This window comes from Pseudothermotoga sp. U03pept, from assembly GCF_051235805.1.
Lineage (GTDB): Bacteria > Thermotogota > Thermotogae > Thermotogales > DSM-5069 > Pseudothermotoga_B.
This window is the reverse complement of record NZ_JBPNXV010000001.1, coordinates 1,728,974-1,844,316: the sequence shown is the minus strand read 5'-3', so window position 1 is coordinate 1,844,316 and position 115,343 is coordinate 1,728,974. Positions and strand designations below refer to the sequence as shown.

Sequence of the window (115,343 nt, the reverse complement as noted above, 5' to 3'; positions counted from 1 at the left end):
GTACAGAATGCTGACTTGGACCAAAATCTTCGCAACGTAAGAGAAATTGATTCCCGCGTTTGGTAGATGAAAGAGCTTTGCCATTATTCCACGAAAGATCTCTGTCGTTGCTCTACCAAGGATCTTTGGAGCAAAGATCGTCAAAATCGTTGCAGTCACAGTGATGGCAAGCACGATGATGATGGCGATGAGATACGGTCTTAGATATGTCACAAGTCTTTTGAGAGTACCTTTAAAGTCTTTAGCCTTTTCTGCTGGTCTTGTGAGCGGTGGTCCTCCAGGAACAGGTCCTCTGTCTGGCATAGGTCTGAACTGTGGTGTCTGTCTTTTTTCATCTGCCATTGAGCTCACCTCCGACTGCTTCTTCCTCTGAAATCTGCGATAAAACTATTTCTCGGTAAACTTCATTTTTTTCCATGAGTTCTCTGTGTGTTCCAACGCCCTGTACCTTGCCGTCTTTCAAGACGATAATTTGGTCTGCATGCATGATCGTCGCAACTCTTTGTGCAACGATGATCACCGTTGAGTCTTTTGTTTCCTTGAGAAGTCTTGTCCTCACACGAGCGTCTGTCCTAAAATCAAGGGCAGAGAAGGTGTCATCGAACAGGTATATTCTCGGCTTACCAACAATCGCGCGAGCAATGGAGATTCTTTGCTTTTGTCCACCCGAGAGATTGGTTCCGCCCTGTGCAACAGCTGTATTCAAGCCGTTTGGCATCCTTTGGGCAAATTCATTAACTTGGGCTATCTCAGCCGCATTGTATATGTCTTCATTTGTCAGTTCATTTCTCCCAAATCTAATGTTGTCTGCTATCGTTCCAGAGAAGATTATTGCCTTCTGTGGTGCGTAACCTATCATGCTTCTGAGTTTTTCAAGATCGATCTGTCTCACATCTACACCGTCTATCTTCACACTGCCATCTGTGACGTCGTAAAACCTCATTATCAAATTCAAGATTGTCGTCTTTCCAGAGCCAGTGCTCCCGATGATGGCTGTTACTTTCCCAGGTTCTGCCCTGAAGCTGATGTTCTCCAAGGCGGCTTCCTTTGCTCCAGGGTAGTGAAAAGTTACGTTCTCAAATTCTATGAGCCCTTCTTCAGCCGGGACAAATGGAGTTTCTGGCTGGCGGATCTTTGGCTGAGTTTTCAAAACTTCGATAACTCTCTGTGCAGAAACAGAAGCTCGCGGCAGGAAGACGAAGATCATAGAGATCATCACAAAGGAAAATAGAATCTGCATCACGTACTGCATTACTGCCATCATAGAGCCAACTTGCAACTTTCCAAGATCTATCTGCTTAGCCCCAAGCCATATCAGTGCGATAACTGTGAAGTTCATCACGATCATCATGATCGGAAAGATTATTGCACCTATTCTGTTCACCCTCAGAGCAGTTTGAGTGAGATCGGCGTTTGCCTGTTCAAATCTTTCTTTTTCTTGATCTTCCTTGTTAAATGCTCTTATGACTCTTATTCCCGTGACTCTTTCTCTCAAGACAAGATTCAACCTATCTATCTTTTTCTGCATGCTTTTGAAAAGCGGCATAGTCTTGCTGAAGATGAAGTACATCGCGACCAGTGCAATGGGTACAGTTACTAACAAAATCATTGTGAGTTTTGCATCCTTTGACAGAGCCATGATTATACTGCCAACAGCAACGATTGGCGCTCTTATGACCATTCTTTGTATCATGACCAGTGCTTGTTGTATCTGGGTTATGTCGTTCGTAGTTCTTGTGATCAAAGAAGCCGTACTGAATTTGTCTATTTCTTCAAGTGAAAAACTTTCTATCTTCTTGAATAAGTCGTTTCTCAAATCTCTACCGGCAGCCATCGCAGATCTTGCAGAGGTGTAACTCATCAAGATAATTGCCAAGACCTCTATGGCAGATACGAGTAACATCTTTCCGCCAATCTGCCAGATGTAGTCCACATTGCCCTTTGTTATACCTTTGTCAACGATCTGAGACATCAGATCTGGTAGATACAAAGTCACATAAGAATCAACTATCACGAGTGCTACAGTTATGACTACCAACCAAGCGTAGGGTTTGAGATACTTGAAGATCTTATTCATGACACCACCCCTTCGTATGGCTCTTGAGGTTATCGATCACACGATCTAACAAGTTCTTGAGCTGTTCTTTTTCACTTTCCGACAGCCCATCTGTCGCAATCTGCTCAACACGATTGGTTTCCCTTTTGAGAATCTCACACACATCTTTGCCTTTTTCACTCAGGTAAACACGCTGCAAGCGCTTGTCGCTTTCGTCTTGCCTTCTTGTTATTAAACCTGCCTTCTCCATTCTTCTGAGCATTATTGCGACGGTTGCTGGTCTGATGTTCAGTTTAGTTGCGATTTCTTTCTGATTGATACCTTCATGTCTTCCAACGAGCATGAGCATCGGCGGTTGACCAGGATGAATCTCTCTGTGCTCAAGTTCCTCCTGTAAGATTCGAAAATGAAGTCTTTGAATGATAAAAAACCTCTTGAAAAGGAGATCTTCATTCATTTGAAACCCCCTGTTCTTTTACGTCTAACTGTTAGATGTCTATATAATATCACCCGTTCGTTAGTCACACGATGTTCTTATCCAAAACGAAACAATTGCGGTTGTATAATGAAACACAGGTGATGAGATTGATAGAATTCTTAGGTAAAACGATTGAGTGCAGTTGTGGTAAGACTCACAGAGTGCCAGAAATTGAGATAGTGTGTGCTCAAGGTCTTTCAGAAAGACTTGCAGAATTTTTTCAAAATGCACTTTTTGTTGTCGATCAGAACACTGTTTCTATCCCCAAGATACCTTCCCAGAAAACTGTGGTGGCTCAAGGCTCTCAGAGGGTTCTGGCAACTATGGAGAATGTGAAGATGCTCTTGGATTTGTTGGCAGATAAAGAGTACAAAGAATTGGTGTCGGTTGGTTCTGGTAGTCTGACAGATATCGTGAGGTACTGCTCGGTGCTTTCAGCGAAGGACTTCTCTTGTTTTCCAACAGCACCATCGGTTGATGCCTACAGTTCTTCTGTGGCTCCATTAATCGTTGACGGTGTTAAGAAAACTTTGCCGGCAAAGGTGCCCAGAAAGATTTTGATAGATCCTGATGTCATTGTGAACTGTCCAATCGATCTTCTGAGGGCGGGGATCGGAGATATATCGTCAAAGGTTACAGCAAGACTCGATTGGGTTCTGGCAAACTACCTAACGGGTGAGCAGATCTGTGATTTCGTCTGGGATGATCTTAAAGACTCTCTGAAGAAGGTTCTCACAAGCACAAAACAGATCCTTCACAGAGACAGATCGAGTGTCCTTGAACTGATGAGAGCTCAGTTGATCTCTGGACTGAACATAACGATAATTGGAAACTCAAGACCGGCTTCGGGTGCTGAACATCTAATCTCGCATGTTCTTGAAATGTACCAAGAGATCAGAGGAGAGATTCCACTGTTTCATGGCTTGCAGGTTGCTGTAGGAACTTATGTCTCTCTGAAGGCATACGATGCGCTCTTCGAAGATATTCACTTTGCGAAAGGTTCACCGTCACCGCAAGAAAGAAGAAAGATCTTAGTTGATTTTTTCAACGAACAGATAGCAGATGAATTTGAATCTGTGTATCTGAGCAAGAAAAAAGCTGCAAATATCGATCTGGGAAGGATCAAAGATCTCTTGAAAGATCTCTATCTGAGTTACCGCTATTCACTTGAAGCTTCGTTGTTGAGTATGGGTGTCAAAGAACTTCTATCGAAGTACGACAGAAAATTTCTAAAAGAAGTGATATTCATTTCTAACACGATCAGAGATCGATACACTATACTCGATTTGTACGATCAACTACAGGTACTGGACGATTTCTGTGAATGGTTTTTAGATCAGCTGTAAGATCACAAGCCAGACGGTGGCGGAGGTGAGATGATGAATGAATTGAGAATAGGACTTGCACAGATCAACACCATCGTTGGTGACATCGAAGGAAATGCAAGAAAGATCATTGAAAAGATCGAGATGGCAAAGAAGATGGATGTTGATGTCATTGCCTTTCCAGAGCTTGCACTGACTGGTTATCCACCCGAAGACTTGGTCTTTAAGCCCCATTTTGTTGACAAAAACAAACAGATGGTGCATCAGGTTGCAAAGTATGTGCCAGAATCGCTGGTTGCGGTGGTTGGCTTCGTGGATGAAGAAGGTGATACATACAACGCAGCAGCTGTGTTGCACGATGGAAAGATTTGTGCAGTCTATCACAAGAATTATCTGCCGAACTACGGAGTCTTTGATGAATTTCGATATTTTCAGCAAGGTGATAAGGCACTGGTAATTCTTTTGAACGATATTCGCCTTGGCATAACGATCTGTGAAGACATTTGGTATCCCGGCGGACCGGCTCGATTAGAGACTTTGGCAGGAGATGCACAGGTCTTGATAAATATATCTTCCTCGCCGTATCACTCTGGGAAACTCGCTTGGAGAGAGAGAATGCTCTCTGTGCGTGCAAATGACAATTTGGCAGTCGTTGCATACGTGAATCTCGTTGGAGGTCAAGATGAGCTGGTCTTCGATGGTGCGAGTTTGATTCTAAACGAACAAGGTGAGGTCATCGCCAGAGCAAAACAGTTCGAAGAAGATTTCTTAGTTGCAGATCTCGATTTGGGAAATGTGGAGAGATCTAGACTAAGAGATCCTCGACGAAGGCGTGATAAGCTGGCAATCGATCGAGAGGTTCTTGAAAAAGTGCAGATTGTGAAGATACCTTTTGTAAAGAAAGAATCAAAACCTGCACTTGAACAGCGTACAGAAAAACACTTAGACTCTGCAGCCGAGGTTTACCATGCTCTGGTCTTGGGCACGCGTGATTATGTGAGGAAAAACAAAATGACCGACGCGGTCATAGGCCTCAGTGGCGGTATGGACAGTTCACTTGTCTGTTGCATAGCAGTGGACGCACTCGGTCCAGAGCACGTAACAGGTGTTTTGATGCCAGGTCCCTATTCCACAGATCACAGCATCGAAGATGCGAAGATATTGGCTGAGAATCTGAAAATCAAATATCTGATCATACCTATAAACGATCTCTTCCAAAGCTTTTTGAACTCTCTAAAGCCTGTCTTCAAAGATCTTCCTTTCGATGTGACCGAAGAAAATCTGCAGGCACGCATTCGCGGGATGGTCTTGATGTCGCTCTCGAACAAGTTTGGCTGGCTCGTACTGACAACAGGAAACAAGAGTGAAAGCAGTACAGGCTACTGTACACTTTATGGTGATACAGCTGGTGGATTCGCAGTTATAAAGGACGTTTACAAGACGCTTGTCTACGATCTGGCAGAGTATGTGAACAAAAAAGCGAAAAGGGAGATCATACCACGCAGAGTCTTCACCAAAGCTCCGAGCGCCGAACTCAGACCAAACCAAACCGACCAAGACAAACTTCCACCGTACGAATTGCTCGACGTCATACTGAAAGCTTATGTAGAAGAAGACAGAAGTGTCGCAGAGATCATCTCTATGGGCTATGATGAATCAGCAGTTCGCAAGGTTGCCTGGATGGTTGCCAGCAGCGAGTACAAGCGTCGTCAAATGGCGCCAGGTCCCAAGATAACCCATCGAGCCTTTGGTAAAGACAGAAGACTTCCAATAACCAACTATTTCAAAGAATGGGAAACGAAAGAGTGAAAATGGGCGACGAGAGTCGCCCATTTTTCAAGCAGTTTTGGAGGTGAAATTGAAGTTCCTAACTCTCATGAAAGGAGCCACTGCGGGGAAATACTCGCCGCTGGTTGATTCGACTTCCTTGGAGATCGCTTCGATGTTCTGCGTGAATTCAAAGAACTTCACGTTGAATCTCATGTTCTTAAGTGCCCTTGTAAGCTGACCTTTTTCGATCAAAAATGTGCCGTCTCTGGTCATTCCAGTGAACATCGCTTCATATGGATCGACGACGTTCATGTAATGAAATCTGTTGACGTAAATGCCACGATCTACTTCGGAGATGATCTTTTCAATCGGTGTATCTCCACCTTCTATGACAAGGTTTGCAGGTATCGCAAAATCGAGATCTTCGAGTGAGAAAGTATGACCTGTGGCTTTTTTGTCGAATCTGAGTGCTGCACCATGTGAGTATAGAATGTTCTTGAAGACGCCGTTTTCTATCAACGGAGTTTTCTCTCTCTTCTTACCACACATATCGTAGACGAGTGGCACTTGCAAGACATTGGTTGGATCGTCATGAACATTCAGATTTGTTGGACCTATCTTTTGCCCGAGAAATCTCACCGATGGACTCATCTTCAGTTCGTGCATGTAACCATTCGTGCAGACATATGAGAAATAGAAAAACAGGTCGCTGACGGCTTCGGGACCAAGTACTACGGTGTATGAACCTGGATCAACTTCCACTTGGTTGCTCGACTTTCTTGCGAATTCGATCGCTCTTTGTATCTTTTTGTCAACATCGAGATCTTTATATCCTCTTGCCGTTGAAGAAACATACCCACTGCCAGAGTTACTAAGAGCGACAAAGTTGAAACTTGCACTCGAATAAGCCTGATAGACAAACATTCCATTCGAAGAGATGACGGCATTTTCGGCTATGTTATCGCTCACGTAACCAAAGGCTTGAACTTCTTCACCCGCTGCCTTCACGATCTTATCAAAAACCTGTGCTCTGTCTTCAGCCTTGGCGTTTTTCACAGAATCGCAGATATTCTCAACTGGATAGCCGATCGAGACATCTGGAAGTTTGAATTGGTAATCCAGAGGCGTTGAGTTCTCCAACATTTGTTCGAGCTTTTTTCTCGTTTCCTTCAACCCATTGATTGACAGATCATTACTCGTGGCGACAGCCACTTTGTTGTCCTTCGTTGCTAAAACACTTATAACACTCTTTTTCTCAAAGACATTTTGATGGATCTCGTTGTTGGCAAATCTTGTTAGTGCGCTTTCTGTGTTTGAGACAACGCTCAGAAATTTCAAACCAACGAAGTGTTCGTTCATCAATCTGAATAGGTTTCTGTAGAAGTTTTCAGTCTTCACCTCTTAACACCTACCTTTACCCCTCTGAATCTTGCCGGTGATGTACCATGTCCTACGTACATGACTTGCATCGGTTGTCCTTTGCCACAGTTTGGTACGCCCCACACATGCCAGAGTTCTTGATTGGCAACACCGTCACATTTGTCCCAGAATTTGGGAGTTATATCGAAGTACACAGGATTTTTGAAGATCTTTCCAGTCAGCTTGCCACCTTTGATTTCATAAGCGATCTCTGTGGCAAACTGAAAGTTCAGTCTCAGATCGTCTATAGACCAACTCTTGTTTGTGTCCAGCAGAAAACCATATTCTATGCCAGATATCAGTTCGTCCAGTGTGTACTTACCCGGCAGGAGATTTATGTTTGTCATCCTTATGATTGGAAGATGTGACCAGCTGTCAGCTCGTGCGGCACCGTTTGATCTCAAGCCGAGTTCCGCAGCTGTCTGTCTGTTCATCAAATACCCCACAAAAAGACCATCTTTGACGATGTACGAACGCTGTGCTTCTACCCCTTCATCATCATAGCCAAAACTACCCAAGCCACCGGGAATTGTCGCATCTGCTGTGATCGTCACATGTTCACTGCCATATTTGAGGTTGTTCAGTTTGTCCAAGGTCAGAAAGCTTCCCCCGGCAAAACTGAGCTCTGAGCCCATCACTCTATCGAGTTCTATAGGGTGTCCGCAAGACTCGTGCACTTGTAAGGCAAGCTGATTGCCACTTATGATGATATCGTACTCTCCTGGCTCAATCTCCGAGGCTTTGACAAGCTCAGTGACTTCTTTTGCTATCTTTGGTGCATGTTCGATTAACTTCATCTCCTCGATGAACTCCCAACCTCTTGTTGAATGATCTCCTCCAAAACTTGCTGGGTAAGATCTGGTTTGAAAGCCTCCTTCTGAAACTGCTTGTGCGGTTATCCCGGCGCCGGAGATTATTATCTGCTGTTCGATCTCAGAGCCTTCAGTGCTCAAAAAGACCTTGTTGATCTTTCTGAAGAGCATAGAACCTGTCGAGCGTACGACGCCTTCAACTTCCTTTGCTTTCAAAGTTGCATTTTTCAAGATCTCGATCTTTTCGCTCTCTGAAATCTCGAATGGATCTTTCTGGTAAGGAGATTTGAAACTATCTCTGTGTGCTGGTTCTTGAGCGAGCTTGACGCCCTTTTTTGCGCGCTTGTTGGATGACTGAGCGATTTCAAGCGCACGATCTGCAATCTTTTCCAATGTTGATTCACCGCGCTCATCGGTTGCTGCGAAACCCCAACCGTTTTCAAACAAGACTTTCACACCCGTTCCACAGTTGAAACCGTTAGTCAGTGTTTTAAGAATGCCGTTTTCAACAAAAATCTCTTGTTGAAGGTGTTCTTCATACCTTATGTCTGCGTACCTTACCCCCTTTGAATTCAGATAATGGAGAATCTTCTGTAATTTCTCTTGCACGATTTAACCTCCTTTCGAGAAATCAGAAAGCAGGGAATCAATCCCTGCTTTCGTCACCTGTTTCGATTATATCGTTTATTGCCCTTTCGATGTTCTCTGTGCTGACTTTTTGACCAGACTGTAATATCATCAGAGCGGCTTTAATTACTAAGATGCGTGGGTAACGCTTGAGCAGCTTTTTGACCGGGTCGAGTTTCACGATGTCGACTTCCAAGGTAATCACCATCCCCAAAGCCCTTGACAGTCTCAAGGGCTGGATGTATAATGTTTTCTGGTTGCGGGCTCGTAGCTCAACTGGTAGAGCGCCCGGCTCATAACCGGGCGGTCGGTGGTTCGAGTCCACCCGAGCCCACCAGAACTTCTCCTTATATTTTAACATTAACTGTGAAATCTGTAAAGTTCGCAGATATTAACCTTTCTTAAGACCCATGCATTCTCGCTTTTTTGACTCTTTACCTATCTTACGAACAGAACTGGCATCCAGGACTTTTGAATTCTAATGTCTTTTTAATAAGTTGGCAGATATAATTGGTTATCCATTCAAAGGAGGGATAGGCATGCTTAAGGTGATCTTCTGCGTAGTAATGGTTTTGTTGAGTACTTTGGTTTTGGCACAACTGGGACAGGTAACACCCCATATTCCGTTTACGCCATTGCTGTCAACTGCAATGAGTCAAGCCGATATCATTGGAGCTTATGGTTCAGTTTGGAAGATCTACTGGGATGGCTGGGAAGGAGAACTCGTTTTGGAGCTCAAAGGAAATGGCTACATCAAGACTTCTGACGGGAAAAAATACAGCTTAACTTACGTGATCTTGCGCAATCCACAAGACTCAGTTCTCGGAATGACAGGACCAGGTTACACGGGAAAGAACAGCAACCTTGGACATCGAATAGTCTTTTTAGTTGATTTTGCAAACACGCCCAGCAATACTCAGGATGATCAAAGATTTGATGGCTATATCTTCACTCAGACTATCAAAAATCCGCAAAAAAGAGCTATGGCTGGCATAACTTGGTGGGATGGAATACCATTTGGGTTCTACGCAATCTATATCTACGGTATACCTGGCTGAAGATCAATGTGGTCAAAACAAGGTGGGCTAAGCCCACCTTGTTTGTTTTTCCATGGCTGTAAGCAACTTGGTACAGTGTTGGAACAATCTCCTGAAGTGCAGATGAAACGGCAATTTTCAGAGCATGGCTCGACGAATTTCCCTTCAGCTGGCAGTTCTTGACAAGAATTAGGCGAAGAAAATCACCAAAAGAGTGGTTACACAACTTCTTAAGTTTTTGCAACTTCGTATATTATATAGCGGAAGGCGCCAACCAAGATCTTGGTAAAAACTTCGACTGTACATTGGCATAGGTCTAATCTTTCGGTCAGTTTGTAGTATTTCTTTTAAGGATTAATCCTTAATTAGAGTTGTTTTAGATTTGATAACAGAGAGGAAGAACCTTTGGTGTTCAAGGAAGATCTCGAATATCTTTGGGTCAAAATGGTCGTTCTGAGCTTTCATTATTTCGAGTGCTTCCTCAGGAGAATGAGCCTTTCTGTAGTATCTTTCTGAAGTCAGTGCATCGAAGACATCTGCAACCTTCACAATTCTTGCTGAGATTGGTATTTCCTCCCCCGACAGACCTTCTGGATATCCCTTACCGTTCCATTGTTCATGGTGGTATCTGATGACTTCATAGCAAGTCTTTATTGTGGTGTTTTCCGGATGTGTTGCGAGCGATTCACGAAGGATCTCAGAGCCGTTTGTTGTGTGAGTCTTGACTAACTCGTACTCCTGAACCGTCAACGAAGTTGGCTTTCGAAGAATCTCTTCAGGTATGAGTATCTTGCCCACATCGTGCAGAAGTGCAGCAGTACCTATTTCGTCAACAAAATTACCGTTTATATCCGCTTCTTCACAATAAACTCGTGCAAGCAAAGTTGCAATTACTTTCACATTCTCTGCATGATTGCCAGTGTACTTGTCTCTGATATTCATCAGTCTTACAGAAGATTTTATCAGCACATCTAAGGTGAGCATCTTAAGTTTTTGAAGACCTGACACGACCGATGCACAAAGCCTCTTAGGACTCACAGGTTTTATCAGCACTTCGTCTGCACCGAACTCCAAAGCTCTTAGGACATCATCTTCGCTGTCCAGTGACGTCACAACGAAAATGTACGGATAAACCTCGGTGTGATCCTTCCTGATACGTCTTATCAGCTCAAAACCATCCATCACTGGCATTCTCAAATCGACCAAGAGGATTCTGTATTTTGCGGGGTTCGCGCTGAAGGTTTTCAAGGCTTCTTCGCCGTTTTCTGTCCCAACAGCTGAGAAACCCCCATTTGTCAAGGCGTTGATCATATACTTTCTTTGAAATTCATCATCTTCGGCAATCAGAATGGAGAAATTCATCACTTCACTCCTTCACACAATGCTGATTCCTATTGAGAACGATGAATTCTGCATGATGAATACCATCTTGTAACATTCAAGTACGTTCAACAACGATTTCATGTTTTGCCCAAAAACGGCGGTAGGTGGTGTGGTCACCGCTTGTGGTGCAACTACACCGAGCATGTTTCCGCTGAGCATGTTTGACAGCTCCAAGAGTGCACTGATTCCCATCTCCGAAAAGAGATCTACCTCATAACCGCCAAGCATAGCTTGCAAGACGTTTTTCGCGAAGGACTGCTGATACTCAAAGCTGAAAACACCTTTTCTCTCACCGTCTTTGCCAACAATACCTACAATGACACACAGGGGCGTAGATGTTTTGTGCATGGGTTCTTTCAGAAACTTCACGTTATCTATTTGGATACCGAAAGTAGCAAGCACTCCTTGGGTTACTCCTGCCAATTCCTGTATCATCACTTCTCCTCCTTCAATGCAACGTTCAATCTAATTGTTAGGTTTTCTGCATCAAAAAGGATATTGTGTGCACTCATTTTGAAGTTGAAGAAAACAAGATCGTCTCCGATAAAGGAACTGGGCGGTGAGAGTCTGATATTTGCTCCTTTGATAGTGTTGTTTATCTCTGTGACTGCATTGCCTGCCACCATATTGCCGAATTCATTTGCCGCGAGCAACAAATCATCGTCAGAAGGGTTTTCTCCTCCGAGACCTGTGTAGATTATGCCAGCGAGTTCCTTTGGCATCGAAACGAGCAATCTCCCAGAGAATAAGCCAGAGAAACTCACGATGACTACGACACCAGAGACCTTCACAATCAGCGTGTCTGATTGTTCAACACCTCTGGGTACAAGTTTCTTCTCTGTCAACGTCGAAAAGACATTACACATTGATCTTATGAAGCTCTGCATTACCTGTCTTTCGGTGTTCTTATCCATCTTCATTCCTCCAACAATTTCTTTAGTGCGTCGATCAGCTGTTCGGTTTTAAAGGGTTTTTGCAAAGCGTGTTTAATGCCGATTTCTGTAGCCTGAGAAAGCAGATCTTCATCTCCCATTGCGCTGAGCAGAAGTACGTTCACATTTTTGTCTCTGCTTAACACAGCTTTAGCTGCCTCGAGTCCGTCCATCATGGGCATTGTGACATCCATGGTAATTATATCTGGTTTGAGTTTCTGAGCAAGCTCGACTGCTTCTTTGCCGTTTGACGCTTCACCAACGACAGAGAAATCACTGCTCTGGGCTAACGCTTTCTTGATCAAATTTCTTACTAAAGGTGAATCATCTACAACGAGGACTTTCTTAATCATCTCACCTCACCCCCACCTTTTTAATTATCTGCTGTGCTATCTCGTAAGAAGGCAGAACTACAGATGCCCCTCCTCGGTTAATAGCCTCGGCTGGCATGCCGAAAACTATCGCAGTTTCCTCAGATTCCGCTATGGTGTAACCTCCCGCCAGTTTTATTTTTACCATCGCGTTGGCACCATCATCACCCATGCCCGTCATGAGGACACCGACTGTCTTAGAGCCAAAGTGTTCCAAAACGGACTCCATCATGACATCTGCAGATGGCATGAACATATGCTTTGGAATCTTAGACAGCCAGATCTTAAGCCCTTTGTCCCCCTTGCGAACCTTTAAGTGATATCCACCTTTACCCACATACACCACGCCCGGTGTGATTTCCATTCCATCTGATGCCTCAACCACTTTTAAAGCGCAGTACTGATCTAACCTTTGTGCATACTGATTGGTGAAATTAGGAGGCATATGTTGCACGAGAAAAACGGCTGCATTCAGATTTTCTGGCAGATTCGGCAGTACATCGTAAATTGTTTTTGGTCCACCGGTTGATATTCCTATTGCGACACCGTAATAATCCGTCTCTGCAGGCAAAACTTTCTTTGTTTTTCTTGCCAGATCAACGCTCACAATGGTTTTACTCTTTGCAAGCCTTCTCATGACTCTGGAGTTCGTTGATGCCTTGTACGCTTCCTTTATCTTGGATACCAACTCATCTCGTACGACAGACATGTTCAACGAGACCGTTCCACCAGGTTTTGGAACGTAGTCAAAAGCTCCAAGCTCGAGTGCTTCGAATGCTGTAACAGAGCCTTCTTGGGTTAATGAAGAGACAACTACGACTGGGGCAATCTGTTCTTCAACGATTATCTGCAACGCCGTGAGCCCATCCATCTTCGGCATGTTGACGTCCATCGTTATCACGTCTGGATGGAGTCTTCGAGCCTTTTCTACGGCATCTTCACCGTCCCTGGCGGTGTCGATCACCTCCAGGGACGGATCAGATTCTATCAATGTCTTCAAGGTCTTTCTCATCAACGCAGAATCGTCCACTACCAAGACAGCTATCTTCTTCAGAAGAATCACCTCATTTGGCTCGTTTGAGCTTCTTTGATTGTCCTTCTGTCTTCGAGCTTTTCTCGACAGTCTCTTCAACGATCTCTTTCTCTTGCTCAGTCAGTATCTTTGTCAAGTCCAGCAACAAAACCACTCTACTGTCGATGCGTGCAACTTGAGGGACAAACCTCGATGACTCGCCGAGCGCAATATCTTCAGGCATCGATGTTATGGCTTTTGTTGGTATGCTTTCCACTCCAACTACCGAATCAACGATGAAAGCGGTTTTCCTGCCAGCCATCTCGCTCACTATTACGCGGATCGACATTTCGTTCTCCTTCGCTGTCGGGAGGTTGAATTTCTTTCTGAGGTTTATGACGGGTACCACCTCGCCACGTAAGTTCATTAATCCCTCAATGTATTCTGGCGCTCTGGGCACCTTCGCTAAGGATGTGAGCCTGTTTATTTCTCTTATTTCCTCAATTTGCACGCCGTACTCTTCTTCACAGATGGTGAATATGACGTACTGCTTTTCTTCTTCCGCCGATGTTTTCTCACTCGCTTCATCCGTTTTAACTTCACTGAGCGTGGCGGCTTGCTCCGGCAAAAAGACGGTGTGGTCCAGAACCATTATCATCTCGTTGTCGTTGTGTACAACACCAATCAGCTCTTTATGGCTCTGGTCACTGACCGTTGGTGGCGGCAACAGGCGTGATCGTTCGGTTCTGAGTACCCCACGAATTCTATCCACGATGACTCCAACCAGAGAGTTCTGAATCCTGAGAACAATCACTTTGGTGAATTCGTCAGCTTCTGCTGGTGGAAGCTCCAGCAACCTTCTCAGGTCAACTATGGATAGAACATTCTTCCTCAGTTCAATCAATCCTTTGATGTATTGGGGCGCACCCGGTACCTGTATTGGTTCGACGTACCTTATGATCTCTTGAACTCCTTCTATCTTGAAAGCGTAGATACCTCCAGCCAACTCAAAGGTGATCATTTGAATATTATCAGCACTCACAGCTTTGGTCTCTTCAGTTGATCTCTGATTTATTTCAGCCGCCCTTGTTTGGCTCGACGACACCTGTTTTTCGAAGAGATCCTCCACGTTGAGCAGCAAGTACAACTCTTCTCCCGAACGTATCACCTTGGAAACGAAACGGCTCTGAGTTGAAGAGTCTTGCTGATCTTCTTGTGACGCTCTTATAACCTGCGCCGTCCTATCCACGATGATTCCAGCCATCCTTCCTTCGTATGACAGGATCATCACCTTTGAAGAAGTGATATCTTGTGTGGGAAGGTTGAGCAATTTTCTCAGGTTTATTATCGGTAAGACCTCACCTCGAAGGTTCATCACCCCTTCAACGTGTTCGGCTGCCAGAGGCACTCTTGTGATCTTGGACACGCGTATGATTTCTCTCACCTCAGAAACAGGCACCGCATATTTTTCGCTGCCAACAACGAAGGTGACATATTGATCCGTGACAACAGTGGTGGTCATAGATTACACCCCCACTTCTGTCTGTAGTTCATCTGCGATAGCAGCTATCTCTTCTATTGCCTTTGCGAGTTCTTCAACTCCCTTGGCTTGTTCACTCGCTCCTTTCGCGGCTTCTTCGATTGCCGATGCAGATTCTTGTGCGGCTGTGTTGATCTGTTCGATTGCCTTTTGTGTTTCCTCTATCGCTGCGGCTATTTGGTCGATTTCCTTAGTTATATCCTTAAATGAGTTGAGCAGTTTATCCAAGGTGTGACGAACCTGGTCGACCAGTTTTGTGGTTTCCTTGGCTCTGTTAACTTCATTTGCTGCTGATTTCGCTGATTCGGAGATGTCAACAGAGACTGATCTCACTTGATATTGCATGTTACTCACAAGTTCTTTGATCTGTTCTGCGTTGGAGCCAGACTCATTTGCCAGGTTTCTTATATCGTTGGCAACGACAGCGAAGCCTTTGCCGTACTCACCAGCCCTCGCCGCTTCTATGAAGCCGTTCACCGCGAGCATGTTTGTCTGGATCGTGACCTTGTCGATTGTGTCAACCGTTTTTGTAATCTTTATCGATCTGTTTTCGAGATCCACCACGTTTCTTGCCGCTTCAGCATATTTCTGTGAGGCTTGCCCAATGTTCGATATGAGTTTCTCGATCTTTGTTCTGTTCTCTGTCACAATCTGTATAAGGTTTTCCAGATTTTTTAGATCGGAATTAGCAAGGCTTTGGAAGTCGCTGACTTTCTTGGAGAGGTCTGAAACTATTCCTACACCTTTTTCTGTCGCTTCGGACAGCAACTGCGCGCCTTTACTCAACTGCTCGATGCCAGAATTGATCTGTTGTGAGGCTGAAGACAGCTCTTCGATGTTCGAAGACAGCTGTTCTGCCGCTGCTGCAACGGTTTCAGCAGATTTTGCTGTATCTGTCGAAGTTTTCAGCTCTTCCGCGATTTCAACCAACTCCTGCGTTGCAGTTTTGATCTCGTCGAAAGCTTTAACCTGCTGTTCGACCGCTTTGGAAGATTCAACGGCAGCTGAACTTATCTGCTCGGCACCACTCGCAACTTGTTCGGAAGATGCCAGGAGTTCTTTCGCAACTCTTGCCACCTCGTCCATGTCCGTTTGTATCTTCAGCATGTGCTGGACTAATTCATCGAATTCGCTGGCTATGTTCTGAAGTTCCGTTGTGATCTCTGCGCCAAGCTGTGATTGTTCCCTCGATTCTTCGACAATCCTTTGTATATCGTTCACCGTTTGCTTGACAGCCTTGGATATCTCTTCTACAACGTTGGTGATCTCTCTGGCAGCTCTCTCGGATACCTCCGCTAACCCTCTCACTTCATCTGCGACGACGGCAAATCCACTCCCATGTTCACCAGCCCTTGCGGCTTCTATCGCGGCATTTAAGGCGAGCAAATTCGTTTGATCCGCGATCATGACCACAGTCTTGACTATTTGCCCAACTTTGTTTGATTCTTCTTCAAGCTTTTCTATCAATTTTGCTGATTCTTCAGTCTTCGCAGCACTCTGTTCGACTGATTCTATGAGGCCTTGGACGCTTTCCGTCATGACCTGGACCCCTTGACGTGCGTTCGTGGTGTCTGCAACCATTTCTTTGACCATCTCTTGTATGCGTGTGGCACTCGCCGAGATCTGACTGACAGCTGCTCTTGATTGATCCGCGGCGCTCGAGGATTCCTCAGCACCCGCCGCAATTTGCTCAACGGCTTTAGAAAGTTCTTCCGCGGCCGCAGAAGCTTCCTCGACACCGGAGAGCAATTGTTCGGAGGCGCCAGCGATTCGCTCGGCAAGCGCTTGACGTTTAGCCATCGTCTTTGCTCTGGCTCGTTCAAGGGCACGTTTTTTTGCTTCTTCTCTGCGAATTTTCAATTCTTCCTCGTTTTCCTTCAGCTTGATTCCTGTTCCCTGTGCCTTTTTGTCAGTTTTTGCCTCTGTTTCTGGCAGTTCTAACTTTTTCCTTTCCATGCCAACTCCTCCTTCACCTGATTAGTTTGGAAAGATCAAGAATCAGAACAATGGAACCATCGCCCATAACGGTCGCTCCACTCACCAAACCATTGCTTCGCACCATCTCCGGTACACTCTTGACCAGATAATCTCCCTCTTCAATGAAACTGTCCACTATAATCGCAAATGGAGCTTCTTGGTCTTGCACTACGATCAGTGGTATCAGGTCAAAGTTAAATTGCTTTTCAGTGATCTTCACATTTGATTGTGTCAATAACTGTTCAGTGAAAAAGACGGGAACTATCTCACCACGTATTTGTGTGAAGAGCATGTCTTTGTAGTTATGCAGCGATTTGGCAGGTACTTTCAAGGCTTCCTTCACCAGTTCAGTGGGTATCACGTAACGATCTGCACCGATCCGCACCAGCAATCCCTTGACAGCCATCAAAGATAGTGGAATCATCATGGTGACCGTCGTGCCCTTCCTTGGTTCACTTTTCACCAGTACTTTTCCACCGATGTTCTCGACGTTTGTCTTCACGACATCCATACCAACGCCTCTACCAGAGAGGTTGGAAACCTTTTCAGCCGTTGAGAAACCAGGATAGAAGATGAATTGAATTACCTCTTCTTCAGACATTTGTAAGATCTGTTCTTGCGGTGCGAGCTCTCTCTCGATCGCCTTGATTCTCACTTTCTCAGCATCAATACCGCGTCCATCGTCTTGAACCTCAACAAAAACGAAGTTACCCCTGTAGTATGCCCTGAGTGTGAGCGTTCCTTGTTCAGGTTTTCCGATCTTTCTTCTTTGATCTGGTTCTTCGATACCATGGTCTATGGCGTTTCTAACCAGGTGTGTCAAAGGATCGCTCAGAAGTTCGAGAATGGAACGGTCAAGCTCGACTTCCTCTCCCTCGGTGGTCAATACGACCTTCTTTCCTAAGGACCTGGCAAGGTCACGAACAGTCCTGTTGTACCTTTGAAAGAGCTCGCCAATTGGCGTCATTCGGAGCGACATCGTGCAGGACTGAAAATCGTACGATAATCTCTCGAGTCTGAGTGCCACACTTTTGAGTTCCGATTGCATTTGTGGAAGTCTCGATATGATCTCATTCGTCAAGTACTTCACAGTGTTCTTCAGGGTGATCAATTCTCCAACCAAATTCACCAAGGTGTCGAGTTTGGCTTTCTTTATTCTCACAGTTTGGGAGACCTGTCTTTCGACTGTCTGCTGCGTGCTAACAGTCTGTGGCACTGATTTGATGCTCTCTTCCTTACCGTTAAGCCAAGACAAAAATTCATCGCTCAGTTTTCTGAGTTCTTCAATGTTTCCCGATTCACCAGCCTTGACAATTCTGTCAATCATCTCTATTTTTTCTGGATGTCCGATGATCTCCAGACCAGCCTTGAGGGGTTCGGCTATGCGTGCGAGTTCTGATCTGTCAGCTGAGCTGTCTGAGATAAGAAATTCAACGAATTCTATCAACTGAGATGCAATGTTAAAGAAGGCTTCGTGAGAAGCAAGGGGAGCCACTTCTTCAGTTTTTACCTCATTCTCTCCAACGAATGATGTGTCTGAAAGAAAACTCTGCAACTCCTTTTCATCCAGTGTTGCACCCTTTTTCAGGCAATCATCAAGCATCTTGATGAGATCTAAACTTCTGAAGATCATGTGAAGGTCGACTTTTGCTGACTTTTGCGCAGCTTTCTGCAACGCATCCTCGATTTTGTGGGATATCTTCTCTATGTATTTCACACTGTCTGAATCTTTCGAATCGCCAATGATCGAGAGTAGCAAACGCGCGCCGCCTTTGATGCTGTGCGCCCCTCTCATAATTGCATTGAGTAAGGTGGGATCTTCATGTTTTTCAAATTCAATTAGGCTGTTCTCTATCTCTGTGATGTTCTCATCCAGTTCGTCGAGAAAATCAGAGAAAGCCTCCCTTTCAAAGCCGTCTGGCAGGACCTCGATCTTCCTCTCATCCATTCTCGGTCCTTGCTCTTGTTCTCGTTCGAAGTAAGCCTTGGCTTGTTCAATGAGCTCTTTCTCACCAAGGTCTTCCAGTTGCACCTCGAGATCTCCGCCAGAATAGCTCTCCAGTGATGTGGAGATTTTTTGAAAAACGAATTTGCACAGATCACCCCCATCCAGTAGCAGGTCAATCAATTGGGGCTTGATAGGAACACCTTCATCTCTGATCTTCTTCAGTACGGACTCGAGGGCGTGTGAAATCTCAACTATGATTGATACGTTTGCAAAACCCGCCAAGCCTTTGATGGAGTGAAAAACTCTAAAAACATCATTGACGGCTTCTTTGCTTTGGTTTTGCTCCAACAGAAGTATCTTCTGTTCCAGATCCTTCAGAAGTTCCGTTGATTCTTCAAGCATACCCCTGAGGATATCGATCTCTTCGGGTTTGAATTTCATTGCATCACCGTCCCTTGAGCAACATCTGAATACTCGCAATGAGGACAGAGGGCTTAACTGGCTTCACAAGGTAGAAATTGGCTCCTGCTTGGAGCGCCTGCATCTTCTCTTCTGGTCTATCGATCGTTGTTATCACTATCACTGGGAGCTTTGAAAACTCTGGGATCGATCTGATCTTTCTAAGCATTGTCAAGCCGTCCATGACGGGCATGTTAATATCAGTTAGTATGCACGCTAGATTAGGTTCTCTGTACAACTTTTCAATGGCATCTGCCCCATCGAAGGCTTCCAGCACTTCATAGTCAGCCGATCTCAAGACATAGGCATGAAAATCCCTGGTCATTTTCGAATCGTCGACGATGAGTATCTTCGCCATTATTTCACCTCTCCAACGGCTTTTGGTAGACTAAACCATTTCCCATTCTCTTCAGTTCAAAAAGCGTCGTTATCCTACTGAGTGACTCAGAGTGTCCCAAGAAGATGTATGCCCCGGGCTTCATCATGAGGTAAAATGTGTTGACGACTTTTCTTCGAGATTCATCTGAAAAATAGATCAAGACATTTCTACAGAAGACAAAATCGAAATCCTTGCCAAAACTGAGCAATTGTTTGTCGTCGAAAAGATTGATTTTGTAGAAACTGACGAATTTTCTCACCTCATCGATCACTCGGTAACCACGTTCAATCGTCTGGAAGTATTTTCTTAGGTATACCTTCGGTACATCCTTTATCGAGCGTTCTTCATAAATTCCTTCCGCTGCCTTTTTCAGAGCGTTGTCATCGATATCCAGAGCCATTATGTGATATTGGTACGATGGGTAAAGCATCTCGCGGCAGATGATCGAGAGCGTGTAAGGTTCCTCACCGGAGGAACAACCAGCAGAGAGGATTTTCACGAATTTGACGTTTGTTCTTTCGATCAATTCCGGCAAGCAGTGTTCTGCAAAGACTTGCAGCTGTGGAAATTCTCTAAAGAAGTATGTTTCATTTATGGTAACCTCGTTGATCAATTCATTGAACTCTTCGCCGTTCTTGTCAAAATACTTGAGAAACCTCACATATTCCTCGGGATTTGTCATCCTCTTTTCGCTCATTCGCTTTTCTACTCTTTTCTTGAGCAGGTATATTTTCTCTTCTGTTATGAATATGCCTGTCTTTTGATATATCAAGTCCCTGATTTCTTTGAATTCACGAAATCCCAGCGTTATTGGCACTTTCATTCCCCTCTCAGCTGATTCAATGTGTAAATCGCTGCCAACTTCAGATCTTCATCTTCACTTTCTGACGCTATCTTTTCGATGTCTTCTGTGAACTCCTTCAGATTCATCTGCCCTATCAGTTCAACCGCTGCGATTTGTATCATTGGATCATCACTGTAAAGATAGTTCACCAGTTCCTTTCGAGTAAATACTGGATCCAACTTTGAGAGAAGCATCACTGCTTCATATTTGTTCGCCGAAGGAATCTCTGAAAGGGTTAACCTTTTAAGGAATTCACCAACTGTTGCTTTTTGTTGTTCATCGACGATCAAATCTTCGGCGATGTAAACTGATAATAGGTCGAGCACTTCCTTCAAAGCTATCTTCCATTTGTTTAGAGAGATTTTTATCATTTTGTTGATATCGATTATCTGCGGAAAGCTTTTCATGAGACGAAGGAGAGAAATAAAGACAGTGTCGTCGATTTCTTCAATATTCTGAAAAGAATTCACTATTTTGCGGGCGCATTCTTCATCGCCAATATTCGCAAGAGTGTTTAAGCAAGCGCAGGTGAGAAATTCATCTTTGGACTGGAGGAACAAATCAAGTATCTGACCTTTGTACTTTTCTCCACCAAGATCTCCAATGTATTCAACAGCAGCAATGACATTGTTTATGTCCTCATCTCTCAGAGCCTCCGCGATGATATCTATCACCAGTGGATCGTCAGCGACGTAATGAAGCGCATCGAGCGCCAATTTACGCACATCCTTGTCTTTGTCCTGAACCAGTTCCCTTAAGACGTCCCTTGACAAGTCCCACAGATCTGCCAGCAACAAAGTTGCCGCGTTTCGCAAGTATGCATCATCAGCTCTCAAGAGTTGGGCGATTTTTCTTGATGCTCGCGACACTCTCAACTTTTTCAATTTTTCAAAGGCAATTTCTCGAGCGAAAGGTGTTCCTTGTTCCAAGAGATCTACCAGTAAATCAAGCGCATCAGTTTCAGAAAGTTGTTCGAGCTTATCAAGTTTTCTCAGTATTTCTTCTTCATTCACTACTTGTCCCCCCTTACAGGACCTCAATCTTGTTGAGAAGACTAAGCCTTGCCTGATCTGGTGTTGGGACTCGTATTTCTGCAAGGTGTCCCTGTATGGTTACATCCTGTGCTTCACCTGTGTTCATCTCTTCTGCCGTCACAGTGAGAATGCCGTCGTGAGTGATATTGAAACTGACTGCTATCGCCGCTTCCTCTTTCTGCCATTTCTTGGCAAAGGTGAGCTGAAAATCTCCAAGTTCAACGAGTTCTTCATCTCTTTTCTGCAAGATTTTTATGAGGACTTTGTCTTGATCGTCCCTTGTGTTTGTGAAGATTTTTGTGGCTATCGTCGGGTATACAGTTCCTCTGTCGATGATCGGTACAAACTGCCCGTCATCATCAAATACTCCAAGTGAATGGGCTACCACATCTCTGAGCTCTATGGATTTCAGCCTGCCATCGATTATTGCTGCCATTCTTGCCGCACCAAGTGCAACTACCTCATCGGGATTTATCTCACTCAGTATCTGGGAGTTTGGAAAGAGTTCTGTCACAATTCTCCTGAAAGCTGGCATTCTGGAAGTACCACCCGAGAAGACTATCAGATCGACCTTTTCTGGCGGTAGGCTTGCTTCCTTCAGAACATCGATTATCAGTTGTTTTGCTCTTTCGAGCAGATGTTTTGTCAGATTCTCGAATCTTTCTCGAGACAGATTTAGATTCACGTGTACTGGTCCATACTCTGGTGATAAAGCTACATATGGTATGACAATGCTGGTTTCGGCAACGACAGAAAGATCTATCTTTGCTTGTTCCGCATGATTGTAAATCTGCTGAAGTGCTATGGGATCCTTTGAAAGGTCTATGAATTTCTCATTCTTGACCGTTTCCACGATCCAATCTACGAGTACTTGGTCGAAATCAAATCCTCCCAACGATGTGCTACCACCCGTCACCAACACCTGGTACACAGAGTCTTGATACCGCATCAAGGTGATGTCAAAAGTTCCACCGCCAAAATCAAGCACCAAGATGATCTTCTCCGAATCATTCTCCATTTCGTATGCGAGAGCAGCCGCCGTGGGTTCGTTCAACAGCTTTACAACCTGTAAGCCTGCGAGTTTCGCACTCATTGCAACTGCCTGCCTTTGATTGTCATCGAAATATGCAGGTACAGTAACTACAATTTTTTCGACGGGCTCTCCTAAGAACTCAGAGGCAAAGTTCTTGCACTTTCTAAAGACAAACGAAGCTATTTCAGAAGGGTTGAAGATTTCTTTGAATATTTCATAGTTCTGATCGCTACCCATTCTTCTCTTCACTCGGAGGATCGTTTGATGAGGTTTAATGAGCATCTGTGATTTTGCAAGCTCTCCAACGAGGACCTGCTTCTCGTTCTTAAAATGAACAACTGTTGGGGTAATCCTCGAACCACGCTCGTTGACAATTATCTGTGGTCTCAACGACCTGTCAACATAGCCAATCAAAGTGTTCGTTGTGCCAAAATCGATGCCCACTATCATTTTCGCTTGTCCCCCCGCAGTATCACAAGGTTTTCCTTCGCCTGCGAATTTGAAGGATCGAGAAAGATCGCTTGTTCGAGAAATTCTATTGCCTTTTCTACGAATCCATGTTCGGCAAGTATCGCTGCAGCGTTGTTTAGAGCCTTCGATTTCAAATTGCTTTCCATCTCAGCAACCTTCATGTATAGATGAAAGGCAATCAACCAATTACCAGTCTCTTCGGCATTGAGTGCTTCTTGAAACAACTGCTCTGGAGAAGGCTCTTGAAAGAACACCTCCAGACCACGTCCAAGTCTTTTATTCATCTCAGTTAGTCCTCCTGAGAACCTCTTCCGCGATCGCTTTAATGTCTTGTGCTGCCCTCGATTTTGGCGCGTATCGGTGAATCGGTAGTCCATGGCTCGAAGCCTCCGCGATCTTTATGTCGTTTCTCAAAATAGGAAAGATCATCTTATCTTCGAAGGTCCTCTGGAGCTCTTGAAGTACTTCTTTGCAGAGTTTTGCCTGTGCTGAAAACATTATTGGAACCAGACCCAGAAACTTGAGCGAAGGAGACAGTGTGGCATTTGTTCTGTAGTAGAAGTTCATCATCTGCGCTAAACCGACAAGAGAAAAGAAATCAAGTCTCACTGGTACGAGTAGGTACTGTGATGCCACAAGGGCATTTATGACGGTAAGTCCAAGTGATGGGGGCGTGTCTATGAAGATGTAGTCAAAATCGCGATCGTAATCTAAAAGGAAGTCTTTCAGTACGCTTTCTCTATTTGGTAGCTGGTCCAGTTCGACCTCTAAAGCTGCAATCTTTCCGTTTGAAGGCAGAACAAATAGTTCGTTTTGCCTGTACAGGACATCTTTCCTAACATGTTGATTGTTCAGAAAATCGATCAGGGCTTCGTACACACCGTACTTGATCTTCAGAGGCTCGAGCCCTGTGTGGATTGTTGCATGTGCCTGTGAATCAAGGTCAAGCAACAAACATTTCTTACCCATGTCCGATAAGAGGGCAGAAAGATTATATGCGAGTGTAGTCTTCCCGACGCCGCCTTTCCTGTTGCTGATGCTTATTATTTTTGCCATCTGAGGTCAGCTCCAAATGATACAAAAATAAACATTATTGATAGTCTAATAAGATTAGTAGTGAGAGCTATAATCAGCACGTAGATTTGGGTAAAAATAGATTGTACTTGACCTAACATGTGAGAAAATGTTACAATGATTTGGAAAGTCTACAAAAGATTCTGTTAGTTTTTGTCAAGTATGATTTCACAGTTTTATGAACCTGATGTCTGTCTATAATGTTTATTGTGAATACATTCGAAGGTGAAAACTTGTTAGCAGTATTACCCACCTGGTAGGTTCCATTTGGAGTTAACCTGCTTTCCACATGTTCTTACGGTAAAAGTCATCTGTGCGAGGAAGAAAAACCACGATATTTGAAGATAAATTTCCATTTGATTAGAATTCGAAAGATATATGGCTAAAAACGACATTATCGACGATGGATTGTTTTGAATAGACTTTGCCAGCTTTTGTAAACTGTGGTAAGTTGATTGTGAAGCAAAAGATTCAAATTCACTTTTACATGAAGCTATTACTTCAAAAGGAGGTGTAGTTCTATGAGAAAATTGGTAATTTTCTTGCTGATGTTAGTTGCTGTTTTTGTTCTTGCTGCATACCCTGACAAACCGATCACCTTCATCATTCAGGCAGCACCTGGTGGGGCATCGGACATGGTTTCACGTACGATCACTGCGATCGCGCAGGAGATCCTTGGTGTTCCAATCACTTGTACAAACATCACGGGTGCGTCTGGAGCTATTGCGATGAAAAGACTTCAGACGAGCAAACCAGACGGTTACACGATGGGGTATGTGCCTGTTGAACTGTCGATGGTCAAGGCATTAGGCTTCGCTGACTTTGGTCCAGAGGACTTCGATTTGGTTATGAGAATCATGGTGATTCCTGCAGCTGTTACAGTCAGAGCCAATGCACCTTGGAAGACGATTCAAGAGTTCATCGATTATGTCAAGGCTCATCCAGGTACGGTAACTGTTGGCAATTCAGGACCTGGCTCGATATGGCATATTGCAGCGCTGAGCCTTGAAAAGGCAATAGGAACAAAGCTGGTCCACGTGCCATTTGATGGTGCAGCTCCTGCGGTCGCAGCACTCATGGGTGGTCACATCACCGCCGTGACGGTGAGTCCAACGGAGGTCAGATCTGGTGTTGAATCAGGACAGCTCAAAATACTTGCAGTTTTGAGTGATGAAAGATCTCCTCTTTTCCCAGATATTCCAACCTTGAAGGAGCTGGGTTATGATGTTTCTGTGGCGGCTTGGGGTGGACTTGCACTGCCAAAAGGAGTCGATCCACAGGTCTACAAAACTCTTGCCGATGCCTTCAAAAAGGCGTATGACAGCGATGCCTTTCAGAAGTTTCTCAGCGATAGGGGAATGACACCAGCTTATCTCGACGGTGAACAGTTCAAAGCCTTTGCAATAGCCCAGTACAACATGTACATGGAGCTGATACCAAAAGCGCTCGGTAAGTGAGATCTTGGCTGCCCTTTGGGCAGCCATTTGATTGAGGTGTTGAAAGATGAAAGACTTGGTCTTCTCAATTATTGCTGTAATTTTCTCGATTCTGCTGTTGATAGAAGCTTCGAAGTTACCTGAAGGAGTTGCAAATCTCCCAGGACCAGGTTTCTTTCCGACGATTATTGGTGTGGTTATTCTGGTTTTGTCGGTGGCGTTGCTGGTGTTGACTGTTAGAAACCTGAGCAAAGGGAAGGTAACTTCAAAGTTGCAAGGTGACTGGGGAACTACCATTTTGTTCATTGGAATCGCTACTGGATACGTTGGTTTATGGGGTAGAGGAAATTTCATGCTCAATACGACTGTGATGATCTTTCTGCTACAGATGATTTCCGGAGCAAAGTGGTATTGGGCATTGATTGGTTCAATCAGTCTTTCCAGTGGCATCTATCTTTTGTTTGGCAAGGTTTTTCACGCACTTTTGTTTTAAGAAGGTGATTCAATGCAGCAGTTCCTACAAGGTTTTCTTCAGTCGATAGAACCAGGAGCAATTTTGTACCTTCTAATTGGCACTTTCTCTGGACTTTTGATAGGAACACTCCCAGGCTTAACTGCGACGATGGCGGTGGCAATTCTCACACCGTTGACCTTCTGGCTCGAACCAAATCGTGGCTTGGCTATGCTCGTTGGTGTGTGGAATTCGGCGATCTTTTCAGGTGGTATTTCCGCAATTTTGATAAACACGCCAGGTACACCTGCTTCAATTGCATCAACGTTCGATGGTTACAAACTCACGCGAAAAGGTATGGCAGGTTTGGCTCTTGGAATCAACGTTTTGTACTCATTCTTCGGTGGAATCATGGGTGTGCTTGCTCTCGTTTTGGTGGGTTTTCCTTTGGCAAGGTTTGCATTATCTTTTGGTCCAGCAGAGTACACAGCCCTTGCGTTGTTTGGACTATCTACGATGGTGGCAGTCTCTGGAAAATCTGTTGTCAAAGGCTTGATCGCAGGCTTTTTGGGTTTTGCAATATCGTTGGTTGGCTTAGATCCAATCTTTGGCTCGACACGTTTCACCTTTGGGAGAATGGAGTTGCTCAACGGCATCTCTTTCATACCTGTCATGATAGGTCTTTTTGGCATAGGTGAGGTCTTCTACCAAGTCTTTTTAAAGAGAGTTGCTTCAGCTCGTATAGAGTCTCCCAAACAACTTGGAAGGGTAGTGCCGACTGTCAAAGAAATAAAGACTTTGACACCTGTTACACTGCTTTCGTCGTTGATAGGCATTGTCATAGGAGCCATACCTGGTGCAGGTGCAGATATAGCCGGCTTAGTTGCATGGGATCAAAGCAAAAGAGTAGCTAAGAATCCAAAGGAATACGGCGAAGGTTCCATCGAAGGTTTAGCCGCTTCTACGACCGCGAACAACGCCTGCCTTGGAGGTGCGCTCACCACGATGATGGCACTTGGACTGCCCGGCGATGCAGTTACAGCTGTACTTATAGGTGCTTTCATCATGTATGGAGTACAGCCTGGACCGGTCATGTTTCGCGACAACGCCGCCTTCGTTTACATGGTTATAACACTCATGCTACTTGCCAACGTAGCCTTCCTTGCTGTGGGATTCTTTGCTTCCAAGGCACTGACGAAGTTTCTGTCTTTGCCGCAGAACTTTATCTGGGCTACGATAATCTCTCTTTCTTTGATTGGTAGCTATGCAATAAACAACAGCCTCTTTGATCTTTCAATTGCGTTGATAGCAGGTATTGCAGGCTTCGTCTTCAGATTGCTCGATATACCTTTAGGACCAATCGTTCTTGCGCTGATTCTTGGACCCATGGCTGAGGCTAACATGAGAAGGGCTTTGATCCTCAGTGGAGGAAAGTTTTCAATCTTTCTCAGCAAACCGATATCACTCGTTCTGTTGGTTCTTTCTGTTCTTTCACTGATATCGGCTTCTTTGAAAAGACGTCAGATAAATAGGAGATGATGAAGTTGCTGGAACATTTGAAACGAAACAAGATACTCATTGTCGTTCGTGGTTTGAACAAAGATGAAACCTTACTGCTGTGCAGTTTACTTTTGAAGAACAATCTAAACTGTCTTGAGGTAAGTTTTTCAGATAAAGGAGCAGATGAGATTCTCAAAGCTGTCAAAGAAGAGTTTAAGAGCCAGATCTTCCTTGGAGCTGGTACGATCTTCGATGAAAAGATGTACGTTCAAGCAATAAAAGCTGGTGCAAGTTATGTGCTCAGCCCAGGTTTCAGTAAGATCGTTGCAGAGTTGGCTAAAAAAGATAATATACCTTACATTCCTGGTGTTTACACACCAACAGATGTGCAGATGGCGTACAACGAGGGCTTCAGACTTGTCAAGTTGTATCCGGCAGACGTTGAAGGTTTGAGGTTGCTCAAATCTTACCATGGTCCATTTCCAGATGTGGAATTCATGCCTTTTGGTGGTGTGACACCAGAAAACATATCTGCCTATTTCAACTCAGGTGCCGTAGCAGTGGGCATAGGCTCTTACATTGCCAACAAGTCGTTGCTTGCCAAGGGTGATATTTCAGAGCTGTCACAGCGGATCAAGAAGATAGCAGCTTACGCAGGTGATTGAAGTGCAACTGGGTATCGATATAGGTGCCACAAAGACCTTGGTTGCTTTCTTTGAAGAGAGCAAAATCACGCCGTTCAAGACTGTGCAGTTTCCTACAGAACCACAGAAGGGGTCGGTATCCTTTTTCGAAAGACTCATTCTTGCGCTGGGAGAGTACAAGGACAAGATCACCATCTGGGGAGTTTCCACGGCTGGCGCTGTTGACGAAGAAGGAACGGTACTTTGGTCACCAAACCTTGGCTGGAAGAACTTTCCTTTGAAAGACCAACTTTCCAAGTTTTTGGGACCAAATGGAATTGTGGAAAACGACTGTAACGTTGCAGCTTATGCCGAATTCCTTGTCAGAAACGGTGTGAAGAATTTGGTGTACGTGACGTTGAGTTCAGGTATTGGCTCAGGCATCGTCGTAGATGGGAAGATCTATCGTGGGTCACACTACGGAGCTGGCGAGATAGGTCACACAACTTTAGAAGAGGATGGTCCTGAGTGTAGTTGTGGACGCAGAGGATGTCTACAAGCAATTGCCTCTGGGAAAGGTTTACAGTCACAGGTGAGAACTTTGCTAAATCAAGATCTGCCTGCAGAAGAGATCTTAAGCCTTGCCCAAAGAGAACTTGAACCATACCATACCTTGGTTTTGCATGCGGCAAGGGTTCTGGGGAGATTTCTTACAAACATCGTAGACCTTCTTGATCTGGATAGGTTGGTACTGGGTGGGGGGTTAACAAAAAACAAATTCTACACTGACTTGGTGATAAGATTCATAAGTGAGAACTACTACAAATTACCGGGTAAGAAGGTTTCAGTGGAACTCTCTGTTGTTGAACCAAACCCACAGGTGGTTGGTGCTGTTCTCTTAGCTCGAAAGCTCTACGGATGAAAGAGGAATCAATGTGAAGAGACAAAAGCGAAGGTTCAGGGTGAAGAGCAAATGAATGCTGAATACAAAAGAAGAATACAAAAGATCTATCACACCCTCACCAAAACTCAGAGGAAGGTTGCAGAGTATTTGATTGATAATCCGAGCAAGATAACTTTGATGAGTGCAGAAGAACTTGCCAAAGCATGTGGAGTGGGTGAAGCAACGGTGATAAGGTTTGCGCGCAGTCTCGGCTACAATGGCTATTCATCGATGAAAGAAGAATTTCAGCGTGCTTTGATCTTGAATCTAACTTCTTCAAAGAAGGTCGAAGATGGGCTCAAGAGGACAGAATCTGAAACAGTCTTGCAAGAACTTTTGGGCACCCATTTAGAAGTCTGCAACAAGATGGATATTTTGGAATTGACGAAGGCTTTGAAAAGGGCTGCAAAGATATTGAATGAGTCAAATGACGTGTATATCTTTGGTGAAGGCGCCGCTTTGGTACCTGCACAAGAACTTGCTTTTTGGCTTAACCGTTTTGGCAAGAAGACGTGGCTTTTTGGAACAACGGGACGCTCGTTCTTTGAACATATAGCGAATCTGAGAAAGAACGATCTTTCAGTGGGATTCGCTTATAGAAAGATAAACTTTGAGCTGCGAATACTCTTTGCCGAGACACGTAAGAGAGAAGGCAAGAACATCTTGTTCACAGATCAGATCCTCAACCCTCTGAATGAGTTAGCCGACGAGACGATTGTGACTCAAAGAGGTGGCATAGGCAACTACAGATCGATGGCGATACCTGTGATTATGGCAGATGCCTTGCTCTTTGAGTTTGCAGCTGTCAATCGAGCAAGTCTTGAAAATCTCAAAGCATTGGAACAGATCAGACGTGACTATGGTTTCGAGTAAGATTGGAGTTATTTTCCTTGTTTTTTTACATAGTAGATGAGAAAAAGCGGGCGTACGCCCGCTTTCTTGTTCTATCAACACTCACAGATTTACCGGCATAACAGGAACTTTCTCAGGTACTATCAAAGTTGCTTCGGTGTACTTGATAACTTCTTCGACTGTTGTTTGTGGTGCCACCTCTTTCAAAACCAAGCCTTTTTGGGTCACTTCGATGACTGCCATATCTGTGACGATCAGATCGACTCTTCTTATAGAAGTCAGTGGTAAACTGCACTTTTTCACTATCTTTGGTGCATTACCTTTTGCAACATGCTGCATCGCGACTATCACTTTCTTTGCACCAGTTACAAGGTCCATTGCCCCACCCATGCCTGGGACCATCTTACCCGGTATCATCCAGTTTGCCAAGTGCCCTTCTTCGTCCACCTGCAGTGCACCAAGGACCGTTGCATCCACATGCCCACCTCTTATGAGACCAAAGGACGTTGCTGAATCAAAGGCACAAGCACCAGGAAGGAAGGTTATTGGTGAACCGCCGGCATTCGTCAAGTTGGGATGTTCGTACCCAGCCGCAGGGGCAGGACCCATTCCGAGTATGCCGTTCTCTGACTGCAAGAAGATCTCTACCTTCGGCGGTAAGTAGTTGGCTACCAAGGTTGGAATGCCAATACCAAGGTTGACAACGTCTCCGTCTTTCAGTTCAAGTGCTACTCTCTTGGCAATTACGACCTTTGCGAGTTCTTGATCTTGTATCATCTGGCATTCCCCCTTACAATGTAGTCGACAACAGCATGAGGTGTATGGATCTCATTTGGCGAAAGCCCTCCAATTGGTACAAGTTCTTCCACTTCGACGATCGTTGTCTTTGCGGCAAATGCCATCAGTGGGTTGAAGTTTCTTGATGTGAAGTTGAAGAACAAATTGCCATAAAAATCTGCTCTTTGAGCTTTTATCAGAGCAAAATCTGCCTTCAGAGCTGTTTCGACAAGGTACTCTGTGCCATCGATTGCTATTTTCTGCTTTGAGTTTTCAACGACTGTGCCAACGCCTGTCGGTGTCAAAATGCCTCCAAGGCCAAAACCACCAGCACGCACTCTCTCTGCCAACGTACCTTGTGGAACGAGTTCTACTTCGAGCGTACCTTCAATCATCTGCTTCTGCGTCTCTGGGTTGGTACCAATGTGTGAAACGATCACCTTTTTTGCCATTTTGTTTACTATGAGCTTTCCTATGCCCTTGTTTGGGAAAGCCGTGTCGTTTGCGATGATCGTAAAGTTCTTCTTGCCGCTCTTGATCAGCGCGTCCACAAGGAGTTCCGGTGTTCCATCTCCGAGAAATCCTCCTATCATCAAGGTTGCACCATCGGGTATCATCTCAATGGCTTGTTCCACTGTTATAACTTTGTTCTTCATTTGCTGCACCTCCTAATCGATGTTCTTAATGACTAAGGCTGTACCCATACCGCCACCGATGCACAAGCTTGCAAGACCAAGTTCGAGATTTCTCTTCTTCATCTCGTACAGAAGTGTAACGGTTATTCTGTTTCCACTTGCTCCAATGGGATGACCAAGTGCAATTGCTCCTCCGTTTACATTAACCCTTTCTTCGAGCCAATCGTCTGTGACATCATGTTCCTTCTTAAGATCTCTCAGAACCGCCAAGCTCTGTGCAGCAAAGGCTTCGTTGAGTTCTATCAATTGAATGTCTGTAAGCTTCAGGTTTGCACGCTTCAATGCTTTCGATATCGCACCGACTGGACCGATACCCATGATACTCGGATCAACACCATGCTGAGCAAAGGCTACGATCTCTGCCAAAGGCTTCAAACCATATTTTCTGACCGCATCTTCACTTGCAAGAACTGTGACAGAGGCTCCATCGTTTATTCCCGAGGCGTTTCCCGCGGTGACTGTGCCATCTTTCTTAAAGGCAGGTTTCAGCTTTGCCAACGTTTCAAGTGTTGTGTCAAATCTTGGATGTTCATCGGTGTCGAAGATCTTGTCTCCTTTTTTGTCTTTGATCACAAACGGTGCGATCTCGTCTTTGAATCTGCCTGTTTCTATCGCTTTTTTTGCTTTCATCTGACTTTTGTACGCAAACATATCTTGTTCTTCTCTGCTGATGCCGTATCTTTCAACCAAGTTTTCTGCCGTCATACCCATGTGGTACATGTTGAAAACGTCAGTCAAACCATCAAAGACCATGTGGTCAACTAATTCACCGTTGCCGAGTCTGTATCCAAACCTTGCCTTTTGCAGTAAGTATGGCGCGTTGTTCATGCTCTCCATCCCACCGGCGAGCACTATCTCAGCTTCCTGAGACATGATGTCGACTGCACCGATCATTATTGCCTTCATGCCAGAGCCGCAGAGCATGTTCACTGTGTATCCCGGCTTTTCGGCAGGAACACCAGCATATATGCCAACTTGTCTGCCAGGTCCCATACCTTGTCCTGCCATGAGAATGTTTCCGATGATCGTTTCATCTACCCATTCAGGTTTTACTTTCGCTTGCTCCATAGCTGCCTTTGCTGCAGCGACTCCAAGCTGTACTGCTGGTATGTCCTTCAAAGTACCACCGAGGGTTCCTATCGCCGTTCTCTTAGCACCTACGATGTAAACTTTTCTCAATTCTTTCACCTCCTCAGAGAATCAGTATCAGCAAGCTCGTAACTATGCCGCTCCAGATCAATGCCATTGCGCAATAGCCCATTATGTCGCGTATATCAAGCTTTGCAACAGACAAAAGTGGCAAAGCCCAGAAAGGTTGAATCATGTTTGTCCAAGCATCGCCCCATGCGACACCCATGATCACCTTTGGAACTGACGCACCGATCTTTTGTGCTGCCTCAATCATGATAGGTCCTTGGACAGACCACTGACCGCCGCCAGATGGGACGAACAGGTTAATCAATCCGGCACTCCAGTATGTGAACAATGGTAGTGTTCTTGCAGTCGAGAAAGAGGCAAACCAGTTAGCTATCGTTGCAGCAAGACCAGAGTTTATCATCATACCCATGATACCTGCATAAAATGGAAATTGCACAACGATAGCCCACACAGTTTTGCCAGCCTCAATAGCAGCATTTATGAAATTCTTCGGTGTGCCGTGTAATAGGATTCCCAACATCAAGAAGATGAAGTTCACGATATTCAAATCCAGAGATCCTTTCTTGACAAAGAAGTAGTAGAGAATGTAAACCAAGCCGATGATGCCAATGATCACAGACAAGACAGGACTGTACTCCATCTTCTCAGCGGGTGTCATCTCAGACCAGTTTTTCTTTGGAGCCTTCTTTGCTTCAGTGAAAACGGCAGGATCAACTTCAACAACTTCTTCTTTCTTCGGATGCATTCCTGCCATGATGAACGGTAAGGTTACCAACAGTACGATTACAGGCAGATAGCCAATAGGAGCAAAGATCGTTTGTGAAACCGGGACCAAACCAATGGTTTTTTCCAGAAAATGCCCCTTGGTGTTAACCAAGAGTGGTGCAGATGCCGAAAGCCCTGCGTGCCAAACCAAGAAGCCAGAGTATGCTGAAGCAACGAGCAATGGATAGTGCAACCCTTTTCCTTTCATGTTCTTTGCTATCTCGATTGCCAAAAGCGAAGTGAAGATCAAGCCAAAGCCCCAGTTTAAATAGCTCGTGATTATCATTACGACACAAGCAAGAGTGACGGCTTTGAAAGGCGTATTTGCAGCCTTCGCAATTGCTTTAAGTATAGCTGCCATGGGCTTCGTCTGAGCAAGAATATGCCCAGTCATGAGCACAAGACACATCTGCATTGCGAATGAAAGCAAGCTCCAGAAACCATCGCCCATGTAACGAATCATATCCATGGGACTCTTTTGCTGGACTATCATACCGAGAACAAAGGTTAGTAACGTCAGGAGAATAGCAAAGATCAACGCATCTGGTAAATACCTCTTTGCAAACTTGGAAAAAGCACTACCCAGAACTCTAAGCATTCTCTCACCCTCCTCGTTAAGATGTTCAGACATACAGATTGTACTATACCAAGAACCCACAGGCAAAACTAATAGACAGTGCAATATACTTAAAGATACCTAACAAACGCGTATTGTGATTTTTTTCTCTAATCTCTTGATCAGTAGTTAGTAGACAAACTGTGAAAGTAAACATATTCTTTTAGCAAAATATGGGGTACAATCTGAAGCTTTGCGAAGCGAAATCTAAGACTGAGAGATCTTTTCCCTTCTCAGGGTTGCCAATGAAAGAGAAAGTAATATGAGAATCATTCCAAAGATTTGTTGCGTCTTCACTGTTTCATTTCTGAAGATCACTCCAGCCAATACAGAGATCACCGTTGTGAGATTTGAAAAGAGTGTTGTGAAGGTGGGAGAAGCCCTCTTAACCATGTAATTCAGCAAGAAAAAAGCTGCTGCAGATGAAAATACACCAAGATAAAGAACACTTACGAATGCTTGAGGATTGGGAACGAATTTCATCTCTTCTGTTATGAGAGCAACTATTGTGAAGAACAAAAACCCGCTCAGCATCATAAAGAATGTTATCTGCTGGGGAGTGAACTCTTTTGAAAGTTTCCTTGAGCAGATCGTATAAAAACCAGCTGAAAGAACAGCCAACAGCATCAACATCTTTCCTAAGAGATTCTCAGGGGAAAGATCAACTCCTACAATGAAAATTACCCCCACAAAGCCAAGAGATACCAAAGAGTAATGTGAAAGGTCTGCTTTTTCTTTCAACATGAATATTGCCAGAAGATTTACAACAATCGGGATGAGGGCAACTATCATTCCAGCCTCCGAAGAATTGATTCTTTCAACACCGTAAGTTTCAAAGATGAAATAAAGTACTGGTTGAAACAATACCAATTTCCACAGCTTCCAGTAAGGCTTCTTTTCAAGTTTCAAGAGACGAAATGTCAGCAATATGATGAAGAAGATGAGGGCTACTAAGAAACGATAGGACAGCAAAGTCATTGGTGAAAGATAATCGAGCGCATTCTTGGTAAAAAGAAAGGAAAGACCAAAGATCAACGAGACACCAATACCAGCCAGAACAACTGTGAAATGCACGATCTATCCCCTTTCAAGAGATAAAGATTTCTCACGCGATGAATTTTACCCCAAGAAATCTGTTGACACAGTAACAAAACGATGACTTTCTCACCCTGTTCGGTCTTGACATGTCTGCTGTAATATTGTACTATTACAGTGTACGGAGGTAGAAAGATGTGGTTTTCAGTAGATTTTAGTTCTCCAGTGCCAGTTTACAAGCAAATCAAAGAGAAGATGAAGGCGCTGATCAAGTCTGGCAAGCTGAGGAAAGATGATTTTGTACCATCAATACGCAGTTTGGCGCAGGACCTTCAGGTGAACATAAACACCGTCGCAAGGGCTTACAGAGAGCTGATGAGCGAGGGTGTGCTCCAACCAGTTAGGGGTGAAGGCTATGTGGTTGGTGAACTGAACGAGGAGGATTTTACCAACCAGCTGATTGAGCAATTTGAACGTGCCACGGTTGACTGCAAGAGAGTCGGAATAGACTTGAAGGTCTTGAAAGAAAAACTCGAGATGATTTATGGGAGGAATGAAGATGATTTTGAAAGTAGAAGGGCTTAAGAAAACTTACAAGCAAAACAGAGCAGTTGACAACGTGAGCTTTCAAGTTGAAGAGAGTAGCATCTTTGCCCTCTTAGGACCTAACGGTGCTGGTAAGACAACGACTATCAAGTGTATTTTGAATTTGAGAAAAGCAGATTCGGGAAAGATACTACTGAATGGTTCTTTTGCCTATCTGCCTGAGACAAAGGAACTGTATAGGTATCTCACCGTTGAGAAGATGGTTGAAGTGAGTTCATCGGTTACTCAGAACTTCGAGAAGAACAAATGCATTGAGTTGCTCGATGAATTTCAGATTCCACTCAGAGAAAAGATAGCAAATCTCTCTCATGGAATGTTGACACAGACCTACATGGCTCTGGTGCTTTCACAAAAAGCTGATATCTATTTCATGGACGAACCCACGTGGGGGCTGGATCCAATCATGAGAAACAGGATATTAGAGCTGATCAGAGCACTCACATATGACGGAAGGACTGTCTTTTACACAAGCCATATTCTGGCAGAAGTGGAGAAGGTAGCAGACGTTGTTGCGATAATGGTGAAAGGAAAGATTGCAGAGGTGGACAGCCTGGACAATCTCAAGGAGAAGTATGTTCTTTGTGTTGTGCCAAAGGGAGAAAAGATCGATGGCTTTCACTACAAGAGCACAGAAAACGAAGATATTTATGTTGCAAGGAAAGAGTCAGCGAAAGGTGTTGTCGAGCCGGCAAACTTCGATGCCATCTTTGAGTCAATAGTCAAGGGGGTGAAATAATGCTCAAAAAGGAGTTCTACGATCTGAGACTCAGGAGTTTTGTAATTCTCGCAATAGGTGTGGGACTTTTCTTTGTTCTTGCACCATTTCAAGAGATCACAGTGGAGATGCTCAAACAATACACCGAGGTACAAAACATGCCCAAGTTCTTAGAGAAGTTCATTCCAAAGACTTTTGTGGAAAACTTGAGCGACTGGAATTTTTACATCTTCAGCCAGTGGTTTGGCAAGAACCTTGGACAGATCGTACCAATAATAGCAATTATCATGGCTTTCCCCTTGTTCGCAAGGGAAAGTGAAAACAGAACAATAGAGTTTCTTGTAACAAGAAGAAGCAGAAATGAAGTTTTCTTTTCAAAGTCACTGCTCGGACTTTCGATCTTGCTAATTCAGATGACTATCTTCTCACTACTTCCAGCTGTTTACTCGCTTTTTGTAAGAGAGAGTCTCAATTACGATCGGCTGTGGGGATTCTTTGTTCACACACTCGTCGGAGCTACCTTTTGGTTTACTGTCTCACTGCTTTTTTCTGTCCTATCGAACGATCAGGTAAAGCCCATTTTAATGAGCATTGGTCTTTTGGCGATCAGTACAGCTTTGGGTGTGGTCAAAGCTCTCAGATTTTTCAACACTTACGCATACGTTCTGGGTAGCAAGGTTTTTCAGACTGGCGGTGTGGACCTGAGATACACAACTGGCTTACTCATTCTATCGACTGTATTGTTTTTCTTGAGTTACGATCTCTTTCTTAGAAAGGAATTTTGAAAGGTGGTGAACTCTGTGAAGAAGCTGTTTTTGATTTTCTTGATCGCAAGCTCAACAACCTTCTTTGCTTCGAATGTTGAAGCTGAAGGACAAAGATTCATTCACTTTCTTTCTACAAAGAACTTTGAAGGTGCTCAATCGATGTCGGCTCAAGTGCTGCTCAATGCTCTGACTCAGACAGGACTCACATTGGAATCTTTCTGGGAAAAGTTAACGCAGCAGGTAGGTATGCTAAAACAAATCAAGAGGGTGAAAAGCACAACTGAACAGGGTTATCAGATTGCTTACGTGGGTTGCGAATTCGAAAAAATGACGCTGGATGCAAGGATCGTTTTTGACAAAGAAATGAAGGTTGCAGGACTGCAGTTTCTGCCGTACACCGAAGAAAGATCCTACAGAGTTCCAGATTATGCAAACACAGAGAGTTTTACAGAGATTGAGTGCACCGTCGGCAGCGATAAATGGCAATTGCCAGCCACGTTGACGCTTCCGAAGGGTGATGGACCATTTCCAATTGTCGTACTGGTACACGGATCTGGTCCAAATGACAGAGACGAAACAGTAGGTGGAAACAAGCCTTTCAGAGATCTTGCTTGGGGACTTGCAAGCAAAGGTATAGCTGTACTCAGGTACGACAAACGAACGAAGGTCTATGCTCAGCAATACTCAGAGATGGTCAAGAGCCTCACGATCAAAGAAGAGGTCATAGATGATGCACTTGCGGCAATAGAACTGGCGGGAACCTTCGAGAAAATCGACAAAGGCAAGATCTTTCTTTTAGGACACAGTCTTGGTGGTACAGTTGCTCCCAGGATAGCTGAACAAACAAACAGTGTCGCTGGCGTTATTCTTCTTGCTCCAGCCTCAAGAGGATTGTACATTGTGAATGCATTGAAACAATACGAGTACCTCTTCTCGTTAGATGGCAAGATAGATGAAGAAGAAGCAAAACAAATACAGGAACTAAAACAAGAAATAGAGCGCATTCAAGACCGCAAAGTGAAAGAATCAGAAATAATACTGGGTGCATCCAAGGCTTACTGGGAAGATCTGCTTGAATATGACCCGCTGGAAACGGCAAAGTCCTTGAAGATACCAATTATCTTACTGCAAGGAGCTCGAGATTACCAAGTCACACTCGAAGATTTTCAGATGTGGCAGGAAGCTCTCAAAGAGAAAGATAACGTTACTTTCAAACTCTATCCAGATCTGAATCATCTCTTTATAACTGGCAGCGGTCCTTCGACACCATACGAGTATGAGCAACCTTCAAATCTCTCTGAGCAGGTCATTAAAGATATATCAAAGTGGATAGAGAAGATTCAAAGGCAATTTTGAAAACAAAAGATAAGGAGGACGAAAGTCCTCCTTTATTTTGAGTATCTTGATTCAAGCTCACGCCACTCTTTGTAGCCAACAAGATCGTTGAACTCTGACCAACTCACGCCAAGTTGTGCGACTTTATTGAAATCATTTTCTTTCAGTGCCTTCAGAGCCTCGATCATTGCCTTAGTTGCCGGATAGAGGCACACCATGGGTATTGAAAGGTATTTGATGCCAGCTTGAATTAACTGATCAAAGTCAAAGATCGGTGTCTTGCCCCCCGGAATGATGTTAAAGGAGATTGGTTTTTCGACTTCTTTGACCAACTTTTCGATTTCTTCTATCGATTGGGGTGCCTCAACGTAGATGTAATCTGCACCAGCCTCAGCGTATGCCTTTGCTCTGGAAAGAACTTCTTCAAAGCCTGCGACTGATCTTGCGTCTGTTCGGGCGCCTATCACAAGTTCTGGGTTGTCGTCCTTTCTTGCATCCACAGCCGCCTTTATCTTGGTGACCATCTCTTCTGTTGAGATGATACTCTTGCCTTCCATGTGACCACATCTTTTGGGCCAGACTTGATCTTCAAGCCTCACACCAGCAACACCTATCTTTGCAAAGTTCTTCACCGTCCAATATACGTTAAGTGCATTGCCATAGCCTGTGTCTATATCTGCATCGACTGGTAATTCCGTCGCGTTGACGATTGTTCGTACCCTTTCGAGCATTTCTCCAAAACCAATTAAACCTATATCAGGTTGACCGATCAACGAAGCAGAGATACCGTAACCAGTTGTCCCGACAACTTCAAAACCAGTCTTTTGAATGAGCACAGCTGAAAGTGCATCATAGGCACAGACTCTGAAGGTGAGTTTTCCCTCATGAGTTAGGTACTCTCTGAGTTTTTTTGATCTTTGAACTGCCTTCCACTCAGCCATTCTCCTACTCCTCCCTTTGAATCTCTTTTTTGAACTTGACTTTTTACCACACGACACATTATACTATACTATGTGATATATGATATCATATATTTTGTAAGGGGTCAACGAGGGAAAACCATCACTTTTGAGGAGGGGTGAAGATGAAAGCAAGGTTGTTGGTCTGTCTTCTTGCGACTGTGTTGTTATCAGCAGTGGTCTTTGCAGAAACTTATCCATCCAAGCCTCTGAACTTCATTGCGCCGGCGGGACCAGGTGGCGGATGGGATACGACTATCAGGACAGTGGCTCAGGTACTCAAGGAAACAGGTCTTGTTACTCAACCAATCGTTGTCAACAACATGCCTGGTGGCGGTGGCGGAGTGGCTCTTGCTCATATGCAAACAAAGAAGGGCGATCCGTACAATATCATAGTCTTCTCACCACCTTTGCTGCTGATTAACTTGACAGGACAGACTCAGTATTCTTACAAGAACCTGACACCTATAGCGATGTTGATACATGACTACGGAGCCTTTGCAGTTTCTAAGAAATCGAAGTACAACAGCATAGCCGAGGTTATGGAAGCCTTGAAGAAGGACCCCAAGAGCGTCAGGGTTGGTGGGATATCGGCATTTGGATCGATGGATCACATTCAATTTCTCATCGCCGCAAAAGCTGCAGGAGTAAACAACTTGAAGGATATCACTTATGTTTCTTTCCAAGAAGGTGAACACATGGCGGCACTCTTGGGTGGACACATAGACGTGCTTTCGACAGGTCTTGCCGAAGTCACTACAGCCCTTCAGACAGGTGCGGTAAAGGTGTTGGCTGTAACAGCCCCGCAAAGGGTTGGTGGAATCTTGGCGAATGTTCCCACATTGAAAGAAGAGGGTATCGATGCAGAGTTTGTCAACTGGCGTGGTCTTTTTGGAGTACCTGAAATGCCGCCTTACGCTTTGGATTACTGGGTAGATATCCTTGGCAAGATGGTCCAGACACCACAGTGGGATAAAATGGTAGAAAAGTACAACTGGACTAAGGCATTCGTGCCAGGAGAGGATTTCGCTAAATACCTTGCAAAGGTTAACGAAGATTACAAGGTTGTCTTAAAGGAACTTGGAATGTACAAAGGAGAATGAGCAGTTCTGTGGGGGCTTCCCCCCACAGGTTCTTCACGGAGGGGTTAAAGATGGAAAAGAAAAAGGACAGATGGCTTGCAGTGGTAGTACTTGCCTTTGGAATAATCTATGTCGTTACTACATTGAATCTTCCAAGAGCCCCTGTTGGAAACCCCATGGGTCCACTTTACTTTCCGCTGGGATTTGGGATTCTAACGATCGTGATTGGCTTGATCATGTTGTTTCAAAGTAAGGGACACGAAAAGGTTTCTGCACACGGAGAAGAGGTTACTAAAAAATCAAAGCAATATCTTTATGTTTTCTTTGGAGTGATTCTATGCGTAGCGTACGCTATCTTGTTTGATTTGACAGGTTTTATTGCATCAACCCTTATCTTTCTCACGGTTTTTCTTTTCATGCTGAACGGACCTCGAAGGTGGATTGCAAACCTTTCCATAGCCCTTTTGTACACAGTAGGGGTTTGGTATTTGTTTGAAAAGGTATTCTTGATAAGTCTTCCATAGGAGTGGTTAGTCGTGAGCACTCTGGAATATTTAATGCAGGGATTTCAAGTTGTTCTTCAACCGGTGAATCTTTTCTGGATTAGTTTAGGTGGTTTTCTTGGTACTGTTATCGGTATGTTACCAGGCCTTGGACCTGCTACAGGTATAGCTTTACTCTTACCGCTGACCTTTGTTATGAAACCAGAAACTGCTTTGATAACGATGTGTGCAATTTTCTATGGAGCTATGTTTGGTGGTTCACGCAGTTCTATTCTTCTGAACATTCCTGGCGATGGCTCTGCAGTTGCTTCTTGCTTTGACGGCTATCCTATGACTCTCAATGGAGAAGCAGAAGCAGCACTTGCAATATCTGCAATAGCTTCGTTCATAGGTGGTTTAATCTCATCGATAGCCTTTGTGGCACTGGCATTGCCACTTGCAAAGATCGCATTGATCTTTGGACCACCAGAGTATTTTGCACTGATGGTCCTGGCATTGACTGCCACTGCATCGATGTCTGAAGGAAAACTTTTGAAAGGTTTGCTGTCAATGCTAATAGGCTTGATGATCTCTATAGTGGGGCTGGATCCTCAATCAGGCGTATCAAGATTCACCTTCAACGTGATGGAATTACAGGGTGGTATAGATTTCGTGGTGGTGATAATCGGCATATACGGTTTGGGAGAGGTCTTCAAGAATCTGGAGAAAATAAAGATTAAGAATGCCATTCAGCCAATCAAGCGGAAGTTCGGTCGCATCTGGATCAGTAAAGAACAATGGAAAAGATCTTTGCTGCCAATACTGCGTGCCACACCAATAGGATTTTTCATAGGTATTCTGCCAGGTGCAGGTGGGACGATAGCGGCGTTGATGTCGTACAATACAGAGAAAAAGCTTTCCAAAGAACCAGAGAGATTCGGCAAAGGTGCCATCGAGGGGCTTGCAGCACCTGAAGCAGCAAACAACGCTTGTTCTATTGGTGCAATCTTGCCAACCTTTACGCTCGGGATACCTGGTTCTGGCACTGCCGCAGTGATGCTCGGTGCACTCATAATGTATGGATTACAACCTGGGCCATTGCTCTTTGAACATTATCCAGAAATAGGCTGGGGCATCGTAGCGAGTTTGTTCGTTGGGAACGTAGTCTGTGCGATTATCAACTTACCTTTGGCTGGTTTGCTTGTCAGAGTCTTAGCCGTTCCACCAAAGATACTCTATCCGTTGATAACAGCCCTTTGCTTTATTGGTGTCTATGCAATCAACCTGAGCGCAGTTGATTTCTATCTACTTATACTTTTTGGTCTTTTGGGTTATGCAATGAGAAAACTCGAGATACCAACTGCCCCACTGATACTTGCAAGTGTTGTAGGGAGAAAATTCGAACAATCCTTCAGGCAATCTCTGATGCTTTCTCAAGGAGATTTCTTCATATTCTTCAAATCTGGAATTTCTATAGCATTACTCATACTTGCTGTTTTGTCTTTGTTCTATCCTATGATCTCGGCAGCACTCAAGAGAAGGAGAACCTCTAATTAAGGTATAATAAAAATTAGCAGGAGGTCTGCGATGAGAACAATAGAGAAAAGATCGCTCAGAGAAGAAATCATAGAGAAGGTCAAGGAATACATACTAAAAGGTCATTATGCACCAGGAGAACGAATTGTGATCGATTCGTTGGCGAAGAATCTTGGTGTGAGTGTAACGCCTGTGAGAGAAGCTTTGCACTATCTTGCGGCACGAGGTTTACTGCGAGTTGAACCGCACAAGGGTTTCACCGTGAAAAAGTGGGATCGAAGAGAGATAGAAGATCTTTTACTGTTAAGGATGTACCTTGAAAAGCTTGCCGTTAAACTTTTCATTGAAAGGGCAAAAGAGCAAGATTTTGTGTCTCTCAATCAGATAATAGAGAAGATGCAAGCGGCATCGAAGACCGGTTCTTTGGAAGAGATGATAAAACTCAATTCACAGTTTCACGCGGCAATTGTGAAAGGCTCTGGTAACGAAGAACTTTGCAGAATGATGGCAGAACTGGGCGAAAAACTGTACCGGGTCAGAGTTCTTTCACTGTCTTATCCAGGGAGAATTAGTCAATCGTGTCAAGAACATATGAGCATATTCAGAGCTGTTGAACAAAAAGATGTACAAGAAGCTGAGAGGAGAATCGAAGAGCACACTCAGAGTGTTATGAATGTGCTTTTGAAAAGAGTGAACGAAGGATTGCTCTAAACTCCGTCTATAGAAATGGTGCTGATTTTCTTCATCTGAATTCTATTTTTTCAGAGCAAATCTGGTGTAAAGACCAGATTTTTTTTATCGACCGAGTATAATCACTTTTAGTGGAGGTGTTCAAATGATACTCACGACGACTGAAAAGATCGAGGGTTATGAAATTGTTGAAACACTTGGTCTTGTGATGGGCAATACCGTTCACTCGAAACACCTTGGAAAAGATATAGCTGCAGCCTTCAAGACCCTTGCCGGTGGTGAGATCAAATCTTACACAGAGTTGCTGACTGAAGCCAGGAATATCGCGATGCAGCGCATGATTTCAGAAGCTGAAAAACTCGGCGCCGATGCAATTGTCTGTGTGCGGTTTGGAAGCTCATCTATCATGCAATCGGCTGCCGAAGTGCTCGCCTTTGGAACGGCGGTAAAGATCAGAAAACTTTGAGCTGCTAAAAGATTCTCTGGCTTGCCCGTGGTCCTGGAGTCTTGTCAAAGGCTTCCACGAGCCAGAATCTGTATGCGTACTCAAACCGATCTGGTTTGATATTGGGATCTTTTGGTACGTGGAAAAGATCGTGAATTGCTGTGACATACCTATGGTATGCAGTGTTGCGAGGAACGAGTTCAACCACTGAATTGAACATGATGCTGTAGCCGCTATTGTTGTCATAAAAGAGCAGGTTGGCAGTGGGGTTCTTCAGTACATTGGTGTATGTTTTTTTGTAGTATATCTCGATGCTGGATAGGATATTCTTATTGAAAATCTCAGGCTTACTGTACAGATTCAGCAGAAATTCTATTCTCTCTTTCATTGTTTCCTTTGTGCCTTTTTCCTTGGCAAGATCGATCAATCTTAGAGCTTCTTCTGCAAGTCTTTCAAGGTGCTCGTCCTTTGGCACCAGTCCTAAGCCTTTGATACAGCTGTTTATTGGAAATTCCTCACTCTCTGAAATGGTAGACATGACAACACTGTGAGGAGAAAAGTTCGGCATACCTTTTTCCAAACCTAAGAAGATCTTTAAGCTCTTCAAACGATTTTCAATCTGCCAGTCAAAAAAATCTTTTGGCATCTGCTGAACTTTGTAGATTTTTTCCTTCCCTTTCAGATTAAGGGTGATCGTTTCATTGCTGATCATCATACCTCTTCCCTCCTGTCTCTCAATTTCGGGTTGAGCAACTTTTCTGCAGCCACACCGAGCGACATCACAGAAAAAGAAGCTAAGAATATCGCCAAACCTGGAAAGATTATCCACCACCAGGCACCCAAGACCAGTGCATTAGAAGTTCTTGCATTGTTGAGTATCTTTCCCCAAGAGATCACTCTTGGATCTCCAAAACCAAGAAATGACAATCCAGCCTCTGCCAACATAGAGCCAGCAGCAGTAAAAGCGGTGTTAACAACCAACACAGGATATGTAGCTGGCAACAGATGTTTTTTGATCAAGTACCATTTTGTCGCGCCGGCGCAGATCGCAGCCTCTACATAGCCTCGCTTCTTCTCAGAAAGGACGACAGCCCTCACAACCCTTGAAATTCCAGCCCAACCGAAGAGAACGAGCACCATGATGAGAACGTAAAAACTGTTTCCAACATATGTGAGTATCATGATCATGATAGGAAGTCCAGGCAGAACCATTACGAAGTCAACGATTCTCATCAGTAGGGTATCAATTCCTCTACCATAGGCTCCCGCGATCACGCCTAAAAGGCCACCTATGACGGTTACACCTAATGCAGTTGCCCCACCGATTATGAGAGAAATTCTTGATCCGTAGACGATTTGGCTGAAGATATCTGTGCCATACCAATCTGTTCCAAAAAGGTGCTTCCATGATGGGGGTTGTAGTCTCAGACCACGTTGTGTGATGTCGTAAGGATCAAAAGGTGCAATCAGCGGAGCAAAGACTGCCATGATTACCAATAGGCTCAGAGTGATTATTCCGAATTTACCCTGAGAGGAATACCACAGATGCTTTAAAAAACTGTATCTTTTCATTCGAATCTCACCCGCGGATCAAAGAGTGTTTGGAGCAAATCGGCAAAGAAGTTCGCCAGTATTACCGAAACGATCGTTATCATCACCGTTGCCTGTAACAGTGGATAGTCAGAGTTTCTCGATGCTTCTAAGACCAAGAGCCCCATGCCTTTCCACGAGAAGATAGTTTCGATCAAAACAGCCCCTCCCAACATCCCAGCTATTCTCAGAGTTAACATCGAGAAAAGTGGACCGAGTGCATTTCTCAAAATATGCCTCTTTCTGATTTCTCTCTCGAGCAAACCCTTTGCTCGAGCTGTGATTATGAACTCCTCACCTAAGATCGATACAACCATGTTTCTCACATACACAGCAAAACTTGGCGTGTTGACTAAAAATAGCGTTAGCCATCCGAGAAAGACATGGTGTATCAAGCTCAGGAATTTGGCAAACCCCTCGGTTTTTGGATCGAACATGCCTTGCAACGGGAATAAGCCGACCTTGAAAGAGAAAAACAGAACCAGCAGCAGTGCAAACCAAAAGGTAGGGACTGAATGCAGAGCAAATGCCACGCAACTTATGAGTTTGTCGGCAAGTTTTCCACGCTTGCAACCGATGTAGACTCCTATCTTCAGCGCAGCTACCATACTCACAACAGTTGGAACCGCTGTCAGAAAAAGAGTCCAAGGTAATCTCTCAAGAACAACGCCCGTGACACTCCTGTTGTATGTGTAAGAAACACCAAGGTCTCCCTTTGCAAACTGCTTCAAGAAATGCAGATACTGCATCCAAACTGGTTTGTCCAAACCAAAGGCAGCTTTTATTTGTTCCTTAACTTCTTCGGGTATTCTTGGATCTCCGTAAAAACGCTCTGCCGGATTACCCGGCAGAGCTCTGATCAAGACAAAGCTGAGTGTCAAAGCTAAGAAGATTGTTAAAACCATTTGGATAATTCTCTTCACAAGGTAAGGAAAACTCACCTGCGAGCACTCCTATCAAATCATTTCACTGGTGTAAGGTTTTTCAAGGTCTCTGTGTTCATCACACCTTCACTTTCTGATACTACCCATCCAGAGAAGTTCTTGACGCTATAAGCCTCTACGTTGGCAGGTATCAACAACGGCACAACAGGAACAATCTCTCCGACGAGCTTTTGAAGATTCCTAAAGGCCTGAACGCGTTCTTCATCACCGAAAGCCATCCATATTGATTCTAAGGCACTATCGAGCTCTTTCATGTTGATTCCACCGTAATTGAAACCGGTTACTTGTCCGTCCTTAATCGTGCCTCTTGAAGAGTGCAGGTGATAGAAAATCATCTCTGGATGACTACCCAGATTGTAAGAATACAGGGCAAGATCAAAGTCGGCCTTTTTCAATTTCGTTGTCAAACCTTCAGGTCCCTGGGCGTCTATTTCTACATTTATGCCGAGGTTTTTCAGATACATTTTTATGTATTCGGCCATTTCCATAGCTTGCTTGTCTGTACTGACCAACATCTTTAATGTTTCTTTTCCATATTTCGAGTTGCTCAAGAACTGCTTTGCAAGTTGTACATCTTGGGAAACAACTCCGACGGAATCAAGAAAGAGTTCTTTCAGAGACTTTGGCAGCAAACCAACTGATGCGGGTTGGGCGAAGTTCATGTAAACTTTGTCGATGATTTCTTTGTAATTTATGGCATAGAGAACGGCTTTTCTGAAATTTACATCGTCCATTGGTGCCTTTCTGTGATTGAACAAGATTACGTTCACCGACCCACCGTCAGTCAAGGCTATTCTGAGATTTGGGTATTTTGAAGGATTATCCAAGACTTGTTTTGCAAGTGCAGGATCTAAATCCCAGTACAGATAATCATAATCACCTTTCACAAGTCCAAGAAAGCCCATAGTTTCGTCTTGTACGGTATGGAAGATGATTCCATCAAGTTTTGCAGATGCGTTTGGATGGTCTTTGAAAAATCTGAGTGTGACCGTCTGTGGTGAGAGTTTGTCAAAAGCCAAAGGACCACTTCCAACTGGTTTCTCTATGTTTGGGAACTCCATAGGTGCCTGGATCTTTTCCCAGGTTTCCTTCGGAATGATAGGTATAGCCATTGGGGCAAAGGAAAGCATTGAGGTATTCATCATTCGAAAGGTCAGTTTGACAGTTTTTTCATCTACCTTCTCCGCACCAACGAGATATGCCAAGATGGGTCCCAAGGGAAGTCTTTTCTCCAGAATGTATTTGAAGGAAAAGACAACGTCATCTGCAGTTACGACTTTTCCATCGTGGAATTTTCTGTCTGCTATCTTGAAGGTTAAACTGTTGGAAGAGAAATCGACTGCCCAGTCTGACGCAAGAGTGCCAATTATCTTTCCATTCTGTTCGCCTAAAAGCGTTTCGTACAAATAGCCAACTACGATTCTTTCAGCAGATGATTTGACCAAGAATGGGTTCAAAGATCTGACATCTCCAAGAACAGCGACATTCAGATAAGATCCAAAGATGCTTATACAAAGGACAAGAATAGAGATAATCAGAGAGACTCTTTTCACCATATCAACACCTCCCCAGCTTATTTGGAAATTATATCACTAACCTGCATAGGAGATCCAGAACTTGTCATTCGGGGAAGAATATCTCTGTATGATCATTATGCCAATGATCTTTCCAAGGTGTACAACTTTCACCTTAGCCTTTGCGAAGCACTTTTCATTCGAAGTTATGGGTATGAACTGTTTATGAGAAAACCCTCAGCGATGTTCAAGAAGATGTGAAAAGCTTTGAGCCGTCCCAGATGATTTCTTTTGGTTTTGGCATTAGGTTGTAGTCGGAAGCCATCGCGTACCCATAGGCACCGACATCGCAGATGACTACCAACTCTCCTTCCCTTGGTCTTGGCATTGTGTAGGACTTTCTGAAGGTGTCTGCACTTTCACAGATTGGTCCAACGACATCGGCTTTTATTTTTTCTCTTCCTTTTGTTTCATAAAGAGGTAGGATCTTGTGTTTTGCACCGTACAGGGCAGGCCTTATGAGATGGTTCATTCCTGTATCGAGCATGACGAAGGTCTTAAAAGGTGTCCTTTTGACGTATTCAACCTTTGAAACCAAATAGGCAGCAGGCGCCACGATCCATCTACCAAGCTCTAATACGATCTTACTGTTGAGCTCTTTCAAAATGGGGAATATCTTCTCTCTGTACTCCTGTAAGCTCATCGCTTTACCGTTGCCGTAATCAATGCCCCAGCCACCACCGAGGTTGAGAACTTCAAAGTTCAAGCCCACCGACTTCGCAAAATACTTGATCGAAACCACAGCCTCAAGATAAGGCTCTACCTCCGTGATCTGTGACCCAATGTGACAATGTAGTCCTATCAGTTCGAGATTCTTGTTAGAATTAATTCGTTTGATCATCTCATGTGCGGTATCGAAATCAACACCAAATTTGTTTTCTTTCAAACCTGTTGCAATATGAGGATGAGTTTTCGGATCTACATCTGGATTAACTCTTATTGAGACTCTCACCTGTCTTGAGGCTATCTTCTCAAGTCTCAGCAGTTCTTCATAGCTGTCGAGATTAATCGAATAAACACCGTCTTTCACGTATCTCTCGAGTTCAGATTCCTTCTTACAATTTCCATTCACGATTATTCTTTCTGGGCTGAAACCGACTGAGAGTGCCTGAAGGTATTCACCGAAGGAAACGACATCGACCATTGTACCCAATTTGTTCAGAAGAGATAAGAGATCTTTGTTGAAATTCGCCTTCATTGCATAAGCCAATCGGAAATCGAAGTCTTCGAAGAAACTTTGAACCGTCTCGACTCTTTGTGCGATGAAGGGCAGATCATAAACGTATATTGGTGTACCAAAAGCATTTGCTGCTTCAACGAGCAGATGATTTTCCATGCTCACTCCTCCTAAGATGTGGGTGTGAACACTGTAGATCTTATCATCGCTTTGAGTTGGGAAGCGGCAACTTTTTGTTGCGATTTATCGATTTTTGTGACAATTTTTCCGTCTTCCATGACTATGATGGTGCTGCCAAATTGTTCAGCCAAGGTCATGTCATGCGTTATCATGATGATAGTCGTACCCATCTGTTTGTTTATTCTTTCGGTTAGATCCATTATCCTTTCGGTACTCTTTGGATCGAGAGCCGCGGTGTGTTCATCTAACAGAAGAAGTCTTGGGTCGGAAGAAACTGCCATGACAATTGCGAGAGCCTGCTTTTGGCCACCGGAGAGCTTTGAAGCCTTTCTTTTCAAATCTCTTTCGAGCCCCATACAAGTTGAAGCTAATAGTTCAAGACTTTTCTTATCAACTCTACCAAAACTCAGTCCTCTCAAACCCTTTTTTCGAGCCAACATGAGATTTTCTTCAATAGAAAGGTTTGGAAAGACACCTTGATTGGGATCTTGACAGACTATACTTGTCCTTTTGAAGACCTTTTCTGATTTGATCTCACAGCCAAAGAGCTTACAACTTCCTTCGACTGGTTTCACCTCGCCTACGAGCAATTTCAGCAAAGTCGATTTACCAGCGCCATTTGAACCAACGATGACAGCAAATTCACCTTCGTTGATTCGTAATGTTAGATCTCTCAAGGCTACTTTCTCGTCTAAGCTCCCTTTGTTGTAGATTACGGTGACACTGTCGATCTCTATCATACTGGCACCTCGCTTTTCTTGAATCTTCTGGCTGCGATCACTGCAACTACAAAGAGTGCTGTTAAGAGCTTCATATCACTCGGCTTGAAACCAATTCGGTAACCATACTTCATAGCAAAGGTGAGTAAGAACTGATAAACGAGAGCACCTATTATTGGAAAGATCACACCGTACATCAGCTCAAATCTTCCGAAGATTATTTCACCGAGTATCACCGAGGCAAGGCAGATCACAACGGTGCCTATGCCCATATTCACATCGGCAAAGCCACTGTACATTGAAAACAAGGCTCCAGACAGCCCAGCAAAAACGTTGCACAAGATCAAGCCTGTGTAGGCGAACAGATTTGGATTAACACCCAAGACTCTCACCGCAAAACGATTTCTTCCATAGCCTCTAAGCATTGTGCCGAATTCCGTTCTCAAGAAAAGCCATACCAACAATGCGGCAAAACTTACAACTGCGGCAATGAGGATCAGATCATGGCCATCTGCTGTGTTTGTAAAAGGTATCTTCACTGCACGCATTCCTGAGGCTTCAAAGGTTGTTTGCCCCACATCGCCGAGCAGGTCATCCAGAGGAGTCTTGCCAACGATCTGTTCATAACTTGTGATCTTACCCGTATCAAATCTCGGCACTGGTAAATTCGGTGCATTCATTATTCTGATGCTCAAAGAGTACAATGCGGTCATGACCATGATAGATGCAAGGAGCGAGTTGATTTTGAATCTCGTAGTTATGAATGCGACAACTGCACCAGCTGCACCAGCCGCAAGAGCAGCCATCAGTGTGGAAAAGCCCCACCCATAGCCGGAATGAAGGAGGACGACCGCGACGGCTCCTCCCAATACATAGGAACCGTCGGGCGTCAGATCAGGAAGATCAACGAGGCGGAATGATATATAAACACCCATGGCGGCCAGAGCCAGCAATAATCCTTGTTCAATCACTGGAATCATTTTGCCACCTCTTGTCCGTCTCTCACAACGATATCGGCTCTATCAACGAGATCTGCTGGAATTTCCACACCAAGTTGTTTTGCTATATCGAGGTTTATGTAGAGGACTAATGAATCTGGTCCAACTACGTGTGATTCGAGATCGCTTGGTTTTGCTCCTTTCAGGAGCTCCACCAAGAGCTGTCCGGTTTCAACACCCACTTGGAAGTAATTGAAACCAAACCCGACTACTCCACCACCGCGCGCGATGTCTATATCAGCAGCGACGATGGGTTTTTTCAACCTCAGAGCCGCGTTACCGATCGCTTCTATCGAAGAAGCTGCTGTGTTATCGGTACCGATGTATAGAACATCCACGCTTGGGCCAATACTGTTCAAAGCAGTGATCATTTCGCTTGGAGAAGTGCCTGGAATTTCCGCTATCGTCATTTCGAGAGATGGTGCAGCCGATTTGGCTATGTTGTTCAAAGTGACAGAGTTAGCTTCTCCTGGGTTGAAGATTACGCCAACTTTTTTGGCGTTTGGAAAGATTTTCTTGATCAACCTCAGTTGTGTTGCCACAGGTACCATGTCAGAGACGCCAACCACATTTGTCGTGTTCTTACCCAGCTGCTTGATCAATCCTGCTCCAACTGGATCTGTTACAGCTGAGAAGATCACCGGTCTGTCGGTTATCGCTTGGACGCAAGCTTGAGCCGATGGGGTTGCGATCGCTACCACTATGTCTACCTTCTCTGTTGCAAACTTCTTAGCAATTGCCACAGCATTCTGCATACTTCCCTGTGCGTTCTGTCTGTCGATGAGTACATCTTGACCAACTTTGAATCCAGCATCTTCAAGGACCTTAACGATTCCATCAAAAACGGCGTTGAGCGCGGGATGGTCTACGATCTGCGTGATACCAACTCTTACTGCACCAAGAGTGATGACACAAAGAACCAGAGTCACGGCGGTTATTAACCTTTTCATACCAACACCCCCAAAAATGAGTTTTTAAAAAAAGAGGGCATCCTTTTTGGATGCCCTCTTCCTCTTTACCCTATGATTCCCCTGTTTATGTACCAAGTGGTATTAGGGGAACCTTGGAAGAGGGCATTCCCCTAAACCACCAATAAGCGTATGCGAATTGCGCCACCTTTTGATCAAAATCCAATTTCTTCAACATCAAAGGTCCTCCAGATAGATTTTATTACCCACATTATATCAGAGAACCATCATGCGTGTCAAGGGGAAAAATAACTCTTGCATTGGCGTGGCTGGTATGGTAAAATTCACAATGAGGGTGCGTAGCTCAGTGGAAGAGCGCTTCCTTGACGAGGAAGAGGCCGTAGGTTCAATCCCTGCCGCACCCACCAAAGAGGGGTCCTCAAGGGACCCCTTATTATTTCATGGGGAGGAACAGATGATGGATAGACTTGATTTTTCCATAAAACTTGCCAGAAAGGTCGGTTTGTACTTAATGCAGTACTGGGGAAATGCACTGAATGTGAGTGAGAAGACCTCTTTTCAAGATCTTGTTACTGATTGTGACAGATATGCACAACAGATGATCGTTCAGGAGATTAGAAAACATTTTCCATCTGATGCGATCTTGGCAGAAGAAGGACTTTTCGAAAAGGGCGAAAAGATGTGGATCATAGACCCAATAGATGGTACTATGAACTACGTTCATGGGCTCCCGTCTTTTGCTGTGGGAATTGCCTATGTTGAAAGAGAAAGCGTGATCTTGGGCGTTGCACACGATCCGCTGTTGAACGAGACCTATTATGCGTTAAAAGGTAATGGTGCTTACCTCGACGGTGAGAGAATAAGCGTTTCAAAGACTCCAAAACTCAAAGACAGTATAGGAAATGTTGGCTTCTACGTTGGTTTCACAGGACCTTTCATAGATGCAGTTGAAAAGAAGGTCAGAAGAATGAGAATGACTGGTAGTGCTATATTAGCAGGCGCATATGTTGCCTGTGGAAGGTTTGATTTTTTTGTGGCGAAAAGGGCTAATCCTTGGGATGTGGCACCACTGTTCGTCATAGTTCCTGAAGCAGGAGGCTTCATTACAGATCTCAAGGGAAAACAGGCAACTATCGAGAGCGGTAACTATCTGTTCAGTAACAAACTACTTCACAACGAGTTGATAGAGATAATGAGTCAAATTAAGGGAAGCCAATGACGATGAAATACGATTTCGGATGTCTGAGCAGATATGAGACGAAGAGACTCGCTCTTGTAGTGGCAAAGGAGTTGAAACCACCGCAGATCCTCCTTCTTTATGGACAACTCGGATCGGGTAAAACTTTCTTCGTGCGTGCGATGGCTCGAGAATTTGGAATAGATGAATCACAAGTTACCAGTCCAACTTTTTCGTTGATCAACATCTATAAAGGAACAACGACTGTTTATCACGTGGATCTGTATCGGTTGGATAAAGTGGAAGAGGAATTTTCAATGGACCTTGAAGAGATCGTCGAAAGAAGAGATGGGATATTAGTGGTAGAATGGGCAGACAGATTCGAAGGTTTTTGGCCAAAAGGTTGTTTGAAGATCCTCTTTGAATTCTGCAAGAATGGAAGAATAGTTCAAATGGAATCTCAAGACGACTTGATCGAAAAGATCATCACGAGGTGGTCGAATGAAAAAGAAATTCGAAAAGCTTGAGAAACTTGCAAAGGAAACCTTTCAAAGTCCTGAGTTACCCAGAGAACTTCCTTTAATACATCTGCGGAACGGAATGATCGTCTTTCCGCAGACTGTGGTACCGGTTCATGTCGCGCGAGAAAAGACTTTAATGGCTCTCGAACAATCGATAGATTCGTACAGCCAATTGATCTTCGTCACGAGCCAAAAGGACCCTTCTGTTGAAGAGCCATCTTTTGAAGAACTCTATCAGATTGGCACAATTTCAAGAGTTCTTCAAGTTGCACAACTTCCCGATGGCACTTTCAGAGTCTTGCTCGAAGGCATAGAACGAGCGAGGGCATACGAGATAATCAAAGAAGAACCGTTCATTGCAAGAGTGGAAGTTCTCAGAAGTAGTTACAAGAGAACTAAAAAGATGGAAGCACTCATGCGAACTGTTACTGAGAATTTCACCAAGTATGCCTTGTACACTCAGAGATATCCGCAGGAGACTTTAACTGCTCTTTCTGAAGCTGCTGAACCAAGCAGACTTGCAGATTTCATCGCATCACTGCTACCTATCTCCTTTCAACAGCGTCAAGCTCTGCTCGAGGAATTACACCCAAGCAGGAGGCTTGAAATGTTACTTGAGATTCTCACACACGAAAATGAAATTCTCGAGATAGAAAGACAGCTCGATACAAAGGTCAAAAAAAGAATCGAGGAAAGCCAAAAAGAGTTTTTCCTCAGAGAGAAATTAAAAGCAATCAGTGAAGAACTTGGAGAGAAAAACTCTGAGACAGCTCAAATTCGTGCAACAGTTGAAAATTTGCAGTTACCAGATTATGTGAAAAGAAAGGCCATCACCGAGATTGAAAGATTTGAAAAGATGTCGCCATACTCTGCAGAAGCTACTGTTGTGAGAACTTACTTGGATTGGTTGGTCGGACTGCCGTGGAATAACTCGACGCAAGACAGAGAAGATATGATGCAAGCCAAGAAGATCTTAGAGGCAAGTCATTATGGGCTTGAAGAAGCAAAGGAAAGAATTCTCGAGTTTCTTGCAGTAAGAAAGCGAAGCAAATCTGTGAGAGCTCCCATACTCTGTTTGGTTGGTCCACCCGGTGTGGGGAAGACATCTCTCGCAAAGGCTGTCGCACAAGCACTCGATAGGAAATTCGCTCACATGTCACTTGGAGGCTTGAGGGATGAGGCAGAGATCAAGGGTCACAGAAGGACCTATGTTGGAGCGATGCCAGGAAGAGTTCTTCAGTTGATGAGGAATGTTCAGAGTAAAAATCCCGTGCTCTTGTTAGATGAGATCGATAAACTGGCAGTGAGTTTTCAGGGAGATCCAGCCGCAGCTCTCCTTGAGGTGCTCGATCCAGAACAAAACAAAGAATTTGTTGATCATTATGTTGAAGTACCTTTTGATCTGTCAAATGTCTTGTTCATAACTACTGCAAATGTCACACACACCATACCACCGGCGTTGCTCGATAGAATGGAGATCATATGGCTCGAAGGATACACAGAGCATGAGAAACTCGCCATAGCGAAGTACTATGTTATTCCCAAACTTATGTCGGAATTCGCACTTGATCATGGTCAGTTCAAAATATCAGAAGGTGCGATTCGAAAGATAATTCAGTCTTACACAAGAGAAGCAGGAGTAAGACAATTAACAAGATCTCTTCAGAGATTGATGAGAAAGGTTGTCCTCAAGCTGGAAGAGGGTGCAGATTCCGTAAGGGTAGGAGTTAAAGAGATTGAAGACTATCTTGGACCAGAAACAGTTCAAAACGATGTCATACTCTCAAGAAACGAGGTTGGTGCAGCACATGGACTTGCCTGGACAGAGTACGGCGGAACTGTTATGATCGTCGAAACACTCATGATGCCGGGCAAAGGCGAATTGATTCTGACTGGAAGACTTGGAGAGATCATGAAAGAATCTGCGAGGATCGCACTGAGTGTTGCGAGATCTTACTGTGGTGAAAAGTGCAAGGATATCTTTCAGCAGAGCGATATACACATCAATCTTCCGGAAGGCGCCGTTCCAAAGGATGGACCTTCTGCTGGTGTAACGATGACCGTTGCGATGATTTCCTCGGCACTCAAAAGAAAGGTGAGAAATGACGTCGCAATGACCGGCGAGATAACCTTGAGAGGCAAAGTTCTCGCCGTTGGAGGTATAAAAGAAAAAGTGCTTGCAGCTCACAGATACGGGATAAACAAAGTTCTGCTTCCAAAATCTAATGAACGAGATCTCTCAAAGTTACCACCTCAAGTCAAAGAAAAGATTCAATTCATCTTCATAGAAACGATAGATCAGGCAGTGGAGCAGGCATGTTTGTGAAGGACGTTGAATTCGTCGTAAGTGCTTATGATGAAAAGCACTTTCCAAAACCACTGGATGGTGAAGTCTGTTTTGTTGGCAGATCCAACGTAGGAAAATCAACCCTGCTAAACGTATTATTTGGCAGAAGAATTGCAAGAGTGAGCAAAACACCAGGCAAGACAAAGTCGATCAATTTTTATCTGGTGAACAAAAGGTTCTATTTTGTAGATCTGCCAGGTTATGGATATGCTAAACGATCGAAGCATGAGATAGATCAATGGAGAGATCTGATTGAAAGATATTTTAAATACAGAAAAACACAAATTAAGCTCTGTGTACTCTTGATTGATAGTAGACTTTCTCCACAAGAAAGTGATACAATGTTCGTTGAGTGGAGTCGATACTTTGGAACGCCAATTGTTGTTGTTCTGAGTAAGGTGGACAAAATAAAAAAATCTGAGTTCGCAAAGAGAATAGAGGTGGTTGGCGAACATTTGGGAGTAGAAGCGATTGGTTATTCAGCCATCACCAAACTTGGAGTAGATAAAATAGTACAGAAGATAGAGCGGGCACTTAGCTGAATTAGCCGGGGTGCAATCTCAAAGAGCGAAGCGGGGGAGCGAAGAGTACCGAAGAGCGGAGTACAACTCTGAGACATAGGGGGGATTGTCGTGAAAAAGCTGTGGAAAATATTGATTCTCACCGGAAGCTTCCTCGCACTGTTGGTTTCTGCAGTTGGAAATATAGAGTGGTGGTGATAGGACCTGGTTGTCACCCCGGCTCCAGAGCGGAGTGAAAAGAGATGATGTCAAAACCTGTGAAGTTGTATATTTGCATTCTTTTTGGCTTTTACTTAGGCTTTCTTGGTTTTGCACTGAAAGGGTTTGGACAAATTGGTTCTTTGTTTTTGGTTTTCTTGCTTTTAGGTTTTGCATTCGAGTTAGTAGGTTTTACCATATCGAGGCTGAGTAACGGAGTCATTAGGCTCACGGGAGGACTTGTAGCGAACATCCTCGCTGCAACTTTAATACCGACCGGTCAAGCCATCTTGATTTCATCATTAACTGTCATCACCTCTGGTCTTCTGTTCGTTAGAAACAAAGATCCTTACAAGTATCTGTTCAATATCTCTCAGATTGGTCTGTCAACTGGCATTGTGTCTGAGACATTCAAAATCCTGTCGACCAACTCTGCAGCACGGGACATGTGGGTTGTACTTCTGGTTGCTCTACTGTATATGTTTTTGAATTCCTTCTTTTTCACTGTGGTCTTATCCCTGTCGGTACCTCAATCCTTTGGAAAGACTTTCTTGATGACGGTGAGAGTACCATTCATTGGAGCCTTTCTCACGTTGCCGATAGTCGTCCTTGGTTACGTACTGTATGTCTATGTTGGACTGGTCGTTATACCAGTCATTTTCGGCGCCTTTCTTGCCATTCAACTTGGCAACCTGTACAGAAGCGAGTACCAACAATCAAAACTTGAGAATTTGAAATTGCTCGTCAAAAGCCTCGAATTAAAAGATTCCTACACAAGCGGTCACAGTGAAAGAGCTGCTCAGTTGTCTTACATGATAGCGAAAAGACTCGGGTTGCCTGAAAAGATGTGCAGCAGAATCAAAACAGCTTGTTTGCTACACGATGTCGGTAAGATTGGTGTTCCAGATTACATCCTCAACAAACCAGAGAAACTTTCTAACGCAGAGTTTGAGTTCATAAAAAGTCATTCTACTAAATCTGAGGAGCTGCTGAAGACAGTCAGTATCTTCAAGAGTAAAGAGGCAAAGTGGGTCAGGCATCATCACGAGCGGTGGGATGGCTTGGGGTATCCAGACGGTTTAAAAGGCGAGGAAATTCCACTGCCATCGAGAATAATAGCTGCGGCAGATATATACGAGGCTCTCACGAGTGCAAGACCTTACCGAGAGGCATTTGGAAAGGCGCAGGCAATAGAGATAATAAATGAGATGGCTGGTACTGTTTTGGATCCACAGATCGCGCAGATACTCATTCAAATAGTCACAAATGGTCAGTTCGGTGTCTAAAAAGCGAGAGGATTAGCATCACTTCTCCCACTCCTATTCCCAAAGCCCTTGCAATCTCTTGCTCGGTTTTCCCTTCTTGGTACATCAACAATATCTTCCTTTCGACCGATGAACTTGAACTCTCTGCCGAATTGATCACGACTTCTTCTTTGTCAATCACAGCTTCTTTTTTCATTTTTGCGGGCTCTTGGTATTCTTCTGCATCAACCACGACTGATTGAGGCTCATCTGAAGATGCTATCTTTTCCGCAATCTTTGTTTCTTGAATACAAAGCGAAGCGTAGAGATTGTTAGCCTCCTTGATCAATTTTCTCAGTTCTTCTATTTTTTTGTCGAGCATCTGCAACCTGACAGATGAGATCTGTCTGAACTGTCCCATCAACTCGACGATCCTTTCTTCAAAGTTCTCATACTCCTCATCTTTGGGAGACGTGCGTCCCATCTTTGAGAGGAAAAGTCCCCACGCGAAAGCCACTGTGCCGAGGCTACTAAGAAAGACTACCCAAGAGAAAAAATCTGACAGCACGAACACCTCCAGTCTCAGTTTATTGTATATCAATTTTCTGAGTGGTGAAGACTGGAAAGAAGAGATTCAAATTCAGACTAATTTGGTATAATTAGGAAAACGAACATAGGAGGTGTTGCTATGGAGTACAGAAAAGTTGGCAAATGGGGTTTGAGAATCAGTGAGCTGTCTTTGGGTTCGTGGATAACCTTTGGTACTCAGCTTGATTTTGAAGCTGCAAAGAACTTGGTGAAAAGGGCTGTGCAAAGTGGGATTAACTTTATCGACACCGCGGAGGTTTATGCAAATGGAATGGCAGAGTCGATGCTTGGCGAGATCATTAAAGCTTACAGAAGATCTGATTTGGTGATTTCTACGAAGATCTTTTGGGGTGGAAACGGTCCGAACGATAAAGGTCTGTCAAGAAAACATTTGCTTGAAGGCACATGGGCATCGCTGAAAAGACTTCAGCTTGATTATGTTGATCTTCTGTATTGTCACAGACCCGATCCTGAGGTACCTATGGAAGAAGTTGTTTGGACGATGGATCAGATCGTCAGAAGCGGGTTAGCGCTTTACTGGGGCACGTCTGAGTGGAGTGCCGAAGAACTCGAGAATGCTCACAAAACAGCAAAAGAATTGGGTTGCATACCTCCTGTTGTTGAACAACCACAGTACAACATGTTGGTGAGAGAAAGAGTTGAAAAAGAATATGTGCCAATTTATGAAAAATACGGAATGGGTCTGACGACCTTCAGCCCGCTTGCCTCAGGACTTCTCAGTGGAAAGTATCTGCAAGGAATACCCGAAGGTTCAAGATTGGCAAAGTATGAATGGTTGAAAAAGAGATTTGAAGAGACAGGATTGCTGAGCGAGAAAACCTTTACAAAACTGTTGAATCTCAAAAAGATAGCAGACAGACTCGAATGCACTCTGTCGCAACTTGCAATAGCGTGGATATTGAAAAATCCACATGTATCGAGTGTGATACTGGGCGTGTCGAAGATAGAACAGTTCGAGGAGAATGTCAAAGCCGTTGAAGTGAAGCAGAAGCTTTCAGACGAGATTATGGGTGAGATTGAGAATATTCTCATCAGCTGATCTGTCTTGTTTACCAAACACGTTAGAGGCAGTATCAAAGGTTAGAAAGCTGGGCAACTCTCTAAATCTGTGCAGATGAGAAAAATAAAAAAGGCTGAGCACCAATCTTTGGTGCAGCCTTTGTACAGCTTGATTTGACCGCACAAAGATAAAGACGAGGCTGTTATTACGTCAGATCATACACCCTTCAAAATCTGAAATTTCCTATGGGCGGGGGGTTGGTATTGTGATACTCTTTCTTCAGTGAAACCCCAAGAAAGATCGATCCAACACAGAGAGTCAAAGTGTTATAATAAAACAGAAGGCGTAGAGATGTTTGCGAATTCATGGAGAAGCGAGTTGGTAAGGCAGATACTTCTGACAGGTCAGTATGACAAAGATATCCTCGAAGCCTTTGAAAAAGTTCCGCGAGAGATCTTCTGTGAATACGATTACCCACCCGAGGTACTCTACTCAGACGACGTTGTCGTGACTTCAAAGGATAAAGAAGATCAGAGCACATCCAGTCAACCATCTTTGATGGCGCTCTTTATGAAAGTTGTCGATCTTCGGAAAGATATGAAGGTCTTAGAGATTGGCTCGGGCACGGGGTACAACGCGTGTGTCATGGCTCAAGTCGTTGGTGAGAATGGGTTGATAGTCGGCTTAGAGTACAACAAGAAGTTCTCTGAAGCTGCAATGTTAGCCGTTCATAAGCTCGGTGTGAAGAATGTGGTCTTTCTCAATGAAGATGGTGCAGTTGGATGTGAAGAGTTTTCACCTTACGATGCGATAGTTGTAACCGTTGCTGTAGACGTCATCCCACTTACGTGGTTAAGGCAGCTCAAAGACGGTGGTAGAATAATAGCACCCATAGATATAGCTTGTGTTAATTCTCAACCAGCTATTCTTTTTGAGAGATCTTCGGGGTTTGTCCATGCAAGCGAAGTTATTGAGACCCGCTTCTTAAAAGCGAAGGGTTTACTTGGACAATTGAATCAGAAGAATCTTGAAAGATTGTCAGCTTTGTATCCAAAAGGTTTTTCTGGATCTGTTCGGGTGCGTGATTTCTTTGAAGCAGAGATCTTCAGGATACTGCATCTGACATGTTGGTCGCTTTGTAAGAAAGAACAAAAGATCTATCACGTCGAAGAAAACGGATATGCTGTTTACAATGGTGAGTGGGAACTGTTCGGAGCCGTTGAGAAATTGCCAAAAGTCTTGGAAAGATGGAAAGAGCTTGGGTTTGCTGACCTTAGGAATCTTCAGATCACTTACGATGAATCAATGAACTTTCTGCAGATGAATTCAATAAGAAGGGGGAGATAGGCTATGATCAAGAAGATAGGTCTTGTGCTCACACTCTTTGGAGTCACATCTTTTGCTGGCTATGCATACTTCATGAACAACGCTGTGCTCGAAATACCAGAAAGTTATATTTCCTTCTCGGTCGGTGATGTGGACAGAGTAGTTCTGAGTATCTACGAATTGAAGGAAGATCCGGTAGTGGTTCTCTCAAATAGAAGCTATTCTTACAAAGAGTTGAGGGGAAAGATCGGTAGAAGAGTCTTTTACAGAATTTATGAGGTAACTGGTAAGTGGCAAAGATTTTCGACAAACTTCAACAAAGTGGGCTTTTATTATGCAGTACTAACAAGCAGAGATCAGACGCAAGTTTTTGATTCAACAGTTTTTCTGGTGACAGACATAGGACTGGTCTTCTTCGCAGATGCAGGAAAGACAGTTTTGTGCACAATGAAAACAACCTCCGAAATCCTTCCACGGGCTGAAGTTTTTTTGATAAGAGATGGGGAAGTTTTCTTAAAAGCAGAAACCGATGATCAAGGATTACTGGAGGTCGAAGAAGACTTCGACAGTGTAATAGTAAAGAAGGAAAATTCTTACACAGTGAGTGAGCTGCACAGACCTTACTACACCGAAAGTTCCGATAGAAAGTTGTTCTTGGTAACTGACAGACCAATTTATAAACCAAAGGATACTGTGAACTTCAAGGGACAACTTCTTAAAAGGGATAAGGATCTTTACACAGCACTCGGTACATCTAAGGTAGAGGTGGTTGTATCAGATCCAAAAGATAACCAGATATATGAAAAGACACTCAACACAGACGAGCTCGGTGGCTTTTGGGACTCTCTCAAGCTTGCGGAGACAGCCGCAGTTGGAGTCTACCGTATAAAGGTATTTCACGAAGGCAATTACTTTTACGACAGTTTCCTTGTAGAGGAGTACAGAAAGCCTGAGTATAAAGTTGAGATTGAAACTCAGAAAGAGGAATACATCGCAGGCGAGAATCTACAGGCAACTGTGAGGGTGAAGTATTTCAACGAACAGCCGGTGGCTGCCGCCAGCGTTGCTTTTTATGTTCATGCATATCCTGAAGATGGTCGAGAGAGTTTTCTTGTCTTTCGGGGATACGAGATAGCCAATGAAGATGGTGAGGTCACCGTATCTGTGAAGGTTGAGGAAGGCTTCCAAGGACGGTATTCGATTCAAGCGATCGTCACCGACGAAAGTCAAAGGCAGATCGAGCAAGAAAAGATGGTCTACATTCATGCAGACAACGTGAAAATAACTGTGGACAACGATTATATCTTCACAAAACCAGGCGAAAGACTTGCGATAAAAGTGAAGGTAACAGATCTTACTGACCAACCACTGAGCGGGGAAATGAAAGTCAAGTTTGGCGAAGAAGTCAAGACGGTAGAAATCATCGACGGTCATGGTCTGATAGAACTCACACCGAGATTGATTGGTAGTTACAGAACTGAACTGAGTTTCAGAAAAGCAAAGAAAAGCATTTACATTCATTCATATTCTTGGGTGCATGGGTACACCGTTTCCGAGTTTGCACTGCTCACCGATAAGCAGAGTTACAGAGTCAACGAGCAGATCTCTGTAGAGATATTCACTCCACAGAAGACCGTTGGTGTAGTTGCGTTGGTTGGTGATCGAATCTATGCGGTAAAGGTTGTTGTAGTTCAGGGGCATGATACTGTCAGCATAACTGTACCATCTGACGCAGTGGAGAGAAATCTCTTCATCATCTTTGCTGGTTATTCAAATGGAAAGAAACTATCAGACTCAAAGAAATTCAAGATAGAACGAGAGTTGAATGTACGGAAGCTTCAAATTCATTTTGATAAAGAGACCTATGAACCAGGAGAAGATGCAAGAGTGGTGATCAAAGCAGATGAAGACTTCTCTTTCTCTCTGGCAATCGTAGATGAAGCGATTTACTCGATGCTGGGTAGAAAGCCGATTTCTGTCGAGGAAGAGATATATCCAGAAAATGAATACCCTGAAGTCTCTTGGGAGTTTGCACATTCGTGGTTTTATCTAAGCGAAAAGAATGTATTGTATGCGACTATGCCTGAGGTAAAAACCTTTGAGAATTACAAAGCAGCGGCTGTACAAGCACGGATAAACGTCAGAGAATACTTCCCAGACACAGCTCTTTGGGTGCCGAATTTGAGAGTAGAAAACGGTACAGCGACGATCAGATTCAAGGTACCTGACAGCATAACGACCTTTATTGCGACCGGTTATGGGTTCTCAAAGAGGCAGATTGCTCAGGCAGATGGGAAATTTGTTGTCACACGAGATTTTTATGTAAGACCGATACTGCCTTCCTTCTTCAGAGAAGGAGATATCATTCAAATAGGCTCAATGGTTTTCAACCAAAGCTCAGAAGCCTTAGAAACAAAACTTTGGATAGAACTGCCAAATTCAATTGAGCTCATTCCAACTGGTTTGCCACCACTCGATACTTTCAGCGGACTGCCTTTGGAAGATCAAGTTGAAGGTGAATTTGTCATTCAGCCAAAAGATTTCGCTTCATCTCGGTGGTTGGTTCATGCGAAAAATGAGTCTGATCCGGCTACCATAACGATCTTTGCAACAACGAACACGGGCTTGTCAGACGCGGTGGCATTGAATGTGCCTGTAAGACCGTTCGCATTCGAAAGGGAATTTTATGCACTTGAGTTCTTAAACGGTCGAAAGACGTTAAATCTGCCGGAAGGTCAGTACAAAGAGGCGAAGGTCACCGTCTATTCAAGTATAGTACCGCTGGTTGAAAAATCTATAAGAAAGTTGATAGCATACCCGTATGGTTGCACAGAACAGACGATGAGCAGTTTCTTCCCAGCGATCGTTGCAACTCAAATGGGTCTGAAAATAGAAGATCTCGATGATATAGTTCGTAAAGGCTTGATGAGGCTTTACAAATACCAACACTACGACGGAGGTTGGGGTTGGTGGCAGACCGATCAAAGCAGCGATTTCATGACTTGTTATGTTATGGAAGGTTTATATTATGCTAAGAAGGCTGGGTTTGATGTCGCTGAATCTGTTATAGAATCTGGGCTCGAGTATTTGAAGACAAATCTTTCTGCTCACGGTTCATACATCTTGGATCTTTATGGTGTAGAGCACAAAGAATACGATGTACAGAAGAACACAGATTGGGTGTATCTATCACTTTCATCAAGAGAAGCCTTGGAGAACGCAGTGGCTTTGGTTAAGCAAACTGGAAACCTTGCTTTCATAGATGTTCAAGATGACTACTTGGTCACCGATGTACAGCTGAGTTCTGTATTATTAAGATCGCTCGCAAAATGGGGAACTTACAAAGAGCTTCAATCAAAATTGATCAACTATTTGATGAGCAAGAAAGATGGTCACATGTGGTACTCGACGAAGGACACAGCTTTTGCGGTCTTAGCTCTGCTTGAGGTTCTGCCAAAGATCGATGAACCCAAAGTTTTGGTTAGTAACAACGGTAGAACAGTTCAACTGGTCGGAGAAGGTCAGATCGAGATCGATAGAGCTAACCTTACTCTGGATGGAAGTGGGCTTGTAGAAGTTCACGTAATCTATTACGAAAGACCCACTGCGGAGGTCAGCGAAGGACTAAAGATCAGAAGAAGTTTCTACAAAAGATTCGAGATACCTGTGATTGACCAAAAAACCGTTGTTGATGCCTTTGTACCGATCTCTCAACACTATCTTCCAGTTTCGATGAGAACTCTGAACGAACTTGAATCAAAAGAACTTTATCTGAGAAAGTACGAAAACGGTGATTACACATACAAAGACACCAAGATGCGGATAGAAGATACAAAATTAATCATTAGTAATGTTGCTTACGACTTTGAGCGTCTTGAAACCCTCAACGGGTTGATACTGATCATCTTGCGCGGTGGCGGTGCCATGGTGTATGACACTGTTACAAAGACGGCAAAGAGCTACTTTGAAGTACTCGACGCATCTCTGACTGACAAAGGTATCGTCTATCTGAAAGATGGAAAGTTATGGATGAATGAAACCCCTGCAGCCGAGATTCCACATGGCGTTACTGGACTGTCTTGCAGTCGTTTTGAAATACTCCTCAGAACGGAGGATAGAACTTACTGGTACACAAAAGGCGGCTTTGTCGAGCTTCCGTTTGTTGCGGTTCGTGTCCTTGAATGGGATGGTAGCAGATTAGTGGCAGACAAAGGCTTCTATTTCTCTGGCAATGACTCATGGACTACAAACTTGCCGTGCGAGGTGATCTTTAGAGAGGAAACGTGGCCTATTTCGATTAGTGCTGGAGACATAATAAAGACCAAGATAGATTTCGAATCTGGAACAGGTGGCTATCTTGTTGCGGAAGATTACTTTCCTTCGTGCGCACAGATTTTGGACAGATACAGAGAAAAAGGGTTACAGAGCTATTCGAAGTTCGATTACATGTGGTACAGAACATGGGGTCGATGGTTCACAGCAACTGAGGTGCACGAAGATAGAATAGCGTTTTTTGTGCTTGATTATTCTTCGAATACTTTGAGTTACGTGTGGAGGGCTACTCTGAATGGAAGATATCAGCTTCTCCCAGCGAGGGCTTACTCGATGTATCACAAAGGTCTTTATGCTCATTCAGCTGTTGACGTGCTTGACATCGGCGTATGGTTTGAGGTTGAGAAGTCTAAGTGAGGTTTTGAAGGTTTATGATCTTTCTCTCAATCAGTTGTACAGGATAGCTGATCTGCTGCAGATTCAAGTGGATTTTGATGTGCTTTTGGTTGAGACAGAGTCTATATATGAATTTCATACCCTGACTGGGAAACCATACCACGTTGGTGGGATCTATGTCGATGGTGTGATCATGACTCAGCCTTTTGACGTACTTGAGAAAAAGGGTGTACTTGAGCAGACAATTGTACACGAGATGCTTCATTACCTTATTCAGAAGAGTTTTACTATGCCAAGATGGTTTGAAGAAGGGCTCATTCTATATCTGACGGGCACAAGAGTAGAGGAGTTGAAAGGAGAACACAGAGATTATTTGGAAAGGTTCATGCGGGAGGTCAGTTATGAAGATATTCCCAATCTTGTGTCTTGCTATCGCAACGGTAATTTCATTAATGCTGATCTTGGACCTTAGTTTTCGAGTGGATCTTGAGTTGAGTCTCGAGCCCATCAGGAGCACGCAGAACCTGTTTCTCAAAGGAAAGATAGCCGCAGCACGTGTCTATTCAAACAGGAGCTATCAGATAACTGAGGAAGGCTTGTATCTACCACGTGTGAAACCTGCAGAAAGGATAGAACTGTACTTTGAGAGCAAAGGGTTTTTGAAGAAGACAAAATCGATTAGGTTTGTAGTCAAAGCAGATCTTTCAGATTTTGATCAAGATGGTTACCCAGATCTCTTAGTGCTCGATGAAGAAGATGCGGCAAGATTCAGAAATTGGTTTATCTGGATTGGCATGAGTGCTTTCAAGAACGACTCGTTGCTCTGGAATGAAGAAGAGAGAGATTGTTCAGGTTTTGTTCGTTACTGTGCACGAGAGGCTTTGAGAAAGCATGACAGTGCTTGGCTAATGCAAACAGGATATATTGGTCCCATCTTTGAAGACGTGCAGAGGTACAATTATCCAAACGTGCCAGTATTGGGAAAGAAGATCTTCAGGGTGAAGAGAGGTCCTTTCACAGATATCTCTGAGTTCAGTACCTTTGCCACAGCCAGGATCTTGTACGAGAACTCAATGAGGTTTGTGGCTAAGGATGTGAAGGTTGCAAAACCTGCAGACATAATGGTGTTTTTTCACCCCGAGGACTTTGAGTATCCATACCATTTGATGGTTTATCTGGGTGATCTGGGCAAGAGCGATAATGAAAGCTGGGTCTTCTACCACACAGGACCCATTGGCGAAGGTTCTGGCGAGTTGAGATTTGTAAGATTCAGTGAGTTGATGAACTTTGATCCATCTTGGATGCCAAGTGTACAAAACAAATATTTCTTAGGGTTCTACAGATTCAAATTCCTGCCCTGAGGATTTTCGAAAGTTCATTGGAAGTTAATCATCGCATGATTGTTTTTAACTCAAAAGATATTTGCAAAACATAGAATCTTATGGGTGTCTTTTGTGAGTATACCTCTGATGGTGCTCATAGCAGTCTTTACACTTATTGCGATCAGAAGAATTGGGAAGGTAACCTTCAAGATCTGGCAGGTAATGACAGCCGCTGCCTTGTTCTTGATTTTGACAAGGCAGATAACCTTGAAGGATGCTTTGTTGTCGATAAATTTCGATGTGATACTCTTTCTCATAGGTATGTTCATCATTGGGGAAGCGATGAGAGAAAGCGGGTATCTTTATTATCTCTCATACTTGGTCTTCAGAAGAACAAAGAATTCGTCCAGCTTGCTTTTGCTCGTAATAATTGTGAGTGGCTTTTTCTCGGCGCTGTTGATGAACGACACCGTAGCAGTCGTTGGAACACCTCTGATGATCTATCTTGCATCAAAACACAAGATAAATCCAAAAGCTTTATTGCTTGCCTTGGCTTTTGGTGTCACAATTGGTAGTGTTACAAGCCCGATTGGTAATCCTCAAAATCTTCTCATTGCGCTTGGTAGCCAAATGAAGAACCCTTTTGTGGTCTTCGCCAAGTATCTCTTCATTCCAACAGTTCTGAACATGATCTTGACTTACTTTGTTATCAAGATCTTCTACAAGAGTTCTTTCAACGATGAAAGAATCGAGCACTCGCCGGTAGATTTGACCGATCTCAAGCTGTCTGGGATTTCAAAGCTCTCGCTGATCTTGCTCTTGGCATTGATAGGTATAAGGATCTTTAGTGCCCTCCTTGGTCGTGAGTCTTTAGAACTGAGCTACATTTCAACCATAGCAGCGCTGCCAGTTGTTGTGCTGAGCAAGAAAAGATTCAAACTGCTGAAATCAATTGACTGGGCGACGATAGTCTTCTTTATATCGATGTTTATCACAATGCAAGCTGTCTGGAATTGTGGATTTTTCCAGCGATATGTTTCCTTTATGAATTTCTCAAGTATTCCGCAGGTATTGCTCGTCAGTGTTGGTGTGAGTCAATTCATATCAAATGTTCCATTTGTCGCTCTGTTTCTCACGTTTTTTAAAGATGCTAACAACTTGCTTCTCTGCGCACTCGCCGCTGGTAGTACTATAGCGGGAAATCTCACCATTCTTGGTGCTGCAAGCAATGTAATAATCCTCCAAAACGCCGAGAAAGAGAACGTTCATTTAACCTTTGTTGAGTTTTTCAAGGTTGGTTCTGTAGTAACAATTGTGAATGTGCTTGTTTACTGGCTCTATCTGATAGTTTTTTGATTTCACCTCACTTCTTAGGAATTTCACCAATCATGTTGTATAATTCACTCGGTGAGTGATCGATATGGAAGATTTGGTTTTCTTTGAGCCGTCTGTTCTTTTGAGAGAATACACACTTTTGAAAGCTATCTTTTCTAATGGCTCTCTTTCTCAGCAAAAACTCTCTAAATTGGCAAAGATTGCACCATCGATGGTCAACAGATATCTTGCGCTTTTTGAGCAAAAAGGACTGATTGAAAAAATTGGTCCCAACAGAAGAAAGATGGAATACAGATTGACTCAGGATGGAATCTACAGACTCCAGTATTTGTCGGTTTCCTATCTGCGTGAAACAGCGAGGCTTTACTCAACTTCCAGGCTTGTCTTTGTTGAAGTTCTCGAGCAATTGTCTAAAGAGAGATTCAGAAAGATTGTTCTCTACGGTGCAGGCATAGTTGGTCAAACACTCTTAGATGTGTTGAGAACTGAAGGCATAGATGTACTATGCTTCGTCGATGATGATCCTTCGAAACACAACAAGAGTGTGAACGGTGTTGTTGTTTTATCTTCTGATAAGGTAAAGCTTCTTGATTACGACACCACTTTGATTGCTTCGTTCAGGCACGCAGAGAAGATAGCACAGAGGGCAAAGTCATTGGGTATGAAAAACATCTTCATCTTGATGATTCAAACGGATGGCAAGGTCTTTCTCCAGCGAAGGGAGTGAGAATATGAAAGTACCGCTCTTTGACATGACGAGGCAGTACGAACAATTGAAGCAAGAGATACTGCGGATCGTGGATGAAGTCTTGCAGTCTGGCAGGTTGATCATGGGTCCAAATGTAGAGGCTTTTGAAAGGGAAGTTGCCTCCTACTTAGGAGTGAAACACGCCATAGCTGTTGCAAATGGATCTGATGCACTTTATATAGCGGCAAAGGCAGTTGGCATAAAAGAAAATGACTTTGTCATTACGACTGGTTTCAGTTTTTTTGCAACGGCGAGCTGCATAACTCGCAACGGTGCCACACCCATCTTTGTAGATGTTGACCCAGTGAGCTTCAACATCGATCTTGATCAAGTTGAGCAGTTGCTGAGAACTCATCCACAGAGAGACAAAGTTAAAGCATTAATACCGGTTCATCTCTTTGGTAGAACCGTTGATCTGGAAAGACTCGAAAGGATCAGAAGAGATTTTGGTGTGAAATTGATCGAAGACTGCGCTCAATCGATAGGTTCCATCTGGTATTTCTCGGACGGAGTTATCAAGAAAAGCGGTTCAATAGGCGATGTTTCGATACTTTCATTCTTTCCAACGAAGAACCTTGGTGCTTATGGTGATGGCGGAATGATACTCACAAACAGTGATTCAATAGCAGATTTCTGCAGAATCTTCAGAGTGCATGGGGCTCGAAAGAAATATTTCCATGAGATCGAGGGTGTGAACAGCAGACTCGATGAACTTCAAGCTGCCATTTTAAGGGTTAAATTGAAGTATCTTGATGATTATCACAGAAAGAGAATTGATGTGGCAAAGACTTACAACGAGCTTCTTGGTCCGCTCAGTCCTCGTTTTATAGATATTCCAACGGTCCACGATGATTTCCGGTGCATCTTTCATCAGTACGTCATAAGAGTGAAAAATGGGCAAAGAGATTCTTTGAAGGATTTCTTGAAAGAAAAAGGTATTGAAACGGCGATTTACTATCCACTCGGGTTACACAAGCAAAAGTGTTTCTCACGCTTTGGTGTTCAAAGTCTTAAAAACACTGAGTCTCTATCTGAGGAAGTTCTTGCATTACCAATATTTCCTGAAATAAGCAATCAAGAGGTGGCTTACGTAGCCGAAAGTATCAAAAAATATTTCAAGGAGGCGATAGAATGCTGAAAGAAAAGATACTCAACAAGACCGCAGTTGTTGGTGTGATAGGTTTGGGATATGTTGGTCTACCGCTTGCAGTTGAAAAGGCAAAGGCAGGGTTCACAGTTATTGGTTTTGACATTCAAAAAAAGAGGGTTGATATGGTCAACAAAGGAGAAAACTATATTGGAGACGTTGTCACAGAGGATCTTCAGGATTTGCTCAAAAAGGGAAAAATTTTCGCGACTAACGACTTTGATAAATTGAAAGACTGTGATGTTGCCACGATATGTGTGCCCACACCACTTGACAAATTCAAGCAGCCAGATCTGACATACGTTGTCAATACCGCAAAAGATATAGCAAAAAGGTTGCACAGAGAAATGTTGGTTGTACTCGAATCGACCACTTACCCAGGTACGACCGAAGAGGTTGTCTTACCCATACTCGAATCAACAGGTTTGAAGTGCGAAGAAGATTTTTACCTGGCTTTCAGTCCAGAAAGAGTAGATCCAGGCAATCTCGTCTACAAAACGAAAAACACGCCGAAGGTAGTCGGTGGTGTTGGTAAGAAATCAACAGAGGTGGCAAGAATGCTGTACGAAAGTGTACTCGAGGCGCCAGTCTTTGTAGTCTCCTCGCCGAAGGAGGCTGAGATGTCCAAGATCTTGGAGAATACCTTTAGGATAGTCAACATAGCTTTGATAAACGAGATGGCAATTGTTGCAGAAAAGATGGGTATAAAAATATGGGAGGTCATCGAAGCCGCTTCGACTAAACCTTTTGGATTCATGCCGTTTTACCCAGGACCAGGAGTTGGAGGTCACTGTATACCCATTGATCCTTTCTACTTGACTTACAAAGCGCGTGAATATGACTACCACACAAGACTCATAGAACTTGCTGGGGAGATAAACGATTACATGCCGCAGTATGTTGTCCAAAGGGCTATGCAACTACTCAACGAAAGGAAAAAATGTTTGAACGGTGCAAAGGTACTCATGATGGGTATAGCTTACAAAGGTGATATAGATGACGTGAGAGAGTCACCCGCACTAAAGGTGCTGGAACATCTTGAAAAGAACAAAGCCAATGTCTTGGTGGTTGATCCCTATGTTGAAAAATTCACTTTTATGGGAGAAGAGAGAAAGACTGAGAAATTGACTCAAGAACTCTGTAAAGATGCAGACATAGTGATAATAACAACTGCACACAAGAAGAGAATAGATTACAAAATGGTTGTTGAAAACAGTCAACTGATCTTCGATACAAAGAACATTTTGAAAACCTTTGGCTTTTTTGGAGAGAATATAGTCGTACTTTGATATATTTGAGATGGGGGTGGTCTTGTGAGTTGGTTTGTGTTGGGATTGAGTTCGGGAATCGGTTCCATCTTGCTCGCTCTTGGATTGTACGCTTATGTTCTGAGAAAGGATCCGGGCACTGAGAAGATGAAAGAGATAGCTTCGGCGATCAGAGAAGGTGCACTCGCCTATCTGAGAAGACAGAACAAAACATTGGCGATTTTTGTGGCAATCATGGCTGTTGTGATTGGGTTGGTGAGTGGGTTCATAAAGGGTCCTTTGATTGGTCTGAGTATGGCATTTGCTTATGTGCTTGGATCGGTCTTTACGACCTTAGCTGCCTATCTTGGTATGAGGGCGGCTGTAGAAACAAATGTCAGAGTGGCAGCGGCAGCGCGTAGTGGTTTGAAATCTGCCTTTCCAGTTGCATTCTATGGCGGAGCTGTGATGGGGATGTTTGTGGTAGGTATTTCCCTTGTCGGTGTAGTAGTGCTTTTCTTCCTTTTCAAAATCGTATTTGGCTGGAGTGATTCAGACGCATCGAACATCGTGTTGGGCTTCAGCTTCGGTGCAAGCGCACTCGCTCTGTTTGCAAAGGCGGGTGGGGGTATATACACGAAAACTGCCGACATCAGTGCCGATTTGGTTGGTAAGGTTGAGCTCGGAATACCAGAGGACGATCCGAGAAACCCGGCGGTGATCGCTGACAATGTGGGTGACAACGTAGGTGATGTAGCAGGAATGGGAGCAGACCTCACAGACTCCTATATTGCGAGTGTAATAGCGGCTATGGTCATTGGTTCTGAGATAGGTGGAGGAGTTTTGACTACGATGCCGTTGCTGATAGCCGCGATGGGACTTTTTGCCTCTATGCTCGGTCTTGTCTTCGTGACAAGGAGTATCAAGAGAAGCCCGGGCAGGGCTCTGAATATGGGAACTTTCTCAACTTGTTTTATCTTCGTTTTCTTGCTCTTTCTCGTAACGAAGTTCTCGGGACTTGAAGGTTCGAAATGGCTTGGCATATTTCTTCCGACGATAGCGGGTCTTGGTGCCGGTGTGGCGATAGGTCTGACATCTGATTACTACACATCGATCGAGAAAAAACCCACCAAACTAGTTGCCGAGGCTTCTGTTACTGGAACAGCCATTAACATTCTGACTGGATTTTCATACGGTCTTGTGAGCGTTGTTCCACCAGTTTTGTGTATCTCTGCAGCAACGGTTGCCGCTTGGTACCTTGCAAAGGCATTTGGGATCGATCCTTTCTATGGGATAGCGAGCGCTGCCCTTGGAATGCTTTCAATAGTGGGCATGATCATCTCTGCCGATGCTTATGGTCCAATCTCTGACAATGCGAAAGGCGTTGCCGAGCAGTCTGGACTTGGTGACGATGTGATAGAGGTAACAGATATGCTCGATGCTGCGGGAAACACTTCAAAGGCTATAACCAAAGGCTTTGCAATTGGTTCAGCTGCTCTGACTGTCTTGGCTTTGTTTGCAGCTTACACTCATCTTGTGGACATACCTTCATTGGAGTTGATCTCTCCTCGTGTCATAGCCGGAATATTCATTGGTGCGATGATGCCACCGTTTCTCTCCGCCCTGTTGATCTTAGCTGTGGGAAGAAATTCACAGAGAATGGTAGATGAAATAAGAAGGCAATTCAGGGAAATCAAAGGACTGATCGAAGGCAAAGCCAAACCTGACTATGCAAGATGTGTTGATATAGCAACAGCAGGAGCACTGAAAGAGTTGATTCTTCCGGGTGTTTTGTCCATAGTGGCTCCTGCGCTTACACTGATTGTGCTTGGCAAAGAAGCCTTGGCTGGTTTTCTTGCAGGTAGCATAGTCACAGGTATTATCTTTGCGCTGTTCATGGCAAATGCAGGTGGTGCTTGGGACAACGCGAAGAAGTTTATCGAAGAAGGACACCACGGAGGTAAAGGTTCTGAAGCACACAAAGCTGCTGTTGTTGGTGATACAGTTGGAGATCCGTTCAAAGATACCGCTGGTCCTTCCTTGAACACTATGATAACTGTGATGTCTCTTGTAGCCGAAGTTTTTGCCCCGCTGATACTCTTAATCATCGCTTGAAGGGCGAGTTCTACTCGCCCTTTCTCACCCTTCATTGTTAGTAGAGTATAATCGTCTGGGAGGAACTGGGTTTGTTTCTCGATCAATCAACCTGCCAGTTTACAATGATCGATGAAATACTATCAGCTTTTCAGCCGCGGACAGAATACGGCAGAAGGTTTTTCAAAGAGCTCAATCCCATCATAGTTGATGAAAAGGGTTTTTGTGAGCATTGGGATCGTATGAAGAAGGTTTTAGCACTTGACAGATCAACGGTTAGAATCTTGAAAGACCAACTCAAGCTCTTGGGTAATATCAGAGAACAGACTCAGTGTGGTTTCAAGAGCATAAGTGATTTAGCCAAACTCAAGAGATTTGTCTACTACGTCATTAAATTATCATGTGTGACAAGCGATATCTGGGATTTTCCGAACATGACTGGTCTTTGGAAGACTCTCGTCGAATTGACCTCTGACTCACCGAACTTTCATCTTCAATCTGAAAAACTTTTAGCCTTTCGAAAGACGTATTTGTCTCTTTCAAAGTCAATAGAGGATAGAATGAAGATGCTGAAAAGGACAGTTGAAGAAGAGCTTTCTACCAATCTGCGTGGTGAAGAGTTCACGTGTGAAAGCAAAGTAGCTGAAAGACTTTTAGAGAGAAACTTGGTTGAGGTTGTGAGAAAGTCTGATGAAAGATATCATCTTCGAATAAGGCAAACTGAGGACGTTGAAAGATTGAATAAGGAACTTGAGAAAGTAGAAGAACAGATGCGAGATGAAGAAGAGGTAATCTTAGAAAAAATAGCGCGAATCGCAGCAGAGAATTCGGAACTGCTCAGATCTTGTGAGAAAGTTGTCGAAGAAGTCGATCTCGATCTTTGCAGGTATGATTTTTTCTTCCAAATGAGTTGTTCCATACCAGAGATCTCTGAAAGATTTGAAATCAAAAACGGTAGATTTCCACCAGTTGTTGAATATTGCAACAGAAATGGTTATGAATACTATCCAGTAACTCTTGAAACGAACAAAGGTGTGACCGTTCTGTATGGACCGAACATGGGTGGCAAGACAACTCTGCTGAGAACGATAGGAAGTTTTGTGGTTCTCATGCATCTTGGATTCCCTGTGCCGTGTGAGTTTTTCTCATCGCCACTTTTCGTTCATGTCAGAGCCCTGTCCAAAGGTGATGAACTTGGCTTGAGTTCCTTTGCCAAAGAAATCTCATCTCTTGTTGAAATCATGAAACTCGATGAGAGAAAATTGATTCTGATTGACGAATTTGGTTCGACCACCAATCCAGTTGAGGGTGAATCACTTGCCTTGGCAGTTATTAATTACCTGAATTCTTCGGATGACTTTGTCTTTTTCACCACTCATTATCCTGCAGTTGTCAAGAAAGCGACAAAAGCTTACATGTGTGGGAAGTTAAAAGATTTGGCAGCTCAAGATCCCCGCAAGATGATAGACTACTCTTTGGAAAAAGGAAAGAATTTGAATCAAACTATTGCAATCCTGCTTGCAGAGAGATTTGGGTTGCCGAAACAAGTTGTAGAACTTGCCCAGAAACTTGTAAAAAAGGATGATCTCTTTGGAGAAAGTTTACACGGTCAGTGAGGTCACCTATTACATAGAAAGCCTCATAAACGATGATCCATACCTGACTGACATACAAATCGTCGGTGAAGTTACAGATTCCAAAGAACGGAATGGTCATCTCTTTTTCACTCTAAAGGACGAGTTCACCTCAATAGGATGTGTGTTTTTTGGAGCAGCTTCAAGGGGACTCAATTTGACAGATGGTCAGACAGTTCAAGCTTATGGAGATGTGAAGGTGTATCCTCCAAGGGGTGTATACAGATTTCACTGCAAGAACTTAAAGATACTACCTCAACGTGGCTTGCTTTACTTGAAGATGAGAGAAATCTACAACAGACTCTCGAAAGAAGGGATTTTTGAAAAACCCAAGCGCCCATTACCGAAGTTCCCGAAAAGAATAGGTGTCATAACTTCAAGGAATTCCGCAGCCTATCAGGATGTTCTTAGAACAATTGAAGAAAGATACCCAGTCGTTGAGATCTTTCTTTACCACACTGGTGTACAAGGAGAAGAAGCAAGAGATACACTTATCAAAGCTCTGAGTGACGCAAATCGTGAAGATCTCGATGTGGTGATAATAACAAGAGGTGGCGGTTCTGCAGACGATCTTTGGGTGTTCAACGATGAACAGATCGTGAAAGCCGTCTACAACTTGAGACATCCCGTCATCTCAGGTGTTGGTCATCAAATAGATACGGTTTTCATCGACCTTGTAGCTGATTATGCCGCTCACACACCAACAGCAGCAGCTCAAGCAGCCGTACCAGATAGATCACAAATCATCGATTATGCAACGGGTTTGCTGCAGAAGGCTTACCTGTACCTTGGACAGAAGGTAAAAGATAGCCAGATTCATATTCAAAATCTTGGAAAGGAATTGCTTAAATCTATGAATGATAAGATATTGAACAGAGTACATCTCACCTTTGAGAAAGCTGAAAAACTCACACAGTCGATGCAAAAACATCTACTACTTTGTGAGAAAAGAGTGGAACTTTTGCAGGCAAAACTGAGTTCTTTGAACCCAGAAGGTATACTTGAAAGGGGTTATGCAATAATCGAAAAAGACACCCTGTGGGTCAAGAGGGCATGGAAGTTGAACAAGAACGATGAATTGACCGTCCGATTCTCAGACGGAACTGTGAAGGTGATAGTCCGTGAAGATCGATCAGATGATAAAAGAACTTGAGACAATCGTCGAGAGACTCGAACGTGAAGATCTCTCTTTTGATGAGTCAGTGGATCTTTACAACAAAGGTGTAGAAATCTACAAAGAACTGATCTTTGCATTGAAAGAAGCGAAGATCCAAGTTCAGGATGTGTACGCGAAGATTCAATCGCTTAATGGAGAGAGTGAAATTGAATCTTGACGATGTAGTTGGTGCTGATGTTGAAAAACTTAAAGAAATGTCAAGTATCATTAGAGAACGTATCATACGGGTCGTCTCAGCACAAGGCGGTCATCTGGCATCAAATCTTGGTGTGGTTGAGCTCACATTAGCACTCTACAGCGTCTTCGATCCCAGAGAAGACATAATAATATGGGATACCTCACACCAGTGCTACACTCACAAGCTGCTGACTGGCAGATGGGGTGAGTTTTCGACCCTGAGGAAGTTTGGAGGTATAAGCGGGTATACATCGCTCAGAGAATCTGAGCTTGACAGATTTGGTGCAGGTCATGCCGGAACATCGATAGCCGCTGCTCTCGGGATTGAGAGGGCGTTGAAACTGAAGAACCAAAAGAAAAATGTCATAGTTGTCATCGGAGATGGAGCCCTCACAAACGGCGAGTCTCTTGAGAGTTTGAATCAAATCAAAACACAGAATTCGAAGATCAAGATAATACTAAACGATAACGGGATGTCAATCGCACCGAATGTTGGCGCGCTTTCAGAAGCTTTTACAAAGATTAGAACCACTCCAGCTTACGTCAAGCTGAAACAGATCATCAAGAAGATACTTGAGGGCTCAGAGTTTGGAAAGAATGTCGAGGAAGAATTGAAAAGAATTCGTGAGAGCATGAAGTATTTCATTGCGGGTTCTGATTTCTTTGAGTCACTCGGCTTGAAACACATAGGACCTGTAGATGGACACGATTTGGAAATGATGACGAGCCTTTTCAAGAGATTGAAAAACTACGATTATCCCGTAGTCGTCCATGTCATCACAAAAAAGGGCAAGGGATATGAACCAGCAGAGAATGATTCTATCACATTCCACAGTGCCCCGAAGTTTGATCCAGATTCCGGAGAACCACTGAAAAAGGAAGGGCAGATGTCTTACAGTGAAATCTTCGGTGAAGCGCTTGTGAGAATTGCTCAGAAGAATCTCAGTGTCTTTGCGATAACCGCAGCCATGCCAGATGGAACTGGACTGAAGAGATTTTCACAGTTGTTCCCAGAACGTTTTGCCGATCTTGGTATCACAGAACAATCATGTGTTACCTTTGCGGCAGGTCTTTCAACTGCTGGATTGATACCTGTTGTAGCGATCTATTCAACATTTTTACAGAGGGCATATGACCAGATATTTCACGATGTGGCTTTACAAGATCTCAATGTTGTCTTTGCCATAGATAGGGCGGGGCTCGTTGGAGAAGATGGACCAACTCATCATGGACTTGCAGACATTGCATTGTTCAGAACGATACCCAATTCGAAAATCTTTACACCCTCAAATGCCCTTGAGCTGATATCGTTACTCAAGACTATTTTTGAGGATGGTATAATAAAAGGAGTAATTGCTATTCGCTATCCAAAGGACATTGAAAAGGCGAGTTCTTTCGATGAGCTTTGGGAAAGATCGAAGGTGATTGATCCTTTTCACTGGGAGATCGTAAGGAAAGGAAAAAGCAGGATTGCCGTTTTGGCTGTTGGAGATATGGTAAAGAGATTAGAAAAGGTGGTCTCGCTTGATCCCACAATTGTTTATGTCAGATGTGTCAAACCCTTGGATGAAAAGACTCTAAAGGATCTTGCAGATGAACATGAAATCTTTGTCACAATCGAGGAAGGTTTCGTAAATGGTGGATTTGGAGAAAGCGTAACGAGTTTTATCAGCCGGTGCGATCGGAAGAGATTTGTATTGACACTGGGTATTTCAGAACAATTCGTGCCACATGGCTCAAGAGAAGAGTTGTTGAGATACTGTGGACTTGATTCAGAGTCTATCTTCAGGAGAGTGGCGTCATTTTTAGAAAGGGAGGTTTATGCATGGTAGTCAAATTGGACTATGGTGAAGTACAAGTTAGCTTGAAGGCGCTGAAGAAGCTAGCCTACATAGCAACTTCCCAGAGTTATGGACCTGTTAACATATCCTCTGACAGCTTTTTTGGCAAGCTTTTCGGAGAAAAAGAAGAAGAAAGAATCAAAGTTGAGGAACTTGACACTGGGAAAGTAGTTGTCGATCTGTACATAGAAGTTGAGTATGGTGTAAAAGTAACCGAGGTTGCGAAAAACATAATAGAGAATGTCGTGCACGTACTGAAGAATATAGGTAACTGTGAAGACGTAGAAGTCAATGTGCATGTCACGGGGATCCGCTGAGGAGGTGCGGATCTTGGAAAAAGTTAATGGGAAATTCATGAGACTCGGTTTCGAAAAGGCGACTGAACTTCTTGCAATGCATGTTGATGAACTCAATGCGCTCAATGTTTTTCCCGTTCCAGACGGAGATACCGGCTCGAATATGCTTGCAACGATGAAGGAAGGATGCAAGTATCTCGAGCAGTTGGAGAAAGGAAAGCATGATCTACCAGTCATCATGGATGCTATTAGAAATGGTACACTAATGGGTGCTCGTGGTAACTCGGGTGTGATATTGTCGCAGATATTTCGCGGCTTTGCTATGTACTGTGAAAAGAAGAGGACCCTTCAACCAAGAGATATTCTCAAAATGTTTTCCACAGCCAGGTTGGTTGCTTACAAAGCTGTGATAAGACCCGTTGAGGGAACGATGTTGACGATTCTCAGGATGATTGATGAAAAATCGACAGAGCTTGAGCGCGCTGAAACCATAGAAGAGGTATTTGATTGGATTGTTAAAGTGGCTGACGAAACCGTTAAGGCAACACCAAGATTATTGCCTGTCTTGAGGGAAGCTGGTGTTGTCGATGCTGGTGCAAAGGGACTTTACTACATACTGAGTGGTTTTAGAGCTATCGCACTTGGTGAAACAGAGGTAAATCTCGAAGTGGTAACCAGTGCAAACGGTGAGGTATCCGTTGAACTGCCAGCCGAAGAAATTGCATTCCAGTATTGCACTGAGATCATGGTCAATGGAAAGAGCGATTTTCATAATGATAAAATCGAAGAACTCAGATCTTTTCTTGAAGGAATTGGAGACTCAGTAGTAATTGTACATGACAGAGCAACACTCAAAACTCATGTGCACACGAACAATCCAGGTGTCGTGATCGAGGAAATACTCAAGTATGGAGAGATGGTAAAGGTAAAGATAGACAACATGAAGATGCAGCACGAACACATTGTGGAAAGGAATGCCGAGCAGCCAAAGAAATACGGATTTGTAGCCGTCTCCCCGGGACATGGTATCTCCGAGGTGCTCAAGAATCTTGGGGTCGATCAAATAGTTCGCGGTGGCCAAACGATGAACCCAAGTACAGCCGATCTGAAGATTGCTATTGATAAAGTGAATGCTCAGCATGTATTCTTGTTTCCCAATAACCCAAACATAATACTCGCAGCAAAACAAGCTGCTGAAAACACTAAGGACAAACGAGTGGTGATAATTCCGACTCAAACGGTGCAAGAATGCATCTCGGCGATGATGAGTTTTGATCCCAATGAAGAACCAGAGAAACTCGAAGAGAAATTCACCGAAGCCGCTCAGTATATAGTATCTCTCTGTATCACGCGTGCGGTGAGAGATGCGAAACACAACGGAACGAAGATAAAAAAAGATGAATACATGATCATGCGTGGTAAGAAACTCGTTTCGCACGGTCATTCTTTGAAGCAAGCTATGAACAGAGCTCTAACAGCTCTTGATTTGAGAGGAAGAGAGATTGTAACGATCTTCACTGGTCAGGATGCTGTGGACTCTGAGATAGACATCATTAAGGAAACCTTAGAAAGGGCAATAGATCAGGTACAGATAGATGTGCACGAGGGTGGTCAGCCGCATTATCCATATCTCATGATGATAGAATAGGGGGACTAACCCCCTATTCTGAAACAACCATTACCACCTTTCCGCATTCGCCCTTTAGCATTAGATCAAAACCCTTTTGCCATTCGTCGAAGGATAGCACATGCGTTACTACCTTCGAAAGATCAACCCTGCCGCTACTCAGCAGTTGATCTGAAACTCTCCAGGTTTCGAAGATCTTTCGACCGGTTATGCCGTAGATCTTGATTCCTTTGAAAACAATCAATTCATCTATCGGAAGAGCCACTTTTGTGCTGAAAACACCCAGAATTGAAGCTGTGCCACCCCTTGTCAAAGCCCTCAGACCTTGCTCGAGTGCGTTCATATTGCCAGACATCTCCAGAAGGACATCAACCCCATCGCCATCTGTTAACTGCATGACTCTGTCAACCAAATCTTCTTTTGTTGGGTCGATCACCAGATCAGCACCGTTGAGTTTTGCAAGATTTTTCCGATAGTCTTTAACTTCCGAAGCAATAACGAGTGATGCACCTGATGCCTTTGCAACCTGTATTGCCATGGCACCTATAGGACCAACCCCAGTTACTAAAACTGTCTTGCCAGTTAAATCCTCGACCAAAGCTGTATGAACGGCGTTCCCAAACGGTTCCATAACTGAGGCAAAATCGGGTGATATCTTTGGTGAAACCTTCCAAAGTATGGTCTGAGGAACTTTCACATACTCTGCAAAAGCACCGTCGATATCCACACCCAATATCTTCATATCCTTACATATGTGCATTCTATTGGTCTTACACTGGTAACACTTCTGACAAGGTATATGAGTCTCTGCTGAGACGAAATCTCCAACCCTTACTGTGTTGACAGCTTCCCCTACTTTCACGACAGTTCCTGCGAACTCATGTCCTATGATCATTGGTGGTTTGATGTGACTCTTTGCCCAGTCATCCCATCTGTAGATGTGGATGTCTGAACCACAGATTGAAGCTCGTTTAACCTTGATCAGTACCTCCGTTGGACCAAGTGTCTCCGGTTCTGGTACCTCTTTCATAGTTAATCCCGCCGCCATGTGTGTCTTTAGAATAGCCTTCATATGACTCCCTCCTTGTTTCTATTTAGAGCTTACATCAACAGCGAGTTAATTCAAAATATTTCACGAGAAAATGCGAAGGTCTTTTGGGAAAGCGAAAAGTTGTAAAATACAGATGAATGAGGAGGTGACAGAGATGTCTTTGAACAGGTTAGCAAAAACACTCAAACAGGAACTGGAACAACTCAAAAGTGAAGGTAGAGCGAAGGGTAAGGAGTTCATAATAACAGATGTCAAGAAACCTGAAGGTCAGAAAGGACCAAGGTTTTTGCTCAAAGGTTTTCCTGGAAAGGAATTCATCAGAATGAATTCGAATTCTTACCTTGGGATGTCTCTAAGGGAAGAAATAATCAAAGTCGAGGAGGAAACCTCAAGGCAGTACGGTGTGGGTCCTGGTGCTGTGAGATTTATAAGTGGAACTTACCTACCACACAGAGAACTGGAAAAGAAACTTGCACAATTTCACCAGCGTGAAGATGCGATGATCTACAGCGCAGCGTATGTAACGGTAATAGGTGTTATCTCTTCGCTCGTGAGTTCTGAAACGGTTATCATAAGTGATGAGCTGAACCACAACTGCATCATCAACGCCGTCAAACTTTCCAGACCAAAGGACAAAGATGTCTACAAACACTTGGATATGAAAGATCTCGAGCAAAAGCTCAAAAATGCAGTTGGTAAATCAAAAAGGGTGATTATAGTCACAGATGGTGTCTTCAGTATGCGTGGAGATTATGCACCTTTAGATGAAATTGTGGAAATTGCGAACAAATACGACAGTTACTTTGAGGAAAATGTTATCGTAATTGTTGATGATTCGCATGGTGTGGGAGCTTTTGGAAAAACAGGACGAGGGACAGAAGAAGTTACAAACGCCAAGGCGGATCTCTTGATCGGGACACTCGGTAAAGCTTTTGGAGTGAATGGTGGGTACGTAGTCAGTGACCAGACGATCATCACATACCTCAGAGAAAAAGCCATTACGTACATCTATTCAAACCCGATAACACCAGCAGAAGCTGCATGTGCTCTGAAAGTTTTGGAGATTCTCGACAGCGACGAGGGTAGAGAGAGACTTAGATATTTACAAAGGCTATCAAAGAAGTTTCGAGACGGTTTGGCAAGAATAGGTTACGAAACCATAGAAAGTGAACATCCAATAGTGCCTCTGTTGGTGAGAGATACAAAGAAGACTTCTGATCTGGTCAATTATTTGATTGACAACGGTGTGCTGGCGACAGGTTTGAACTTTCCAGTTGTTCCTAAGGGTGATGAAACAATTAGATTTCAAATCAATGCAGATCACACTGAAGATGATATCGATTATGTCTTGAAGGTCCTCGAAAAATACAAAAGCGAAAGATAAACCGAGTAACTGTATTTGACTGATCATGTAACAAATTGTATAATGAACGTAGATAACTCTTTGAAGGGAGGTAGAGGGAATGAAAAAGGTATTTGCGGTTTTGTTGGTTTTCGTTGCGGCTTTTGTTTTCGCACAGACTATCAACTGGGCTTTCTTGCAAGAACCCATTTCTCTGAACATCTGGGATTATCTTGGACCAAATGCGACGGTGTGGACTGGCTATGTCATGGGACCAAGGATATCTGGACTGTACGGCTACTCAGATGTCAGATTTGACTGGATTCCAAGCCTTGCTGCAGACTTGCCCGAACTCGCTCAAGAGGGAGATCATTGGGTTTACACGGTGAAGCTTAGAACAGATGTGAAATGGTCCGACGGGACGCAGTTCAATGCAGATGATGTCGTTTGGACGATGAATACCGTTAAGATGTTCATAGTTGATTACGGTTTGGGTGGAAACTGGGCTGGGTACATTGACCCAGATTATTTCGTCAAAGCCGAAAAAGTTGACGATTTTACCGTGAAGATTCACTTCACAACCCCAAGTCTTGCAAAGGCAAACTTTGGCGCATTGATGATGCCGATTCTCCAAAAGAAATATTGGGAACCAAAGGCAGAAGCAGCCCTCAAGACAGGAAATCCACTTCAGACGATGTACAACTACGATACTTCCGATGAACCAATCCTTGGTGCATTCTTGCTGAAAAAATGGGAAAAGGGAGCCTTTATTGAGGTTACTGCTCGTAAAGACTATTATGACACTGGTAGTGTGTTGTCTCTCTTCAAAAATGGCGCAGTTTCTATTAAGAATCCGAACACTGGATTTTCTTGGACTGGCTATGGAGAACCAACAGGCGAAAAAGAACTTGAGCTTGTGACAGGACCATATGTTGACAGCATAATCTACAGAATGTATTTGAACAGAGCAGCTGCAATAACTGCTTTGATCAACGGAGATGTCAGCTTTATTTTCAACTCGCTCGGTTTGCAGAAGGGTGAAGCTGACCAACTCGCGAAGGTCGCAAATGTCAAATTGATAGCCAACTCTGTGAACGGTTTCAGGTACATGTGCTTCAACATGAGAAGATTTCCAATGAACATCAAAGAGTTCAGACAAGCCATAGCTGCACTGGTAGATCGTGAGTTCTTGACTTCGAGAGTTTTGGGTGGTCAGGCATTCCCACAATACGGAGTCGTTCCAAATGGAAACGCTTTCTGGTATAACCCCAATGTTGAAAAACTTTCTCCAGGCTATGGAATGAGCTCAGGTGACAGAAGAAAGCTCGCAATCGATCTTCTGAAAAAGGCTGGCTTCAAGTGGGTCGTAGAGCCAAAGATAGAAGGCAACAACGTTGTTAGACAGGGTAGAGGCTTGATTGGACCTAACGGACAGAGAATAGATCAGGTAGAACTTCTTGCACCAGGTGCTGGCTATGACCCAATGAGGGCAACAATAGCACTCTACATCGAAAGATGGGCGAATGAAATAGGTATACCGATCAAAGCAAATCTGGTTGACTTCAACTTGATTGTTCAGCGTGTCTTTGACGAGCCTTTCAACTTTGACATCTACATGCTTGGTTGGAGCCTCGGCTACTATCCAGATCACGTTTCTGATTTCTTCCACAGCAAACGTGCAGGTGTTGGTGATTTCAACGCTGCTGGGTACAACAATCCAGAGTTCGACAAACTCGCTGATGAATTTCTTGCTACCGCCGACATTGAGACGGCAAGAGAACTTTCCTTCAAGCTTCAAGAAATTCTCGCAGAAGATGTTCCTTACGTTGTGATCTTCGATACTCCTGTCACAGAAGCCTTCAGAACAGATCAGGTTGTATTCCCATATGAAAAGACGTTGTCCGGCTTGCAGTATGTGAACGGAACGCCGACACTTGTCAAAGCTGCAAAGTAATGTTGTGAAACTTTCAAATTCCACCGCCCCGTACTGGGGCGGTTGGATTTTGTGAACTCGAGAGGAGGTAAAAGGTGCTTAAATTCCTTGGCAAGAGAGTTTTCCAAATTGTCATACTTCTGTTCATCTACGTGACAATCGTCTTTTGGCTGTTGGAGGCGATGCCTGGAAGTTTTCTCGACAAATATCTGATGAATCCCAAAATAACACCAGAGATAAGAGAAAACCTCAAACGTCAATTTGGTTTTGACAAGCCTGTTTTCACTCGATATCTCTATTACATGAAAAATTTCTTGGTTTTGGACCTCGGTGTCTCCTTTTCGTACTTTCCACGTAAGGTCACATCGATAATCTCCGAAAGACTTCCCAGGACGGTCTTTTTGTTTGTCACATCGACTTTGGTTTCTTACGCCTTCGGTTACAACCTCGGTAAGAGATCAGCTTGGAAAAGAGGTAAGATTGTAGACCAGTTGACAACTTTCACAGGCATTGTATTTTGGACGATCTTCTTACCATTGCTCGCGATATTCAATATCTGGTTGTTTGGAGTCATTTTGGGAATACTTCCTCTCAACCAGTTCATTGAACCAAATCTTTGGAGGCACGTTTCTTTCTCGGCACAGGATGTTTTTCTCAAACTCTTGTTGAATGCTTTTGTTTTTCTTGTGGTTTTCCTGGTTGTGCTCATAATCTCTAAAAAATTCAAAACACTGGTTGCCAAAAGAACTCTGTTGTACAGTACATTGATCAGTTTCGTTTTTGTATCGATCTTGACTTGGATTCTCTCGGGCAGATCGATCTATGCCTGGGATATCATAAAACACATGGTCTTACCCGTATTCACGCTAACACTGTACTCTTTTGCCGGTAGTATGCTTGTGATGCGCGATACGATGCTCGATGTGATCAGGGAGGATTACATCACCACTGCGAAAGCCAAGGGTTTGCCGGATAAAGTTGTGAGAGACAAACACGCTGCGAGAAATGCTCTGTTGCCACTTATGACGAACTTTGTCATAAGCCTTGGGTTCACCATAGGTGGAGGCATAATAACCGAAACCATGTTCTCCTGGCCAGGGCTTGGCAGGGCTTACCTTGAAGCGTTGAGCCAGCAAGATACTCCACTCTTGATAGGTTTGCTGGTTTTCACTGGCATATTTGTTTTGATAGCACATCTTGTTGCAGATGTGTTGTACGCATTCTTGGATCCGAGAATAAGGTATTGAGGTGAGCAGAATGATCGAAGCGGCGATAAAGGAACCAATATGGAAGATTCGTCTTAAATTGTGGTTGAGATCTTTTCGAACTGGTTGGGAGCTTTTTAGAGAAAGAAGATTGGCTGTTTTCGGACTCGGCGTCATAATATTTTTCGCTGTTTTTGGTTTGCTCTATCCTCTTTATCCGACCGTGATGAAAAACATCTTTTGGAAAGATGATCCGTTTGGATATTCGACCTTTGTACCGTATGATCCAATAATTGGTTTTGATCCAGATATAATGAGTCATCCATCGCCACCATCTCTGAGACATCCACTCGGCACCGATCCACTTGGAAGAGATATTCTGTCCATGATCATGTATAGCACACCTCGTGAATTCGTTCTTGGAATCACTGCCGCATTGATAACAGTCGTCATAGGAACAATCATTGGTGCCAGCTGTGCGTATTACGGTGGAGTAATAGATACCTTCTTCATGAGACTTGCCGATATTGTCATGCTTTTCCCAAGTCTTGCGTTACTAATGGTCTTGAGTGCGTTCATAGACTTGACGCTTTTCAGATTGGCTGTGATTATAGGTATGCTTTCTGGCTTTGGCTCGATAACCTTGGTGCTCAAAGCGCAGGCGCTAACTGTGAAGGTAAGACCGTTTATCGAGGCAGCAAAATCAACAGGTGCGAGTGATGCCTACATAATATTCAAGCACATCATTCCAAACATACTACCTCTGTCATTTTTGTACATGATGCTCAACGTCACGGGTGCTATCTTCACCGAAGCCACTCTTTCTTTCTTAGGGCTTGCGAACATCAGGATGAGTTGGGGCGTCGTGATTCAGATGGCTGAGTCCTCAGGCTATTTAATGGGTGCCAGCATAGGTACCTATTGGTGGTTATGGCTTCCTGCGGGTGCGTGTATAACATTGCTGTGTTCTGCCTTCTATTTCCTTGGAAGGGGACTTGAAGAAATCGTCAACCCGAGGCTCAGAAAGAGGTGATGAAATGCTACTTTCCGTGAAAGATTTAAGAATGCACTACAAAACAAAGATGGGATATGTGAAAGCTGTTGATGGGATAAACTTCGATCTTGATTCAGGTGAAAGTCTTGGAATAGTTGGTGAATCTGGATGCGGCAAGACTTCGATCTCAATGACTATTCTCAGGCTTCTTCCAGACAACGCGGAATTCAGAGGTGGTAAGGTTCTTTTTGACATGGGTAATGGTCCTGTTGATTTCGTGTCGTTAGATGAATCAGAGATGAGGCATTATCGTTGGCGTGGTATATCGATGATCTTTCAAGCGGCTATGAACTCACTTAACCCAGTCTACAAAGTCGGAGATCAAATAATAGAGGCGATACAGAATCACTTTCCTCAGACTCCAATCGACAAAGCTCGACAAAAAGTTGCCGAACTCTTCGAGTTGGTTGGACTTGATCCATCGAGAATGGATCAATACCCACATCAATACAGTGGAGGAATGAAACAGAGAGCTGTGATTGCCATGGCACTGGCATGTGATCCAAAGGTGATCATAGCTGATGAACCAACAACGGCACTCGATGTGATTGTTCAGGACAGAATACTCAAAGAAATAAGAAAGATACAGAAGAGACTTAACATGGCGATGATCTACATCTCTCACGATATTGCTGTTATAGCTGAAGTGAGTGATAAGATCGCAGTTATGTATGCTGGTAAATTTGCGGAACTCGCTGATTCAGTAACAATCTTCAAGAAGCCTATGCATCCTTACACATATGGTTTGATGCATGCCTTCCCGAGCACAGTAGGAGAAAAGACCGATCTTGTGACCATACCAGGAGAACCACCAAATCTACTCAATCCACCAAAGGGGTGTCGCTTTGCACCAAGATGTCCAAAGGCCGATGAGAAGTGCCAGAATCAGGAACCAGAGTATGTAGAGGTCGAGAAAGGGCATTTCGTGGCATGCCATCATCCAGTCAAAGTCGGAGAGGTGGTGCAGTTCTATGCAGAATGATACGGTGTTAAGGATAGAAGGTCTGAGAAAGCTTTTTGCTGCGCACAGACGTGTATTTGGCAGAGTAAAGCATTTTGTTCATGCTGTAGATGATATCAGCATCGAAATAAAGAGAAAAGAGTCGCTCGCATTAGTTGGTGAATCTGGCTGCGGTAAGACAACAACCGGAAAGGTCCTTGTAGGGCTTGAAGAACCAACAGATGGGAGGATTATCGTAGAGCAAGAAGATGTAACTCCACTGCTGTACGATAGCGAGTCTCTGGCAAGGCGTTATGTTGAAAGAACATATCTGGAGAGATTTTCGAAGATGACCGACGAAGAGTTCCAGAGACTTTCAGGAATAGACAGAATTTACGCAGAAAGATTTGTCAAGCTTTCGAAAAATACCCCAAAGTTTCTCGCTGAATTCCTTGAAAATCGAAGAGAAAGAATCTGGCAACTTCGTAGGCGCGTCCAGATGATCTTTCAGGATCCATACGAATCTCTCAACCCGAGGATGACGATCTTTGACATAGTTTCTGAACCGCTGAATATCCATGACATAGGGAATCTGAGGGAACGAGAAGATAGAGTAGCTGAAATGCTTGCGAATGTTGGTTTGACTCCACCGGAGACTTTCATGTTCAGATTTCCTCACGAACTTTCCGGTGGACAAAGACAGAGAGTTGCAATTGCAAGAGCTCTCATTCTCAATCCATCTTTTGTTGTTGCAGACGAACCCACATCTATGTTGGATGTTTCGATTAGGACTGGAGTAATGAAATTGATGATGAAGCTTGCCGAGGAACACAACATGAGCTATCTGTACATAACGCACGATCTTGCTGTTGCCAGATATATGAGCAACAACATCGCGGTGATGTACCTTGGCAAGATCGTGGAAACAGGTTCAACAGAAGAGGTGTTACAAAACCCGCTTCATCCTTATACAAAAGCGCTACTTGCCGCGGTACCCATACCTGATCCCGAGCAGAAGAGAGGAGAACCTAATATCAAAGGTAGTGTACCAAAACCAATAGATCCGCCGAAGCGTTGTAGGTTTTTCGACAGATGTCCATATGCTGTCGAGTACTGTGAAAAGAACGACCACCCACAGCTTGTGGAAATCGCTTCGAATCATAAGGTTGCATGTTATGTCGTTAGTGGCGAAGCAAAATAGAACTAAAACTCTTCTGTTGCTTCTGTGTATAACTCTGGTGGTGCTGAATTACACCACCGGGGTATTAGTTTACAGATACTATGTGAAGAAACTTTCCATGACATCACTCACATGCCGACTTGTCTTGAAAGATGGTCTTCTGAAGGGTCAGATAGAGATAAACCCACCAAAAGACTTCGCGGTTTATCCAGTAGATTATCAAGTGTATTTTCACGACAAACGAGGTGATACAATACAACTTGTTGCTGATTCTTTGAACGGAAAGAACTACGCTGTATTCAATGTGCCGGCTAAAGAGAAGTTGCTGTCTGGCGAATGGTATGCCGTGGGGTATTCTAACGTCAAGATCAGCTGGTTGTGGCTTTCGATGAACCTTGCGCTTCCAATAGAGGTGGAATTGAAATGAAAAGAATCTTTTTTTACATTGTTCTGATGTCTTTTCTTTATCATGCGGTTATCTTCGAGTTGATTCTTGGAAAGTTCTCCCCCATTCCTTCTTTTCTGCTTTGGATAACAATTGCTATCGTTTCTTGGATATTGGGTAATTCTGTTGGTTCCTTTTCGAAGATTTTGCTTGTTCTGATCACTTCTTTCGTGTTCTCAGGCATTATTAGCTATTTTCTCATGAGTTACTACATTCGAGAGGCGGTAACGGGTATAGTTCAAATGATCACACTCAAGATGATCTCTGTCTCTTTATTGACCATCTTCACGCTTAGTAGCATCGGCGCTTTTTTTGGTTTCATCTTTCGATCTCGATAATGCCAGAAGTCCCGCAGAATTGTTGATTATATGACACAGAATTGGACAGAAAAGACTTTGTGTGCTCATAACGGAGTAGGCGAAGATACAACCAACGGTGAACCTGTACAGAAAATTGAAGATCGAAAACCGTTCCATCTTGTTCAAAACATTAGCTAAATGAAGAAAGGAAAAGATGGCAGCGTTGAGCATTGTGTTTGGCAACAAAGACAGTATAGCTCCTCTGAAAATGAGTTCTTCTGAAACTGGTAGTAAGACACCTATGAACAAAAAATCCAGAAATGAAATCTTGCTATAAAATCTCATTTGTTCGGCTTTCAGAACTCCGCCAAGAAATACCATTATTGCAAAGATCAAGAGAAAGTAGAAAAAACCTTTGAATCGAATCTGTAGCGTGTAAGGCATTTTCAAAAGAAACGAAAGAAAGAGTGCATAGATGGTCTGAGACAGAGCGATGAAAGGCATTCGAGCTTTTCTGAAGAGTATCGAAAGATTCTGTAGTACGACCATACCTGACAGTATTAGCACTACTAAGAGAACATTCAATCTTCTACCCCCGCTCTTGTTTTTTCTCCAGAATGTTCTGTAGATCTTGGTTGCAAACACCACAGCCGGCACATCCATTCCACCTGCAATCTGGTGTCACAATACCCTGCATTGCCTTCTGGTATTCTCTGATCAGAAACTCTTTACTAACTCCAACGTCTATATGATCCCATGGAAACTCTTCGTGTAAACTTCTCTGCCTCAAATAGGCATTCAAATCTATCTGAACTTCTTCAAGGGCTCTTTTCCAAGAATCAAAGTTGAAAAAGTTTTGCCAGTCGTCAAAAGATGCACCGTTTTTGAAAGCACCAAAAACAACTTCAAAAACCTTTCGATCACCTCTTGAGAGCAGACCTTCGATCAGGCTCATTCCTGTATCATGAAAATCGACCATCGCTATTTCTCTTGCTTTTGACAGGATTTTCTGAGCATGATTCAGATACTCGATGGATTTTTGCTCTGAGAACTGAAATGGTGTGTGGGGTTTTGGGATGAGGTTGGCTACTGAGAGAGTTATCTTCTTGAACCCGATCTTTCGCGCTATTCTTGCCATCTCTACTATGCCAGCAAGATCTTCATCTGTCTCGGTAGGTAGACCTATCATGAAGTACAACTTTATCCTGTCCCAACCGGCACTCTTTGCTGATTCAAGAGTCCTCACATAGTCTTCTTCGGTTACGTTCTTGTTTATCACATCTCTGAGTCGTTGAGTCCCAGCCTCTGGTGCAAAGGTTAGTCCTGTCCTTCGCACCTTGCTGATGGCCTGTGCTATAGACAATCCAAAGGTGTCGAGCCTCGTGGAAGGTATCGAGACTGAAATGCCAGAGTTTTCTGTGCTTTCTCGCAGTTTTCGAAGCAATTCGACTATCGAACTGTGATCGGCTGTGGAGAGTGACAAGAGTGCGAGCTCCTCATATCCAGTGCATGAGAGAGATGAAATTGATTCTTCAAGAATCACGTCACTGTACTTTTCCCTCACAGGTCTGTAGATGATCCCGGCTTGGCAGAATCTACAGCCTCTTGTACAACCACGCATCACCTCTTCTACAACTCTATCGTGAACGAGTTGCACATTCGGTATAACTCTCTGTGGCGGTATTCTTATTTGGTTTATGTCTCTGGTGATTCTTCGGTTTATCTTCGAAGGTACCCAATTGAACTTTGGTTTCGGCGGAATCGTTGGAGTGTAAAAGAGCGGCACATATACTCCTTTGATCTGCGAAAGCGCCTTGAGTCTTTCTTCTCTCGGCATTCCTTTCGTTTGAACTAAGCTTTGTGCTATTTCAAAAATGACTTCCTCACCGTCTCCAACGACTAATGCATCGAAAACCTTTGCCATTACCTCTGGATTTGTCGTGCACGGACCACCTGCGATGACAATCGGATCACTCTCTGAACGCAGATCGGAAAAGAGCGGTATTTTAGCAAGTTCAAGTGCACATAAAACGTTGGTATAAGACAGTTCATACTGCAATGATATACCGACAAGATCAAGCTTTCTCAATGGGGTCTTTGATTCGAGCGTGAAAAGTTCCACGTCTTTCTGTTTCATGAGATCTATCATATCTTTCCACGGAAGGAAGACCCTTTCAGCCCAAATCTTTGGCTGGTTGTTGAGAAGATGGTATAAAATTGCTATTCCCAGGTTTGACATTCCGACTTCATATAGATCTGGAAAGATTAGCCCAACTCTGAGTAAAACGTTCTGTGGGTCTTTGACTACCTGATTGTGTTCACCACCGATGTATCGCGATGGCTTTTCTATTTTATCCAAGTTGTCGTTGAGAAATTTCAGGATCATCTGTCTTGCATTCCTTTCAAACAGAAGTCTAAGATCTTTCGTGCCATAGGTGCAGCAGCTTCTCCTCCTCCACCAGCATTTTCAAGCATGACCAAGACTACGATCTGTGGAGAGTCGATCGGTGAGAAACCGGCAAACCAAGAGTGAGGTTTCTCACCACTTCTGCCTGTTTCAGCCGTTCCTGTTTTTCCGGCAACAGGTATACCAAAACCCTTGAAGGCTTGATACGCAGTTCCTTCATCTGCGGGATTTCCGTTTGACATCACGACCTCTCTGAGAGCGTCTTTGAGATACTTGACAGTGCTTCCCTTAAGCATGACTTTGTTAGAGATCGTTCTTTGATACTCGAAGATCTGTTTGCCCTGCTGGTTGACAACTTTACTCAAAAGATGGGGGCGGTAAGACACTCCATCATTTGCCAGAGTACTGAAAAAGTTTATAACCTCTATCGGAGTGAGGCTCACAAAACCTTGACCAATCCCACACAGTATCGTGTCACCCGGATACCATGGTTCCTTGTAAACACTCTGTTTCCAACTCGGATCTGGGTATAATCCTTTGCGTTCGCCAGGGAGGTCTATGCCTGTTAAACCATCGAGCATGAAGAGATTGGAAAAATGCTTCATTTTTTCAATACCTATTTCCAAAGCCAAAGTGTAGAAAAATACGTTGCAGGAAACCTTTATTGCTTTTTTCAAATCTGTGGTGCCATGACCTGCTACATACCAATCCCTGTAAACTCCAAGGACTCTTCCCGTGCTTCCAATGTATTCGTAGTAGCCCTCACAATCAACAGTTCTAACTAAATCAGGTTGATCTTCAAGGTACGCAATGGCATAAAGAGGTTTGATGATTGAACCAGGTGTGTATGCTGCACTGATTGCTCTGTTCAACAGAGGACTCTTCGGATCATTTGAAATCTCGAGCCACTGTCTTCTATCAACAGAAAGAAGCACATTTGGATCAAAACTCGGTGAAGAAACCATGGCGAGGATTGAACCATCTTCAGCAGACTGAACAATAACGGTGCCAGCGTGGTTCGAACTACTCAACAATCTTTGAGCGTACTCTTGAATCCGAGAATCTATTGTCAGGATAAGATCATTTCCTGCTATTGGTAGAGCTTGCAGAAACCTCCCAATGACCTTACCGGAAGCAGAAATACTGACCAATTCGTGACCATCGACTCCTTTTAGGTAGTTATCATACTGCTTTTCTATTCCAGATACTCCTTGTCTGTCGGCGTTCAAGTAACCTAAGATATGCGGAGCTAATTTTCCATATCTTCTGATATATTTTCTAAAAACCAAGACACTCGTGTTCTCCAGTTTGACGGCCTCGGCTTCGGTCACCGGAACCTCTTCACCGAGTAGAAGTTTGAGTTTTCTCTCTTGTCCCAAAACCTGTTCTACCTTTTCAGTGTCAATAGAACCAATCGACTTCGCCACGAGAATTTCTTCGTCCCATGCGAGTACCACACCATCACGTGTCATGATTTTGCCACGCGGTGCCTCAATGCGTCTTACATGTACCTTAAGTGATTCGATATATTCTCGATGCGATTTGTATTGGACAACTTGAAGTACAAAAGCCCTGGCAAGCAAGATAAAGAAAGGAACCGTTATCATTAGATAGACAGCCATCCTAAGTCTTCTCAAAGCCAGACCTCCACAAAAAGAGGGAGAACAGAGCGATCACACAACTTGTTAACCAGTAAGAACCCTCAGCGATCAAGAGCACCGTAATTGTGGTCATATACAACAAAAACGGGAAAACAGGCTTTAGAAAATACTCCCTCACCACTATGAAGACAATATACACAGCAAAAATAACCAAGTGCAGGAACTTCATAGTTTGGAAACACAATGCCGAATGGAAGATGAGAAAGACCATGACTCTCATCGTGCTGAGATTGCCGGAAAAACTCAGATATTCAAAGGCAAGATAGGGTGTTAACAAGCTGAAAAGGTCAAAATAAGCGCTGTCGAACGCCAGAGCTACAGCTCCAAAGATGTATATACCAAATCTTCTCAAGAAATTAGTGTTCATTATCTTTTCACCTGCTCAGATGATATCTCAGTACTCTTGTTCTGGATCTACACGATTGGTCATTTCACCTGTTTTCAAATATCTCTCCAGAATTTGGAAGGTTTCGTTCATCAGACCAAACGTTCCGTGTTGTGTAAAACCTCCTACATGTGGAGAAAGAACAACGTTTTCCAGCGTGTTGAAGGCATACTTACTCGGTAAGATTACCTCATTGTTGTTTCTTGGATACAGATACCATGTATCTATGGCTGCTCCTGCCAAGGTACCATCTCTTAGGACCTCAAAGAGAGCCTCTTCATCGACGATATCTCCTCTTGACACGTTTATTAGATACTTTCCTTTCATCTTTTGCAGTCTGTTAAAATCAAAGAGATTTCTCGTCTCTTTTGTGAGTGGAAGTGTTATGAAAACAACTTCGCTCTGTTCAACAGCCCAATCAAGATCACTCGTTATCGTTGAAGGTTCCTTTGGAGCGGATCTTCTCACACCGATCACATTACATCCAAAAGGTTGTAAAAGTTTCGAAAGTTCCTCACCTATGTGCCCCATTCCAACGATACAGACTGTTTTACCTCTGAGTGAGCTCCACTGATCTTCTTCGGGAGAGCCGACTGAATAACCGTGCCAGATGCCATACCTCAGGTCACGATCGAATTCAACTATTCTCCCAAGCAATGCCAGTGCCAAGGCAAAGGCTCGCTCGGCTACCGCAGAGGCATTAGCGTGACAGTTACTTACGGTTATCTTCTTACTCCTTATGGCTTCCCAATCAAGCGCATTCACGCCAGCCATAGGTACTATTATCCATCTGATCTTCGAAGACATTATTTCTTCGTTCGAAAGCCTTGCAGTGATTACGATCTCTGCATCTTTTATGAGCGAGCGAGCTGAAGGAGTTGAAAAATAACCTTCAAACTGAATATGAGGGTAAGAACTTTTCAACGCTTCTATTCTTTTCACCCATTCTGTGTCAGTTTTGTTCAAGAACAAGATCAGCATCTGTACACCCACTCCTCTTCATCAAAACAGGTGTAAGGTCATCTCCAGCTGTGTAAGAATTCTTTCAAAGCCACTTTCTAAAGCAGCTGCAAACAATGGATCATCTTCTGGGACATTTGCGATTGTGCATGTCTGCTTTTTCTCAACATCGCAGACATAATCGACTGCCATCTTCAGAAGTTGTAAGTATGATTCTCTACTCTTAGCTGGGGCACAGTCAACGATGAACGCATTTCGTTCGTTCGAACCCCAAACAACATAACCGTGGTCCTTGGGGAGATTTATTCTTGCCATTTTATATCTGCTACTTGCCAACAACAGGGTCGTAGGTTCACGCTGCCAGTTGGGGTGCCTGGAAAGATTTACGACTGCTTCAATAGCGGTTTGATGTACCCATCGTGGATCTGCTTTGAAGAAGGATACTGTTCGCACGGGTGCGGGATTTTCCTTCATTATGGAAAACAGTCTTCGAGTTGTGCGAAAACCATTTTTCTCATAAAATCTTATAGCACGTGTTTCATCTTCAAGAACTTCAAGTGTGACGATCTCTACCTTCTTCCACCTGAGTGCCTCAAGAGCATGTTCTAAGATTCTGTACGCAAGCCCTGTACCCCTTTCTTCTTTAACGACGCCCATTGAGTCAATCCTGCCTCTGTTCTTTCTGATGCAACAGACCACGAATCCAACAGGTCTATCGTTTTTGAGAAAGACAAAGGAATCAGAAAGAGATATCGAATTCTCACGGGCGTCGAGGTTGAAGCTCAATGTGTCCCAGTTGACTGGCACAGGATAATCTCTGAAGACCTCGTTAACCAAATCCAGAAATCTCACGATGGGAAACTCCGTCAAAGTTTTGACGGATTCCATTCAACCACCACCTTATCAGATTGATATATTCAGGTGATTGTCCCTATCTTGTTTTGGAGGATTTGTGGCCGATTTCATTGCTATTCTCCATGCGTCCAAGAGTTCTTCAAAGTATTGTCGAACTTCATCGATCTTTGAGCCATCTTTTTTGACAGTGGCTTCTATGAGAACTCTGTACATGTAGCTGTACATCGACCTCAAAGCTCTTGAAATCTCTCCACCTTTTTCCATATCGAGTGAGATGTTCAATTCTGTCACTATATCCTGCGCTCTCTTTATCTTTTCATTGGTCGTGATGAAATCTCCTTTGTTCAAGGCATCCTTCGCGTCTCTGAGTACTTCTATGGCTTTTTCGTACATCATCTCGACTAACTTTGCTGGGCTGGCTGTCTTAATAGCGTTTTCTATGTACTGGTCCTTCATCATTTTTCGCCCACCTCCCGAATCTTGGAAAGTGTAAGCTCGAAGAAATCGTGGTAGAACTTTAGAACAATTGAGAGATCGTTTTGCACTGAATTTGCTATCTCTGAAACGCTCTGACCTTCAAGAGTGCCGAGGAATTTCTTGAGTCTGACCAAAACCGCCGATGTGTCAATTGAAGGCATCTGCAGAATTGTGCAGATACTTTGCCTTAAACTGTCCAAAGCCGATATACTCTCTGAAAGACTCTCTATGTCTCTAAAAGATTTTGCCTGCCCTGTTCTCAAAGACTCAGCAACACTTGGTAGCAATTTCATAGCTGTCTCTATGTAGTCGAGAATACCTGGCAATATCTCTGCTAAGTATTCAATTGGTTCAGAGAACTCCATCACAATCTGAGTGTTCTCTTCCAAGAGAGAATCTCTGAGTTCTGAAAGTTTCTGTGTTGGCACCTCGATGTTGTTGATCACCAAAGATTTCAAGACTTTGTTCTTTGGTGATATTTCATCGTAGAGTTTACCAAAGGTTACAAAATCCTTTGCTTGAAAATCGATCTCTTTGCCGTTAAGGATCACTTTGATCATTTCAAATCACTCCCTTTTCTTTCGCCAAAAAGATGAGGGCTAAAGTCTTTGCATCGATGATTTCTCCCTTTAAAGCCATTGCAACAACCTCTGATGCCTTTAATATCTCGACTTTCAATATCTCGTCGTGATCGAGTTTTTGTTGGGTTTTGATCAAATTTTCTGCTGTGTAAAGGTATATCCTTTCATTCGAAAAACCTGGCGTGGTGAATATACAACCAAGGAACTCAATCTTTTCGGCTTTATAGCCTGTTTCTTCCTCCAGTTCCCTTTTTGCACACTGTTCGGGAGATTCACCCTCGTCGAGCTTTCCGGCTGGAACTTCGAGCAGTTCCATGCCTATAGGATATCGAAATTGCTTTACCAAAATAAGACTCCCATCGTCGAGCACAGGCAGAACAGCAACAGCACCTGGGTGGAAGACCACCTCTCTTGTCGATCTGTGACCGTTTTCCAATAAAACATGGTCTAACTTGACTGTGAGAATCTTACCTTTGAAAATCTGTTGACTACTCAATATCTTTTCGGACAAATTCCTCACTCCTTGACAGCCATGTTGACTATCTCGACAGGTACTATATTTGAAACACCATCTACCATGGTGACACCGTGAAGCAACTCCGCAGACTCCATAACCACTTTGTTGTGTGTTATCACTATGAACTGAGCCTTCGTCGAACCATCTTCTAACAATCTCTTGAATCTCTCGGCGTTGAACTCGTCCAACGGGGCATCTATCTCATCGAGCACGTAAAAAGGACTGGGCTTGACTTCGAGTAAGGCAAAGAGTAATGCAATGCCAACGAGAGCCTTCTCGCCACCAGAGAGTAATTGAAGCTTTTGGATTCTCTTTCCAGGTTTTCTCACCGAGATCTCCACACCTGTTTCGAGAATGTCCTTTCCAGGTTCGATCTTTATCTCACCTTCACCACCAGCAAAGAGAAGAGAGACGAAATAGTTGAATTTGGTGTTCACCTGTTCGTACACATCCATCAATTTGTTTCTTGCCTCTTCATCGGTTCGCTTTATCAAATCGTTTATCTTTTCTTGTGCTTCCTCTAAATCCTTTTTCTGAATGGCAAGATCGTTGTACTTGCCTTCAACTTGGTTGTATTCATCTATTGACATCAGGTCGACTGGTCCCAGATACTTTATCTTGTTCTGCAGATCTTCCAATTCCACCTTTAAGGATTCAAGTTTCTCACCTTCGAGTTCTTCAACGTGTGCTGCCGTTTCCTCATCTACTTCAACAAGGAGCTGGTGTATTTTATTCTGAACCTCTTGAGTGGACAGTTCCAGATGGTGCAGATATTCCCTGAGTCTCTCTCGTTCGTCCTTCATTCTCTGCATCTTCTTTTCCAGTTCATCGAGCTGTGCCAATTTTTGGTCTTTATCACTCCTCTGCATCCTCATCATCTCAAAGAGATTCTCTGTTTCTCGTTTGACGGTTTCCAATTCTCGCTGGTTTTCCAAAAGAGTGCCTTTCAATCGGTCTATCTCTTTTTCTATCTCCTCTGACTGTGCTTTGAGCTGATCAGATTCTTCTTGAAGTTTTTGTTTTTGATCCCTCATTTTCGACAATTCGGAATCGTAGTGCAATTTCCTTTCGAGTAAGCTGGTCACCTCTGCCTTCAACTGAGAGTACTGCGTTGAAATCTCTTCAAGTATGTGTTTTTCGCGTGCGAGTTGTTCGCCAAACTCTTTCAGTTCTGATTCATAAGATGATATCTCATTGGCGATTTGTTCAAGGCTGCTGAGAATCTGTTCTTTTCTGATCTGCATGCCATCAGATCTCAACGAGTAATTCTTTCTGAGCTGTTCTAAAGAATTGATATCTTTGCTGAGTTCTTCTACTGTCTTGTTGAGCTCCTCGATCATCCTTTTTGTTGAGCTTCCTTCAGCGATCACATTTGTGAGATCTCTCTCCACGACCTTCTCTTGGTTTATCAGCGTTCGCACTTCCTCATCTATTTGTATCAACCGCTGTTGGTGTACTTTTTCAACAGATGAGAGTTCCAATCTCTGACTCGCTATTTCGGAGAGCCTCAATTTTCTTCTGATCAATGAATCGGTTCTTTCAACCTCTACCTCTCCACCGGTTATCGAACCATGCTGGCCGATTATCTCACCGTTCAGCGTTGCTATACGACACCTTGCTCTATAGCGCTTCTTGATGTCAACAGCATCGTCAAGCGTCTTGACGATGATATCGTTGCCAAAGAGATAGCCTGGTAGAGCCATGAATTGCTGACTAACTCTTACCAACTGTGCGGCATAACCCACAAAGCCAGGATGACGTTCGATATCTCTCATGCCGCTGAAATGAGACTCTATCAAATCGAGCGGTAAAAAGGTGACTCGCCCTATCTTCTGGTTGTTCAACCAATCAATAACTTTCTTCGCTGTGTTGGCATTATCAACTACCACGTGTTGAACGGCTCCTCCCAACAAGACTTCGATGGCTTTTCCATACTCTGCAGGAAAGCTAACGAGGTTACCAACAACATCGTAGACGCCCTCAAAGTCGCCTTCTGATTTCTTGGCAAAGATAGCTCTAACCGATCTGGTATAACCTTCGTAGGTCTGTATTCGATACTTTATCTTGGCTTCTTCTTCGTCTAAACCTTTCAACACGCGTCTGATGTTGTCTATCTGCTCAAGAATCGATCGCTTTTCATTCGACAACTCTGAAAGTCTATCCCTGATGAATTGCAGTTCCTTAGCAAGTGATGATTCCTTGTCACCAGCCGTTTTCAACTTTTCCAAAAGAGAAGAAAGTTCTTCTTGCAGTCCACTCAGTCTTTTCATCCTTAGGTCGAGTTGAGAGTCTATCATCGAGATTCTCTTTGATAGATCTTCGAGACCTTCTTCGATTCTCGATAGCTCGCCTTCCAATGATAACTTTTCTTTGAGCATTTGATCGCTTTTTTCTTTCAGGGTCAGCAATTGCTTCTCCTTTTCTGAGTAACTTGAGATCATTTCGTTTCTTTTCTTCTCCACACTCTGTAATTCGTTTTCTTTTGAAGCGATTTCGTCGATCAACGCTTTGAAAATCAGGTTCAGTTCATCGATTCTTCTTTCAATATTAGCAATTTGCTCTCTGGCTGAATCAAAACGTGTCGTTGTTTCAACGAACTTTGTCTCTCTTTCATTCAGTCTTCTGGTGTACATCTCTCTGAGCTCTATAAGCGTTGTTTGACGCTTCTTGTAATCTTCGAGCAGGTTTGTAAAATTCTCGATCTCTTTGTCGACATTTGCGAACTCTTGTTTCAGAGTAGACCAGTTTGTCTCTATGTTGAGCAGTTCCTTCTGCAAATTCCTTATCTTCTCTGAAGTCTCGCTGTGTTGAGTTTGAAGATGAGCTAATCTCTTCATCTCTGTTCTGAGGACATTGCCGTAATAGAGTTTTTTCACGACTTCCAATCTTGAAGAGTACTCTTGATAACGCTCTGCCCTTTTAGCCTTCAGATAGAGTGATTTTCTCTGCCTATCAAGTTCGTAAAGCAGGTCTTGGACTCGCGTCAGGTTACTCTTGACTGTCTCGAGTCTAAACAAAGCCTCCTTTTTCTTCTCTCTGTAAAGAGCGGTGCCTGCGGCTTCTTCGAGCAAGAGTCGAAGTTCTTCAGGCGATGCATTCACAATTCTTTCGATCTGTCCCTGCCCAGCTATCGAGTAAAACTCCTTTCCAACACCGGTTCCAATGAACTTCTCGTGTATATCCTTCAGACGAACTGTCTCACCGTTGAGCATATAAGTGTTCTTGCCGTCGTTTGTCAAAACTCTTGAGACCACAAGTTTTTCATCGTCGTGTCTGAAGACCAGTTCCACATAGGCACTTGAAGCGGCTGGAACTGTACTCGATCCAGCAAAGATGATGTCGTACTTTTCTTCAGCTCTCAGTTGCTTCATCGACTGTTCGCCGAAAACCCATCTTATTGCGTCAACGATATTCGACTTTCCCCCACCGTTTGGTCCAACAATAGCCGTGACCTTGTCTGCAAAGAAGACTCTTGTCGGACGGGCAAAGGATTTGAAACCGTGCAATGTCATGCTCAAGAGTTTCATGCCCGCCGCCCTCCCCCTTCAGATTGAATAGACCATCTTGCCAGAAACAAAGGTTGCAACAACCTTGAGATTCTCATCTAAAGCAACAAAATCTGCTGATCTACCAGTTCTTATCACACCGTACTTCAATCCACTTGCCCTTGCAGCCGATTGAGTAGCCATCGTTATCGCATCTTTGAGATTTACATCCAGCTTGAAGACGACATTTCTCACCGCTTCATCCAAGGTCAATGTGCTACCTGCAAGACTTTGGTCTTCCTTAGTTCTTGCAATCTTGTCTTTTACAACAACCTTCAACTCTCCAAGAGAATACTCTCCGTCCTCTAATTCTGTAGCTGCTATTGAGTCGGTGACCAATACACACCTTCTTGGACCTTTTGCACTTATTGCCAGTTTCACCGCCGCGGGGTGGAGGTGAATCATATCGCAGATGATCTCGCAAAAAACCCTTTTGTCTGTCAAAACCGCACCGACTACTCCAGGTTCTCTGTGCGAAAAACTTCTCATGGCGTTGAAAAGGTGTGTTGCTCTTGAGCAACCGTTGTCTATAGCTGCAATTGTTTGTTCGTATGTTGAATCTGTATGTGCAATTGACACAATGATCTTTTTACCAGCCAGATACCTTATGGCTTCAAGAGAGTTGCTCAATTCTGGAGCGATGGCAAAAATTCGAACTACTTTAGCAAACCTTTCGATAAACGTCATCAGCTCTCCAAGGTCTGGGTTCTTCAACAGTTCCTTTTTGTGTGCGCCTCTCTTTTCATTGCTCAGGTAAGGTCCTTCTATGTAGAGCCCCTCACATCTTGCACCTGGTGGTTGAGTCTTCATAAACTCTTCGACTACTTCAGCAACTCGCGAGATCTTTTCAAAGGTATCAGAGACAGTTGTTGGCAGGAAAGTTGTCACTCCATGTTTTGCATAAAAAGAGGAAAGTTTTTGCAGGTCATCAACCGTTGCGCTCATCAGATCGATGCCAACAGCCCCGTGTGTGTGACTGTCAATAAATCCAGGAACAAGAATTGGAAAAGACAGATCACAACGAGTCTTGGAATCTTCAATCTTTTCCACCACACCATTCTCAATTCCCAAACACATCTCATTGAAGGTTTCATGAGGTGTGAAGAGCTTTTTGAATCTCACTCTCATTTGATCAACCCCTGTACATCACTTATTAGGTCTACTACACTGGTGATGATTGGTATCACATCTATGACATTCATGAGAGGATTGTCAGGTACAAAGATCACATCACCTGGGGAAACATTTGGGTTACTCGAAGTGGGTTTTCCCCTCATAGTTCCTGAAAGATCACAGACAATCGGTTCACCAGTTGGTCCACCTTTGAAGACGTAGACCTTTGAGGTTATAGCCCTTGAGGTGAAACCGCCAGATTTCATGATCACATCCAGCACAGTGGAATACTGGTCTATCTTCACGACACCTGGCTTTGAAACTTGCCCAAGTACATAGACTATATTGGCTTCGATAGGTGGAACGTAGACTACATCACCAGGCTTTACGACGATGTTGTTCAGCATCAATGGGTTTGAGATATCGATTGTTTTGCTTTCATTTTCCCTTTTCAGAACGATCTGATTGTATGATCCCCAGTTACTTATTCCACCGGCAAGTGTGACTACCTCGAGCAGCGTGAGTTCTCTGTTTGCAACGTAATAACCTCCTGGTTTGTTGACCATACCAAGTACATAGACGTAGTTCTTCACATCTTTTTCGAAGACAACGTAAGTTCCATCGTCCAGATCTGGATCTATCTTGCCAAGCTGTATCTCCCTTATCGAAACCGTCGTTGTTTCACCAGTAGGAAAGATCAGCTGAATCTCTTGTGTCTCAGCGGTTATGTTCACCTTTCCTAAGAGGGTGGACAATTTGAATCTTTCACCTTGGTAGAACTGTACTATCTTGTTGTTAACAGCATCTCCAAAGACAAAGACGTAGTGCGGGGCTCTTTCGGTTACATAGATAAAGTCTCCGTCTTTCAATGAGAAATTGAACTCTTCAGATTCAATCTCTTGTGTGCTGAAAGAGACTCTTCGATCTTCTGAGTAAACCACGACATTTTCTGAGACGAAGAACTGATCTGCTCCTGTTATGAGTCCTCCACATTTTGCTATGGCATTTCGCAATGTTGGGTTCTCATTCACATCGAAGACAACTTGTCCTGGAACTCTGACTTTGCCAAGAACGGTAACGTTGATTGGCTTTTTCAGAGTGACTTTGTAGAGATCTCCGCTGTCCAGGCTCAGATCTTCATCGAGACTTAGAAGCTTTTCCTCGTTGTCTTCGATCTTTGCAAGAGTTTTTAACATTGACATTTGAAGGTTAACCTTTGCGAGTGCTCGACTCAGGGTGAATTCCTCGTCTGGGTTGAAAACCACAAACTCAGAGACATCACCAACGAAGTACACATATCTGCCAATCCTTGGAACAAAGATGACTGTGTCTTGAGGCTCCAGATCAGTGTCTTTCAAAGATTTCACTACATCGCCGATGTTGTATTCATCGACTTTGTTTTCTCGAACAATCTGAACTGATTTGAAACTTCTTTCATCAACTGCGCCAATCTTCTTGATAACCGTTGAGAGTGTCCTTGGCTCTTCAGGCTTCAGAGCTATCCGCCCAGTGGTGGAAAGATTTCCAATCACATAGACATAGAACTCTTCGTACTCAACTCTCACCAAATCACCTGACTGCAGTTCAAAGTCCTTTTCTTTGAGTTCTTTGGCTGAAAACTCGTGAATTTGACCATCTCTGTATATTTTTATTACTCCGCCCTTTTCTACATCTTCTGTTGTATAGCCGCCCACCTTCGAAAGCAAGATACTCATCTTCATCTTTTCCTGAGGCTCGAAATCTATCCTACCTGGGCTTTTAACAGAACCGCTGATGTAGACAAAATTTTCTGCCTTTTTCAAAAGATTCACATAAGAACCAACGACCAACTGGACATCTTTGTTCTCAGACAACAGCTGTGGTGAATACTCTTCTTCGATACCATTTTGAATGACCAAGATCCTGTCGATATACTCGGTTTCACCAGCTGTGCCACCTGCTTTTGCTATGAGTCTCTTCAGTGTTAATGGTTCATCCTTCAAGAATGTGTAAACGCCAGGTTGCTTCACAAAACCGACTACATATGCATACCTGTTGTCGATCTTTGGAACATATATTTGATCGCCAGGTTCAAGTTCGACATCGGATGCTCGTCCAGTTAAAATATCTTCCAAATTCAAGCGTTGGACGGTGCCATGCCTTGTCAAATAAATTGTTTCAGAATCACCTAAGTTCGCGACGATACCACCAGACAAGGATATTGCCGCGGTCAGAGTGAGCCCCTTAGTGTGAACAAAAGCAGACGGTTTGTTGACTGCCCCTAAGACCTTGACGTAACCAGAAAGACTCTTCTGTGGTATGTATATCACGTCGTTTTCTTGAACCAAAAGATCTGCCTCAACCTTTCCTTCGTAGAAAGGAGAAAGATCGACTACAAAGCTTTTCTTATCACGGGTTATTCGGATATTCTCAAAGTCTATCACATCTGAACTTGAACTTTCAATTATCGATATTAGTTGACTGAGCGTTGTTGGATTGATACCTATATCTATCTTTCTGTTTACTATACCTTGTACATAGACATACCTCGGTGCATAAGAGATCAAAGAAACACTCACAAGAGGATTTGGTATGAGTCTTGCGATCTTTTCGCTTGCAATCTTTTCAAGTTCATTGAGAGTTATTCCTTCTACCTTTATTCTTCCAATGCCTGCATAAGAAATAAAACCATCGCTGTCAACGGTACAATCTCTTTTCATCTCGTCGTATCCAAAAACCTCGATTCTCACAACATCGCCAGTCCTCAGTGTGTATTCAGCAAAGGCAAAACAAAAGAGTATGACTACAAATACAAGAGAAAAAACTCTTTTCATCGAATCACCTCTCGATCACTTTCTTCTCTTTTTAATAATAACACTCGGCTTGAAAATGTGGTAATATTTAAAAAAGCATCACGGAGGTGATCATGTGTCATTCAGAGTAAGAATAAAGAACAACGGGGAACTCGAATTTGAAAAGCCTGTGTGTCTTTGCGAACTCTCGAAAGATTTTGCAAAAGATGCTATTGCCGCCCAGTTTAATGGGCAGTTGGTGGATCTCAGATCAACTATCTCTGAAGGTGGTGAGATCGAGTTCATCAACCTCGATCACGAATTAGCCCCACAAGTTTACAGACACACCTTGTCACACATCATGGCACAAGCGGTAGTGAATTTGTTTGGTGCAGAAAATGTGAGGCTCGGAATAGGTCCAACTATTGAAAACGGTTTCTACTATGATTTCGAGATCCTCAACGGAAAGATCACCGAAGAGGATTTGCCAAAAATAGAAGACGAAATGAAAAAGATAATCGATCAAGATATCGAAATTGAAAGAATCGAAATGAAAAAGGACCAAGCAATAGAACTGATGAAGCAAAAGGGACAGATTTACAAAGTTGAACTGCTACAAGAGATCCAAGACGACACAGTTACACTGTTCAAACAAGGTAATTTCATAGATCTGTGTAGAGGCCCTCATCTACCTTCAACCGGTATGGTGAAACACTTTAAACTGCTGTCAATCTCCGGTGCTTACTGGAAGGGTGACGAGAAAAGGCAGATGCTGCAGAGAATTTATGGAACTGCATTTGCAGAAAAAGAACAACTCGAAAGGTATTTGAATCTCCTCGAGGAAGCAAAGAGAAGAGATCACAGAAAACTCGGACCAGCACTTGGAATCTTTTTCATTGATTTCGATGTCGCTCCAGGAATGCCTATTTTCACTCCAAAAGGAACGGTTATTCTAACTGAATTGATGAATTTTTCAAGACAGCTACACCGAGAGTTTGGGTATCAAGAGGTTATGACTCCCCTTGTGATGAGTGAAAAGCTCTGGAGGATGTCTGGCCATTGGGATCATTATAAAGAGAATATGTACTTCACCAGTAAGGAAGAACAGCAGTTCGCGGTTAAGCCCATGAACTGTCCGGGACATATTCTCATATACAAGAGCAGGACGATTTCTTACAAAGATCTTCCACTCAGGTTTTTCGAGTTTGGACGCGTACACAGGTATGAACGAAGTGGAGTACTCCATGGTTTGTTCAGAGTTAGAAGTTTCATACAGGATGATGCCCACATATTCTGTAGAATAGATCAAATTGAACAAGAGATTGGCGGAGTTATCAATTTTGTTCACAGAATATACTCCCCCTTTGGTTTTGAATATTCTGTAGAACTCAGTACAATGCCGCAGGACCACATGGGAGATGTTGAAACTTGGGATAGAGCAACTAATGCTCTAAAACGTGCTATGGAAGCAGTTGGGCTGAGATATGTTGTGAAAGAAGGAGAAGGTGCCTTCTACGGACCGAAGATTGATTTTCACGTGAGAGATTCTATAGGCCGTACATGGCAGTGTGCAACTATTCAGCTCGATTTCCTTATGCCTCAGCGTTTTGAACTCGTTTATACAGATGTCAACGGAAATTACGCTCAACCTGTTATGATACACAGGGCGATATACGGCAGTCTTGAAAGATTCTTAGGAATACTCATCGAACATTATGCAGGTGCCTTCCCGACATGGCTTGCACCTGTTCAAGTCGTGATCATACCCATTGCCGACAGGCATCATGAATACGCTGAAAAGGTCAAAGGGATACTGGTTGAGAAGAATATCAGAGTGGAAGTGGATTTGAGACGCGAGACACTCGGTTACAAAATAAGAGATGCTCAGTCGATGAAAATTCCATACATGTTCATCGTGGGAGACAAAGAAGAAAAAACCGCTACAGTTTCGGTGAGAACGAGAAAGGGTAATGAGTTTGCCAACAGATCAGTTGAGTCTGTTCTAAATGTGATCATAGAGGAAATCAAGACTCGAGCGTTGAAGAGTTTAATGGAGGAGTGAATGTGAAGGTTGAGGTTCTTGGTGAAGTAGATCAAAAGATAGGCGAGTTCTTCAAGAAGATGGCACAAGTTGAGGAGAGTGATTCTCCTCAACTTGTCTTAACAGATACTTTTAAAGACGATGTATCTTTCCAAGTTGTGATCGGGAAAGATAACAAGGCAGAGTTTTACGCTTGTGGTAATTTGATGGCTTGCTTCGAAAAGATCGATGAAAACTTTCAAGCGCTTTGGGCGTTTTTGAAGGCTTATCTCGATAGAGATGGATTGAAATCTGGTTTGACCAGCACTAAATGGGCTCGTAAGATCATAAGCAGCATACTCCAAGCCATGGTAGTGCTGATGGAAGTGGAAGACAAAGGAGGTTTTAGTCATTCTCAAAGAGTTGCAAAGCTCGCCAAGAAAATGGCAATGAAACTGAATTTGACGGAAAAGGAACAGTCATTACTCGTCGAAGCAAGCATGTTACACGACGTTGGCAAGATCGGCATAGAACAGTTGATGATGTTTACCCCGACGAGAATAAGGATTCTTGAAGATATGCCAAGGGATCACACTATTATGGGTTCGATATACCTTTCAACTATAGAATTCCTTTGGGATTTGGTACCTCCTGTGAGATCTCACCATGAAAGGTGGGATGGCAAGGGATACCCTGATGGCTTAGCTGGTGAAGAGATTCCCCTTTTTGCAAGGATAATAGCTATTTGTGACTACTACGATGAGTTGACTCATTTTGTGACCTCCGAATGGGGTGTAGGTCCGAAGAAGAAAGACGAGGCTCTGAAAATGGTTGAAGACCAGAGTTCAAAGATGTTCGATCCAAAGCTGGTCGAAGTCTTTGTTGAAATGATGAACTCAAACCAAGACGTCTAAGAGTATACCCATGGGCATCAGGAGATCTTTTAATAACTGAGCAGGCATACTCAACATCATCTTAAGAAGGGTGAGTTGCTCTTCAAGTTTTTGTTTTTCTTCTTCATTCACAGTTGAACTCAGTCTGGCTTCCAGCTTCTGAATCTCTTGCTGAACTCTCTCCTTATAACCTTCTTGAACGGCTTGATCGTTTTTCTGTGAAGGATAATATATCCACGCTGTGGTTTTGCCAGCGACGGCTGCAAGGAAAGAACCACGTTTTCTCAGATCAAGACTTATGCCGCCTTGAATTATCACTCCACCGTTTTCCAAAGCTTCTCTCTTGAACGCGAGCCAGTTACTTATCTCTTGAGAAAGAACACGCAAAACACTTCGGCTGGCTGTCGCCGAATGTGAGAGCCCTGGTTCTCCTGGATCGAGTCTGTAACCTAAAAATGGGTTTTGCAGACCCTCGACTCTCATAACACTACTTCCTTTTCGTGAGTTTCCTAAGCGCCTCCTTCACGATCTGTTCGGTACTCATAGAGTTCTTGAAAACAGATCGTGCAGCCTCACTCGATTCAGTTCTACCAAAACCCAATGCCACGAGAGCTTCGATCGCATCGAACAACTGTGTGGAGTATTCTGAGTCTACTTCGAATTGCTCGTCCTTTAACTCTGCTATTAATCTCTCTGCAGTTTTCTTCCCAATTCCTGGAAGTTGCCCCAATCTTTCAACGTCTTTGTTGATGATCAAGTGAACAAACTCCTCAGGCTCTACCGACCCAACTATCTTCAGGGCGGTTTTGGGACCTATCTTCGACACCTTCAATATCTTTTCAAAGATGTGCAACTTTTCCTTTCTCGAGAAACCATAGAGAACCACTTCGCTTTGATTCAATTCAAGGTGAGTAAAAAGCTCTACTTGTTGTCCTATTGATGATCTTTCAATACTCTCACTGTCACACCAAACTCTTATTGTGATGTTTTGAAGTTCTATCAACAAAGTGCTTGCTTCTTTATAGCGCACTGTTCCTTTTACAGCATAGACCAAACTCATCACCTCACAATCGCCCATTCATCTTCAAGGCGACCGTCGGTGATGTAGTCCCTCAAGTAGCCAACCAAGTACAGTGATCCTGTTATTATTATCGTCTCATAACCTTTATCTTTTAGTTTTTCATAAGCTTTTACTGGTTCTGGTTCGAAATCCACATTTTTGTTGAACTGCCTTGCGATATCAAAAGTTTCTTGTGGGTTTTGAGCCCTGTGTGAAAAAGGTCTTGTAATGATGATTCTATCGAAAAGTGGTGCTATCTCTGAGAGAACACCTTTCTTGTCTTTGTCATCCACGATGCCTATCACTGCTCCAATCTTTTGATCTGCAAGATAGTCAACGATAGCCTTTCTCAATATCTTTGCTGCAGGTAAATTGTGTGCGCCATCGAAGATGACCATCGGCTGAGAACCGAATACCTCGAAACGACCCGGCATGCTTGTCTTATCTAAGGCTTTTCTGATCGCCAGTTCATTCACTTCCAAACCAGCCCTCTGAGCAAAGATGAGAAATGCTTCAAGTGCGACCGACGCGTTCAGAAACTGATGTTCACCATTGAGAGATATCTTCAAATCTTTAAAGCTCTTCTCGCCGTAGAAATCAAAATGATTATCGAGAAAGGCAAGTTTCCTCTTTTCGTAAGAGAAATCTCTTCCGAATAGGTACAGCTTACTTTTTCTCTCTTCTGCGATCTTGTTCAAGACCTTCAACGGTTCCTCTTTGGTCTCACCGCATACTGTTGGTATTTGAACCTTTATTATTCCAGCTTTTTCAAAAGCGATCTTTTCGAGAGTCTCTCCGAGTATGTGCATGTGATCGTAATCTACAGTAACGATCACACTCACTTCAGGCATTAAGACATTCGTGGCATCGAACCTTCCTCCAAGACCCACCTCGATTGATCCAGCCTGTACTTTCATCATCTGGTATATTTTGAAAGCCATCGCGGTAGTGAATTCGAAAAAGCTCGGTTTGAAATGTTCGCCTTCTCTGTCCATCTGAATCGCAACTTTTTGAACTGCGTTGAAAGCTTCTAAAATTTCTTTTTCTGCGACGAATTCCTCGTTTACTAAGATTCTCTCTTTAAAGGTCGATAGGTGTGGTGAGTAGTAACTTCCAGTCTTCAAACCGTGTTCTATGAAAAGCCAACTCAAAAAACGCGTTACAGAACCTTTGCCGTTCGTTCCTGTTATGTGAACACTCCTAAAGCTGTTCTGTGGATCTGCAAGGTTCCTACACAAATGCTGTATTCTTTCAAGACCGAGTGTTATCTTGCCAGACGGTCTCTCTTTGTAAAGATATTCAAGCATTTCAAGATAACTCATTTCAGGTCCTCCAAGATCTGCTGCAAGACTTTCAAGCGCGCCTCTGCTTGCAAAAGCTTGTTGCGAGCATCTTCAATTGCCTCTTGTGAAGCATGAGACAAAAAGCTATCATCTGAGAGCTTCTTCGTCTGCCACTCTCTTTCTTTTGAGAGTTTTTCGATGTTCTTTTCCAGTCTGCTGATTTCAGCTGTTAAATCCATGTCAGCTGTGTCAACATAGATGTGTTGTTGTTCATCGAAATAAGCAGTTGCACTGCTGGCTGGCTTCTTTGAAACAACTTCTATTTTCTCGACATTTGCAAGGTGTTTGATAAGAGATTCTGCTTCTTTGGAGAGAGATTGGCCAACAACATAGATCTTGCTTCCATTCTTGATGGGCATGTTCAATTCTGCTCTGACATTTCTTATGCCTCTGACTATTTGCATGATCTTTTCAAATTCCCTTTCTGCAGTATTGTCAATTATCATCTCGTTAGCCTTGGGCCAGCTCGCAATTGTAATCGATTCACCGGCAATTGGTAGGTTCTGCCACAACTCTTCTGCCAAAAATGGTGTGAATGGGTGAAGGAGCCTCAGGCTTGTATCTAGTACCTTAACCAGGACGTTCTGAGTAGTGAGTCTTGCATCACTGTTCAAAGTGATTTTCGCTGATTCTATGTACCAATCACAGAATTCATTCCAGAAAAATTCATAGATCGATCTTGCGGCAACGTTGAATTCGTAGTTTTCAAGGGCTTGTGTGACTGTGTTGACTGTCTTTTGCAGTCTTGTGAGAATCCATCTATCAGCTAATGAAAGTCCTTCGAGTTGTTTTTCCTGATAGCCTTCGAGGTTGATCAAGGCAAATCTCGTTGCATTCCAGATCTTGTTTGCGAATTTTCTGTAGGTGTCGAAATATCTTTCATCGAGTTTTATATCACTTCCCTGTGCTGCAAGAATGGCTAAAGTGAATCTAACTGGATCCATACCATACTTTAGAGACATATCTATTGGGTCTATTCCATTTCCCAAGGATTTGCTCATCTTCCTTCCGTACTTATCACGTATCAGTTGGTGGATATAAACATCTGTGAAAGGTTTGTCGTGCATGAACTCGTAACCCATCACGATCATTCTCGCAACCCAGAAGAAAATTATGTCAAAGCCTGTCACCAATACCGATGTCGGATAATATCTCTTAAGATCATCTGTTTTCTCGGGCCATCCGAGTGTTGAGAAGGGCCACAGCGCAGAAGAAAACCACGTATCCAGAACATCTTCATCTTGAGTGAGTGATTTCGAACCGCATTTAGGGCACTGAGTGGGGTCTTTTTCCGAAACGATGGTTTCTCCACAGTCATTACAATACCAAACAGGTATCCTATGTCCCCACCAGAGTTGTCTACTGATACACCAATCGCGTACATTGTACATCCAGTGCAGATATACCTTCTTCCACCTTGTTGGTACGAAGCGAATTTGATCTGTTTCAACAGCTTCAATGGCTTTCTCTGCCAGCGGCTTCATGCTGACAAACCATTGATCCATTACTCGAGGCTCAATCATGCTTTCACACCTGTAACAATGTCCAACTGCGTGGCTTATGTCCTCTGTTTTCAAAAGATATCCATTTGTCTCGAGATCTTGAACGATCTTTTCCCTGGCTTTATATCGGTCTAATCCTCTGTAAGCGCCACCGTTTTCGTTTACTCTTGCCTCATCGTCGAAGATCTCCAAAAATGGGAGGTTGTGTCGTTTTGCCACCTCGAAATCGTTAGGATCATGTGAAGGAGTTATCTTGACCGCACCGGTACCAAATTCTAAATCGACATATTCATCGGCGATTATCGGTATTTCCTTGTTGACTAATGGGAGAATAACCTTTTTTCCGACGAACTCTCTGTACCTTTCGTCTTTTGGATTCACCGCAACGGCCGTATCACCGAGCATTGTCTCAGGTCTTGTTGTTGCAACAGCTATATATCCATCTTCACCACACAAAGGATATTTGACGTAATACAACTTCGCCTTACTCTCTTCATGTTCGACTTCTTCGTCCGAAAGAACGGTCTTACACCGCGGACACCAGTTGACCATGTATTTGCCTTTGTATATTAAGCCTCGTCTGTATAACTCAACGAAAACCTTTCTAACGGCTGCTGAAAGTCCTTCATCCAAGGTGAACCTTTCTCTGGTCCAATCCACCGAAGCACCAAGGGTCTCTATCTGTTGACGAATCTCAGTTCTGTACTTCTCCGCCCACTGCCAGACCAATTCGACAAATCTATTTCTGCCGAGTTCTTCACGCCTCTTGCCCTGGCTTTCCAAGAATCTTTCAACGGCATTCTGTGTTGCGATACCTGCATGGTCTTCTCCTGGTAGCCAAAGAGTGTCAAAGCCACACATCCTCTTGTAGCGCACGAGAATGTCTTGAAGGGTGATGTTTAGAGCATGTCCCATGTGGATGCGTCCAGTTATATTTGGAGGTGGTATCACGATGACAAAAGGTGTGCCACTCCCTTTGGGAGTGAAATAACCTTTCTCCAACCACCTGGCATACCATTTTTTCTCTATTTGTTCCGGTGTGTAACGGGTACCGAGGTCCATTCTTGTGACACCTCCAGAGTTCTTTTGCAATGATTTTATCAGAAAATCAGTCTTTAATCAATGAAGATGCGAACGGTTGTACCATCAGATCCAGTGGCATTTATGATGTCTCCTTGGATTTCAGACAACTCTTTCATCGCCTCATCTAACTGATCTGACAAAAACTCCAGATCAACATTTGGTAGCTTTTCCTTCAAAGCAGGTAAGGAAAGCTTCAAAAGTTGGGTTAGACCAACCGGAATCTTTATGTCCACTTTGTCACCGTCTTTTTCTCTAACTTGGATGTAGAGCATCCTTCTTTTGTTTTGTGCGGTCTGCTTTGGCTGAGAAAAGATACCCATACTCTCAGCGAGTTCAACGCCTTCCTCTGGTGAGAGTTTTCCAACCTTCACAAGATTCATGATTCTGAGCAACTCATCTCTCATGGTTTTACCTCCTTTTCCTCTTTGATCAAAGACAAAGCGGTTGAGAAATCAATTTGGTCCTTCTCGAGCTTTTCCAGTATTTCTGCGTAGTGAAAGGACTCAGATTGGAGATATCCAAGTTTAGCCAAAACTCTGTTGAAATACGAGTGGGCTGTTGGATAGGAAATCTTAAATCTCTCAGCAACCTTTGTGAGATTGCCCCTGTTTCTCAGATAAGTTCTCAAGAATTCCAGATCTTCCTTTGAAAGATTGTTGAACTCATTTGGTTCGAATTCACCTCTTATCTCAGTACCACAGCTCTTGCACTTGTAAGAAGTCACCGTGGTGCAATTTCCGCAAACTGGGCACTTTGAAAAAAACTGCCTCATGCAGGCACCTCACGCGATTCCTATTCTGACAGTTGTTCCCTTGCTCTCAACGTGTATGAAATCTCCGGAATATGTCATCAGCTCATCCAATGAGGCCATGAGCACTTCATGAATGATACCGAGATATTTTTCATCTACGGGTATTTTGCCCTTCGTGAACTTGGAAATAAATGGTAAGAGTGATTTGGCAAATGGTTTAAGGACTATTAGAAGGGAAAATGGAATAGAGACTCTCACATGTGTTGAGTCATTTTCATCGTCTACGAAGATGAAAATTTTCTTGCCAAAAGGCGGTTTTGCAATGTCAAGCACCCATTGAAGGTCTTCAGCACTCAATTTCCCCTCGAGTTTCTCTTTCAAAACCTTTTGTGTTTGTTTCGTTCGCACTTGAGATTTGAAGTGTAAAGTGGCAATGACACTCAATATGTAAACACCAGTTGCAAGAAAGAGTATGCCGAAAAAGATCTTTGCCCCGAGAAAAATGAGACAGACCCCAGATATGATGAGGATGATTGCAAGATACACACTCTCACCTCCAAAAAATTGAAGCTCGATTTTATTTATTATCAAATTCAATCTTATAATAATTGAAGTAAGGCACAACTTGAAGATGGATTCTGTAATCTTAAGTTTTCTGTACCTTAACAGAAGTGATGGTAGAATATCACGGCGTAAATCTCATATCAGCACTTGAAAAACGTGGAGAAAAGTTCCTCTTTGCTGTGGAACTACGTTTTTCAGTGCATGTTGCCAAGGAGGTGAATCTGTGTACGCGATCATTGAAACAGGAGGCAAGCAGTACAAAGTTTCAGAGGGAGACACTATTGCCGTGGAGAAACTGCCACAGCAACAAGGAGACGAAGTTGTGTTTCAGAGAGTATTACACCTCTCCACGCAAGACACTACCAAGGTTGGAAAACCCTATTTGCAAGGGTGTTTGGTGAAAGGCACAGTCCTCAGTCATCAGAGGGCGAGAAAGATAGTAGTCGGCGAGTACAGGTCTCGAAAGAATTATCGCCGAGAACGTGGCCACAGGCAGTGGTTTACACTCGTGAAGATCGAAAAGATACAGCCTGGTGAAGAATGATGATAAAAGCCACTTTTCTCAAGTCTGCTGGTCGATACACTTCTTTCACAGTTCATGGGCACAGCTATTTTGACCTCAAGGGAAGAGATATAGTATGCGCAGCAGTGAGTGTTTTGACTCAACACACCGCGAGAATTTTGGTGGACCATTGTGTTGCCACTGTGAAAAGAAGCACTGGAAGACTTGAGGTTGCGCTGAAAGATCAAGATGCATTATCTGAGCTTTTGATCGGTGAACTTTACGAGAGTCTGAGGGATTTACAGAAGCAATACCCTGAGAACCTTTCGTTGGAGGTGAAGGAGAATGCGAATCGATATACAACTCTTCGCTCATAGAAAAAGTGGGAGCACCAATGGACGAGACAGCAGGCCAAAGTACTTAGGAGTAAAGGTTGGTGATGGACAGAAAGTTTCTGCTGGTAGTATAATCGTCAGGCAGAGAGGAACTAAGATCCATTCCGGTAAAAATGTCGGTTGTGGCAAAGATTTCACGCTTTTTGCCTTGAAAGATGGTTTGGTAAGGTTCTACGTGAAAAACAACAAGAAGTTTGTTGATGTTGTAGTGGAGCAGTGAGGAGGAATAGTCATGGCGAAAGCTTTTCCAATACAGAGAACCACTATAGTTAGAGAAGCAGGAAGAAAGTGGTATTTGGTTGACGCCTCTGGAAAGGTGCTTGGTAGGCTCGCCTCTCAAATCGCGAAATATTTGATGGGCAAGAATGAACCAACTTTTTTTCCGGGAGTGGATACGGGCAACTTTGTTGTTGTGATAAACGCCGACAAGGTAGTTCTGACGGGTGAGAAACTCGAAAAGAAGATTTATTACCACTATTCTGGTTATCCCGGAGGACTGAAGGAGCAAACTGCAAAACAGATTCTTGAAAAGTATCCTGAGAGGTTGATCTACTTGGCAGTCAAGAGGATGCTTCCCAAGGCTGCCCTTGGTGATAAGTACTTGAGAAGACTTAAAGTTTATGCTAAAAGCGAGCATCCCCATCAGGCTCAAAATCCGCAGCCTCTGGGGCTCTAATAGGAGGGTGAATAATG

108 protein-coding genes and 2 tRNA genes (2 of these 110 running past the window's edge) are annotated in these 115,343 nt (G+C 43.6%); 55 read left to right on the top strand and 55 right to left on the bottom strand.

Features of this window, described 5'->3' with window-relative positions:
- The 3 genes in view from ACSFC1_RS09030 to ACSFC1_RS09020 are tightly spaced (each overlapping or abutting the next) and all read right to left on the bottom strand, a layout consistent with a single transcriptional unit that may run on beyond the window.
- On the bottom strand, positions 1–342 hold the beginning of the coding sequence (locus tag ACSFC1_RS09030) for an ABC transporter ATP-binding protein (RefSeq protein ID WP_435565773.1). It extends 1,539 nt beyond the left edge of the window; only the first 342 of its 1,881 coding nucleotides appear in the window; its start codon is at positions 340–342; the stop codon falls past the left edge of the window.
- Positions 332–2,077: an ABC transporter ATP-binding protein gene (locus tag ACSFC1_RS09025; protein ID WP_435565772.1), complete on the bottom strand. Its 1,746-nt coding sequence runs from the start codon at positions 2,075–2,077 to the stop codon at positions 332–334. Before ACSFC1_RS09025 ends, ACSFC1_RS09030 begins: the two co-directional genes overlap by 11 nt.
- Entirely contained in the window at positions 2,070–2,513 is a 444-nt protein-coding gene (locus ACSFC1_RS09020; protein WP_435565771.1) for a MarR family winged helix-turn-helix transcriptional regulator, read from the bottom strand. The genes ACSFC1_RS09025 and ACSFC1_RS09020 overlap by 8 nt, the downstream gene beginning before the upstream one ends.
- 122 nt (positions 2,514–2,635) lie before the next feature.
- Between ACSFC1_RS09020 and ACSFC1_RS09015 the strand changes: the two genes are divergently transcribed.
- Positions 2,636–3,880 carry an iron-containing alcohol dehydrogenase gene (locus tag ACSFC1_RS09015; RefSeq protein ID WP_435565770.1) on the top strand — a complete coding sequence of 415 codons (1,245 nt, stop codon included), beginning with the start codon at positions 2,636–2,638 and terminating at the stop codon, positions 3,878–3,880.
- A 33-nt stretch (positions 3,881–3,913) separates the two neighbouring features.
- A complete protein-coding gene (locus ACSFC1_RS09010; protein WP_435565769.1) occupies positions 3,914–5,668 on the top strand; it encodes an NAD+ synthase in 1,755 nt (584 codons plus the stop codon).
- 27 nt (positions 5,669–5,695) lie between these two features.
- Here the strand turns inward: ACSFC1_RS09010 and ACSFC1_RS09005 are convergent, their stop codons facing one another.
- Genes ACSFC1_RS09005 through ACSFC1_RS08995 form a run of 3 tightly spaced genes read right to left on the bottom strand, consistent with a single transcriptional unit; the run spans position 5,696 to position 8,683 of the window.
- Positions 5,696–7,027 carry a TldD/PmbA family protein gene (locus ACSFC1_RS09005; protein WP_435565768.1) on the bottom strand — a complete coding sequence of 444 codons (1,332 nt, stop codon included), beginning with the start codon at positions 7,025–7,027 and terminating at the stop codon, positions 5,696–5,698.
- The gene (locus tag ACSFC1_RS09000; protein WP_435565767.1) at positions 7,024–8,469 is read right to left on the bottom strand and encodes a TldD/PmbA family protein; all 1,446 of its coding nucleotides are present in this window, start codon (positions 8,467–8,469) and stop codon (positions 7,024–7,026) included. The genes ACSFC1_RS09005 and ACSFC1_RS09000 overlap by 4 nt, the downstream gene beginning before the upstream one ends.
- Before the next feature lie 37 nt (positions 8,470–8,506).
- On the bottom strand, positions 8,507–8,683 hold the full coding sequence (locus ACSFC1_RS08995; protein ID WP_435565766.1) for a hypothetical protein: 177 nt from the start codon (positions 8,681–8,683) through the stop codon (positions 8,507–8,509).
- A 65-nt stretch (positions 8,684–8,748) separates the two neighbouring features.
- Between ACSFC1_RS08995 and ACSFC1_RS08990 the strand changes: the two genes are divergently transcribed.
- Positions 8,749–8,824 (top strand) — tRNA-Met (locus ACSFC1_RS08990).
- A gap of 202 nt (positions 8,825–9,026) precedes the next feature.
- Entirely contained in the window at positions 9,027–9,545 is a 519-nt protein-coding gene (locus tag ACSFC1_RS08985; RefSeq protein WP_435565765.1) for a hypothetical protein, read from the top strand.
- 333 nt (positions 9,546–9,878) lie between these two features.
- On the opposite strand, the gene ACSFC1_RS08980 is transcribed toward ACSFC1_RS08985, so the two are convergent.
- Genes ACSFC1_RS08980 through ACSFC1_RS08915 form a run of 14 tightly spaced genes read right to left on the bottom strand, consistent with a single transcriptional unit; the run spans position 9,879 to position 23,963 of the window.
- Positions 9,879–10,886: an HD-GYP domain-containing protein gene (locus tag ACSFC1_RS08980; protein WP_435565764.1), complete on the bottom strand. Its 1,008-nt coding sequence runs from the start codon at positions 10,884–10,886 to the stop codon at positions 9,879–9,881.
- A gap of 12 nt (positions 10,887–10,898) precedes the next feature.
- The gene (locus tag ACSFC1_RS08975; protein WP_435565763.1) at positions 10,899–11,342 is read right to left on the bottom strand and encodes a chemotaxis protein CheX; all 444 of its coding nucleotides are present in this window, start codon (positions 11,340–11,342) and stop codon (positions 10,899–10,901) included.
- Positions 11,342–11,821, bottom strand: coding sequence for a chemotaxis protein CheX (locus ACSFC1_RS08970; RefSeq protein WP_435565762.1), 480 nt, complete (start codon positions 11,819–11,821; stop codon positions 11,342–11,344). Before ACSFC1_RS08970 ends, ACSFC1_RS08975 begins: the two co-directional genes overlap by 1 nt.
- 2 nt (positions 11,822–11,823) lie before the next feature.
- The gene (locus tag ACSFC1_RS08965) at positions 11,824–12,192 is read right to left on the bottom strand and encodes a response regulator (protein WP_435565761.1); all 369 of its coding nucleotides are present in this window, start codon (positions 12,190–12,192) and stop codon (positions 11,824–11,826) included.
- Position 12,193: 1 nt separating this feature from the next.
- Positions 12,194–13,342, bottom strand: coding sequence for a protein-glutamate methylesterase/protein-glutamine glutaminase (locus tag ACSFC1_RS08960; protein ID WP_435565760.1), 1,149 nt, complete (start codon positions 13,340–13,342; stop codon positions 12,194–12,196).
- Positions 13,275–14,744, bottom strand: coding sequence for a chemotaxis protein CheW (locus ACSFC1_RS08955; RefSeq protein WP_435565759.1), 1,470 nt, complete (start codon positions 14,742–14,744; stop codon positions 13,275–13,277). Before ACSFC1_RS08955 ends, ACSFC1_RS08960 begins: the two co-directional genes overlap by 68 nt.
- A gap of 3 nt (positions 14,745–14,747) precedes the next feature.
- Positions 14,748–16,718, bottom strand: a complete 1,971-nt coding sequence (locus tag ACSFC1_RS08950; RefSeq protein WP_435565758.1) for a methyl-accepting chemotaxis protein — start codon at positions 16,716–16,718, stop codon at positions 14,748–14,750.
- A 13-nt stretch (positions 16,719–16,731) separates the two neighbouring features.
- On the bottom strand, positions 16,732–19,128 hold the full coding sequence (locus tag ACSFC1_RS08945; RefSeq protein ID WP_435565757.1) for a chemotaxis protein CheA: 2,397 nt from the start codon (positions 19,126–19,128) through the stop codon (positions 16,732–16,734).
- 4 nt (positions 19,129–19,132) lie between these two features.
- Positions 19,133–19,504 (bottom strand): response regulator, encoded by a 372-nt coding sequence (locus ACSFC1_RS08940; protein WP_435565756.1) that lies wholly within the window; start codon positions 19,502–19,504, stop codon positions 19,133–19,135.
- 4 nt (positions 19,505–19,508) lie between these two features.
- Positions 19,509–20,342 carry a CheR family methyltransferase gene (locus ACSFC1_RS08935; RefSeq protein WP_435565755.1) on the bottom strand — a complete coding sequence of 278 codons (834 nt, stop codon included), beginning with the start codon at positions 20,340–20,342 and terminating at the stop codon, positions 19,509–19,511.
- A gap of 2 nt (positions 20,343–20,344) precedes the next feature.
- Positions 20,345–21,382 (bottom strand): HEAT repeat domain-containing protein, encoded by a 1,038-nt coding sequence (locus ACSFC1_RS08930; protein ID WP_435565754.1) that lies wholly within the window; start codon positions 21,380–21,382, stop codon positions 20,345–20,347.
- Between the two features lie 13 nt (positions 21,383–21,395).
- Positions 21,396–22,886, bottom strand: coding sequence for an Hsp70 family protein (locus ACSFC1_RS08925; RefSeq protein ID WP_435565753.1), 1,491 nt, complete (start codon positions 22,884–22,886; stop codon positions 21,396–21,398).
- Positions 22,883–23,191 carry a hypothetical protein gene (locus ACSFC1_RS08920; protein WP_435565752.1) on the bottom strand — a complete coding sequence of 103 codons (309 nt, stop codon included), beginning with the start codon at positions 23,189–23,191 and terminating at the stop codon, positions 22,883–22,885. The genes ACSFC1_RS08925 and ACSFC1_RS08920 overlap by 4 nt, the downstream gene beginning before the upstream one ends.
- 1 nt (position 23,192) lies before the next feature.
- A complete protein-coding gene (locus ACSFC1_RS08915) occupies positions 23,193–23,963 on the bottom strand; it encodes a ParA family protein (protein WP_435565751.1) in 771 nt (256 codons plus the stop codon).
- A 539-nt stretch (positions 23,964–24,502) separates the two neighbouring features.
- On the opposite strand from ACSFC1_RS08915, the gene ACSFC1_RS08910 reads away from it, so the two are divergent.
- Genes ACSFC1_RS08910 through ACSFC1_RS08885 form a run of 6 tightly spaced genes read left to right on the top strand, consistent with a single transcriptional unit; the run spans position 24,503 to position 29,807 of the window.
- Positions 24,503–25,438 (top strand): tripartite tricarboxylate transporter substrate binding protein, encoded by a 936-nt coding sequence (locus ACSFC1_RS08910; protein ID WP_435565750.1) that lies wholly within the window; start codon positions 24,503–24,505, stop codon positions 25,436–25,438.
- Positions 25,439–25,484: 46 nt separating this feature from the next.
- Entirely contained in the window at positions 25,485–25,910 is a 426-nt protein-coding gene (locus ACSFC1_RS08905; RefSeq protein ID WP_435565749.1) for a tripartite tricarboxylate transporter TctB family protein, read from the top strand.
- Positions 25,911–25,922: 12 nt separating this feature from the next.
- A complete protein-coding gene (locus ACSFC1_RS08900) occupies positions 25,923–27,407 on the top strand; it encodes a tripartite tricarboxylate transporter permease (protein ID WP_435565748.1) in 1,485 nt (494 codons plus the stop codon).
- Positions 27,407–28,033 (top strand): bifunctional 4-hydroxy-2-oxoglutarate aldolase/2-dehydro-3-deoxy-phosphogluconate aldolase, encoded by a 627-nt coding sequence (locus ACSFC1_RS08895; protein ID WP_435565747.1) that lies wholly within the window; start codon positions 27,407–27,409, stop codon positions 28,031–28,033. The genes ACSFC1_RS08900 and ACSFC1_RS08895 overlap by 1 nt, the downstream gene beginning before the upstream one ends.
- A 1-nt stretch (position 28,034) precedes the next feature.
- A complete protein-coding gene (locus ACSFC1_RS08890; RefSeq protein ID WP_435565746.1) occupies positions 28,035–28,913 on the top strand; it encodes an ROK family protein in 879 nt (292 codons plus the stop codon).
- Positions 28,914–28,964: 51 nt separating this feature from the next.
- Positions 28,965–29,807 (top strand): MurR/RpiR family transcriptional regulator, encoded by an 843-nt coding sequence (locus tag ACSFC1_RS08885; RefSeq protein ID WP_435565745.1) that lies wholly within the window; start codon positions 28,965–28,967, stop codon positions 29,805–29,807.
- A gap of 81 nt (positions 29,808–29,888) precedes the next feature.
- On the opposite strand, the gene ACSFC1_RS08880 is transcribed toward ACSFC1_RS08885, so the two are convergent.
- From ACSFC1_RS08880 to ACSFC1_RS08860, 5 genes are all read right to left on the bottom strand, one after another.
- Positions 29,889–30,563, bottom strand: coding sequence for a 3-oxoacid CoA-transferase subunit B (locus tag ACSFC1_RS08880; protein ID WP_435565744.1), 675 nt, complete (start codon positions 30,561–30,563; stop codon positions 29,889–29,891).
- A complete protein-coding gene (gene atoD / locus ACSFC1_RS08875) occupies positions 30,560–31,219 on the bottom strand; it encodes an acetate CoA-transferase subunit alpha (protein WP_435565743.1) in 660 nt (219 codons plus the stop codon). The genes ACSFC1_RS08880 and atoD overlap by 4 nt, the downstream gene beginning before the upstream one ends.
- A gap of 12 nt (positions 31,220–31,231) precedes the next feature.
- Positions 31,232–32,446, bottom strand: coding sequence for an acetyl-CoA C-acetyltransferase (locus tag ACSFC1_RS08870; protein ID WP_435565742.1), 1,215 nt, complete (start codon positions 32,444–32,446; stop codon positions 31,232–31,234).
- A 4-nt stretch (positions 32,447–32,450) separates the two neighbouring features.
- On the bottom strand, positions 32,451–33,779 hold the full coding sequence (locus tag ACSFC1_RS08865; protein WP_435565741.1) for a short-chain fatty acid transporter: 1,329 nt from the start codon (positions 33,777–33,779) through the stop codon (positions 32,451–32,453).
- Between the two features lie 225 nt (positions 33,780–34,004).
- Positions 34,005–34,871 carry a DMT family transporter gene (locus tag ACSFC1_RS08860; RefSeq protein WP_435565740.1) on the bottom strand — a complete coding sequence of 289 codons (867 nt, stop codon included), beginning with the start codon at positions 34,869–34,871 and terminating at the stop codon, positions 34,005–34,007.
- 156 nt (positions 34,872–35,027) lie between these two features.
- Here ACSFC1_RS08860 and ACSFC1_RS08855 point away from each other — a divergent pair, with 156 nt between their 5' ends.
- Genes ACSFC1_RS08855 through ACSFC1_RS08840 form a run of 4 tightly spaced genes read left to right on the top strand, consistent with a single transcriptional unit; the run spans position 35,028 to position 38,276 of the window.
- Positions 35,028–35,417, top strand: a complete 390-nt coding sequence (locus ACSFC1_RS08855) for a GntR family transcriptional regulator (RefSeq protein ID WP_435565739.1) — start codon at positions 35,028–35,030, stop codon at positions 35,415–35,417.
- Positions 35,392–36,174, top strand: a complete 783-nt coding sequence (locus tag ACSFC1_RS08850; protein ID WP_435565738.1) for an ABC transporter ATP-binding protein — start codon at positions 35,392–35,394, stop codon at positions 36,172–36,174. Before ACSFC1_RS08855 ends, ACSFC1_RS08850 begins: the two co-directional genes overlap by 26 nt.
- Entirely contained in the window at positions 36,174–36,938 is a 765-nt protein-coding gene (locus ACSFC1_RS08845) for an ABC transporter permease (RefSeq protein WP_435565737.1), read from the top strand. The genes ACSFC1_RS08850 and ACSFC1_RS08845 overlap by 1 nt, the downstream gene beginning before the upstream one ends.
- A 15-nt stretch (positions 36,939–36,953) precedes the next feature.
- On the top strand, positions 36,954–38,276 hold the full coding sequence (locus ACSFC1_RS08840) for an alpha/beta hydrolase (protein WP_435565736.1): 1,323 nt from the start codon (positions 36,954–36,956) through the stop codon (positions 38,274–38,276).
- 32 nt (positions 38,277–38,308) lie between these two features.
- Here ACSFC1_RS08840 and ACSFC1_RS08835 read toward each other — a convergent pair whose 3' ends face one another.
- The gene (locus ACSFC1_RS08835; RefSeq protein WP_435565735.1) at positions 38,309–39,196 is read right to left on the bottom strand and encodes an isocitrate lyase/PEP mutase family protein; all 888 of its coding nucleotides are present in this window, start codon (positions 39,194–39,196) and stop codon (positions 38,309–38,311) included.
- 143 nt (positions 39,197–39,339) lie between these two features.
- Between ACSFC1_RS08835 and ACSFC1_RS08830 the strand changes: the two genes are divergently transcribed.
- The 5 genes from ACSFC1_RS08830 (at position 39,340) to ACSFC1_RS08810 (ending at position 43,470) form a co-directional block, all read left to right on the top strand.
- Positions 39,340–40,317: a Bug family tripartite tricarboxylate transporter substrate binding protein gene (locus ACSFC1_RS08830; protein WP_435565734.1), complete on the top strand. Its 978-nt coding sequence runs from the start codon at positions 39,340–39,342 to the stop codon at positions 40,315–40,317.
- Between the two features lie 50 nt (positions 40,318–40,367).
- Positions 40,368–40,820: a tripartite tricarboxylate transporter TctB family protein gene (locus tag ACSFC1_RS08825; protein ID WP_435565733.1), complete on the top strand. Its 453-nt coding sequence runs from the start codon at positions 40,368–40,370 to the stop codon at positions 40,818–40,820.
- Between the two features lie 12 nt (positions 40,821–40,832).
- On the top strand, positions 40,833–42,335 hold the full coding sequence (locus ACSFC1_RS08820; RefSeq protein ID WP_435565732.1) for a tripartite tricarboxylate transporter permease: 1,503 nt from the start codon (positions 40,833–40,835) through the stop codon (positions 42,333–42,335).
- Between the two features lie 30 nt (positions 42,336–42,365).
- Positions 42,366–43,025: a GntR family transcriptional regulator gene (locus ACSFC1_RS08815; RefSeq protein WP_435565731.1), complete on the top strand. Its 660-nt coding sequence runs from the start codon at positions 42,366–42,368 to the stop codon at positions 43,023–43,025.
- 124 nt (positions 43,026–43,149) lie between these two features.
- The gene (locus ACSFC1_RS08810) at positions 43,150–43,470 is read left to right on the top strand and encodes a YbjQ family protein (RefSeq protein WP_435565730.1); all 321 of its coding nucleotides are present in this window, start codon (positions 43,150–43,152) and stop codon (positions 43,468–43,470) included.
- Between the two features lie 4 nt (positions 43,471–43,474).
- On the opposite strand, the gene ACSFC1_RS08805 is transcribed toward ACSFC1_RS08810, so the two are convergent.
- The 8 genes from ACSFC1_RS08805 to ACSFC1_RS08770 form a co-directional block, all read right to left on the bottom strand.
- Positions 43,475–44,164, bottom strand: coding sequence for a hypothetical protein (locus ACSFC1_RS08805; RefSeq protein WP_435565729.1), 690 nt, complete (start codon positions 44,162–44,164; stop codon positions 43,475–43,477).
- Positions 44,161–45,021 (bottom strand): ABC transporter permease, encoded by an 861-nt coding sequence (locus ACSFC1_RS08800; protein WP_435565728.1) that lies wholly within the window; start codon positions 45,019–45,021, stop codon positions 44,161–44,163. Before ACSFC1_RS08800 ends, ACSFC1_RS08805 begins: the two co-directional genes overlap by 4 nt.
- Positions 45,018–45,980: an ABC transporter permease gene (locus ACSFC1_RS08795; RefSeq protein WP_435565727.1), complete on the bottom strand. Its 963-nt coding sequence runs from the start codon at positions 45,978–45,980 to the stop codon at positions 45,018–45,020. The genes ACSFC1_RS08800 and ACSFC1_RS08795 overlap by 4 nt, the downstream gene beginning before the upstream one ends.
- Positions 45,981–46,000: 20 nt before the next feature.
- Positions 46,001–47,539 (bottom strand): ABC transporter substrate-binding protein, encoded by a 1,539-nt coding sequence (locus ACSFC1_RS08790; protein WP_435565726.1) that lies wholly within the window; start codon positions 47,537–47,539, stop codon positions 46,001–46,003.
- A 205-nt stretch (positions 47,540–47,744) separates the two neighbouring features.
- A complete protein-coding gene (lysA, locus tag ACSFC1_RS08785) occupies positions 47,745–48,893 on the bottom strand; it encodes a diaminopimelate decarboxylase (RefSeq protein ID WP_435565725.1) in 1,149 nt (382 codons plus the stop codon).
- Between the two features lie 11 nt (positions 48,894–48,904).
- Positions 48,905–49,654, bottom strand: coding sequence for an ATP-binding cassette domain-containing protein (locus tag ACSFC1_RS08780; protein WP_435565724.1), 750 nt, complete (start codon positions 49,652–49,654; stop codon positions 48,905–48,907).
- The gene (locus ACSFC1_RS08775) at positions 49,651–50,613 is read right to left on the bottom strand and encodes an ABC transporter permease (RefSeq protein ID WP_435565723.1); all 963 of its coding nucleotides are present in this window, start codon (positions 50,611–50,613) and stop codon (positions 49,651–49,653) included. The genes ACSFC1_RS08780 and ACSFC1_RS08775 overlap by 4 nt, the downstream gene beginning before the upstream one ends.
- The gene (locus tag ACSFC1_RS08770; protein ID WP_435565722.1) at positions 50,610–51,581 is read right to left on the bottom strand and encodes an ABC transporter substrate-binding protein; all 972 of its coding nucleotides are present in this window, start codon (positions 51,579–51,581) and stop codon (positions 50,610–50,612) included. The genes ACSFC1_RS08775 and ACSFC1_RS08770 overlap by 4 nt, the downstream gene beginning before the upstream one ends.
- A 311-nt stretch (positions 51,582–51,892) precedes the next feature.
- Between ACSFC1_RS08770 and ACSFC1_RS08765 the strand changes: the two genes are divergently transcribed.
- From ACSFC1_RS08765 to ACSFC1_RS08740, 6 genes are all read left to right on the top strand, one after another.
- Positions 51,893–51,967: transfer RNA gene (locus ACSFC1_RS08765), tRNA-Val, on the top strand.
- A gap of 50 nt (positions 51,968–52,017) precedes the next feature.
- Positions 52,018–52,779 carry an inositol monophosphatase family protein gene (locus tag ACSFC1_RS08760; protein ID WP_435565721.1) on the top strand — a complete coding sequence of 254 codons (762 nt, stop codon included), beginning with the start codon at positions 52,018–52,020 and terminating at the stop codon, positions 52,777–52,779.
- A 2-nt stretch (positions 52,780–52,781) separates the two neighbouring features.
- A complete protein-coding gene (tsaE, locus tag ACSFC1_RS08755) occupies positions 52,782–53,264 on the top strand; it encodes a tRNA (adenosine(37)-N6)-threonylcarbamoyltransferase complex ATPase subunit type 1 TsaE (RefSeq protein WP_435565720.1) in 483 nt (160 codons plus the stop codon).
- Positions 53,239–55,584, top strand: a complete 2,346-nt coding sequence (gene lon / locus ACSFC1_RS08750; protein WP_435565719.1) for an endopeptidase La — start codon at positions 53,239–53,241, stop codon at positions 55,582–55,584. The genes tsaE and lon overlap by 26 nt, the downstream gene beginning before the upstream one ends.
- Positions 55,575–56,147 (top strand): ribosome biogenesis GTP-binding protein YihA/YsxC, encoded by a 573-nt coding sequence (yihA, locus tag ACSFC1_RS08745; RefSeq protein ID WP_435565718.1) that lies wholly within the window; start codon positions 55,575–55,577, stop codon positions 56,145–56,147. Before lon ends, yihA begins: the two co-directional genes overlap by 10 nt.
- Before the next feature lie 221 nt (positions 56,148–56,368).
- A complete protein-coding gene (locus ACSFC1_RS08740) occupies positions 56,369–57,610 on the top strand; it encodes an HD-GYP domain-containing protein (protein ID WP_435565717.1) in 1,242 nt (413 codons plus the stop codon).
- Here ACSFC1_RS08740 and ACSFC1_RS08735 read toward each other — a convergent pair.
- Positions 57,585–58,136, bottom strand: coding sequence for a DUF6115 domain-containing protein (locus ACSFC1_RS08735; RefSeq protein WP_435565716.1), 552 nt, complete (start codon positions 58,134–58,136; stop codon positions 57,585–57,587). The two genes, ACSFC1_RS08740 and ACSFC1_RS08735, sit on opposite strands and share 26 nt — an antisense overlap.
- A gap of 120 nt (positions 58,137–58,256) precedes the next feature.
- Here ACSFC1_RS08735 and ACSFC1_RS08730 point away from each other — a divergent pair, with 120 nt between their 5' ends.
- From ACSFC1_RS08730 to ACSFC1_RS08655, 16 genes are all read left to right on the top strand, one after another.
- Entirely contained in the window at positions 58,257–59,216 is a 960-nt protein-coding gene (locus ACSFC1_RS08730; RefSeq protein WP_435565715.1) for a potassium channel beta subunit family protein, read from the top strand.
- Positions 59,217–59,528: 312 nt separating this feature from the next.
- Positions 59,529–60,524 carry a protein-L-isoaspartate O-methyltransferase gene (locus ACSFC1_RS08725; protein ID WP_435565714.1) on the top strand — a complete coding sequence of 332 codons (996 nt, stop codon included), beginning with the start codon at positions 59,529–59,531 and terminating at the stop codon, positions 60,522–60,524.
- Between the two features lie 3 nt (positions 60,525–60,527).
- A complete protein-coding gene (locus ACSFC1_RS08720) occupies positions 60,528–65,192 on the top strand; it encodes an MG2 domain-containing protein (protein WP_435565713.1) in 4,665 nt (1,554 codons plus the stop codon).
- A gap of 4 nt (positions 65,193–65,196) precedes the next feature.
- The gene (locus ACSFC1_RS08715; RefSeq protein ID WP_435565712.1) at positions 65,197–65,643 is read left to right on the top strand and encodes a hypothetical protein; all 447 of its coding nucleotides are present in this window, start codon (positions 65,197–65,199) and stop codon (positions 65,641–65,643) included.
- A complete protein-coding gene (locus ACSFC1_RS08710) occupies positions 65,573–66,532 on the top strand; it encodes a DUF1175 domain-containing protein (RefSeq protein ID WP_435565711.1) in 960 nt (319 codons plus the stop codon). The genes ACSFC1_RS08715 and ACSFC1_RS08710 overlap by 71 nt, the downstream gene beginning before the upstream one ends.
- Before the next feature lie 93 nt (positions 66,533–66,625).
- The gene (locus ACSFC1_RS08705; RefSeq protein WP_435565710.1) at positions 66,626–67,849 is read left to right on the top strand and encodes an SLC13 family permease; all 1,224 of its coding nucleotides are present in this window, start codon (positions 66,626–66,628) and stop codon (positions 67,847–67,849) included.
- Positions 67,850–67,913: 64 nt separating this feature from the next.
- On the top strand, positions 67,914–68,555 hold the full coding sequence (locus ACSFC1_RS08700) for a winged helix-turn-helix transcriptional regulator (protein WP_435565709.1): 642 nt from the start codon (positions 67,914–67,916) through the stop codon (positions 68,553–68,555).
- Positions 68,556–68,559: 4 nt separating this feature from the next.
- Positions 68,560–69,714 carry a DegT/DnrJ/EryC1/StrS family aminotransferase gene (locus tag ACSFC1_RS08695; RefSeq protein ID WP_435565708.1) on the top strand — a complete coding sequence of 385 codons (1,155 nt, stop codon included), beginning with the start codon at positions 68,560–68,562 and terminating at the stop codon, positions 69,712–69,714.
- Positions 69,708–71,012: a nucleotide sugar dehydrogenase gene (locus ACSFC1_RS08690; protein WP_435565707.1), complete on the top strand. Its 1,305-nt coding sequence runs from the start codon at positions 69,708–69,710 to the stop codon at positions 71,010–71,012. The genes ACSFC1_RS08695 and ACSFC1_RS08690 overlap by 7 nt, the downstream gene beginning before the upstream one ends.
- 24 nt (positions 71,013–71,036) lie before the next feature.
- Entirely contained in the window at positions 71,037–73,085 is a 2,049-nt protein-coding gene (locus ACSFC1_RS08685) for a sodium-translocating pyrophosphatase (RefSeq protein WP_435565706.1), read from the top strand.
- Between the two features lie 71 nt (positions 73,086–73,156).
- On the top strand, positions 73,157–74,680 hold the full coding sequence (locus ACSFC1_RS08680) for a MutS-related protein (protein WP_435565705.1): 1,524 nt from the start codon (positions 73,157–73,159) through the stop codon (positions 74,678–74,680).
- The gene (gene xseA, locus ACSFC1_RS08675) at positions 74,655–75,851 is read left to right on the top strand and encodes an exodeoxyribonuclease VII large subunit (protein ID WP_435565704.1); all 1,197 of its coding nucleotides are present in this window, start codon (positions 74,655–74,657) and stop codon (positions 75,849–75,851) included. The genes ACSFC1_RS08680 and xseA overlap by 26 nt, the downstream gene beginning before the upstream one ends.
- A complete protein-coding gene (xseB, locus tag ACSFC1_RS08670; protein ID WP_435565703.1) occupies positions 75,820–76,032 on the top strand; it encodes an exodeoxyribonuclease VII small subunit in 213 nt (70 codons plus the stop codon). Before xseA ends, xseB begins: the two co-directional genes overlap by 32 nt.
- A complete protein-coding gene (dxs, locus tag ACSFC1_RS08665; RefSeq protein WP_435566021.1) occupies positions 76,022–77,884 on the top strand; it encodes a 1-deoxy-D-xylulose-5-phosphate synthase in 1,863 nt (620 codons plus the stop codon). The genes xseB and dxs overlap by 11 nt, the downstream gene beginning before the upstream one ends.
- Positions 77,878–78,210, top strand: coding sequence for an Asp23/Gls24 family envelope stress response protein (locus ACSFC1_RS08660; protein ID WP_435565702.1), 333 nt, complete (start codon positions 77,878–77,880; stop codon positions 78,208–78,210). Before dxs ends, ACSFC1_RS08660 begins: the two co-directional genes overlap by 7 nt.
- Positions 78,211–78,223: 13 nt before the next feature.
- The gene (locus tag ACSFC1_RS08655; protein ID WP_435565701.1) at positions 78,224–79,837 is read left to right on the top strand and encodes a DAK2 domain-containing protein; all 1,614 of its coding nucleotides are present in this window, start codon (positions 78,224–78,226) and stop codon (positions 79,835–79,837) included.
- Between the two features lie 13 nt (positions 79,838–79,850).
- Here ACSFC1_RS08655 and tdh read toward each other — a convergent pair whose 3' ends face one another.
- Positions 79,851–80,888: an L-threonine 3-dehydrogenase gene (gene tdh, locus ACSFC1_RS08650; RefSeq protein ID WP_435565700.1), complete on the bottom strand. Its 1,038-nt coding sequence runs from the start codon at positions 80,886–80,888 to the stop codon at positions 79,851–79,853.
- Positions 80,889–81,021: 133 nt separating this feature from the next.
- Between tdh and ACSFC1_RS08645 the strand changes: the two genes are divergently transcribed.
- From ACSFC1_RS08645 to ACSFC1_RS08615, 7 genes are all read left to right on the top strand, one after another.
- Entirely contained in the window at positions 81,022–82,251 is a 1,230-nt protein-coding gene (locus ACSFC1_RS08645; protein WP_435565699.1) for an aminotransferase class I/II-fold pyridoxal phosphate-dependent enzyme, read from the top strand.
- A 79-nt stretch (positions 82,252–82,330) separates the two neighbouring features.
- The gene (locus tag ACSFC1_RS08640) at positions 82,331–84,163 is read left to right on the top strand and encodes an ABC transporter substrate-binding protein (RefSeq protein WP_435565698.1); all 1,833 of its coding nucleotides are present in this window, start codon (positions 82,331–82,333) and stop codon (positions 84,161–84,163) included.
- A gap of 74 nt (positions 84,164–84,237) precedes the next feature.
- On the top strand, positions 84,238–85,389 hold the full coding sequence (locus ACSFC1_RS08635) for an ABC transporter permease (protein ID WP_435565697.1): 1,152 nt from the start codon (positions 84,238–84,240) through the stop codon (positions 85,387–85,389).
- A gap of 10 nt (positions 85,390–85,399) precedes the next feature.
- Positions 85,400–86,380 carry an ABC transporter permease gene (locus ACSFC1_RS08630; protein WP_435566020.1) on the top strand — a complete coding sequence of 327 codons (981 nt, stop codon included), beginning with the start codon at positions 85,400–85,402 and terminating at the stop codon, positions 86,378–86,380.
- 4 nt (positions 86,381–86,384) lie between these two features.
- A complete protein-coding gene (locus ACSFC1_RS08625) occupies positions 86,385–87,383 on the top strand; it encodes an ABC transporter ATP-binding protein (RefSeq protein WP_435565696.1) in 999 nt (332 codons plus the stop codon).
- Positions 87,373–88,542 carry an ABC transporter ATP-binding protein gene (locus ACSFC1_RS08620; protein WP_435565695.1) on the top strand — a complete coding sequence of 390 codons (1,170 nt, stop codon included), beginning with the start codon at positions 87,373–87,375 and terminating at the stop codon, positions 88,540–88,542. Before ACSFC1_RS08625 ends, ACSFC1_RS08620 begins: the two co-directional genes overlap by 11 nt.
- Positions 88,517–88,948, top strand: a complete 432-nt coding sequence (locus ACSFC1_RS08615; RefSeq protein WP_435565694.1) for a hypothetical protein — start codon at positions 88,517–88,519, stop codon at positions 88,946–88,948. Before ACSFC1_RS08620 ends, ACSFC1_RS08615 begins: the two co-directional genes overlap by 26 nt.
- 290 nt (positions 88,949–89,238) lie before the next feature.
- Here ACSFC1_RS08615 and ACSFC1_RS08610 read toward each other — a convergent pair whose 3' ends face one another.
- The 12 genes from ACSFC1_RS08610 to ACSFC1_RS08555 are packed head-to-tail and all read right to left on the bottom strand — an operon-like array spanning position 89,239 to position 104,579.
- Positions 89,239–89,850 (bottom strand): CPBP family intramembrane glutamic endopeptidase, encoded by a 612-nt coding sequence (locus tag ACSFC1_RS08610; RefSeq protein WP_435565693.1) that lies wholly within the window; start codon positions 89,848–89,850, stop codon positions 89,239–89,241.
- A 4-nt stretch (positions 89,851–89,854) separates the two neighbouring features.
- Positions 89,855–91,651, bottom strand: a complete 1,797-nt coding sequence (locus ACSFC1_RS08605) for a TIGR03960 family B12-binding radical SAM protein (RefSeq protein ID WP_435565692.1) — start codon at positions 91,649–91,651, stop codon at positions 89,855–89,857.
- On the bottom strand, positions 91,648–93,309 hold the full coding sequence (locus ACSFC1_RS08600) for a penicillin-binding transpeptidase domain-containing protein (protein WP_435565691.1): 1,662 nt from the start codon (positions 93,307–93,309) through the stop codon (positions 91,648–91,650). Before ACSFC1_RS08600 ends, ACSFC1_RS08605 begins: the two co-directional genes overlap by 4 nt.
- The gene (locus tag ACSFC1_RS08595; RefSeq protein WP_435565690.1) at positions 93,296–93,700 is read right to left on the bottom strand and encodes a hypothetical protein; all 405 of its coding nucleotides are present in this window, start codon (positions 93,698–93,700) and stop codon (positions 93,296–93,298) included. The genes ACSFC1_RS08600 and ACSFC1_RS08595 overlap by 14 nt, the downstream gene beginning before the upstream one ends.
- 27 nt (positions 93,701–93,727) lie before the next feature.
- Positions 93,728–94,699: a 2-hydroxyacid dehydrogenase gene (locus ACSFC1_RS08590; protein WP_435565689.1), complete on the bottom strand. Its 972-nt coding sequence runs from the start codon at positions 94,697–94,699 to the stop codon at positions 93,728–93,730.
- Positions 94,700–94,720: 21 nt separating this feature from the next.
- Positions 94,721–95,566, bottom strand: a complete 846-nt coding sequence (locus tag ACSFC1_RS08585) for a GNAT family N-acetyltransferase (RefSeq protein WP_435565688.1) — start codon at positions 95,564–95,566, stop codon at positions 94,721–94,723.
- 15 nt (positions 95,567–95,581) lie between these two features.
- A complete protein-coding gene (gene fliS / locus ACSFC1_RS08580; protein ID WP_435565687.1) occupies positions 95,582–95,992 on the bottom strand; it encodes a flagellar export chaperone FliS in 411 nt (136 codons plus the stop codon).
- Complete coding sequence (locus tag ACSFC1_RS08575) at positions 95,989–96,570, bottom strand: hypothetical protein (RefSeq protein WP_435565686.1); 582 nt, start codon at positions 96,568–96,570, stop codon at positions 95,989–95,991. Before ACSFC1_RS08575 ends, fliS begins: the two co-directional genes overlap by 4 nt.
- Before the next feature lies 1 nt (position 96,571).
- Positions 96,572–97,102 carry an NUDIX domain-containing protein gene (locus ACSFC1_RS08570; protein WP_435565685.1) on the bottom strand — a complete coding sequence of 177 codons (531 nt, stop codon included), beginning with the start codon at positions 97,100–97,102 and terminating at the stop codon, positions 96,572–96,574.
- A 5-nt stretch (positions 97,103–97,107) separates the two neighbouring features.
- Positions 97,108–100,635 (bottom strand): chromosome segregation protein SMC, encoded by a 3,528-nt coding sequence (gene smc / locus ACSFC1_RS08565; protein ID WP_435565684.1) that lies wholly within the window; start codon positions 100,633–100,635, stop codon positions 97,108–97,110.
- A gap of 18 nt (positions 100,636–100,653) precedes the next feature.
- A complete protein-coding gene (gene nagA / locus ACSFC1_RS08560) occupies positions 100,654–101,781 on the bottom strand; it encodes an N-acetylglucosamine-6-phosphate deacetylase (protein WP_435565683.1) in 1,128 nt (375 codons plus the stop codon).
- Complete coding sequence (locus ACSFC1_RS08555; protein WP_435565682.1) at positions 101,778–104,579, bottom strand: SLBB domain-containing protein; 2,802 nt, start codon at positions 104,577–104,579, stop codon at positions 101,778–101,780. Before ACSFC1_RS08555 ends, nagA begins: the two co-directional genes overlap by 4 nt.
- A gap of 94 nt (positions 104,580–104,673) precedes the next feature.
- On the opposite strand from ACSFC1_RS08555, the gene thrS reads away from it, so the two are divergent.
- The gene (gene thrS / locus ACSFC1_RS08550) at positions 104,674–106,599 is read left to right on the top strand and encodes a threonine--tRNA ligase (RefSeq protein WP_435565681.1); all 1,926 of its coding nucleotides are present in this window, start codon (positions 104,674–104,676) and stop codon (positions 106,597–106,599) included.
- A 2-nt stretch (positions 106,600–106,601) separates the two neighbouring features.
- A complete protein-coding gene (locus ACSFC1_RS08545) occupies positions 106,602–107,471 on the top strand; it encodes an HD-GYP domain-containing protein (RefSeq protein ID WP_435565680.1) in 870 nt (289 codons plus the stop codon).
- On the opposite strand, the gene ACSFC1_RS08540 is transcribed toward ACSFC1_RS08545, so the two are convergent.
- Genes ACSFC1_RS08540 through ACSFC1_RS08510 form a run of 7 tightly spaced genes read right to left on the bottom strand, consistent with a single transcriptional unit; the run spans position 107,454 to position 113,735 of the window.
- Entirely contained in the window at positions 107,454–107,933 is a 480-nt protein-coding gene (locus tag ACSFC1_RS08540; RefSeq protein ID WP_435565679.1) for a hypothetical protein, read from the bottom strand. The two genes, ACSFC1_RS08545 and ACSFC1_RS08540, sit on opposite strands and share 18 nt — an antisense overlap.
- 4 nt (positions 107,934–107,937) lie before the next feature.
- Positions 107,938–108,510, bottom strand: coding sequence for a Holliday junction branch migration protein RuvA (ruvA, locus tag ACSFC1_RS08535; protein ID WP_435565678.1), 573 nt, complete (start codon positions 108,508–108,510; stop codon positions 107,938–107,940).
- Positions 108,510–109,832, bottom strand: coding sequence for a bifunctional folylpolyglutamate synthase/dihydrofolate synthase (locus ACSFC1_RS08530; protein ID WP_435565677.1), 1,323 nt, complete (start codon positions 109,830–109,832; stop codon positions 108,510–108,512). Before ACSFC1_RS08530 ends, ruvA begins: the two co-directional genes overlap by 1 nt.
- A complete protein-coding gene (locus tag ACSFC1_RS08525; protein ID WP_435565676.1) occupies positions 109,829–112,417 on the bottom strand; it encodes a valine--tRNA ligase in 2,589 nt (862 codons plus the stop codon). The genes ACSFC1_RS08530 and ACSFC1_RS08525 overlap by 4 nt, the downstream gene beginning before the upstream one ends.
- A 53-nt stretch (positions 112,418–112,470) precedes the next feature.
- The gene (locus tag ACSFC1_RS08520) at positions 112,471–112,842 is read right to left on the bottom strand and encodes an SHOCT-like domain-containing protein (protein WP_435565675.1); all 372 of its coding nucleotides are present in this window, start codon (positions 112,840–112,842) and stop codon (positions 112,471–112,473) included.
- Positions 112,839–113,210, bottom strand: coding sequence for a DUF2089 domain-containing protein (locus tag ACSFC1_RS08515; RefSeq protein WP_435565674.1), 372 nt, complete (start codon positions 113,208–113,210; stop codon positions 112,839–112,841). Before ACSFC1_RS08515 ends, ACSFC1_RS08520 begins: the two co-directional genes overlap by 4 nt.
- A gap of 9 nt (positions 113,211–113,219) precedes the next feature.
- The gene (locus tag ACSFC1_RS08510; protein WP_435565673.1) at positions 113,220–113,735 is read right to left on the bottom strand and encodes a hypothetical protein; all 516 of its coding nucleotides are present in this window, start codon (positions 113,733–113,735) and stop codon (positions 113,220–113,222) included.
- A gap of 241 nt (positions 113,736–113,976) precedes the next feature.
- On the opposite strand from ACSFC1_RS08510, the gene rplU reads away from it, so the two are divergent.
- The 5 genes in view from rplU to rpsI are tightly spaced (at most 14 nt apart) and all read left to right on the top strand, a layout consistent with a single transcriptional unit that may run on beyond the window.
- Positions 113,977–114,297 carry a 50S ribosomal protein L21 gene (rplU, locus tag ACSFC1_RS08505; RefSeq protein ID WP_435565672.1) on the top strand — a complete coding sequence of 107 codons (321 nt, stop codon included), beginning with the start codon at positions 113,977–113,979 and terminating at the stop codon, positions 114,295–114,297.
- On the top strand, positions 114,294–114,632 hold the full coding sequence (locus ACSFC1_RS08500) for a ribosomal-processing cysteine protease Prp (RefSeq protein ID WP_435565671.1): 339 nt from the start codon (positions 114,294–114,296) through the stop codon (positions 114,630–114,632). The genes rplU and ACSFC1_RS08500 overlap by 4 nt, the downstream gene beginning before the upstream one ends.
- Entirely contained in the window at positions 114,601–114,870 is a 270-nt protein-coding gene (gene rpmA, locus ACSFC1_RS08495; protein WP_435565670.1) for a 50S ribosomal protein L27, read from the top strand. The genes ACSFC1_RS08500 and rpmA overlap by 32 nt, the downstream gene beginning before the upstream one ends.
- Positions 114,871–114,882: 12 nt before the next feature.
- The gene (rplM, locus tag ACSFC1_RS08490) at positions 114,883–115,326 is read left to right on the top strand and encodes a 50S ribosomal protein L13 (RefSeq protein WP_435565669.1); all 444 of its coding nucleotides are present in this window, start codon (positions 114,883–114,885) and stop codon (positions 115,324–115,326) included.
- Between the two features lie 14 nt (positions 115,327–115,340).
- Positions 115,341–115,343 carry the beginning of a 30S ribosomal protein S9 gene (gene rpsI, locus ACSFC1_RS08485; RefSeq protein WP_435565668.1) on the top strand. 402 nt of this gene lie beyond the right edge of the window, so the window shows 3 of its 405 coding nt (coding positions 1–3); it begins with the start codon at positions 115,341–115,343; its stop codon lies beyond the right edge, outside the window.

Excerpts from the sequence above, each read along its gene's own strand:
- ACSFC1_RS08500 (WP_435565671.1), top strand. The coding sequence starts at position 114,294 with ATGATGATAAAAGCCACTTTTCTCAAGTCTGCTGGTCGATACACTTCT.
- ACSFC1_RS08835 (WP_435565735.1), bottom strand. The coding sequence starts at position 39,196 with ATGGCTGAGTGGAAGGCAGTTCAAAGATCAAAAAAACTCAGAGAGTAC.
- ACSFC1_RS08815 (WP_435565731.1), top strand. The coding sequence starts at position 42,366 with ATGAGAACAATAGAGAAAAGATCGCTCAGAGAAGAAATCATAGAGAAG.
- ACSFC1_RS08825 (WP_435565733.1), top strand. The coding sequence starts at position 40,368 with ATGGAAAAGAAAAAGGACAGATGGCTTGCAGTGGTAGTACTTGCCTTT.
- ACSFC1_RS08830 (WP_435565734.1), top strand. The coding sequence starts at position 39,340 with ATGAAAGCAAGGTTGTTGGTCTGTCTTCTTGCGACTGTGTTGTTATCA.
- ACSFC1_RS08980 (WP_435565764.1), bottom strand. The coding sequence starts at position 10,886 with ATGAATTTCTCCATTCTGATTGCCGAAGATGATGAATTTCAAAGAAAG.
- ACSFC1_RS08630 (WP_435566020.1), top strand. The coding sequence starts at position 85,400 with ATGATCGAAGCGGCGATAAAGGAACCAATATGGAAGATTCGTCTTAAA.
- lon (WP_435565719.1), top strand. The coding sequence starts at position 53,239 with ATGAAAAAGAAATTCGAAAAGCTTGAGAAACTTGCAAAGGAAACCTTT.
- tsaE (WP_435565720.1), top strand. The coding sequence starts at position 52,782 with ATGAAATACGATTTCGGATGTCTGAGCAGATATGAGACGAAGAGACTC.
- ACSFC1_RS08800 (WP_435565728.1), bottom strand. The coding sequence starts at position 45,021 with ATGAAAAGATACAGTTTTTTAAAGCATCTGTGGTATTCCTCTCAGGGT.
- tdh (WP_435565700.1), bottom strand. The coding sequence starts at position 80,888 with ATGAAGGCTATTCTAAAGACACACATGGCGGCGGGATTAACTATGAAA.
- ACSFC1_RS08920 (WP_435565752.1), bottom strand. The coding sequence starts at position 23,191 with ATGAATAAAAGACTTGGACGTGGTCTGGAGGTGTTCTTTCAAGAGCCT.
- ACSFC1_RS08725 (WP_435565714.1), top strand. The coding sequence starts at position 59,529 with ATGTTTGCGAATTCATGGAGAAGCGAGTTGGTAAGGCAGATACTTCTG.
- ACSFC1_RS08740 (WP_435565717.1), top strand. The coding sequence starts at position 56,369 with ATGATGTCAAAACCTGTGAAGTTGTATATTTGCATTCTTTTTGGCTTT.
- ACSFC1_RS09010 (WP_435565769.1), top strand. The coding sequence starts at position 3,914 with ATGAATGAATTGAGAATAGGACTTGCACAGATCAACACCATCGTTGGT.
- ACSFC1_RS08590 (WP_435565689.1), bottom strand. The coding sequence starts at position 94,699 with ATGCTGATCTTGTTCTTGAACAAAACTGACACAGAATGGGTGAAAAGA.
- ACSFC1_RS08900 (WP_435565748.1), top strand. The coding sequence starts at position 25,923 with ATGCAGCAGTTCCTACAAGGTTTTCTTCAGTCGATAGAACCAGGAGCA.
- ACSFC1_RS08625 (WP_435565696.1), top strand. The coding sequence starts at position 86,385 with ATGCTACTTTCCGTGAAAGATTTAAGAATGCACTACAAAACAAAGATG.
- ACSFC1_RS08660 (WP_435565702.1), top strand. The coding sequence starts at position 77,878 with ATGGTAGTCAAATTGGACTATGGTGAAGTACAAGTTAGCTTGAAGGCG.
- ACSFC1_RS08615 (WP_435565694.1), top strand. The coding sequence starts at position 88,517 with ATGTCGTTAGTGGCGAAGCAAAATAGAACTAAAACTCTTCTGTTGCTT.
- ACSFC1_RS08530 (WP_435565677.1), bottom strand. The coding sequence starts at position 109,832 with ATGAGTTATCTTGAAATGCTTGAATATCTTTACAAAGAGAGACCGTCT.
- lysA (WP_435565725.1), bottom strand. The coding sequence starts at position 48,893 with ATGGAAAATCATCTGCTCGTTGAAGCAGCAAATGCTTTTGGTACACCA.
- ACSFC1_RS08855 (WP_435565739.1), top strand. The coding sequence starts at position 35,028 with ATGTGGTTTTCAGTAGATTTTAGTTCTCCAGTGCCAGTTTACAAGCAA.
- ACSFC1_RS08790 (WP_435565726.1), bottom strand. The coding sequence starts at position 47,539 with ATGGTGAAAAGAGTCTCTCTGATTATCTCTATTCTTGTCCTTTGTATA.
- ACSFC1_RS08520 (WP_435565675.1), bottom strand. The coding sequence starts at position 112,842 with ATGAGAGATGAGTTGCTCAGAATCATGAATCTTGTGAAGGTTGGAAAA.
- ACSFC1_RS08710 (WP_435565711.1), top strand. The coding sequence starts at position 65,573 with ATGAAGATATTCCCAATCTTGTGTCTTGCTATCGCAACGGTAATTTCA.
- ACSFC1_RS08845 (WP_435565737.1), top strand. The coding sequence starts at position 36,174 with ATGCTCAAAAAGGAGTTCTACGATCTGAGACTCAGGAGTTTTGTAATT.
- ACSFC1_RS08950 (WP_435565758.1), bottom strand. The coding sequence starts at position 16,718 with ATGGAAAGGAAAAAGTTAGAACTGCCAGAAACAGAGGCAAAAACTGAC.
- ACSFC1_RS08975 (WP_435565763.1), bottom strand. The coding sequence starts at position 11,342 with ATGATACAGGAATTGGCAGGAGTAACCCAAGGAGTGCTTGCTACTTTC.
- ACSFC1_RS08575 (WP_435565686.1), bottom strand. The coding sequence starts at position 96,570 with ATGATCAAAGTGATCCTTAACGGCAAAGAGATCGATTTTCAAGCAAAG.
- ACSFC1_RS08760 (WP_435565721.1), top strand. The coding sequence starts at position 52,018 with ATGGATAGACTTGATTTTTCCATAAAACTTGCCAGAAAGGTCGGTTTG.
- yihA (WP_435565718.1), top strand. The coding sequence starts at position 55,575 with ATGTTTGTGAAGGACGTTGAATTCGTCGTAAGTGCTTATGATGAAAAG.
- ACSFC1_RS08780 (WP_435565724.1), bottom strand. The coding sequence starts at position 49,654 with ATGATAGAGATCGACAGTGTCACCGTAATCTACAACAAAGGGAGCTTA.
- ACSFC1_RS08555 (WP_435565682.1), bottom strand. The coding sequence starts at position 104,579 with ATGAAAAGAGTTTTTTCTCTTGTATTTGTAGTCATACTCTTTTGTTTT.
- ACSFC1_RS08620 (WP_435565695.1), top strand. The coding sequence starts at position 87,373 with ATGCAGAATGATACGGTGTTAAGGATAGAAGGTCTGAGAAAGCTTTTT.
- ACSFC1_RS08805 (WP_435565729.1), bottom strand. The coding sequence starts at position 44,164 with ATGATGATCAGCAATGAAACGATCACCCTTAATCTGAAAGGGAAGGAA.
- ACSFC1_RS08730 (WP_435565715.1), top strand. The coding sequence starts at position 58,257 with ATGGAGTACAGAAAAGTTGGCAAATGGGGTTTGAGAATCAGTGAGCTG.
- ACSFC1_RS08925 (WP_435565753.1), bottom strand. The coding sequence starts at position 22,886 with ATGATAGTGGGCATCGATTTTGGCACAACGAACACTTTGATTGGCTAT.
- ACSFC1_RS08515 (WP_435565674.1), bottom strand. The coding sequence starts at position 113,210 with ATGAGGCAGTTTTTTTCAAAGTGCCCAGTTTGCGGAAATTGCACCACG.
- smc (WP_435565684.1), bottom strand. The coding sequence starts at position 100,635 with ATGAAACTCTTGAGCATGACATTGCACGGTTTCAAATCCTTTGCCCGT.
- ACSFC1_RS08695 (WP_435565708.1), top strand. The coding sequence starts at position 68,560 with ATGAAAGTACCGCTCTTTGACATGACGAGGCAGTACGAACAATTGAAG.
- nagA (WP_435565683.1), bottom strand. The coding sequence starts at position 101,781 with ATGAGAGTGAGATTCAAAAAGCTCTTCACACCTCATGAAACCTTCAAT.
- ACSFC1_RS08945 (WP_435565757.1), bottom strand. The coding sequence starts at position 19,128 with ATGAAATTCAAACCCGAAGAGATCGATATCCTCAGGGGTATGCTTGAA.
- ACSFC1_RS08690 (WP_435565707.1), top strand. The coding sequence starts at position 69,708 with ATGCTGAAAGAAAAGATACTCAACAAGACCGCAGTTGTTGGTGTGATA.
- ACSFC1_RS09015 (WP_435565770.1), top strand. The coding sequence starts at position 2,636 with ATGAGATTGATAGAATTCTTAGGTAAAACGATTGAGTGCAGTTGTGGT.
- ACSFC1_RS08880 (WP_435565744.1), bottom strand. The coding sequence starts at position 30,563 with ATGATACAAGATCAAGAACTCGCAAAGGTCGTAATTGCCAAGAGAGTA.
- ACSFC1_RS08595 (WP_435565690.1), bottom strand. The coding sequence starts at position 93,700 with ATGAACACTAATTTCTTGAGAAGATTTGGTATATACATCTTTGGAGCT.
- atoD (WP_435565743.1), bottom strand. The coding sequence starts at position 31,219 with ATGAAGAACAAAGTTATAACAGTGGAACAAGCCATTGAGATGATACCC.
- ACSFC1_RS08970 (WP_435565762.1), bottom strand. The coding sequence starts at position 11,821 with ATGGATAAGAACACCGAAAGACAGGTAATGCAGAGCTTCATAAGATCA.
- ACSFC1_RS08905 (WP_435565749.1), top strand. The coding sequence starts at position 25,485 with ATGAAAGACTTGGTCTTCTCAATTATTGCTGTAATTTTCTCGATTCTG.
- ACSFC1_RS08645 (WP_435565699.1), top strand. The coding sequence starts at position 81,022 with ATGTCTTTGAACAGGTTAGCAAAAACACTCAAACAGGAACTGGAACAA.
- ACSFC1_RS08585 (WP_435565688.1), bottom strand. The coding sequence starts at position 95,566 with ATGGAATCCGTCAAAACTTTGACGGAGTTTCCCATCGTGAGATTTCTG.
- ACSFC1_RS08605 (WP_435565692.1), bottom strand. The coding sequence starts at position 91,651 with ATGATCCTGAAATTTCTCAACGACAACTTGGATAAAATAGAAAAGCCA.
- ACSFC1_RS08885 (WP_435565745.1), top strand. The coding sequence starts at position 28,965 with ATGAATGCTGAATACAAAAGAAGAATACAAAAGATCTATCACACCCTC.
- ACSFC1_RS08640 (WP_435565698.1), top strand. The coding sequence starts at position 82,331 with ATGAAAAAGGTATTTGCGGTTTTGTTGGTTTTCGTTGCGGCTTTTGTT.
- ACSFC1_RS08915 (WP_435565751.1), bottom strand. The coding sequence starts at position 23,963 with ATGGCAAAAATAATAAGCATCAGCAACAGGAAAGGCGGCGTCGGGAAG.
- ACSFC1_RS08965 (WP_435565761.1), bottom strand. The coding sequence starts at position 12,192 with ATGATTAAGAAAGTCCTCGTTGTAGATGATTCACCTTTAGTAAGAAAT.
- ACSFC1_RS09020 (WP_435565771.1), bottom strand. The coding sequence starts at position 2,513 with ATGAATGAAGATCTCCTTTTCAAGAGGTTTTTTATCATTCAAAGACTT.
- ACSFC1_RS08700 (WP_435565709.1), top strand. The coding sequence starts at position 67,914 with ATGGAAGATTTGGTTTTCTTTGAGCCGTCTGTTCTTTTGAGAGAATAC.
- ACSFC1_RS08770 (WP_435565722.1), bottom strand. The coding sequence starts at position 51,581 with ATGAAAAGGTTAATAACCGCCGTGACTCTGGTTCTTTGTGTCATCACT.
- ACSFC1_RS08540 (WP_435565679.1), bottom strand. The coding sequence starts at position 107,933 with ATGAGAGTCGAGGGTCTGCAAAACCCATTTTTAGGTTACAGACTCGAT.
- ACSFC1_RS08955 (WP_435565759.1), bottom strand. The coding sequence starts at position 14,744 with ATGACCACCACTGTTGTCACGGATCAATATGTCACCTTCGTTGTTGGC.
- ACSFC1_RS08895 (WP_435565747.1), top strand. The coding sequence starts at position 27,407 with ATGAAGTTGCTGGAACATTTGAAACGAAACAAGATACTCATTGTCGTT.
- rplM (WP_435565669.1), top strand. The coding sequence starts at position 114,883 with ATGGCGAAAGCTTTTCCAATACAGAGAACCACTATAGTTAGAGAAGCA.
- ACSFC1_RS08865 (WP_435565741.1), bottom strand. The coding sequence starts at position 33,779 with ATGCTTAGAGTTCTGGGTAGTGCTTTTTCCAAGTTTGCAAAGAGGTAT.
- fliS (WP_435565687.1), bottom strand. The coding sequence starts at position 95,992 with ATGATGAAGGACCAGTACATAGAAAACGCTATTAAGACAGCCAGCCCA.
- ACSFC1_RS08910 (WP_435565750.1), top strand. The coding sequence starts at position 24,503 with ATGAGAAAATTGGTAATTTTCTTGCTGATGTTAGTTGCTGTTTTTGTT.
- ACSFC1_RS08810 (WP_435565730.1), top strand. The coding sequence starts at position 43,150 with ATGATACTCACGACGACTGAAAAGATCGAGGGTTATGAAATTGTTGAA.
- ACSFC1_RS08985 (WP_435565765.1), top strand. The coding sequence starts at position 9,027 with ATGCTTAAGGTGATCTTCTGCGTAGTAATGGTTTTGTTGAGTACTTTG.
- ACSFC1_RS08775 (WP_435565723.1), bottom strand. The coding sequence starts at position 50,613 with ATGATTCCAGTGATTGAACAAGGATTATTGCTGGCTCTGGCCGCCATG.
- ACSFC1_RS08525 (WP_435565676.1), bottom strand. The coding sequence starts at position 112,417 with ATGGACCTCGGTACCCGTTACACACCGGAACAAATAGAGAAAAAATGG.
- ACSFC1_RS09025 (WP_435565772.1), bottom strand. The coding sequence starts at position 2,077 with ATGAATAAGATCTTCAAGTATCTCAAACCCTACGCTTGGTTGGTAGTC.
- ACSFC1_RS08850 (WP_435565738.1), top strand. The coding sequence starts at position 35,392 with ATGATTTTGAAAGTAGAAGGGCTTAAGAAAACTTACAAGCAAAACAGA.
- rpmA (WP_435565670.1), top strand. The coding sequence starts at position 114,601 with ATGCGAATCGATATACAACTCTTCGCTCATAGAAAAAGTGGGAGCACC.
- ACSFC1_RS08940 (WP_435565756.1), bottom strand. The coding sequence starts at position 19,504 with ATGGCGAAGATACTCATCGTCGACGATTCGAAAATGACCAGGGATTTT.
- ACSFC1_RS08720 (WP_435565713.1), top strand. The coding sequence starts at position 60,528 with ATGATCAAGAAGATAGGTCTTGTGCTCACACTCTTTGGAGTCACATCT.
- ruvA (WP_435565678.1), bottom strand. The coding sequence starts at position 108,510 with ATGAGTTTGGTCTATGCTGTAAAAGGAACAGTGCGCTATAAAGAAGCA.